This window comes from Microbacterium sp. NPDC056003 (assembly GCF_042274785.1).
GTDB lineage: Bacteria > Actinomycetota > Actinomycetes > Actinomycetales > Microbacteriaceae > Microbacterium.
The window spans coordinates 1141645-1254780 of record NZ_JBHJXQ010000001.1 but is presented as its reverse complement, the minus strand read 5'-3'; the positions used below and the strand labels follow the sequence as shown (position 1 = coordinate 1254780).

Sequence of the window (113136 nt, the reverse complement as noted above, 5' to 3'; positions counted from 1 at the left end):
GAGGGCCAGACCAAGACCAAGCTCGGCAACACCGAGGCCAAGGCATTCGTGCAGAAGGTCGTGGGCGACCAGCTCGCCGACTGGCTCGACCGCAATCCGGTGCAGGCGAAGCGCATCATCACGAAGGCGATCGACGCGGCGACCGCCCGCCTGGCTGCGCGCAAAGCCCGCGAGACCGCGCGCCGCAAGAGCGTGTTCGAGTCGGCGGCCATGCCCGACAAGCTCAAGGACTGCACGAGCAAGGACCCGTCGATCAGCGAGATCTTCCTCGTCGAGGGCGACTCGGCCGGCGGCTCGGCGGTCTCCGGCCGCGACCCGCACACGCAGGCGATCCTGGCCCTGCGCGGCAAGATCCTCAATGTCGAACGCGCGCGCCTCGACAAGGCTCTGTCGAACAAGGAAGTCCAGGCGATGATCCAGGCCTTCGGCACGGGCATCGGCGAGGACTTCGACATCGACAAGGCGCGGTATCACAAGATCGTGCTGATGGCGGATGCCGACGTCGACGGCCAGCACATCACCACGCTGCTCCTCACCCTGCTGTTCCGCTACATGCGCGGACTCATCGAGGCCGGCTTCGTCTATCTCGCGATGCCGCCGCTGTACCGGCTCAAGTGGACCAACGCGCCGCACGAGTACGTGTACTCCGACAAGGAGCGCGACGCCCTCCTCGCGGACGGTCTCGCGAACGGCAAGCGGATCCCGAAGGATTCCGGCATCCAGCGCTACAAGGGCCTCGGCGAGATGAACGCCAAGGAACTGTGGGAGACCACGATGGACCACACCACGCGCACGCTGCGGCAGGTGACCATCGACGACGCGGCGGCGGCCGACGAGGTCTTCTCCGTGCTGATGGGCGAGGACGTGGAGTCCCGCCGCACCTTCATCCAGCGCAACGCGAAAGACGTCCGCTTCCTCGACATCTAGCGCCTCGCGCGGCGGAAGCATCCATCGCGCGCACGCGGAGCGACACGAAACGCAGAGAACGAAAGACGAGAGATGGCAGAAGACGAGCGTCCGGACCTGAACGCGGACCACGAGCACGGCCGCATCGATCAGGTCGACCTGCAGCTCGAGATGCAGCGCAGCTACCTCGACTACGCGATGGCGGTCATCATCGGCCGCGCGCTGCCCGATGTGCGCGACGGCCTCAAGCCCGTGCACCGCCGGGTGATCTACGGCATGTACGACGGCGGGTTCCGTCCCGACAAGTCCTTCTCGAAGTGCGCGCGCGTGGTCGGCGAGGTGATGGGCCAGTACCACCCGCACGGTGACAGCGCGATCTACGACGCGCTCGTCCGTCTCGTGCAGCCGTGGTCGCTGCGATACCCCCTCGCGCAGGGTCAGGGCAACTTCGGCTCGCCGGGGAACATGGGCGCGGCCGCTCCTCGGTACACCGAGACGAAGATGGCTCAGCTCGCGCTCGAGATGGTGCGCGACATCGAGGAAGAGACCGTTGACTTCCACGACAACTACGACGGGCAGACCCAGGAGCCGTCCGTCCTGCCGGCGCGGTTTCCCAACCTCCTCGTCAACGGCTCGGTGGGCATCGCGGTCGGCATGGCGACGAACATTCCGCCGCACAACCTGCGCGAGGTGTCGGCCGGTGCTCTCTGGGCGCTGGAGCACCCGGATGCCTCGCGCGACGAGCTCCTCGACGCGCTCATGGAGCGCATCCCCGGGCCCGACTTCCCGACCGGTGCGCAGATCCTCGGTACCAAGGGCATTCGCGAGGCGTACCGCACGGGTCGGGGTTCGATCACCATGCGCGCGGTCGTCGCGATCGAAGAGATCCAGGGTCGCACGTGCCTCGTGATCACCGAGCTGCCGTACCAGGTCAACCCCGACAACCTGGCCGTGAAGATCGGCGATCTCGCCCGCGACGGCAAGATCACGGGCATCGCCGACATCCGTGACGAGACGTCGGACCGCACCGGCCAGCGGCTGGTCGTCGTGCTCAAGCGCGACGCCGTCGCGAAGGTCGTGCTGAACAACCTCTACAAGCACACCCAGCTGCAGGACAACTTCGGCGCCAACATGCTGGCGATCGTCGACAACGTGCCGCGCACCCTTCCCCTCGACGGCTTCATCACGCTGTGGCTCGAGCACCAGATCGACGTGATCGTGCGGCGCACGACGTTCCGTCTGCGTGAGGCCGAGAAGCGCATGCACATCCTGCGCGGCTACCTCAAGGCTCTCGACGCCCTCGATGAGGTCATCGCGCTCATCCGTCGGTCCCCGACGGTCGATGACGCCCGCGAGGGACTGAAGAAGCTCCTCGAGATCGACGACGACCAGGCCGACGCGATCCTGCAGATGCAGCTGCGTCGCCTTGCCGCCCTCGAGCGTCAGAAGATCATCGACCAGGCCGCCGAGCTCGAGACGCTCATCGCGGACTACAAGGAGATCCTGGCCAAGCCCGAGCGCCAGCGCGCCATCGTCCGCGAAGAGCTGACCGCTATCGTCGACCGGTTCGGCGACGATCGCCGCACGCAGATCATGCCCGGCTACGACGGCGACATGTCGATCGAGGATCTGATCCCCGAAGAGGAGATGGTGATCTCGGTCACCCGCGCCGGCTACATCAAGCGCACGCGCAGCGACAACTACCGCTCGCAGCACCGCGGCGGCAAGGGCGTCAAGGGGGCGCAGCTGCGCGCCGACGACGTCGTCGAGCACTTCTTCGTCACCACGACGCACCACTGGCTGCTGTTCTTCACCAACAAGGGTCGCGTCTACCGGGCGAAGGCCTACGAGGTGCCGGAGGCCGGGCGCGATGCGAAGGGCCAGCACGTCGCCAACCTGCTCGCACTGCAGCCGGATGAAGAGATCGCGCAGATCCTCGACATCCGCGACTACTCCGTGGCGACGTACCTCGTGCTCGCCACGAGGAACGGCCTGGTGAAGAAGACCCGCCTCACCGATTACGACACCAACCGCCAGGGCGGCATCATCGCGATCAAGCTGCGCGGGAACGGCGACGACGACGAGGCGACCGACGAGCCGAGCGGCGCGGAGGACGAGGTCGTCAGCGCCCTGCTCGTCGACGAGGGCGACGACATCCTGCTCATCAGCCGCCACGGCATGTCGCTGCGGTTCTCGGCGACCGACGGGGCTCTCCGTCCGATGGGTCGTTCCACGTCCGGAGTGAAGGGCATGGACTTCCGCGCCGGCGACACGCTGCTCTCGGCGTCGGTCGCGCGCGACGACCAGTTCGTGTTCGTCGTGACCGAGGGCGGCTACGCGAAGCGAACCGAAGTCGCCCAGTACCGCCTGCAGAACCGCGGCGGACTCGGCATCAAGGTGGCGCGTCTCAGCGAGGATCGCGGCGATCTCGCCGGTGGTCTCATGGTCTCCGAAGACGACGAGGTCCTTGTGGTTCTTGCCAGCGGCAAGGTGGTACGCTCTGCCGTGGCCGAGGTCCCAGCCAAGGGCCGCGACACCATGGGTGTCGTGTTCGCCCGTGCCGCCGACGAAGATCGCATCATCGCGATCGCACGAAACGGTGAGCGGGGCTTGGCCGACAACGCAGAGGCCGCCGACCAGGAGTCCGGCACACCCCCCGAGGCCTCTCCCGAGACCCCCGAAGAGAGTACTGACGCATGAGCACGGTAGCCGACAAGCTCGCCAAGAAGTCCACCCACCGGACGTCCGCCAAGCAGGTCCGCCTGCGCCTGGTGTACATCGACTTCTGGTCGGCCGTGAAGCTGTCGTTCCTCGCCGCGATCGCGATCGCGGTGGTGACGGTGGTGTCGTTCGTCCTCGTCTTCTTCGTTCTGCAGGCGACCAACGTCATCACGCGCGCCGACGAGTTCTTCGGCAACTTCACCGATGGCACCATCCTGCTCTCGAACTTCGTGAGCCTGCCGCAGGTGCTGGCCTTCTCGGCGATCGTCGCGATCCTCAACCTCATCGTGGTGACGGTGCTCGGTGCTGTGCTCGCCGGAATCTATAACCTGGCGGTCAAGGTGACGGGCGGCCTGCTGGTCGGCTTCACCTCGAACTGACACTCCTCGACCGAACGGGCCCGATCGACGATCGGGCCCGTTCGCGCGTCCGCCGCCGATTCGTGAAAACGGCGCCGGTCGGGTAAAGTCTCTGAGGTTGATGACGCGAAAGCGTCGCAGCAGACGGGGCTATAGCTCAGGCGGTTAGAGCGCTTCACTGATAATGAAGAGGTCCCAGGTTCAAGTCCTGGTAGCCCCACCAAATCCACAGCCCCGGGGCCTTAGCTCAGTTGGTAGAGCGCCTGCTTTGCAAGCAGGATGTCAGGAGTTCGAATCTCCTAGGCTCCACAATGTGAGAAGGACCGGCCCGAAGGGTCGGTCCTTCACGCGTCTATCGGGCACTGCGATTCGAGGGGGAGCCGGTCCGTCACGCGTTGTCGGAGCCGGTTAGGGTGAAGCATGGACCTGCGCGTCGCGGCCTACGCGGTCGTCATGGACGGTGATGGCCGGCTCCTCCTCGCACACTGGAACGAGGGCCGCCGCGCGGCGTGGACGATGCCCGGCGGCGGCCTCGAACCCGGCGAAGATCCCGAGCGGGCCGCGTGCCGCGAGGTTCGCGAAGAGACCGGCTACAAAGTCGCGATCGACGAACTGCTCGGCATCCATTCGCGGGTCATCCCTCCCGGACGTCGCCTCACCCCCGGTGTGACCGAGCCGCTGCACACCCTGCGCATCGTCTACCGGGCGCACGTCGTCGGCGGCAAGCTGCGCAACGAGAAGAACGGGTCGACGGATCGCGCGAGCTGGTTCCCGCTCGCCGAGGTCGACGACCTGCAGCGCGTCAAACTCGTCGACATCGCGCGCGAGATGGCGGGGATCTGAATGAGCGGATGCCGCTACCCGGCGGCCTGCGAGATGTCGGCCACGGTCGCGCCGTAGGCCGAGATGAGATCATCGGCGTCGACGAAGAGACTGTACCCGTGGGCACCCGCCCCCATCGCGACGCGCTGACCCACCATCTGCTCGTCCGCGTAGACGGGCCAGTCGTGTGTGCTCCCGATCGGGACGATCGTTCCCCGCTCGTAGCCGGTCGCCTCGAGGGCGCGCTGCGGGTCGGGCAGCTGCAGCTTGTTGACCCCCACCACGGCCCGCAGCTTCGGCCACGAGATCGCGCGATCGCCGGGCACGAGCGCGAAAAGGTACGTGTCGTCGCTGCGTTTCACCACAAGGGTCTTCACGATGCCCGCGGGGGCGATGCCGAGGAGCTCGGCCGCCTCGACGAGGCTGTTCGCGGCGGGCCGCTCGCGGATCTCGATGTCGAGCCCGCGAGCGGATGCCGCGTCTTTCACCCGGTCGAGGGGATCAGGCATCCGGTGCGCGCAGCGGGTCGTCGGCCACCCACAGCTCGTCGTCGGCACGGAGCGTCTGCCACGCGGCGTACAGCACACCGAGAGCGGCGGCGACACCGAGGATGATGGCGATGACGCCGCCGGCGCCCATGCCCTTCTTGACCGGTACCGGCGCAGGCTTCTTGAATGCCGAGAAGTCGAGGCCGCGGCCCGACGCCAGGCGGGAGCGCGTGTCGTTCGCGGCATCCCACACCGACATGGCAGACCCGACGACGGCACCCGCCGCGGGGATCACCGTGCTGTTCACGACGCGCTTGCCCTTTTCGACGTAGGGCGCGGCGTAGGTCTCGTAGCCGGCGGCGACGCGGGGCTTGACCTGCTCGCGGTTCAGGTGGCCGAGCTGCCGGCCGGCTTCTCGGGCGACCGACGCGGCCTCACCGACCAGGACCTGCTGCGACTCCCACAGGCTGGTCGCCTGTGTCTGGAGCTTGCGGAGTTCCTTCTTGCGCTTGCGGCTGAGGCTCACGATGCCCTCCTGATCGAACCGGGGATCTGGTTCGACCCATCTTGCCAGACCTGCGCAGAGGCGGGAGGGGTTGCACAGAACTCTGGAAGAATGTAGCAATGCCGATTCCCACCGCTGTCGCCACTTTCCACACCAACTACGGCGACATCGTCGTCAACCTCTTCGGTGACCACGCACCGCGCACCGTCCAGAACTTCATCGGCCTCGCCGACGGAACGGGTTCCTGGACGCACCCTGCCACCGGCAAGCCCGGCGAGGGTCCCCTCTATAAGGACGTCGTCTTCCACCGCATCATCTCGGGCTTCATGATCCAGGGCGGCGACCCGCTCGGCCAGGGCGTGGGCGGACCGGGCTACACGTTCAACGACGAGATCAGCCCCGAGCTCACCTTCACCGAGCCGTACAAGCTCGCGATGGCCAACGCCGGTCTGCGCCGCAATGCGATCACGGGCAAGGCCGAAGGCACGAACGGCTCGCAGTTCTTCATCACGGTTCCCGGCCAGGGCGGGCGCGGCCCCGAGTGGCTGCAGGGCAAGCACACCATCTTCGGCGAGGTCGCCGACGACGCATCGAAGGCCGTCGTCGACACCATCGCCGAGGTGCCGACGGCCGCGGGCGACCGCCCGATCGAGCCCGTCGTGCTGCAGTCCGTCGATATCGCCGCGGCCTGAGGCCTCGCCGCGTCGTGACCGCTGACGATCTCCGTCGCAACAGCGACAACTTCTGCTACCGGCACCCCGACCGGCAGAGCTTCGTGCTCTGCCAGCGGTGCCTGCGCACCATCTGCCCCGAGTGCCAGACTCCCGCTGCGGTGGGCGTCATCTGCCCGGAGTGCCTGCGCGACCAGCAGAAGGCCGCCTCACCCGCACAGCGGAAGGCGGAGCGTCGGTGGTCACGCTCGCGCCCGGTGGCGGTGGCCGACACACGGCCGCTCGTCACCTACTCGATCATCGGGATCACGCTCTTCGTCTACCTGCTCACGCTGATCCCGGGCATCGGCTCGACCATCCAGCAGAACCTGCTCTACTTCGCGCCGGCGCTGTACCCCGAACTCACCGGGCGCTTCGAGCCGTGGCGGCTGCTGACCGCCGCGCTCGTGCACGGCAGCTTCTTCCACGTCGGCCTCAACATGCTGGCGCTGTGGATGATCGGCCGCAGTCTCGAGCCGCTGCTCGGGCGCTGGCGGTTCGTCACGCTGTACCTGCTGAGTGCGCTCGGCGGCTCGGTGGCGGTGACTCTGCTGTCGTTCCTGACGCCGGTGGTCGGGGCATCCGGTGCCATCTTCGGGCTCTTCGGGGCGCTCTTCGTGATCGGCCGGCACATCGGCGCCAACATCGGCGGCATCGCGATCATCCTCGCGGTGAACCTGGCCATCGGGTTCATCCCGGGGTTCAACGTGTCGTGGCAGGCCCACGTCGGCGGCCTGCTCACCGGTCTGCTGGTGGCGTTCATCTTCACCCGCACGCGGTCGCGTGAGCGCCGCGGGCTCCAGATCGCGTTGCTCGTCGCAGTGTTCCTCGGGCTCGTCGCGCTGCTGCTCGTGCCGGTGTTCGCGCCGGGGCTCGTGTTGCGCTGACGAGAGTTATCCACAGGTTCATCCACACATGGGGATGAATCACATCCGTGTAATTCACACCTGTTAACAACGTTGTTAACAAGTCCGCGCAGCGAAAAGCCCCGGTCTCGCCGGGGCTTTCGAGTCGTCGCGGGTGTGCCGGCTATCGCCAGCGCGTGGTCATCAGGAAGCCGAGGAAGGCGATGCCGAATCCGATCACGAGGTTCCAGGCGTCGATGCCGGGGATCGGGTATCGCATGCCGCTCAGGTAGAAGACGAGCACCCATACCAGTCCGACCAGCATCAGGCCGATCATGATCGGCTTGAACCACACCGGGTTGGGTGCAGCTTCGCCTTCTGCGCGTTCGACGAGCGAGTCGTCCTCTTTGCCGGGTCGTGCCATGCGAGAAGTCTAACTGCCAGGCGCCCCTCAGCGTGCGCTGGCTAGAATCCAGCTGTGGAGGAAGCTGTCGCCGGCGGCCTGGGGGATGCCGGACCCCGTCGCTCACGCGCGCGTGCGCCACAGCGCACATCCGTCGTCGGCGTCCTCGGCGAGCTGCTCATCACCGCTGGAGTCATCGTGCTCCTTTATGTCGTCTGGCAGCTGTGGGTCGGTGACCTGATCTACGGGGCCGAGCGCAACGCCACCGGCCACGAGCTCTCGCAGGAATGGGCCGCGGCATATCCGGGCACCAATGAGCCCGACGACGCCGCCCCCGATGAGCCGGTGACGGCCGAGCCCATCATCCTCGATGAGCCCGGCGACGGCGAGCGTTTCGGCGTGATGCACATTCCCCGCTTCGGCGCCGACTACGCCGTGCCGATGGCCGGCGGGGTGTCGCGACCAGTGACGCTCGACCCGATCGGCATCGGTCACTACCCCGGCACGAGCATGCCGGGTGAGGCCGGGAACTTCGCGGTCGCCGCCCACCGCACGACGTGGGGCAAGCCGTTCAACCGCATCGCCGATCTCCGCGTCGGCGACGCCATCGTGGTCGAGACCGAGGATGGGTGGTACACCTACCGGTTCCGCACGCTCGAGTACGTGACGCCCGATGAGGTCGAGGTGCTGCTGCCCGTGCCGCAGAAGCTCGACGTGCCCGCCGGAACGAGCTACATCACCATGACCAGCTGCAGTCCCATGTACTCGCTCGCCGAGCGCATCGTCGCCTACGGCGTCTTCGAGTCGTTCACGCCGCGCTCCGCCGGAGAGCCCGCGTCGCTGGCGGTGATCGCCTGATGTACGCCGCTCTGTGGCGGATCCTCCCCGGCCCCTGGTGGGTGCGGGTCCTGATCCTCGTGATCCTGGCGGCGGCGGTGCTCTACGGCCTGGTGTTCTACGCGTTCCCGTGGGTCAGCCAGTTCGTCAACCCGCAGGAAGTCACCGTCGAGTGACCGCATGCCGATGAGCCCGTCGCCGATCCTCGTCGTCGACAACCACGACAGCTTCGTCCACACGCTGGTCGGGTATCTCCACGAGCTCGGCGCCGACACCGACCTGGTCGAGGCGGATGCCGTAGCCGACGCGGCTGAGCTGATCGCGCCCTACCGCGGCGTGCTCGTCTCCCCCGGGCCCGGCACGCCGGCCGACGCCGGCGCGTCGATCGCGGTCGTCCGTGCGGCCGCGGGGCGCGGCATCCCACTCCTCGGTGTCTGTCTCGGCCACCAGGCCATCGGCGAGGCCTTCGGGGCCACCGTCGACCATGCGCGCGAACTCATGCACGGCATGACGTCGCCGGTGCACCACGACGGCAGTGCGCTGTACCGGGGTCTCCCCGACCCGTTCACGGCCACCCGCTACCACTCGCTCGCCATCGTGCCCGAGACGCTGCCCGACGAGCTGCTCGTGACGAGCCGCACGCCGGGCGGCGTGATCATGGGCGTCGCGCACCGCACCGCGCCCATCGTCGGGGTTCAGTTCCACCCCGAGAGCGTGCTCACCGAGGGCGGGCACCGGCTGCTGGGCAACTGGCTGGAGACGGTCGGATTCCCGGATGCCGCCTCCCGCGGCGCCGCGCTGAGCCCGCGTCGCTGATCCGGAGGCCAGGCCCGGTGCACAGCGCCTACTCGCCCGAGCAGAACCCGAGTTCGATGGTGGAGTGGACGGGCACGTCGCCCGGCGCGAGGGACTGCGTCGACACGGTCGGCGGCGCGGCGGCGGGGCACGACGGATCTTCCTTGGTCGTCACGGTGAGCTCGACCGCCTCGAGCTCGCGCTTCGCCGCCTCGACGGTGTAGCCGGTGACGTCGTTGATCGTGACCTTGCCCGAGGCGACTTCGATGTTCACGACCGTGCCGACGGGAACGCTCGCCCCCTCTGCCTGATCAGCCGAAATCACGGTGCCGGCAGCGAGGGCGGCGTCGTTGCGCTGCGTCACGGAGCCGAGGGTGAGCCCGGCGTCCTCGAGCGCGGCGGACGCGGCATCCTGTCCGAGACCGGTGAGGGCGGGGACGGTCGCCATCTCCTGCCCGAGCGAGACGTAGACGGTGATGGCCTGCTCGGGGTTGACCGACGCTCCTGCTTCCGGGTCGGTGCCGATGACGATCCCCTCCGCCACGTCGCCGTTCTCGACGTCTTCGCGAATCGCGAGCAACTCGTTGTCGAGGAGCTCCTGATTGGCGCGGTCGTACGTCATCCCGGCCACGTCCGGTACGAGGCGGGCATTGGCCGGCACGTTCTCGGCCGGGTTGATCGAGAGCACCCAGAACAGGATCGAGATGAGCAGCACGGCCAGCACGCCGACGCCGGCCCAGATCCACGCGACCGGCGGACCGGCCTGTGTGCGCTTCATCGTCGTGTCGGTGCTGAGCTGACGGAGCGAGCGCGCGGTCTCGGCGGCCTGCTTCGGGTTCGGCCCGTACAGCTCGCTGGTGAGCGCGCCCACCTGCCGCTTGCTGGGAGACCGGCCGTCGATCGTGGCATCGAGCGCCTCGCGGAAGCTCGCGGCGTCCTGGTAGCGCTGGTACGGATCCTTGGCGAGGGCGCGCAGAGCGACGGCGTCGAGCGACCGCGGCACGGACTCGTTGACCTCCGATGGAGGCAGCGGCGCTTCGCTCACGTGCTGGTAGGCGACGGCGACCGGCGACTCGCCGCGGAACGGCTGGCGACCGGCGAGCAGCTCGTACAGCACGACACCGGCCGAGTACAGGTCGGCCCGCGCATCGACGGGCTCGCCCTTGGCCTGCTCGGGCGAGAAGTACGCGGCCGTGCCGAGGATGGCGGTCGTCTCGGCGACGGTCGACGAGCTGTCCGACACCGCGCGCGCGATGCCGAAGTCCATGACCTTCACCTGGCCGGCGTGGGTGACCATGACATTGCCGGGCTTGATGTCACGGTGGACGACACCGGCGCGGTGGGAGTACTCGAGTGCTTCCAGGATGCCGTCGACGTAGCGCACCGCATCGGTGACGGGAACCGGCCCGGCCGCGATGATGTCCTTCAGCAGTGAGCCCTTGACGAGCTCCATGATGATGTACGGCACGGGGTGGATCGAGCCGTCGGGATAGGTCACGGTGTCTTCGCCCGCGTCGTACACGCGCACGATCGTCGGGTGGGCCATGCGCGACGCGGCCTGCGCCTCGAGGCGGAACCGCGTGCGGAAGGTGTTGTCGCCGGCGAGCTCGCGGTCGAGGATCTTGATCGCGACGGCACGACCGAGCGTCAGGTCGTAACCCCGGTAGACGCTGGCCATGCCACCGCGCCCGATGAGCTCGTCGATGCGATAGCGCCCCGAAAGCACGCGTGGCTCAGCAGTCACAGTCTCTCCCTGCGTGGTCAACAGCCAGACTAGCCGAGCGAAGGGACCGCGCCGTCCGGCGTCGGCCCCTCGCGAGCGTCAGGGCGTGCCGCCGTCGCCGCCCTCGCCGCTGTTGTCGCCGCCGTCGGCGGGCGCCTGGATCGTCGCGCTCGCCTCGGGAGACGCTCCCGACGTGCGCTCTCCCGACGGACCGCCGCTGCACGTGACCGTGTAGGTGACGAGCACATTGCCCGACTGGTCGTTCGGCACGGTGACCTGCGCCGACCGATCGGCCTGGCCGAACGACGATGTGGACTGGCCGTTCGCGAACGTGCCCTTGGTCGCGGTGAGGTTGTACGCGCTCACCGATCCCTCGCCGGGCGGGCAGGTGTACTGCGGCCAGGTGACGTTGATCGTGCCACCCGGCGCGACCTCGGCCGCGTCGAACGCGGGGGCGGACGGCGCCGGCATCGGCGTCTGCGGACCGTAGGCGGTCAGGTTGATCGTCGTGCCCTGCTCGACTCGTCCGGTGGGATTGACGTCGTAGACCAGACCCTGGTCGGCCTCGGTCGGCGCGGCGTTGCCCTCGGCGCAGTTGGCGACGAGGTCGGCACCCTCGACGATGGCGCGCGCGTCGGCACACGTCTTCCCCATCAGCCCGAGCGCGCTCACGTCGACGCGCTCCGCAGTCGGTGTCGGGGTGGGGGTCGGGGTTGTCGGAGTGGCGGAGGGCGTCGTGGCGGAGGGCGTGGTCGGCCCGGGGCCGGGGTCGTCCTGGTTCGCGAAGATCGCCCAGAGCGTTCCGCCGAGCACGAGCAGCAGCAGCACGATCAGCGCGATGAGCGGCCACGTCCACGGGCTGCGCTTCTTCTTGGCGGGCTCTTCTTCGACCTCCACCGCGTCGGCGTCGCCGGCGGGGAGCAGCATGGTCGCCGCCCCGGTGGCTCCACCGGCGGTGAGGACCTGCGTCATGTCGTCGCCGACCGCGGAGCCGGTGGCGATCGCAGGGACGGCTGCGGCGGCGGCCGCGACATCCCCCCGGCGGAGCGCGGTCGCGGCACGCGCGACAGCGGCGGCCGACGCGGGCCGGTCCTCGGGCTTCTTGGCGATCATCGCCATCACGAGGTTCTGCACCGGCACCGCCACCGTGGGCGGCAGCGGCGGCGGCTGCTCGTTGATCTGCGCCATCGCGATGGCGACCTGGGACTCGCCCGTGAACGGACGTTTGCCGGCCAGGCACTCGTACGCCACGATGCCGAGCGAATAGGTGTCGGTGGCGGGGGATGCCGGGTGCCCGGAGGCCTGCTCGGGCGAGAGGTACTGCACCGTGCCCATGACCTGACCGGTCGCGGTGAGCGGCACCTGGTCGGCGATGCGTGCGATGCCGAAGTCGGTGATCTTCACGCGACCGTCGGGAGTGATCAGCAGGTTGCCCGGCTTGATGTCGCGGTGCACGAGCCCGGCCGCGTGGGCCGCCTGGAGCGCGGCCGAGGTCTGGGCGACCACATCGAGCGTCTTGTCGGTAGACAGCGACCCGTCGCGTTCGAGGATCGTCGAGAGCGCTTCGCCCGGAACCAGCTCCATCACGAGGAAGGCGCTGCCGTTCTCCTCGCCGTAGTCGAAGACACTCGCGATGCCCTCGTGGTTCACGAGGGCCGCGTGCCGGGCTTCGGCGCGGAAGCGCTCGAGGAACCCGGGATCGCCCATGTACTCGTCTTTGAGGATCTTGATGGCGACCGTCCGTCCGATGACGTGGTCGGTCGCCTCCCAGACCTCACCCATGCCGCCGATCGCGATCCGCGAATCAAGCTCGTAGCGGCCGCCGAAGGTCACGCCCTGCGTCGGTCTCATCTGCCCAGCACCGCCTCCATGACCTTCTTTGCGATAGGCGCGGCGATGGTGTTGCCGCTCCCTGCCTGACCTTGCCCGCCGCCGTCTTCGACGACGACCGCCACGGCGACCTGCGGGCTCTCCGCGGGCGCGAACCCGGTGAACCACAGCGTGTATGGATCGTCCGGGCCGTTCTCCGAGGTACCGGTCTTACCGGCCACGTCGACGCCCTCTATTCTTGCACCCGACGCCGCGCCATCACTGACATTGGCGACCATCATCGCAACCAGCTCCTCGGCGATGCCGTCGTCCAGCGCCCGGCCGTACTCCGAGCTCTCGTACGTCTGCTGCACCGACAGGTCGGGACCGATCACGCGGTCGACCATGCGCGGATTCATCACGAGTCCGCCGTTGGCGATGCCGGCCGAGACCATGGCGATCTGCAGCGGCGTCGCCGTGACCTGACCCTGACCGAAGCCGGTCAGAGCCGTCTGCGCGTCGTCGAGGGCGCGCGGGTAGCTCGACGGCGTCGACACGAGGGGCAGTTCGAACGAGAAGTTGAAGCCGTACTTCTCGGCCTCCTCGCGGATCGCGGTGTCGCCGAGTTCGACGGCGAGCTCCGCGAACGGGATGTTGCAGCTGAGGCGCAGCGCGTCGGCGAGGGTCACCGTCGCTCCCGGGCCGCACGTGCCGCCGCTCGCGTTGTGCACCACGCTGCTCGACTGCGGCAGCTGGTACGTCGCGGGATTCGGGAAGGTCGACTCGGGGGTGTAGTCCCCCGATGCCAGCGCGGCCGACGCGACGACGAGCTTGAACGTCGACCCGGGCGGGTTCAGATCGCCGCCGATCGCGCGGTTCGACAGCGGCTTGCCGGGGTCGGCCACGAGCGCGTCGTAGGTCGCGTTGACCTCGGTCGTGTTGTGCGCGGCGAGCAGGTTCGTGTCGAAGCTGGGGCTCGTCACCATCGCGAGCACGCGTCCGGTGGACGGCTCGATCGCGAGGATGCCGCCCTCGAGGTCGCCCAGCGCCTCGTATGCGGCGCGCTGCACGGCCGCGTCGAGCGAGAGCACGACGTTGGATCCGCGCGGCGGCTGGCCGGTGAAGATCCGCTCGATCCGCGACAGGAACTGCGAGCCCGCGGTGCCGCTCAGATACGAGTTCATCGCTTGCTCGATGCCGGTGGACGAGCCGAGCGCCGGGTTGATGTAGCCCGTGACGGGTGCCCACATGTCGGCGTCGGTGTACACGCGCTGCCAGCTGTAGACGTCGTCCGACGCGACCGACGACGCGATCGCGGCGCCGCTGGCGATGATCGAGCCGCGCTGCACCTCGAACGAGTCGTACAGCGCGCGCGTGTTGCGGGGATTCTGCGCGAGCTCCTCCGCGTTGACGACCTGGATCCAGCTGGTGGAGCCGAACAGCGCGAGGAACATGATCAGCATCAGGATGCTGAGACGGCGGAGTTCTTTGGTCATGTCACCCGATCACCACCCGGGGGCGGCTGCGGACGGCATCCGAGATGCGCAGCAGCAGCGCGACGATGATCCAGTTCGCCACGAGCGACGAACCGCCGGCCGCGAGGAACGGCGTCGTCAGACCGGTGAGCGGGATGACGCGGGTCACGCCGCCGACCATGATGAACACCTGCAGGGCGATCGTGAAGGACAGGCCCGTCGCGAGCAGCTTGCCGAAGTCGTCCTGCCCGGCGAGTCCGATGCGGATGCCGCGGCTCGTGAAGACCATGTAGAGGCACAGGATCGCGAAAACGCCGACGAGCCCGAGCTCCTCGCCGAGCGCCGGGAGGATGTAGTCGCTCTCGGCGACGGGCGTGAGGTACGGACGCCCCTGGCCGAGACCGGTGCCGATCAGGCCGCCCTGGGCAAGGCCGAAGATGCCCTGCACGAGCTGATAGCTGCCCCCGTTCGCGTCGATGACCTCGGGGTTGAAGGCATCCAGCCAGTTCGTGAATCGCCCGTTCACGTAGGACAGCACCTGCGACGCGAGCAGTGCGCCCGCGGCGGCCAGGGCCACACCGATGAGCACCCAGCTGGTCTTGCCGGTGGCGACGTAGAGCATCGCGACGAACATGCCGAAGATCAGCAGGCCCGTGCCGAGATCGCGCTGCATCACGATGATGCCGAGCGAGATCAGCCAGATCACGAGAAGGGGACCGAGTTCACGCGCCCGTGGCCACGTCACGCCGAGGAACCGCGTGCCGACCGACGTCAGGCTCTCGCGCGTGCGCACGAGGTAGCCCGCGAAGAAGATCGCGAGGGCGATCTTGGCGAGCTCGCCCGGCTGGAACGAGAAGAAGCCGAGCGAGACCCACACGTCGGCGTTCGCGTCGGTGCCGAGGCCCGGGATGATCGGCAGGATCAGCAGGCCGATGCCGACGAAGCCGAAGATGTACGTGTAGCGGAACAGCACGCGGTAATTGCGCAGCAGCAGCACCACGAGCACGGCGCCGATGAGGGCGATCGCTGCCCACGCGAGCTGACGGGTCGAGAACGCCTCCCAGCCGTGGCGGTCGCGTGCGATGTCGATGCGGTAGATCATCGCGAGGCCGAGGCCGGTCAGGAGGGTCGCGATCGGCACGACGAAGGGGTCGGCGTCGCGTGCGCGCAGGCGCAGCACGATGTGCAGCGCGACGACGAGCGCGGTCAGCCCGCCGCAGTAGACGAGGAAGGTCCAGTCGATTGCGTCGGTGGCGCCCAGCTGCACGAGCGCGACCGCGGATCCGTTGATCGCGAAGGCGAACACCAGCAGCGCGAGCTCGCGGTTGCGCTGCGTCTGCGGCACGCGGATGCGCCGCAGGGCTCGCACGACCGCGGTGTCGGTGGAGACCGCCTCGGTTGCGGTGGTCGGGCCGCTCATCCGCCTCCTCCCGCGGTTTCGCTGATGGACTGCACGATACGACGCGCGTCTGAGAGGGAACTCGCCGAGATGGTCTGCTCGACGGTCGCCCGCGCGAACTCCGACAGCGAGTCGAGCGGGATCTGCGTGTCTTCGTACGCCGTCGAGAGCGAGATCGGTCCGATGCCCTGCTGCACGCCCTGGAAGATCACGACGGTGTCTTCGTCGGCGCCGACGTAGTAGCGGGTCTGGGTCCACTGGTAGCCGATCCACAGTGCGCCCGCGAGGATCGCGAGCACGAGCAGCACACCGACGAACCAGCCGATCCGGCGCCGGCGCACGCGGCGGCGGTCCTCTTCGATGAGCTCCTCGAGGAACTCGGCCGCGGGCTCGAAGTGCGTCGGCTCGTTCGCGGCCTGACGGTTCGGGTGCAGCCAGCTCGTGCGCCCGGGGCGCGCCGCGGGCACCTCGACTCCGACCGGGTTCGACGCGGAGCCGACGACCGTGGGGGTGCCGGAGAAGAGCGGATGCTGTCCCCCGACGTCGACGATGACGATCGTGACGTTGTCGGGCGCGCCGCCGTCGAGCGCCTGCTTCAGCAGGTTGTCGGCGGTGCGGCCGGGGGCCAACCCCATGGCGAGGGCCTTCGACGTGTGCGAATCGTCGACGACGCCCGAGAGTCCGTCGGAGCAGAGCAGCCAGCGATCGCCCGGCTGCGTCGGCATGATGAAGGTGTCGAGCTCGGGATCAGGGTCCATGTCGCCGAGCACGCGCATGAGCACGGAGCGACGGGGGTGGTAGCGGGCTTCTTCGGGTGTGATGCGTCCCGAGTCGACGAGCCGCTGCACGAAGGTGTGGTCCGTCGTGATCTGGGTGAGCGCGCCATCGCGGAAGAGGTAGATGCGGGAGTCGCCGATGTGGGCGATGACGGCGTAGTCGTCGACCATCACGAGCGCGCTGACGGTCGTGCCCATGCCGGCCAGTTCCGGGCGGTCGTGCACGGTGTCGATCAGCTGAGTTGCGGTGTCCCCGATCGCATCGCGCAGTTCGCGCTCGGCCTCGGCCGTCGATCCGTAGGGCCGGTCGAGGGTCTGGAGGCGGGCGATCGCGAGGCTCGACGCGACGTCGCCGCCGGCGTGGCCGCCCATGCCGTCGGCCACCACGAACAGGTTCGAGCCGGCGTACCCGGAGTCCTGGTTGTTGGAGCGCACCTTGCCGGTGTGCGAGATGGCGGCGCTCGAGCCCTGGAAGACCATAGGTGGTGGTGCCCGCCGCTACTTCCGGAGCTCGAAGGTCGTCGCGCCCACCTTGATCGGCGCGCCGATGGTGACGGGCGCGGGGGCGGTGACGCGGGTGCCGTCGTGCCAGGTGCCGTTGGTCGAGTCGAGGTCCTGGATCATCCACTGGTCGCCCCACAGCACGAGGCGTGCGTGGTGGCTGGAGGTGTAGTCGTCGCGGATGACGAGGGCCGACTCGCTCGAGCGGCCGATCGTCAGCGGCTCATTGCCGAGGGGCAGTTCGATGCCGGCCTTCGGCCCGCTGGTGATGACGATGCGCGAGACCGAGCCGGCCGTGGCCGGCCCGCCCTTGGGGCCGGCGGGTGGTGCTGCGGCCTTGGCCACCGGCGCGGTGGCTCCGGCGGTCCGCCCGGCTGCGGCAGGTGCCGGGGCGCCCGCGGGGGCGGCCTCGGGCATCTTGCGCACCTTCACGCCGAACAGGTCGGCGCGCAGCGAGTAGATCACGGCGAAGACGAAGGCCCACAGCAGCACGAGGAAGCCGATGCGCAACAGGAGGAGGGTCAGTTCGCTCACGACAGCGGCCCTCCGTCGCGCAGGTCGTAGGCGCGTGTGGCGTCCTCGGCCGTCATCGTCGGCTTGGGCGGGGGTGCCGCCTGGGCGACGACATGGAAGACGATGTCGGTGCGGCCGATGGTGACGGTCGAGTCCGGCGGCAGCGCGGCCTCGCCCACCTTGCGGCCGTCGAGCAGCGTGCCGTTGGTCGACTTGAGGTCGCGGACCATCGCGCGCTCGCCGTCCCACAGGATCTCGACGTGCTTGCGGCTGGTGCCGGCGTCGGCGACGGTGATGTCGGCGTCGCTCCCGCGGCCGATCACGGTGCGGCCCTTGACGAGCGGATGCCGCTTCCCTGCGATGTCGACGACGCCGCGCCACGACACCCGGCCGCCCTGCGCGGTCGACGACTCGACCCGGAGCGTGCCCGTGGCGATCTGGTCGTCACGCTGCAGCGCGATCGAGACGGGACCCGCGAACGAGTATCCCTGCGATTTCGCGTGCTTGTGCACGAGGGTGTCGAGCTCGTGCTGCAGCGCGCCGCCGAGCGCGCCCATCTTCTCGTCGTCGGCGGGCGACAGGTGCACCGTGAAGGTGTTGGGCGCGAGGATGCGGTCGCGGCTCACGACGGCAGCCTTCTTGTCGAGCTCGCTCCGCAGTGCGGAGGCGATCTCGACAGGCTGGATGCCGCTGCGGAAGGTCTTCGCGAACGCGCTGTTCACTGCGCGCTCGAGACCTTTCTCGAAGCTGTCAAGTAGTCCCACGGGGCTCCTCGGACGGGGGGTGCCGGTTGGTACATGCTAGTTGCACAGCCTGGGATGCCCGCGACCGCCTCCCGGGAAGCCCGGTTCGGGCGGGCGCGCGGTGCGTGATATCCTCGGGAAGTTGAGTTTCGCGGTGTCCTCGGATGCCGCGGCTCGCGCGAGTGGCGGAATAGGCAGACGCGCTGGCTTCAGGTGCCAGTGCCCGAAAGGGCGTGGGGGTTCAACTCCCCCCTCGCGCACAGCGAAGATACGCGAAGAGCCGGTCGGAGGCGAAGACCTCCGACCGGCTCTTTCGTTCTCTCTGCGGGGATCCGCTCGGGTGCGTCAGTCCCCGGCGACCACACGGAGTCCCGTCGCCGCTGCGGCGTCCTCGAGGGATCCGAGGGGCGTGAGGTCCGTGAACCCGGCGTCCTCGAGCAGGTCGATGGCCTGGCCCGCGCGATTGCCGGAGCGGCAGTAGACGAGGTACTCGGCGTTCGGGTCGAGTGTGGGGATCGCCGCCTGCAGGTCGCCGCCGGTCACGTCGAGGAGGAGCGCATCCTTGAGGTGCCCGGACGCATGCTCAGCGGGAGTGCGGACATCGATGACCACGGCGTCGGGACTCAGGCTGGGCGCCGGCGCGGCGCCGGCGGCACAGGACGTGAGTGCGGCGACGGTGACGAGCGCGGACAGGGCGGTGAGGGCGACGCGTCGCAGGGGCGGCCGGCCGGGTCGAAGGCGCGTCATCGGGCGCAGGTGCAGCGGTCGGCTTCGGGAATGCCCGTGAGGGCCTCGTCGATGTGCTGGCCGCAGCCGGCCCAGGTGGGCTTGCCGCACGAGGAGCAGGTGATCTGTGCGCACATGTGAATTGCCTCCGGTCAGTTCTCGGTTTCGGCGATCTGCCGACGGATGTCGTCCATGTCCAGCTCCCGCGCCTTCTCGATCAGCAGCTCGAGCTGCGCCGCGGGCAGCGCCCCGGGCTCTTTGTAGACGAGCACGCCGTCGCGGACCACCATCAGGGTGGGGATGGACGTGATGCGGTGGGCGGCGGCGAGTTCGCGCTGCGCCTCGGTGTCGACCTTCGCGAAGGCGATGTCGGGGTGTCGGTCGGACGCGGCTTCGTAGACCGCCGCGAACGCGCGGCAGGGGCCGCACCACTCCGCCCAGAAGTCGACGAGCACGATGCCGTCGCCTCGGGTTGCGGCGCCGAATGTCTCGATCGTCAGATTCATCGTCGTCATGGGTCACCGCCCGAAGAGGCGCGCGAAGAATCCGCGGCGCTCGGATTGTGCGGCGTGAACCTCTTGGCGAGTGTGGCTGCCGTTGCACCACTCCGACGCGGGCACGCTCTTGCGCACCGTGGCGACGTGCTGACCGCAACCTGCCCACGTCGTCTTCCCGCACGTGCGACACGTCGTCGCTCGACACATGGTCTCTCCTGTCCTTATACCCCCTCCAGTATCGAAGGGCTGGCCCAATAATACCCATGGGGGTATGCTGGATGTCAATTCGAAGGAGTTCTCCATGGATGATGCAGCCGCGCTCGACGCACTCGGTCACGACCCTGAGGCGAAGCGAAAGGTCGTCAACCGGCTGAAGCGAGCCCACGGGCAGCTGGCTGCCGTGATCAACGCCGTCGAGAACGACGCGCACTGCCGCGACGTGGTGCAGCAGCTCGCCGCCGTCTCGAAGGCCCTCGACCGGGCCGGCTTCCTCGTGATCTCCACCGCCCTGCGCGAGTGCCTGACCGACCCCGACGGGGCGGAGGCCACTCAGCCCGAGGAGCTCGAGAAGCTCTTCCTGTCTCTCGCGTGATCGACCGCGTCCGTCGGGGCGCCGCGCCGCCTTCGGACCGCCGTCGCTATTCCAGCGTCGGCACGAGGGTGAAGACGATCTCCTCGACCTCGCGTCCGAGCCCGGGTGCGTAGTCGACGTTGCGCGACACCTCGGTGAAGCCGAGCCGTGTGAGCACGGTGATCGACCCGACGTTGTGGGCCGCGGCGCGCGCGAAGAGCGGACGAGCCGGCTCGCGCGACACGAGCTGACGCATCGCCGCCGTCGCGATGCCGCGGCCGCGGGCATGCGGTGCGATCCAGAAGCTGACCTCGCGGTCGCCGTCGATCGTGAAGGCGGCGGCGGTGCCGGCGAAGCCGCCGTTCTCGGTCACGACCTGCAGCAGGACGTCGGGGTTCGAGCGCTGGCGGCCGATCCACGCGTCGAACGCCGGACGATCGTCGGGGTCGGAGGCGGTGAAGGCCGCCATGGCGATCCCCTCGGGATCGCGCATCATCTCGAACACGGCATCGAGGTCGTCATCGTCGAGGTCCCGCAGCTCGATGTGGCTCACACGACCACCGTAGCGAGCGCCGCCGACTCAGGTCAGGCCGTGGAGTTCTCGCAGCAGCGACTCGGCCCTGTCGCCGTCGCGCCGGGCGAGGGCATCCCGGAACTCCTCGTATGACGAGGACCGGCCGAGAGGACACTCGATGGTCGGTCGCCATGTCGCGATGTTCCGCCGGATGGCCAGCTCGGCCTCGCGCATGAACAGCAGGATCGCGACGTTGCCGGTGGCGCGTGTGAGTGCGGCGAAGAAGACATGGCTCGTGCGCATGAGCTCGGCATAGTCGTCGGCACGGGATGCCTCGATCACGGCGTTGAGCTCGGCGACGACGCCGTCGAGCACGTCGTCGGACGCGTGGACGATCGCCATGCGGGCGGCGTTGCACATGAGATAGGCCACGAACTCGAGGGTGTCCGCCTGCGCCTTGCTGTTGGGGGTGGAGACCCGCGTATAGCGGTGGGGCGAGACCTCGACGAGTCCGACCCGCTCGAGGCGCTGCAGCGCCTCGCGCACCGGGGTGCGCGACACCCCCAGCCACTCCGCCAGATCGTGGTCGCGCAGGCGCTCGCCGGGCGCGAGGCTGCCGTCGAGGATCGCCTCGCCCAGGCGCGCGTAGACCTCGTCACCGAGAACGGTGCCGCGGGGAACGAGAGGGGCGAGGGGCACGGACATGCTGGCGACCAGTGTACGACGCCCGGATTCAGGTGCATGGACTCTCCCTGACCTCCGCGGAGGCTCGCTCACCTGTGCGGGAACGCCCCTCGAGACCTGGTGCGGACCGCCGTTTCGACCTCGCCGTTCAGCCGATATATCGGTACGATGTGGGGGTCACGCTTCTGCGTGGCCTATCCGGGGGGATCCGTCGACGCCCGGGCTTCGAGCACTGCTCAGCCCGGGCGTCCGATGGGAGTCGCGGGCTTCCGTGCGCGCACTCTGCAACATTTCTGTCACGCCCGCGAAAACCCCTAGCGCACACGCCCCCTTACACCATTACGTTGGAGGGGACTCGTCGCATCAGCGCGGGCACCATCAAGGAACGGCAAGTAATGAGCACGCAGGGCACCGTCAAGTGGTTCAACTCGGAGAAGGGCTTCGGCTTCATCGCTCCCGATGAGGGTGGCGCAGACGTCTTCGCGCACTACACCGCCATCGCGGCGAGCGGATACCGCTCCCTCGAGGAGAACCAGCGGGTCGAGTTCGAGATCGCCCAGGGCCCCAAGGGCCTGCAGGCGGAGAACATCCGCCCCATCTGATCCTCCCGGACCCTCGGGTCCGGCTTCCACGGAGCTGCGCCGCGGCACTCCCCGCCGTCTCGGACGGTGAGCGGATGCCCCGGCCCAGTCACGCGCCCGGCCATCGCCGGGCGCTTTCCTTTTCCGCTGAGTCACTCGCGGTCGCCGCGCACCAGTTCCATCCCCGCACCCGCGAACTGACGCAGCGTCGCGTCGGGGAGGAACGCGCGGGTCAGTCCCGCGCCGATGCGCGTGAGGTCGGCTTCGTCGCGGAAGAGCAGATACATGGTCTCGTAGCGCGGGTGGAACTTGCTCTTGAAGCGGTGCAGCGACTGGAAGCCGTAGACGGGCTCGAGCGAGTCCGCCAGCCAGTCCGAGAGCGAGGCGATGGCGCCGGCGTCCGGTGGATAGTCGTGCGCCAGCGGCGCACCCGACAGCGACATGATCTCGGCGCCCTCCTCGGAGAACTGGCGAGCGGACGATCCGATGAGGAACTCCATCACCGGCCCGAACCCGCCGTCGCGCCGGCGCATGAGGTCGAGCGTCCACCCGCGCACCGTACCGTCGCCGCCGTAGACGGGCAGCCACGACAGGAAGCCGTCGACATCGCCCTGCGGAGAGATGGCCAGCGCGAGCCGCACCTCGGGGTCCTCGGCCTGGTCGAGCGTGCCGAGCGTGAACCCCATCTCGGGCAGGCCCTTGTCACCCACCCACATCTCCGAGATCGCACGCAGCTGCTGGCGGATGCCCCACGGTTCGTCGGCGAGCCGCGTCAGGCGGAACGTCATCCCCTCGCGTCCCGCCCGGTTGAGCGAGGTGCGCACCGCGCTCCACTGCTTGCCGGTGAACTCGAGGCCGGGAAGGTCGACGATCGTGTCGTCGGCGACCACGATGCCGCGCCATCCGGCGGGCACGGCTGCGCGCGTCGCCTCGCCCGCACTGAAGAAGCACGGCACGAGGCCCGCGTGCTCGGCAGCGCGGATGAACTCGGCGACGGACGCGTTTCGGGATGCCTCGGCCCCGAGCGGGTCGGCCAGCACGATCGCCACTCCGGCCCGCCGCTGGTAGGCGATGATGCCGCCGGACTCGGTGCGGGCGTAGCTGTTGCCGTCCCACGTGGTCATCCACGACAGGGTGCCGCCCCCGTGCGCCCGGAGCGCGTCCTTGACCTCGTCGATGGTGGGCCCGGGCTGCACGCCGAGTGTGCTCTTGCGCCGGGCGCGGAACGCGCGCCGCACCCAGGCGAGGTACACGAGCAGCAGGAGCCACATCGCCGACTGCGCGAGCGCGACGTTGAAGTCGCCGATCTGGTCATCGAGGCGCTCCGGCCCCAGCACGGCAGCGAGCACGATGATGAGCGCACCGGTGAGCACGTTGACCACGGCGAGCACGATCGTCCAGATCCACGCCCAGCGCCGCCCGCGGCGCAGGCCGTTGGCGAGGATCGCGATGACCACCACGTCGAGGGCGATGTCGAGGAATGAGCCGCCGGCAGCCTGGGTGTGGCCGAACGGGCCGTCGGTCGGCACGAGCAGGGTGAGCACCTCCACCGCCAGGATCACCAGCACAGCCACGAACGCGATGAGCCGCTGCTCGCGGACCGTGGTGCGCTGGATGCGCAGCGATCGGTCGACGAACAGCACCAGCAGCACGGCGAACGCGTGCTCGAGGTCGGCCAGCGAGCCCCAGAAGAACAGCGTCACGAACGAGAAGCCGAGCACGACCAGCCACGCCCGGACCCGCCACGGCGAGACCAGCAGGCCGGCGGCCGCCGCGATCCCCGCGAGTGTGCCACCCGAGGGCCCGACGTCGAGCACCGTCGCCTCCATCTGCGCCCACGGCCACGGCAGGGCCGACGCGAGCCACAGGAACAGTGCGCTGGCGAAGATCGCGAAGAGCTGGCCGATGCCGAAGTAGCCGAATGCGGCGAGCGAGCCGCGGCGGTGCTCGAGGTACGCGAGGCCGGCGAAGCTGGGGATCACGAAGGCGTAGACGATCGGGTGGTTCACGAAGAACGTGCCGGTGACGGGCGTCCACCATCGTCCTTCGAGGAGTGCCGGCAGACCGTAGGCGACGGTGTCGAAGAGCGGATCGTCCGCGAACGGGCGCCACAGGCCGCCCCACACGATCCCCACCAGCAGCACGATGGCGATGAGCGACAGCGTGACGGGGATCCGTGCGAGCACGGCGAGGACAGGACGGCTCGATCGCGACTCGGCGTCGGTCATGCCCTCACGATAGCGAGGGGGTCCGGATCAGCGCCCGCCGAGCCGGGAGTACTCGGCGAGGGCCTTGGCATCCTCGGCATGGCGCAGGGCGCGGCGCGCGGCGTCGAGCGCGGCGACCGGGTCGTCGACCTGTCGGGCGCGGGCGAGCTCGTCCTGGGCGGAGAGCAGACGTGCGCGGGCGTCTGCGCCGCCGCGGGAGTGCGCGACGGATGCCTCGGCCTGCGCGATGGCGCTGCGAGCGGCGGCGAGCGTCCCCGGCAGCGCGGTGCGCGCTCCGCGGATGCGCTGCTGCGCGGTGCGTGCGTCGCCGAGGGCGAGGTCGAGTCGTCCGCGCAGGCGCGCGATGCGGTCGACGGAGCGCGACGGATGGCGCGCGGCATCCGCTTCCACCTTCGTCAGCTCCGACTCGATCGCCCGCAGCTCCGCGCCGAGCCGCTCGGCGTCGGCGGGGTCGAGGTGCTCGCGCGTCACGCCGGCCTGGCGCAGCGCAGTGCGCGCGGCGTCGATCTCTCCGGGCACGGCCTGCGCGGCCTGGAGCACGAGCCGGTGCGTCTCCTCGAGGATGCGCGCGTCCGACTCGGCCGTGCGCAGCGCGCGCTCGGCGGAGGCGAGCTCGGCGAGGACGCTCTGCGAGGGGTCGGCGGACCGCGCCTGCGCCGCGTCGAGCAGGCGCGACGCCTCGTCGGCAGCGGCGGCGGCGGCGTGGGCGGCGCGCGAGGCATCCCTCCACTCCTCTTCGGCGAAGCGGGCCGACAGCTCGCCGACCAGCGCGGCGGGGTCGCCCATCGATGCGCGCAGCTGGGCGAGGCGCTCGCGGGCGGCGGCGACCTGGCTCGCGGCGGACACGTTCGCGCGCACCCACTCGGCATGCTCGGCCCGTGCGCTCGCGATCACCGCGAGGGCGTCGGCGGACCGTCGGTCGATGCGTGCGGCGAGGCGGCGGATCTCGGCGGGAGCGGCGTCGGGCGCCGACAGGGCGCGGTACTCGTCGAAGGACTCATCGCGCACATGCTGGGCGGTCATGCGCGCCCGCCGCAGCGAGACCGGCGCCCCGCCCCCGTAGAGCGCGCCCGACAGGCCGACCTCCAGATCGAGCTCGGCGACCGCGTCGTCGAGCCGGACCAGCGTCGCGCCGGCGCGCGTGCGCTCCTGCTCGGCCGCCGCGCGAGCGCGCGGAGAACGACGGGAACGTCGGATGGCCCAGGCCAGGACGGCGACGAGGATGGCCGTCACGCCGAACACGACCAGCGCGGGCACCAGCCACGCGAGGATCGCCCCGACGCTCTCAGCCATCGGAGTCCTCGAAGAGGAGCAGCGTGCGCAGCTGTGCCACGTCGTCGACCGCGGCCTGTGCACCGTCGGCCTCGTGCGGCCAGCTGAAACCCCAGCGCACGAAGATGACCGGCACGTCGTTGGCCGCTCCCCCCTCGACGTCGTGATGCCGGTCTCCGACGAGCACGGGGCGGCTCGTGTCGGCCCCGGCCGCCGCGAGACGGCGCAGGGCCTCCGCCACGATGTCGGACTTCGCGCTGAGCGTCTTCTCGTCGGGCGTCGCGCCCGCGATCGCGGTGAGCGACGTGGAGAGGTCGAAATGGTCCATCAGGGCGACGACCTGCACCTCGGGCTTCGAACTGGCTGTCGCCTGCGGGATGCCGGCTGCCGCGACATCCCGGATCAGCACATCGATGCCGTCGAAGAGCTTGGCGCCCGTCGTGTACCCGTCGGCCTTGCCGAGCACGCGGTAGAACGCGACCGCCTCGCTGGACTCGGCGGGTGACATGCCGACGTTGACCTGGAACGACTCGTACATCGGCGGGCCGATCCAGTGCACCAGCTCGGCGCGGGTCGGCGGACGCTTGCCGAAGTGCTCGAGGGTGACCGTCAGCCGGCGCAGGATGCCGTCGGAGGCGTCGACGATCGTGCCGTCGACGTCCCACAGCACACAGGTCCAGGGAGATCGGCTCGGCATGCCTTCCACCCTATGGGGCGCGGCGCACCCCCTCGTCGTACAGGCAGGGCGCCGGGCGGGGGCGCGGGGTCAGAACAGGCGGGGGGCGCCGGACTCGATGCCCTTCATGCCCTCGTAGTCGAGGGTGACGCAGCGGATGCCGCGGTCGGCGGCGAGCACCTTCGCCTGGGGCTTGATCTCCTGCGCGGCGAAGACGCCGGTCACGGGTGCGAGGTGCGGGTCGCGGCCGAGGAGCTCGAGGTAGCGCGTGAGCTGCTCGACGCCGTCGATGTCGCCGCGGCGCTTCACCTCGACCGCGATCGTGCCGCCGGCGGGATCGCGCAGCAGCAGATCGACCGGTCCGATCGCCGTGGGGAACTCGCGGCGCACGAGCGTGAGGTTCTCGCCGAGCACGTCGACCTGCTCGGCCAGCAGGCGCTGCAGGTCGGCCTCGACGCCGTCCTTCTGCAGGCCGGGGTCGATGCCGAGCTCGTGCGACGTGTCGTGCAGCACCTCGTAGATGCGCACGAGCAGCGCGTCGCCGGTCTTGGCGTGCGTCACGCGCCAGTACTCGCGCACTCCCGCGGCGGCGGACTCGGCATCCGGCTCCTCCACCTCCAGGCGGCACGGCGGGCTCATCCAGTTCAACGGCTTGTACGAGCCGCCGTCGGAGTGCACCAGCAGGCTGCCGTCGCCCTTGTGCACGAGCAGACGCGTCGCGAGCGGGAGATGCGCGGTCAGCCGACCGGTGTAGTCGACGGAGCAGCGGGCGATGACGAGACGCACCCGAAGAGCCTAGCCCGCGCCCGGACCGCTGCGATCAGTGGTGCGGGTGACCCGCACCGACCTTGGAGCCGGCGATCGGCTTGGCGGCGCCCGACGCGAGACCCGACAGCGCGATGAGGCCGACGATGATCCACAGCGTGGGCAGGATGCCGATCTGGTTGCTGATCCAGCCGAGCGCGGGCGGGCCGCACAGGAAGGCCAGGTATCCGATGGTGGCGGCTGCCGAGACGGATGCCGCGGCCTTGGCCGGGTCGTCGGCGGCCGCCGACATGCCCAGCGGGAAGCCGAGCGACGCTCCGGCGCCCCACAAGGCGATGCCGACGAAGGCGATCGGGAGGTTCGGCGCGAGGATGAACAGGATGAGTCCGACGCCGGCGGCCACGGCGAGGACGCGGAGCGTCCACACGCGACCGATGCGGTCGACGATCGGGCCGCCGAGGACGCGGAAGACGGTCATCGACACCGAGAACACGGTGAGGGCGATCGCGCCGACCGCCTCGGTCTCGCCGTGGCCGTCGACCATCGCGATCGTCAGCCAGTCGTTGGCGCTGCCCTCTGCGAACGCCATGCCGAGCATGATCGCTCCGATGGCGTAGGTGCGCGGATCGCGCCACACGGCGAGCTGCTCTGCGAGGCGCTCGCGGCGGGTGGCGGGTGTCGCCGGATCGTCGTGCATGGTCTCGCGGATCGGCACCGCCCGCAGGGCGACCAGCCCGGCGATCAGCACGAGGATGCCGACGATCCACAGGTGCCAGGCGACGCCGACGCTCCAGACGGCCATCAGCACGCCGATGCCGGCTCCGGCGACCGTTCCCAGGCTGAAGAAGGCGTGGAAGAGCGGCATCAGCGTCTTCTCGAAGGCCTGTTCCACCGCGGCCGCCTCGACGTTCATCATGACGTCGGTCGCGCTCATGCCCACGCCCATGAGCGCGAGCCCGATCGCGGTGACGGCGTAGGACGCGAGGAACTCGACCCCGAGTCCGACCACCGCGACGCCGAGCGAGAACGTGACGATCGTCAGGAACATGCCGCGGCGGGCGCCGAGCCGCACGACGAGCACGTTCGCGAGCGACAGGCCGACGATCGCCGCAGCGCCGGAGATGAACAGCAGGATGCCGATCTCGGCGTCATCGATGCCGAGGTCCCTCTTCACAGCCGGCAGGCGCGACGCCCAGGACGCGAAGCCGAGGCCCGTCACGAAGAAGATCGTGAAGACGGCGGTGCGCCAGTTGACGAGCTGAGAGCGCGAGAGAACCTTGTCCACCCGACAACGGTAGCGGCCGATCCGACGCTTGTCGAATCGATTCGACGCCCGTCATGACGGCGGGGTACCATCGAACCGACATGAGCACGCGCCGAGCCACCATCTCCGACGTCGCACGCGAAGCGGGCGTCTCGCCGTCGACCGCTTCCGTCGTGTTCAGCGGCAAGACCAAGGTCTCCGAGGCCACGCGCCGCCGCGTGCTCGACGCCGCGTCGGCGCTCGGCTACACCGGACCCGATCCGCGGGCCGCCTCGCTGCGCCGCGGCCGCTCCGGCATCGTCGGCGTCGTGTTCGAGGAGCACCTCGGAACCGCCTTCCTCGACCCGGTCAAGACGCTCATGATGGACGGCCTCTCCGACGGCGTCGCGCCGCTCGGCGCCGGCCTCCTGCTGCTGCGCGACACCGAGCCGGACGGCGGCACGTCGCTCACGACCGCGCCGCTCGACGCCGCCGTCCTCGTCGGCTGCAGCGGGCACCTGCGTCGCTCGCTCGACGCCGTCAAGGCACGCGGCATCCCGGTCGTCGTCATCGAGGGGGATGCCGGCGACGACGTGCCCCGCATCGGCCTCGACAACCGCGAAGCCCAGCGTCAGGCCGCGAGCCACCTGCGCGCGCTGGGGCACACGCGGGTCGCAATCGTCGCGCTGCCGGCACGCGCCGGCTGGGAGGGCGGCTGGATCCTCGACGGCACCGCGATCACGGTGGACGTCACGCGAGAGCGCCTCGCCGGGGCCATGGACGTGTTCCCGGATGCCGCGGCCTACGCCGCCGCCGGAAGCTTCATCGACGAGGGACTCGCGGCCGGCCGGCTGATCTTCGCCGACCCCGCCGAGCGGCCGACCGCCGTCATCGCGCAGAGCGACCTGCTCGCGGCGGGGGTGATCCGCGCCGCCGAAGAGGCGGGACTCCGCGTTCCCGAGGACGTCAGCGTGACCGGCTTCGACGGCATCGTGGTCGACGGGCTCGCGCCGTACGAGCTGACGACGCTCGTGCAGCCTGCCGCCGACAAGGGCCGAGCGGCGGGCCGGGCCGTGACGGCGATGCTCGACGGCGAGGGTGCGGCGTCCATCAGCTTCACGTGCGAGTTCCGCGAGGGCAACACGACGGGCCCCGCACCCGCCTGACCCTGCCGGCCGCCTGACCCTGCCGGCCGACCCCGCCCGCCGTCGCGAGACATCGCGTTTACGACGAGACGGCGTGCGTGGGCGGGTGTTTCGTCGCGGATGCGCCGCCTCGCGGACGGGGCCGCGGGGCGGGCGAGGACCGGGCAGCGGGCGGGCGAGGACCGGGCAGGTCAGGATCGCTGCGGGCCGAGCGTCAGCGTGCGCTCGCCGAAGTCGGCGATCGTGTAGCGGCCGCAGTCGATCAGCTCGGCGTCGTCGAGCGAGGCGCCGCCGGGCAGGGCGAACGGCACCGACTGATCGTCGATCACGAGGAACGACACCTCGCCGACCCGGAAGTCGTCGCGGTTGACGAGCCACGCGTAGCCGCGCAGCTCATGGTCCACCTGCACGAGGTGCCGCGGGTCGTCGAGGTGCGCCTTGGCCGGCCGGATCGTCCAGAACTGACCGGCTCCGGTGCGGGACGCGGCATCCGTCCACTCCACGACGCAGTCGAGATCGGCATCGGGCGCGTTCGCGGCGGACGCGATGCGGGGGATGCCGAGGGCCGACGCGAGCAGCAGCGCAAGGGCCGTCGCCCCGGCGAGCACGGGGAGGCCGAGGGGGCGGGCCGTCCGGTGCGGCAGCAGCGCGGGCAGCACCACGAGGCCGAGCACGGGCGCGAACCCGATGGGCTGCAGGTAGCGCGCGGCATGCGTCCCGAGCACGACCGCACCCACGACGACGAGGACCGGCATCACCCACCCGCACGCCGCCACGAGGGCCGCGCCGACGTCGCCCCGCCGGACCAGCAGGACGGACGCCGACACGCACCACACCCAGAGCGCGAACCCGAGCGTCAGCCCCAGCGCGCCGACCGGGGTGCTCGCGCGCTCGCCGAGCAGGAACGCGTAGTAGCCGGCCGACTCGAGCCATCGCGACGGATCGGCGTAGCCGGCGCCGGTGTTCGCGATCATCCCGGCGAGCGGGAGTCGCAGCACCAGACCTGCGACCGATCCGCCCACGAGCGCGACGATCAGCCATACCGCGGTCCGGCGCCGCGACGTGCCCCCGCGCCACGCGACGACGGCCAGCACGGCCGCCACAGGAACGACCGCCCACGCCGCGAACAGCGGATTGGTGAGGACGGATGCCGCGCCCACGGCCGCCAGCACCCAGGCCGGTCCGCGGCGCCCGGGCCGATCGAGCGCGCGTCGCACGAGTCCGACCGCCACCACCGAGGCGATCACGGTCGCGCTGTAGTACGTCGTCGTCAGCAGAAGCGATGCGGGCTCGAGCGCATCCCGGCTCGGCGACCACTCGGTGATCGCGAGCAGCCCGAACCCCGACAGCGCGAGAAGGGCCCCCGCGATCGGCGCGCGCTCCGCGCCGGCGGCGCCGGCGGCGAGCCGCAGCGCTCCGTACAGCGCGAGCAGCGTGACGATCGCGGCGGCGGCGAGCGTGCCGGCGACGCCCAGTCCGAGCAGGGAGAGCAGCACGACGAGGGCGCTCTCCGGCAGGAAGAGCACCGTCGACATCGCCCAGTCCTGCGGCTGACCGACGGCGACGGAGCGGGCCACGAGCGTCGTGACGAGCGAGTCGCCGTCGCGGAACAGCAGCACCGCCCTCGGGCCCGCGGCGACCGCAGCGGTGACCGCGATCGCGATCGCGATCGCCGCGAGGGCGCCCAGCACCTCGCGCGGCCAACGTGGTGCGCGCGTCACGGCGGGGTCGACGGCCACGGGTCCACTCTGGCACGCCGGGTCGCGGTATCCGCTCCGCTCTTCCGTGCGTCCGGACGACCTGCACTCGCCGCTTCCGATGCCTCGCGCGAACGCGCCCGCCGTTTCGCCCCGGTAGACTTCACGAGACATCTGATCGCCCGAGCTGCGCGCGGGAGCCCCCGGCCGACGACCATGAGGAGGCCCCCATGCTCCTCATCCTCGGTGCGTTCGCGCTCCTGCCCCTCGTGCTCCCGTGGCTGGTCGGCCGCATCGGCGCCCGCGCCTTCTACGTCGCAGCCGTGCTGCCGCTCGTCGGCCTCGGTCACGCCGTCGCCGCGACGCCCGCCGTGCTGGCAGGCGACCCGCCCTTCGAGTCCTACGACTGGATCTCGCCGCTCGGCATCGAGCTCTCGATGCGGATGGACACCCTCGAGTGGCTCATGACGCTCATCGTCACCGGCGTCGGCGCGCTCGTGATGATCTACTGCCGCTGGTACTTTCGGGGCAAGAGCGAGAACCTCGGCCAGTTCTCCGCCGTGCTGCTCGCCTTCGCGGGCGCCATGTACGGACTCGTGCTGACCGACGACCTCGTCGTGCTCGTCATGTTCTGGGAGATCACGAGCATCCTGTCGTACCTGCTCATCGGCTACTACAACCAACGAGCCGCGAGTCGCCGTGCCGCCCTGCAGGCCCTGCTGGTGACGACGCTCGGCGGCCTGGTCATGCTGATCGGCGTCGTGCTGCTCGTCGTCGACGCAGGCACGTCGAGCATCTCGACGATCCTCGCCGAGTCTCCCACCGGACCGGTCGTCGATGCGGCCCTCGTGCTGCTGCTCGTCGGCGCGCTGAGCAAGTCGGCGATCTTCCCCTTCCACTTCTGGCTGCCCGGCGCCATGGCCGCGCCGACCCCGGTCAGCGCGTACCTGCACGCCGCGGCCATGGTGAAGGCCGGCATCTACCTCATCGCGCTCCTCGCGCCGGTGTTCGCCGTGGCGCCGACATGGCGCCCGATCGTGATCTCGCTCGGCGTCTTCACGATGCTGCTGGCGGGCTTCCAGGCGCTCCGCGAGACCGACCTCAAGCGCATCCTCGCGTTCGGGACGGTCAGCCAGCTCGGGCTGCTCACCGTCGTGCTCGGGTTCGGCACGCGCGACACCGCGCTCGCCGGGCTCGCGCTGCTGCTCAGCCACGCCCTGTTCAAGTCGGCGCTGTTCCTCGTCGTCGGCGTGATCGACCGCCAGCTCTCGACGCGCGACATCGCCGAGCTGAGCGGCGTCGGCCGGCAGGCGCCCGTCATGGCGACGTTCTCGTTCATCGCGGTCGCCTCGATGATCGGCATCATCCCCACGATCGGCTTCGTCGCGAAGGAGGGCGCGCTCACCGCCCTGCTCGACGAGGCCCTCGCCGGCTCACCGTGGGGCATCGTCGCCTTCGCCGGAGTCGTGCTGGGATCGGTGCTCACGGCCGCGTACGGCTTCCGCTTCCTGTGGGGCGCGTTCTGGACGAAGAAGGATGCTTCGCGCCAGGCTGTGCCCACGACCGAGTGGCCCGACCCGCCGATCGGGTTCCTCGCAGCCCCCGTCGTGCTGGCGGCCCTCACCGTCGTGGCCGGCTTCCTCGCGCCGCAGCTCGACGTCGCGTTCGCGGGCTACGCCGACCAGGCGCCCGCCGGTGCGGCGGAGCATCCGGCCCATCTCGCGCTCTGGCACGGCTTCGAACCGGCGCTGTGGTTCTCGCTCGGCACGATCGCGGCCGGCGCCGTCGTGTTCTGGCTGACGGCACGTGCGGGATGGTCGAAGCGGATGCTGCCGTTCACCGCGGCCGACGTCTACAACAGCGTCCTCCGCGGCATCGCCCGGCTCTCGGTGGTCACGACGAGCTTCACCCAGCGGGGTTCCCTGCCCGTCTACGTCGGGACGATCTTCGTGGTGTTCGTCGCGGCCGAGGGCACCGCGCTGATCGCGAGCCCGGCCTGGCGGGCGGAACTCGACCTGTTCCAGACGCCGACCCAGCTCGTCGTCGCCCCGATCATGATCGTGGCCGGGCTCGTCGCGGTGCGGGCGCGCAAGCGCTACACCGGCGTCGTGCTGGTCTCGGCGACGGGCCTGGGCATGGTGATGCTGTTCGCGACGAGCGGTGCCCCCGACCTCGCACTCACGCAGATCCTCGTCGAGACGGTGACGCTGGTCGCCTTTGCCCTTGTGCTCCGGCGGATCCCCGCGCGCCTCGGCGAGCACAACGCCTCGGTGTGGCCGGTGGCGCGTGCCGTGCTCGGCGCCGCAGTCGGCGCGACGATGGCGGCGGTCGCCCTGGTGGCGACCTCGGCGCGCAGCACGAAGCCGATCTCGGAGCGCTTCCCCGAGCTCGCGTACGAGCTCGGCCACGGCAAGAACGTCGTGAACGTCGCCCTCGTCGACCTGCGCGGCTGGGACACCATGGGCGAGCTGTCGGTGCTCATCCTCGCCGCCACGGGCGTGGCATCCCTCGTCTTCGTCACCCACCGCGCCGACACGTGGTCGCGCGTCATCGCGCCGCTCCCGGCGTCCGTCGCGCGCACCCGCCGACCGCTCGTCGAGACGGCCGAGGGCGTCAAGCCGCGCGGCTCGGGCGGCGGGCGCATGGCGTGGCTCGTGGGCGGTCAGCGCGTGCGGCCCGAGAACCGCTCGATCATGCTCGAGGTGATCGTGCGCATCCTCTTCCACACGATCATCGTCGTGTCGCTGTACCTGCTGTTCGCCGGCCACAACCTGCCGGGCGGCGGCTTCGCGGGCGGCCTGGTGGCGGGCATGGCGCTGGTCATGCGCTACGTCGCGGGCGGCCGCTACGAACTCGGCGCCGCGGCCCCCACCGACGCCGGGCGCCTGCTGGGCATCGGCATGTCGATCGCCGTCGCCTGCGCGATCGTGCCGCTGTTCTTCGGTGCCGCCCCGCTCACGAGCTTCTTCTTCGAAGCGGACCTTCCGTTGCTCGGGCACGTGGAGTTCGTCACCTCGACGCTCTTCGACATCGGCGTCTACCTCGTGGTCATCGGCCTCGTGCTCGACGTGCTGCGCAGCCTCGGCGCCGAGGTGGATCGTCAGGCGCTCGAAGCCGACGAGGGCCACCGGCCGGAGGTGACCGTCTCATGACCGTCTCCGGGGTCCTCATCATCGTCATGGCCGTGCTCTTCGCATGCGGCGTGTACGCGATGCTCGAGCGCAGCCTGACCCGCGTGCTCATCGGCTTCCTGCTGCTCGGCAACGCCGCCAATCTCCTGCTGCTGATCGTGATGGGCGAGCCCGGAATCGCCCCCTTCTTCGGCGCCGCGGCCGATCCCGAGGACATGTCCGACCCGCTCCCGCAGGCGCTGACGCTCACCGCCATCGTCATCACGTTCGCCGTGTCGGCCTTCCTCCTCGCCCTGATCTACCGCTCCTGGCAGCTCGGCCAGGCAGACACCGTCGAGGACGACGAGGCCGACCGCGCCGTGCGCGAACGCACCGCCGACGTCGACGAGACGATGGACGAGGAGATCGAGATCGAGGACGAGGACGACGACGCGACGACGGACTTCGTGGGGCTCGACACCTCGCCGATCACCGTGCTCGGTCCGCGCGACTTCGCCGGCCTGCGCGACGACGCGCCCGTCGACAGCCGTCGCCCCGAGCGCAAGGACGGTGACGACGCATGATCGGCTTCGCCCCCGCCCTGGTGCCGCTGCTCGTGACGCTGCCCCTGCTGGGTGCGGCCATCGCGCTCATCGCCGGCCGTCACCGGCACACCCAGGTGGCCGTCTCGGTGACCACCTTCTCGCTCACGACCGTCATCTCGGCCATCCTGCTCTACGTCGTCGACTCGACCGGCGCCGCGATCGCGGTCTCGGTGGGAGGGTGGCCGATCCCGTTCGGCATCGTGCTCTACGTCGACCGGCTCGCGGCCCTGCTCGTGCTCGTCTCGAGCATCGTGCTGCTCGCCGTCCTCCTGTTCTCGGTCGGCCAGGGCGCCGCCGACGGCGACGATGAGACGCCGGTCTCGATCTTCCACCCGTCGTACCTGATCCTGGCTGCGGGCATCTTCAACGCCTTCATCGCCGGCGACCTCTTCAATCTCTACGTCGGCTTCGAGATCCTGCTCGTCGCCTCGTACGTGCTGATCACCCTGGGATCGACCGAGTCGCGCATCCGCACCGGCGTGGTCTACATCGTCGTGTCGCTCGTGTCGTCGATCCTGTTCCTCGCGTCGATCGCGATGATCTACGGCGCCCTCGGCACCGTGAACATGGTGCAGATCTCGGAGCGCATGGGAGAGCTCCCGCAGGAGACCCAGCTCGTCCTGCACCTCATGCTGCTGCTCGCCTTCAGCATCAAGGCCGCCGTCTTCCCGCTGTCGTTCTGGCTGCCCGACTCGTACCCGACCGCGCCCGCCCCCGTCACGGCGGTGTTCGCCGGCTTGCTGACCAAGGTCGGCGTCTACGCGATCATCCGCACCGAGACCGAGCTCTTCCTCGACAACGACGTCAACCAGCTGCTGCTCTGGGTGGCACTCGCGACGATGATCGTGGGCGTGCTCGGCGCCGTGGCACAGGCGGAGCTCAAGCGCATCCTGTCGTTCACGCTGGTGAGCCACATCGGCTACATGATCTTCGGGCTCGCGATCGCGACGCCCGCGGCGATCGGCGCGACGATCTACTACATGGTCCACCACATCGTGGTGCAGACGACCCTGTTCCTCGCCGTCGGACTCGTGGAGCGCCGCGCCGGCAGCACCTCCATCCTGCGGGTGAAGGGCCTGATGAAGGCTGCGCCGGTCATCGCCGTGCTCTACTTCATCCCCGCGGTGAACCTCGGCGGTCTGCCGCCCTTCTCGGGGTTCATCGGCAAGTTCGCGCTCTTCGACGCCGCGGCCGAGGTGGGGACGCCCATCATGATGGTGCTCATCGTGGGCGGCATCGTCACCTCGCTCCTCACGCTCTACGCGCTCATGCGCGCATGGAACCTCTCGTTCTGGCGCGAAGAGGACGACTCGGCCGAGACCGAGGCGCGCATCTCGTACCTGGGTGCATCGCCCGGCGGAGTGGACACCGAGCGCCGCGTCATCCCGAAGATCATGACGGCGTCGACGGCGGGCATGGTGGCCGTGACCGTCGCGCTGACCATCTTCGCTGGGCCGCTCTACGACGTATGCACCCGCATCGGCGCAGCCCTGCTCGAGCCGGTCACGCTCGTGCAGCTCGAAGAGCAGCACGAGGTCAGCACCGGCGTCGACGACGGGGAGGTGGTGCTGCCGTGAGCGAACCGGTCGACACCGTCCCCCGGGGCGACAAGCGGACGCTGCTGACCCAGCTCTGGCGTCAGCTGCCGTTCTTCCTGTGGCTCATCGCGCTGTGGATGCTGCTGTGGGGGCAGTTCACCTGGGTCGCGTTCCTCACCGGGCTGATCGCCGCGATCTTCGTCACGCGGATCTTCCGCCTGCCGCCGGTCGAGCTCTCGGGTCGCGTGAACGTCGGGTACGGAGCGATCTTCGTGCTCGCGTTCCTCGCCGCCCTGGTGCGCGGATCGCTGACCGTCGCCGCACAGGTGCTCGACTTCCGGCAACAGCCCGGGACGGCCATCATCGCGGTGCCGATGATCACCGACGACGACCTCATCATGACGCACACGGGGGTCACCGCCTCGCTCATCCCCGGATCGCTCATCGTCGAGACCGACCGCGACCGCCGCATCCTGTACCTCCACGTCATCGGAGTCCGGAACGCGCGGGACGTCGAGCGGCAGCGGGCCAGCGTGCAGACGTGGGAGCGCCGCATCGTCATGGCGGTGGGTTCGCGCGCGCAGGTGGCGGCGGTGCGAGCGGATGCCGCGTCCCGCACCGGAGGTGCCTCGTGAACGTTCTGCTGCTCGCCATCTACGTCGTGTTCGGCGTCGCCGCGCTTCTCACGGTGTGGCGCATCATCATCGGACCATCGATCCTCGACCGGGCCGTGGCATCCGATGTGCTCCTGACCGAGGTGATGTGCGTGCTCGGCGCGGAGATGGCGATCAACCACCACACCCGCACGCTCCCCGTGCTGCTGATCATCGCCGCCGTCGGAGTGTTCGGGTCGATCTCGATCGCCCGGTTCGTTGCACGAAGGGACAACGCACAGCGATGACCATCGATGCCTGGCTGGACCTCTCCGCGCTGATCCTGATCCTCGCGGGGGCGATCCTGTGCCTCACAGCCGCCATCGGTCTGCTGCGGTTCCGCGACGTGCTCACGCGCCTGCACGCGGCGACCAAGCCGCAGGTGCTCGGTCTCATCCTGATCTGCCTCGCGATCGCACTGTCGCTGCGATCGTGGCCGGTCGTCGCCTTCCTCGTGCCGATCGTGCTCATCCAGCTCGCGACCGCACCGCTGTCGGCGCACATGGTCGGCCGTCAGGCCTACCGCAACGGCACCATCGACGAGCCGAGTCTCATCGTCGACGAGCTGGCCGACTCGCGTCGCACCCCGCCCGCCGCCGGCGGCTGAGCGCGTTTCCTCTCGCGGCGGGTCAGCCGGCGGGGGTGAGGGTCAGGGTGTTCGTCGTCGCCTCGGCGATCGCGTCGCGCGAGAACGCCCACGGCGTGAGCTCCGCCTCCTGCCAGGCCGCCGTCTGGTCGATGTAGTTCGGGTGGAAGGCGTGCCCGCTCGTGCCGGTCAGCTGGTTCCAACTCGAGTCGTCGAAGTCGGCCAGGTCGACGATCATGCGCATCGACGGCACCGTGACGGTGGCGAAGCCCTCGGCGTCCATGACCCAGCCCGTGGCGTTGACGACTGATGAGCCGCCGCCGACCGGGAACGGGCCGCGATTGAAGAGCCACTCGATCGGCGCGATGCCCGACGACCCGAAGGTGTCGCTGCGCAGGGGAAGCGCATGCAGCGAACCCCAGTTCCACTTCGACGGGTTCTCACCCTGCAGCTCGACGATCCGCTGGTAGGCATCGACGGCCGAGCGCTTCAGCATCTCCTGCTGGTTCGCGACGCCCAGCGACTCGTTCGTCCACCACTCCGACGCGGGATCGCGCAGCAGCCCATCGACGACGAGGAACAGGCGGGCCTGGTCCGACAGCGGGACAGGATTCTCGCGCCCCTCGACGAAGAGGTTGCGGGCGAGCTCGCTCCACAGGACGTTCGCATAGGCGGCGGCCGCGGAGGAGGCGTCGTTCTGGGCGTCCCACGTGCGCAGCAGGTCGAGCGCGGCATCCGTCCCCTCATCGCCGGTCTGCAGCTCGCTGTAGGCGCCCGACAGACGCATGCCGAGGAAGAAGCCGTTGTCGGCCTGGATGTTGCGCATGTCCTCGGCCGTCAGAGGGCCATTCGCCGAGGCGCGCTGCAGCAGGTCGGCGATGCGCGCCGCGCGCCAGCCGTAGTCCCAGTCGCGCGTGAGGAAGTGCGGGTACTCGTCGCCGACCACCGCGTTGTTGGCCGTGACGATGTAGCCCTCGTCGGGGTTGTAGGAGACGGGCAGCTCCTCGAAGGGGATGAAGCCCTGCCAGTCGTACGCCGAGTCCCAGCCGGGCTGCGGCATCGAGCCGTCACCGGCACCGCGGATCGGCAGCGAGCCCGGCGTCTGGTACCCGATGTTGCCGTCGACGTCGGCGTAGACGAGGTTCTGTGCGGGCACGGCGAAGAGCGCCGCAGCGGTGCGGAACTCGGTGAAGTCCTGAGCGCGGTTGAGGGCGAAGATGGCCGACGGGGTGGTGGACGGCGTGAGGGCCGTCCACTGCAGGCTCACCGCGTAGTCACCCGACGGAGCGTCGGACGGGGGCGTGACGGTGCCTCCGGTGCCCGTGTACGGGTCGTCGGCGACGGACGTATAGGCGTCGGTGAGGCCCGAGATGATCGGGCCGTGCACCGTCGAGCGGATCTCGAGCTCGACGTCGTCGCCACCGGCCACTTCGAGGGTCTCGGTGCGGACGTCGAGTGGCACGAGGGCCCCGTCGCGCCAGTAGCTGTCGCCCTCGACCTTCTCCAGGTACAGGTCGGTGACGTCGGTGGTGAGGTTGGTGAATCCCCAGGCGATGCGGCCGTTGTGCCCGATGATCACGCCCGGCACGCCCGAGAAGCCGAACCCGGCGACGTTGTACGCGCACTCCTCCGAGACGACCTTGCACCTGAGGCCGACCTGATGCCACACGCTCGGGAGCGAGGCGCCGAGGTGCGGGTCGTTGGCGAGGAGCGGCATGCCGCTCTCGGTGAGGTCACCCGAGACGACCCACGAGTTCGAGCCGATGCCCTCACCGACACCGCCGACCAGCGTGCTCACGGCCTCGATGACGCCGTCGACCTCCGACCACTCGATCGACGCGGTGGCCGCCTTCGCCTCGGCGTCGGGCTCGATGTCGGCGAGGGCGCCGACGGCGGGAATCGAGGAGATGGACGGCACGATCACCGGGTTGCGGTCGAAGGGATACGCGGGGTACAGCTGCTGCATCTGCTCCTGGCTGAACCCGGGCGCCATGACGGCGCGCTCCGTCTCCTCTTCGAGGTTGGAGCGGAGGTCCCAGGCCATCGCCTTGAGCCAGGCGACCGAGTCGGCCGGCGTCCACGGCTCGATCTCGTACGCGTCGTTCTGCAATCCGAGCACCGCGTACTCGAACGAGGCGTCGGCGCCCTGATGATCGGCGAGGTAGGCGTTCACGCCGTCGGCATAGGCGTCGTAGTACGCGCGGGTGGTCTCGTCCAGCGCCTCGACCTCCTGCTCGGCGATCGCCCGCCAGCCGAGCGTGCGCAGGAACCGGTCGGTCGGCAGCTGCGACTCGCCGAACAGCTCCGACAGGCGGCCGCTGGTCACGTGGCGGCGGAAGTCCATCTCCCAGAAGCGGTCCTGCGCGTGGACGTACCCCTGTGCGAAGAAGAGGTCGTCGGCCGTGGTCGCCGTGATCGTCGGAACGCCGAGCACATCGCGCTGGACGGTGACCTCGTCGCCGAGTCCGGCGACCGCGACGGCGCCGTCCAGCTGCGGGAACGAGCGCTGGATCGTGTAGACCACGAACCCGGTTGCGATCAGCGCGAGCACGACGATGCCGGCGACGATGCTGTAGACCGTGATGCCGATCGTGCGGCCCACGGAACGGCGGCGCGGCACCTCGGTCGTCTCGGCGTCGACGTGCTCAGGGGAGGACTTCAGCATTGAAGAGCTTTCGGATCGGGCGTGGCTAGGACGCGATGTCACGCACCGCGACCTCAGTGTCGCGCATTCGGGTTCGCGCGGCACCGCCCTGCATCGTATCCCGGGCCCGATCACGCGGCGAATCCTCCGGGGAGAACTTGGCGTCCCCGTCTCCCCCGGGCGCGAGGCGCGGCGCGCGGTCGTCGCGGGTCAGTCCGTGCCGGCGTCGTACATCGCCGACTCGGATGCTGCCTCGATCGCTTCGTCGAGGGCGTCGGCCGCGGCATCCTGCGACTCGGCGCGCCCGGTGATCTCGTCGGCCTCACCCGCCGTCACGCGGCCCACGAGGTCGCCGGCGGCTCCGCCGATGATGCCGGCGGCGGCGTAGTGCTCGAGGCGGCTGCGCGAGTCCGCGATGTCGAGGTTGCGCATGGTGAGCTGGCCGATGCGGTCGGTCGGGCCGAACGCGGCGTCGCCCACACGCTCCATCGAGAGCTTCTCGGGGTGGTACGACAGGCCGGGGCCGGTGGTGTCGAGGATCGTGTAGTCCTCGCCGCGGCGCAGGCGCAGCGTCACCGAGCCGGTGATCGTCGAGCCGACCCACTTCTGGATCGACTCGCGCAGCATGAGGGACTGCGGCTCGAGCCAGCGGCCCTCGTACATGAGGCGGCCGAGGCGACGGCCCTGCTCGTGGTAGGTCGCGAGCGTGTCTTCGTTCAGGATGCCGTTGACCAGGCGCTCGTACGCCGTGAACAGCAGGGCCATGCCGGGGGCCTCGTAGATGCCGCGAGACTTCGCCTCGATGATGCGGTTCTCGATCTGGTCGCTCATGCCCAGGCCGTGACGGCCGCCGATGCGGTTCGCCTCGAAGACGAGCTCGACGGGGTCGGCGTACTCCACGCCGTTGAGGGCGACCGGGCGACCGGCTTCGAAGGACACCGTGACGTCTTCGGCCTCGATCTGGACCGACGGGTCCCAGAACCGCACGCCCATGATGGGCTCGACGGTCTCGAGTGACACGTCGAGGTGCTCGAGGGTCTTCGCCTCGTGCGTGGCGCCCCAGATGTTCGCGTCCGTCGAGTACGCCTTCTCCACCGAGTCTCGGTACGGGAAGCCGTGCTCGACGAGCCACTCGCTCATCTCCTTGCGACCCCCGAGCTCGGTGACGAAGTCGGCGTCGAGCCACGGCTTGTAGATGCGCAGCGCGGGGTTGGCCAGCAGGCCGTAGCGGTAGAACCGCTCGATGTCGTTGCCCTTGTAGGTCGAGCCGTCGCCCCAGATGTCGACGCCGTCATCCTTCATGGCGCGCACGAGCAGTGTGCCCGTCACCGCGCGGCCGATCGGCGTGGTGTTGAAGTAGGTGCGCCCGCCGGAGCGGATGTGGAAAGCGCCGCAGGCGAGGGCGCCGAAGCCCTCCTCGACGAGCGCCGGCTTGCAGTCGACGAGGCGCGACACCTCGGCGCCGTATGTGAGGGCACGGTCGGGGATCGACTCGATGTCGTCTTCGTCGGGCTGGCCGAGGTCACCGGTGTAGGTGCACGGGATCGCGCCCTTGTCGCGCATCCACGCCACGGCGACGGAGGTGTCCAGACCCCCGGAGAAGGCGATGCCGACGCGCTCGCCGACGGGCAGGGACTGAAGGACCTTCGACATGGTCTCCAGTCTAGTTGCGGGCATGATCGCACATTTTCGGTGTGACGGGGCGGAATGGCGCGAGAGCCCACAAAGGGCCAAGGTTGGAGTATGAGCATTCACGTGAACGCCGACAATTTCGCGCGTGCGGAAACCGACCGCATGTTCGCGGACATCCAGCGCGATGCCGGCGGCGTGAACACCTTCCGGCACAACCGCGAGCCCGCGTCGATCGACGCGCAGACGGTCATCCGGCTGAACCGCGACACCCTCTACAGCTTCGCGATCGTCGACCTGTCCGAAGGGGCCACGCTCGTCGTCCCCGACGCCGGCGAGCGGTACCTCTCGGTGATGATCGTCGACCGCGACCACTACGTGCGCGCGGTCCTCCACGACGCCGGTGCCTACGACCTCGCCGAACGGGCGCCGGGCGCGGACTATGTGCTCGTCGCCGCCCGCACGCTGGTGGATCCCGACGACCCCGATGACCTGGCGCGCGTGGCCGAGGTTCAGGACGCCCTGCGGCTCGAGGCTGCATCGGAGGTCGCCTTCGTCGGCGACGAGTACGACCCCGCGTCGCTCGACGCCACGCGCAGCGCGCTCCTCGCGCTCGCCGCAGGACTCCGCTCGTTCGAGCGCACGTTCGGCTCGCGCGACGAGGTCGACCCGGTGCGGCACCTGATCGGAACCGCCGCCGGATGGGGCGGCCTGCCGGTGTCGGAGGCGTCGTACGTCGGCGTGGACCCTCAGCTTCCGGTCGGCTTCTACGACCTGTCGATGCACGACGTGCCGGTCGACGCGTTCTGGTCGGTCTCGGTCTACAACGCCGAGGGCTACTTCCAGCCGAACGATGAGGGGCGCTACACCGTCAACAGCGTCACGGGACACCGTGACGAGGACGGCGTCGTGACCGTGCACTTCACGCCGCCGGGGGCGGCGACCGAGCCCAACAGCATCCCGCTTCCCGAAGGCTGGAACTACCTCATCCGCCTCTACCGCCCCCAGCCGGCGTTCGCCGCCGGCGAGTGGCATGTGCCCGATCTGGTGCGCCGTCGCGACCGTGAGGCGGAGTTCGCCGCCGATCATCCGACGGATGAGGGGACGGATGCCGCGGCCGGCGACGACGTGATCGACGAGGTTCCGCGGCACGACGACGGCGTCGGTGCGGGTGAGCCGGACGCGGCCGGGTCCGACGGGGCGGCCGACGCGGAGCCCGGGGCCGAGCCGGCCGCCGCCGCTGAGCCGGCCACCGACGCCGAGGCCTACGAGGGTCCCGACGTGGAAGTGTCCGACGACGTCGCCCCGCCCGCGAACGCGGCCGACGGGGCACACCGCGCGGCCGACGGAGCACATCGCGAGGCCGACACCGGAGCGGCTCCCGTCGCGTAGCAGGGGCCGGCGCAGCATCCACTCTCTCGTTGTCAGTGGCCCTCGACTTCGGCCTGTCGCGCCTCGATCCACTCCTCTTCGACGTGGTCGCCGGTGAGGTGATCGAGTTCGCGCTCCGCGCCGACGCGCCGGCCCCACCACACGATGAGCGAGGCGAAGACGAGGAAGGCGACCGAGATGACGGCGATCCAGAACACCACCGTCGGCCATCCGCCGGCGCCGTTCGGGTTCAGGAACGGATAGGGGTACCAGTACGGGTCGCCGGTCACAGGGTTCGTCACGAGCGGTCCGCGCATCATCGTGTAGAGGACCCAGAGGATCGGGAAGGCGATGATCGCCCACACCGCGCGCCACGGCAGCGCGCGGCGGAGCGGTCCCACGAACAGATCGGCGAGCAGGAACAGCGGGCCGATGAGGTGGAGCACCTCGTTCGACCACGGGATCGGCGCGCTGCCCTGGTCGAGCACGATCTGGCGCAGCAGCAGGTTGTAGACCACGCCCGTGATGATCATGTAGGTCGTCACGCACGCCAGCGCCAGCGCCAGCGCGGGCGGCTCGGCGTTCGAATGACGGCCCCGGGTGAAGAACCACAGCGCGGCCCAGATCAGCACCGCCGCCGCGAGGCTGTTCGAGAGGATCGTGAAGAAGCTGAAGAAGTTCGCCAGGGTCGTGCCGACGTCACGACCCAGCTCGGCCGCCGTCGACAGCGACTTCGCCAGCTGCGCGACGACGGCGGCGATGATCAGGGCGGCCATCGCGAGCCGCATGACGGACCAGGTCTGCGCCCACGCCTTCGATCGCATGGCGCCACCTTAGCGGCGGGCCGGCGGCGCCGCCCCGATAGGATGGGGTGTAACCGTCCGATAACGGGGGAGTAGCCCATGCCAGGCATCGTGATCGTCGGAGTCCAGTGGGGAGACGAGGGCAAGGGCAAGGCCACCGATCTCCTGGGCGACCGCACCGACTGGGTCGTCAAGTTCAACGGCGGCAACAACGCGGGCCACACGGTCGTCATCGGCGACGAGAAGTACGCTCTGCACCTCCTCCCCAGCGGCATCCTGTCGCCCGGCGTGAACGCGGTGATCGGCAACGGCGTGGTGATCGACCTCGAGGTGCTGTTCGCCGAGCTCGAGGCCCTGCACGCGCGCGGCGTCGACACCTCTCGCCTGCGGGTGAGCGCCAACGCCCACATCATCACGCAGTACCACCGCACGCTCGACAAGGTCACCGAGCGGTTCCTCGGCAAGCGACAGATCGGCACGACCGGTCGCGGCATCGGCCCCGCGTACGCCGACAAGATCAACCGCGTCGGCATCCGCGTGCAGGATCTCTTCGACGAGAACATCCTGCGCCAGAAGGTCGACGGCGCGCTCGACCAGAAGAACCACCTGCTGGTGAAGATCTTCAACCGTCGCGCCATCACCGCCGATGAGATCGTCGAAGACCTCCTCTCGTACGCCGACCGCCTTCGCCCGATGGTCGCCGACACCGGCCTGCTCCTCAACGAGGCGCTCGACGCGGGCGACGTCGTCGTGTTCGAGGGCGGCCAGGCCACGATGCTCGACGTCGACCACGGCACGTACCCGTTCGTCACGTCCTCGTCGGCGACCGCCGGCGGCGCCGCGACCGGCTCGGGCGTCGGCCCCAACCGCCTCGACCGGATCGTCGGCATCGTCAAGGCCTACACGACCCGTGTGGGTGCCGGTCCGTTCCCGACCGAGCTCTTCGACGAGAACGGCGACTTCCTGCGCTCGCGCGGGTTCGAGTTCGGCACGACCACCGGTCGCCCGCGCCGCGTCGGCTGGTACGACGCGCCCATCACCCGCTACGCGACGCGCATCAACGGCATCACCGACCTCGTGCTCACGAAGCTCGACATCCTCACCGGGCTCGACCAGATCCCGGTCTGCGTCGCGTACGAGGTCGAGGGCGAGCAGTTCGACGAAGTGCCGGTCAACCAGTCGGACTTCCACCACGCCAAGCCGATCCTCGAGTACTTCCCCGGCTGGAAGCAGGACATCTCGACCGCGCGCACGTTCGAGGACCTCCCGCGCGAGGCACAGGAGTACGTCCTCGCCCTCGAGGCGATGAGCGGCACGCGCATCTCGGTGATCGGCGTCGGCGCTGCCCGTGACGCGGTGATCGTGCGCCACGACCTCATCGACTGACCCGGGCTGCCCGACGACCTTCCGCGCACCTGTCGCTTTGCTCGGACGCACCTGTCGCTTTGCTCGGACGCACCTGTCGCTTTGCTCGGACGCACCTGTCGCTTCGCTCGGAACAGGTGTTCTGGCGGAGGCAGGACCATGGACGGCGAGAACGTCCTGTTCTCGCCGGAACACCTGTTCTCGGACCGTAGGAGTGCTGCATGAGATTCTGGCTGGGCGGGTACACCGCCGACATGGACGGCGTCGCGAGCGGCATCGGGATGCTGCACGCCGGCGCCCCGGACGACGGATCGGCGGGCGGTCCCCTGAGCTTCGCGGGGGAGGTCGCGCGCGCCGACTCCCCCTCGTGGGTCGCCGCGCATCCCATGCGCGACGTGGTCTACGCGGCCCTCGAGGCGCGGGGCGCCGTGCAGGCATTCCGGCGCACGGGCGAGGCATCCTTCGTCCCGCTCGGCGAAGCAGTCCCCGCGGGTGAGGCGACCTGCCACGTCGCGGTGGCGCCGGACGGCGGGTCGCTGATCGCGTCGTGCTGGGGTGACGGTCGCGTCGTGCGCATGTCGCTGGATGCCGCAGGCCGGCCCTCGTCGCCGGTGATCGCTGCGGCGGCCGTCGATCCGCATGGTCCCGACGGCGATGCGGCGGGCGCCGGCTCGGCCGACCTCGACCTGGCCGCTGCCGCGCGCGCCCTGCGCGACGCGGCAGGGCCGGAGTACGCGCACCTCGTGCCCGACCACGACGCAGCCGCCGCCGACGGAGACGCGGAAGCCGCGGCATCCGCTCGCCCATCCCGTGCCCACCAGGCCACGTTCCTGCCCGGCGGGCTCATCGTGACGACCGATCTGGGGCACGACCTCGTGCGGTTCTGGCGGGCCGGCCCGGCGGGACTGCGACCCGGCCAGCAGGTCGCCCTGCCGAAGGGGAGCGGCCCCCGGCACGTCGTCGTGCACCCGAGCGGCCATCTGTACGTGGTGACGGAGTTCTCGTGCGAGGTGTTCGCGCTCGCCGCGTCGGCCGACGGCACGTGGCGGGTCGTGGGCGGCACCGCGCTCGGCGCCGGAGGCGTGCTGCCGGGCGACTCGGCGGCCGAGCTTGCGGCATCGCGTGACGGCGAGTTCCTCTACGCGGGCGTGCGCGGCAGCAACACCCTCGCGACCGTGCGCGTGCGCGGCGCCGGTGAGACGCTCAGCCCCGTCGCGCTCGTGGACGCGGGAGTGGACTGGCCGCGCCACCACGTCGTCGTGCGCGACACGCTGCTGGTCGCGGGGCAGCGCTCCGACGAGGTGGCGTCGCTCACGCTCGACCTGCGCACGGGCGTGCCGGGTCGGGTGCGCCACCGCACCCCGGCGCCGTCTCCGACCTGCCTTCTGCCGGCGTCCTGACGCTCCGCGCCTGCGCGTGGCCTAGCGCTTCGCGTCCTGCCGCGGGATGAACACCTGCTTGATGATCAGCAGGATCGACGCGGTGACCGGGATCGCGACGAGCGCTCCGAGCAGGCCGAGTAGCGTGCCGCCGACCATCGCTCCGATGACGACGAGCGCACCCGGCACCGAGATCGCCTTGTTCATGACGCGCGGCGTCAGCACGTAGGCCTCGAGCTGCATGTAGATCAGGTAGACGATCGCGAAGATCAGCGCGGGAAGCCACCCGGTGAACAGGGCGATGATCGTGGCGGTGATCCAGTAGAGCACCGAACCGATGAGCGGGATGAGGGTGATGAGGAACGCGAGCACGCCCATGAGCGCGGGGAAGGGCAGGCCGAGGAACAGGTGGAGGAAGAAGGCCACGAGCGAGTTGCAGAACGCCAGGACGACCATGCCCATCAGATAGGCGCCGATCGAGTCGGTGATCTGGTTCGTCATCGCCGTCGCCTTCGGGCGGTTCCGGGCGGGCGCGAACTGCATGAACGCCACCTTCATGGCGGGGAGCCCGGCCAGGAAGTACAGGCTCAGCACGAGCACGATGATGAGGCCGGAGATCGTCGTGCCGACGCTGAGGGCGAAGTTGAGCACGCCGCCGCCGATCGTCGCGAGGTTCGCCGGGTTCGCGAGGAACGACTTCAGCTGGGTCACCATGTCGCCGACCTGGCTGCCGAACGTGCTCGTGAGCCAGCCGTAGAAGTCCGACGCCTGGAACTGCGTCACGAGGTCGGGCAGGTCGGTGATGAACGAAGTGATCTGCTTCACCAGCGTGGGCACGACGAGCAGCAGGACTCCGGCGAAGATGACGGCGAAGACCGTGTAGACGATGATGATCGCCCACGCGCGGCCGACCTTGTGCCGCTCGAACCACCGCACGACGGGGTCGAGGCCCAGCGCGACGAAGAGCGCGAACACGACGTAGATGATGATCGTCGAGAGGTTCCAGAAGGCCAGGCCGAGAAGAATGGCGACCAGCCCGCCGAGCGTCAGCAGCAGGCCGAGGCTGAACGGGTGATTGAGGTTCGCCCAGAAGGTCTTCGACTCGGGGGCCTCGCCCGAGAGCTCCGCGACGCCGTCGGGCACCGCATCGCCCTGCGCGTGCGCCGCGTTCGTGCCCGAACCCGGGTCGGCGGCCAGCGGAGCGAGGGTCTCGGCGTCGCTCGCGCCCAGCGAGGAGGAGGCGTCGTCGGTCATGCGTCACACTCTAGGGGCGGGGGTGGGGTCGAACGACGGGCCGCTCCGCAAATCACCCCGTGCGGGCGACACACGCCGGAAGCCGGCCGAACCGCTCGGGTATCGTCGTTGCGGAGGAGGACCCATGACCGAGGACCCGACGACCACGCTGCACCGGCTGCGCAGCAGCATCGACAACATCGACGCCTCGCTCGTCTACCTTCTCGCCGAGCGCTTCAAGGCGACGAAGCAGGTCGGTCACCTGAAGGCCGAGCACGGGATGCCGGCGTCCGACCCCGCGCGCGAGGAGCAGCAGGTCGCCCGCCTCCGCCGCCTGGCCGAAGAGGCCGACCTCGACCCCGCGTTCGCCGAGAAGTGGTTCAACTTCGTCGTCGCCGAGGTCATCCGCCACCACACCGAGGCGGCCGACAGCCGCTGACCCGCGAGGCTACGGGACCGCGCGGCGGAGCGTCAGGTACGACACCCCGGCCAGCACCGCGCCGAGCAGCAGCCCCCACAGGGCCAGTCCGAGGGCGCCCTGCGTCGCGAACCAGGTGAACACCTCGGTCCAGGCATCCATCCGGCCGACGAGATACATCCACAGCACCAGCAGCGCGCCGAGCCCGACGAGCACCAGCGTGACCGCGATCGTGCCGGCCCTCTTGTAGATGGTGGCCGCCCAGAAGCCCGAGACGAAGACCAGCATCGCGGCGGTGAACCAGAACACCAGCGCGACGGCGGGCCCGCCCTCCCACACCCAGGGGAGGTAGAAGAAGTAGCCGTTGAGTCCCCAGCCGCCGGTCGCGTTCTCGATGGCGCCGCCGACGACGTACACCGAAGCGAGGACGAGGCTCGACGCCGCCGCGGTGAGCAGTGTGCCGATGTAGAACTCGCGCCGCGTCACGCTCATCGCCTGTGAGAACGGGAAGCTGAGGGTCAGGGACTGGACGCCGACGACGCAGAAGTACCAGAGCGGTGCCTGGGCGCCGCCGCCGTACTTCTCGCCGGTCACGCCTGCGCTCTCGAGCATGGCGTAGATGGCGAGGGTGAGCAGGAATGCGCCGCCCAGCACGAGCAGCGGAACCCAGATGTAGGTCTGCCGGTTGATCAGCTGCATGCGGACGACGTTGACGGTGCGGCTCATCGCAGTGCTCCTTCGTCGAGGGGGGTCTGTTCCGTGCTGCCGGCGGCGTGCTGGGTGGTGCGCACGATGAGCTGCTGCAGCGACACCGGAGCGACCTCCAGGCCCTCGGCATCGATTCGCACGCGGTCGGCGTCGGTGAGGGTGCCGAGCACCGTGACCGAAGAGACGTGGCCCAGGCTCTCGCGATGGATCACCTCACGGCCGGCGATGAATCGCTCGACCGCGGCCGAGGGGCCTACGATGTTCGCGGCGCGGTCGCGCACGGCATCCGTGTCCTCATCCATGATGATGCGGCCGCGATCGATCACGATCACGCGCTCGATGAGGTTGGAGACCTCGTCGATCAGGTGGCTGGACAGGATGATCGTGCGCGGGTGCGCGGCATAGTCGGCGAGCAGCCGATCGTAGAAGATCTGCCGGGCGACGGCGTCGAGGCCGAGGTAGGGCTCGTCGAAGAACGTGACCTCGGCGCGCGACGCGAGCCCGATGATGACGCCCACGGCCGAGAGCTGCCCACGCGACAGCTTCTTGATGCGCCGGTTCATCGGCAGCTGGAAGTCGTCGATGAGGCGGTCGGCCAGCTCCTGGCTCCAGTTCGGGAAGAACAGCCGTGCCGTCTTGAACGCGTGCGCGGGCTTGGCGTCGTCCGGGTACTTCTGGCTCTCGCGCACGAAGCACATGCGCCCGAGCACCTTCGCGTTCTCGTACGGATTCTCGCCGAACACGCGGACCTCGCCGTGCGTGGGGAAGTTCTGCGCGGTGAGGATGGACATGACCGTGGTCTTGCCGGCGCCGTTGCGCCCCAGCAGGCCATAGATCGTGTCCTTCTCGATCGTGAAGGTCACGTCGTCGACGGCGAGCGTCTCGCGGTAGCGCTTGGTGAGCCCCTTCACCTCGATCACGTGCGTCATCGTGCGTCTCCTTCGGTAGCGATAGCGGCAGCCGCCGCGCTCGCGCGGTCGCGGATCAGGTCGGTGAGGTCCTCGGCACCGAGTCCGAGCGTGCGTGCCTCGGCGAGCAGCGGCTCGACGTAGCGGTCGGCGAAGGCGGCGCGTCGCTCTGCGAGCAGGCGCTCGCGGGCGCCCGGCGCGACGAACATGCCGATCCCGCGCCGCTTGTAGATCACGCCCTTGTCGACGAGCATGGCGATTCCCTTCGCGGCAGTGGCGGGGTTGATGCGGTAGAAGCCGGCGAGCTCGTTCGTCGACGGAGCACGGCCCTCTTCGGGCAGGCTGCCGTCGACGATGGAGTCCTCCACGCTCTCGGCGATCTGGAGGAACAGCGCCCGGCCTTCTTCGATCACATAGACCCCGCTTTGTCGGTTACTTACCTGACTAAGTAACCATAGAACCGGATGCTGCGCAAGAGCGGGCAGCGCGGCCCGGCGGCCCGCACCGGGTGATATCACGCGTGCGCGGGTAGCGAGCAGGGCGGCACCTGTCGAATTTGCCCTGGTCCGAGAAGGATGACACGTTGGATCCGGCCCACTGCGGGCCACTCCCGACCAGTCCGCGGTCGCGGCAGAGCCCTGGGGGGCACGCCGCGCACGTACGGTCGGCGGCCTTTGCGCGGATCCGACATCCGCTGCCGAGTCGGCTCACCCCTCGTGCGGCGAGCCCCGTGGCCGCCACCCGGGCGTAACCGATGCAGCTCCCTGCACCGGGGCTGCCGAGGTGCAGTGTGACCCTTCCGCCTGCCATCGAGGCGAAGAACCTGTTCAAGGTCTTCGGACGAAATCCCCACAGCATCGTCGAGCGCCTGCGCGCCGGTCAGAGTCGCGCCGACGTGGCCGACTCCGGCACGGCCGCGGTCATCGACGCCGGCTTCACCGTCCAGCCGGGGGAGATCTTCGTGATCATGGGGCTCTCCGGATCGGGCAAGTCCACGATCATCCGCATGCTCAACGGTCTTCTGCCGCCGACCGCCGGAGAGGTGCTCGTCCACGGGCAGAGCATCACCGCCGCGTCCCCGCAGCGACTGCGCGGCGTGCGCCGTCAGTCGGTGTCGATGGTGTTCCAGCACTTCGCGCTGCTCCCGCACCGCACCGTGATCGACAACGCCGCGTATGCGCTCGAGATCCAGGGCGTTCCCCGCGCCGAACGTCGCGAACGGGCGCTCGAGATCCTCGCGAAGGTGGGACTCGACGACCGCGCTGAGGCGATGCCCGACGAGCTCTCGGGCGGCATGCGACAGCGCGTCGGTCTCGCCCGCGCGCTGACCGCGGGAACCGACATCCTGCTCATGGATGAGGCGTTCTCGGCGCTCGACCCGCTGATCCGCCGCGAGATGCAGGAGCAGCTCGTCGAGCTGCAGCGCGAGCTCGGCCGCACGATCGTGTTCATCACCCACGATCTGAACGAGGCGATGTACCTGGGCGACCGCATCGCGGTCATGCGCGACGGACGCATCGTCCAGACCGGTACGCCGGAGGACATCCTGACCGATCCCGCGAACGACTACGTCGCACAGTTCGTCCAGGACGTCGATCGCGCCCGTGTGCTTACGGCGGGCTCGGTCATGGCTCCGCCGGCGGCGGCGACACCGCTCAGCGCGGGTGTGCGGGGAGCCCTGCGCGTCATGCGCGACCTCCAGGTCGGGTCCGTCGCCGTCCTCGAGGGCCGTCGCTACCTCGGATCGGTGAGCGACCGCGCAGTCGTCCGCGCCGTGAAGGCCGGCAGCACCGACCTGCGCTCCCTCATCTCGAACGCGCAGCCCGTCGTGTCGCCGAACGACCCGCTCACCGAGGTGGTGGAGCGCGCCGTCGAGAGCCCGATCCCCATCGCCGTGGTCGATGACCAGCGTCGCCTCGTCGGAACGATCCCGCGCGTCACCCTGCTCGCCGCGCTGGGCAACGTCGACCCTCAGACGACCGAGATCCCGATCATCGAGGCGCCGTCATCGGTGCCGCAGGCAGAGCTCATGAGCACGCTCGTGGCGGTGGGCGAGTCCGTGGGACAGCCCACGACGGAAGGAGGTGCGTGATGGAGGGTCTGCGACTTCCGCTGGGCGACGCCGTCGAGGCGTTCGTCGACTTCCTCGGCGACTCGCTCGGGTGGCTCTTCGATGCGATCGCTCTCGCGCTCGCCGTCGTATACGACGGGCTCGACTGGGTGCTGCGCACGCCGCCGTTCTGGGTGGTGATCCTCGTCCTCGCGGCGATCGCCCTGTGGGTCAAAGGCGTCAAGCTGGCCGTCGGCACCGCCCTCGGACTCGTCCTGATCGTGGCCGTCGACCAGTGGGATGCGGCGATGGACACGCTCGCCCTCGTGCTCGTGGCTTCGGCGATCGCCATCGCGATCGGCATCCCGGTCGGCATCTGGGCGGCGCGCAACGACCACGTCTCGCGCGTCGTGCGTCCTGCGTTGGACTTCCTTCAGACGATGCCGGCGTTCGTCTATCTGATCCCTGCGATCATCTTCTTCGGCGTGGGCGCGGTGCCTGGGATGATCGCGACCATCCTGTTCGCGCTGGCGCCCGGGGTGCGCCTGACCGAGCTCGGCATCCGCGGCGTCGACCGGGAGGTGGTCGAGGCGGGTCACGCCTTCGGTGCGACACCCGGGCGCATCCTGCGCCAGATCCAGCTTCCACTCGCGCTGCCGAGCATCATGGCGGGTGTCAACCAGGTGATCATGCTCAGCCTGTCGATGGTCGTCATCGCCGGCATGGTCGGCGCCGGCGGACTGGGCGGCGAGATCGTCCGTGCGATCGGACGCATCGATGTGGGGCTCGGGTTCGAGGCGGGCATCGCCGTCGTGATCATCGCCATGATCCTCGACCGCACGACATCGGCGCTCGCGGTGCAGAGCAGGCGCACGGGGCGAGGGACGCGCGCGTCCAGGCGCGCCGCGTCCGCGTCGGCGGAGACCGCGGCCGCTGCGGCATGAGGCGAGCGGATGCCTCGAGCCGAGGCATCCGCTCATCACAGACCAGGCGGGAGCATCGCCCGCCGGAGGTGCGCGACCTTCGCGCGCCTGACCAAGACCGATCCGTGCGACAGCAGCGCGGATGGAGAGGAAGTCACGATGATGACCAAGAGAAAGCATGCACTCGCAGGGGTCGCGCTCGTCGGCGCGGCGGCCATCGCACTCACCGGCTGCGCGGGCGGCGCCGAGGAGACCGGCGACGGCCCGGCCGACCGGCCGATCGAGATCGCGGTCTTCAACGGCTGGGATGAGGGCATCGCCGCGTCGCACCTGTGGGAGAGCGTCCTCGAGGCGCAGGGATACGACGTCAACCTGACCTATGCCGACGTCGCTCCGATCTACGCTGGTCTGGCCAAGGGCGACTTCGACCTCGTGCTCGACACGTGGCTGCCCACGACGCACGCCGACTACCTCGAGCAGTACGGCGACGACCTCGTCGACCTCGGGGCATGGAACGACGAGGCCTCGCTGACGATCGCCGTCAACGAGGACGCCCCGATCGACTCGCTCGAGGAGCTCGCCGCCAACGCCGACGAGTTCGGCGGCCAGATCGTCGGGATCGAGCCGGGATCCGGCCTCATGCGCATCACCGGTGACGAGGTCGTGCCCGGCTACGGCCTCGAGGACATGACGCTCGTGGAATCGTCCACGCCCGCGATGCTCTCGGAGCTGAAGTCGGCGACGGACGGCGGGGAGAACATCGTCGTCACGCTGTGGCGGCCGCACTGGGCGTACAACGCCTTCCCGCTGAAGGACCTCGAAGACCCGCAGGGTCTGCTCGGCGACGCCGAGAGCATCCACTCGGTGTCGTCGGCGACGTTCGCCGACGAGTTCCCGGAGGTCAACGACTGGATCGCGGACTTCCAGATGCCCAGCGAGCTGCTGTACTCGCTCGAGGACGCGCTGTTCAACGGCGAGTCGAGCGGCGACTACGCGCCCGTCGTCGAGACGTGGATCGCGGACAACCAGGAATGGGTGGACGGCCTCACGTCCTGACACCCCGAGACACCGCGCGCGGGCGCGGCGGAGCCTGGCTCCGTCGCGCCCGTCCTGTCACGGATGGGACTTCGGGTGGATCACGCGGCCCGGCGGCGCGGGATCGCCGGCCGAGCGGGCTGGGATCGGCCACGGCGCCGGCTGCGGCTGCGGCTGCGGGGCCGCGTCGGCCTGGGGGCCGGATGACGGCGTTGCGGCCGCCGGAGGCGGGGTCGTCGAGGGACGCGCGGGCGCGGCATCCGTCCCCTTCTCAGCCTGGGCGGGAGAGGGGAGCTCGAGCGAGACCTTCGACTCGAGCACCTCGATCGCACCGTCGGAGAGCGAGATGAGGCCGTCGAGCTCCTGCCGCACGCGGCGGTAGGCGAGTTGCCGCTCGGCGGGTGTCGCGGCCTGGTCGATGGCGACGGTCAGCAGCTGCTTGGCGGTGTCGAGGCGCTTGCGCTCGACTTCGGTGAAGCTGGAGTCCTTGAGTCGGCGCGCATCGCGCTCGGCGACGTCGAACGCCACCTCGAAGTCGGCGACGGCGTTGCGGTACTCGGCGAGCTGCTCCTTCGTCAGCCGCGCCTTGGGCGACGCGGGCCGCAGTCCGTCGGCGATGCGCTTCGCGCGCAGGAACGCGGCGGTGAGCGGCTGGCGTCCGTCGCTCATCGCCGGGAACGCGATGATCTTCGCGACGTCGAGCTCGTACTCGAGCCAGCGGTGGGTGACCGCGTCGTGCGTCGCGAAGAGCCGCTCGAGCTGCGTGGCCTGCGTCTCGCGCGAGGCCTGCGGACCGCCGACCGTGGTCGCGGTGGGCGAGGTGACGGGCGGGAGGGATGCCGCGGCCACCGCCTGGCCGCGCGCAGCCGCCTTCAGCTCGGCCTTGGCGTGCAGCACCTCGAGCCGGCGCTTGTGCCGCCGGCGCGCGCCCCGTTCCCAGGCGCCACCGACGGCGCTCATCACGCCGAAGAGCGGGAAGATGAGCCACCAGTATTGACCCAGGAAGTCGAAGAACGGCTCCACCCTGTCATGGTAACGGGCATGCCTGACCTCGTCGCACGCTCTGGGCAGGCGCCCAGCCTGGGCGGGCAGGCCGTCGTCAGTGCGGCGCCGAGTCGGGCGGCTTCGCCGAGAACTTGCGCGGCAGCACCACGGCCGACCGCAGCCCCTCGATGACGGGGATGGCGGCGTCGATCATGTCGGCGACCGAGCCGAGCACGCCGGCCACGCCGCCCTGCGGAGCGGGGGTCGTGCCGGGCACTCCCGCCTGCCGCTCGGCCTCAGTGAGGGCAGCGTCCATGGCGGCGACGGCGTCGCGGTACCGCACATACTCTTCCGGCGCGATGCGGCGTCCGGCGGTCGGGCGCAGCCACTGGGCCTCGCGCTGTGCGTGGAGGAAGGCGACGGTGGCGGGATGCCGCGAGTCGGTCAGTTGCGGATACGCCAGCGCCTTGTCGACGTCGGTCTCGTACGAGAGCCACCGGGCGTTCACGGCGTCCTGCGCCGCGTAGAGCCGCTCGATCGGCAGCGGCTCGGCGGTCGACGATGCGCGGTACTGGCTGTACGAGGCCTTCACGCGGGCGCGGCTCGCGCGCAGCGCGTACGACGCAGACTTCTCGGCGTTCCGGGCCGTCTGCAGCGCGCGCTTCGCCTCGAGGGGCACCATCCCCGTCGTGCGCGAGCGGGCGGCGAGCACGTCGGCCTGCGCAACGCGCACCTGCGCCCGTGCGGCGACGAGCGCGCGGTAGGCCTGCGACTCCTCGTGACGGGCGGCGTCGAGCTCGAGTCGTCGCGCTCGGCGACGACCCGTCGTCAGGCCCATGTAGGAAGCGGCTCCGACGCCCGCGGCAGCCGGAGCGGCCCACCACCAGCCCTGCACGAGCAGGATGAGAGGCTCCACCCTGCCATGGTAGCCGCGGCGCCGCGCGCCGGGCCGGGGTCGCGGTGAACGATCCGCCGGATCGAGTGCGACGACGCGCGGAGCCCGCCGCCGTGTATCGAGATCAGCCGAAGAGCAGCGCGAAGACCGTGGCGCCGCCGCCGACGAGGATGAGGGCGACGATCGTCACCCACGCGATGACCTTGACCCGCTTCTGCCGCGTGTCGTTGAAACCGCTGTACTCGTCGTCGTCCGCCGCCATGGTTTCGATCTTAGGCGGTGTGCTCGGTGATGATCGGGCCGAAGGCGTCGGGCAGCGTCGAGGTCGACGCGTCGCGCAGCTCGGCGAGCGGCACCGTGAACAGGCCCTGCACCTCGAGCGCCGGTGCGTCGCCGTCTGCGGCGACGTCGGTCACGCCGATGCGCAGCACCGGGTAGCCCCGGCCCTCGCACAATCCGCGGAACTTCACGTCGTCCTCGCGCGGGACCGACACGATGACGCGACCCGTCGACTCCGAGAACAGCGCGGTCGCGGCATCCACTCCATCGCGATCCTGGATCTCGTTCAGCCACACCCGCGCACCGACGCCGAAGCGCATGACCGCCTCGGCGAGAGCCTGCGCGAGTCCGCCCGACGACAGGTCGTGCGCGCTCGAGACCAGCGACTGCTGCGACGCGGCGTGGATGAGCTCGGCGAGCTTCTTCTCCTGCGCGAGGTCGACCGCCGGCGGGCGTCCGCCGAGGTGGCCGTGGATGGTGCCTGCCCACTGCGAGCCCGAGAGCTCGGTGGCCGTCACGCCGAGGAGGTAGATGTTCTCGCCGGCGTCCTGCCAGCCCGACGGGATGCGGCGGGCGACGTCGTCGATGATGCCGAGCACGCCGACCACGGGCGTCGGGAAGATCGGCTGGTCGCCGGTCTGGTTGTAGAACGAGACGTTGCCGCCGGTGACGGGCACGCCGAGTTCGAGGCAGGCGTCGGACAGCCCGTCGACGGTCTGCGAGAACTGCCACATCACCTCGGGGTTCTCGGGCGAGCCGAAGTTGAGGCAGTCGGTGACGGCGGTGGGCACCGCGCCGGTGACGGCGACGTTGCGATAGGCCTCGGCGAGGGCGAGCTTCGCGCCCTGGTACGGGTCGAGCTGGCAGTAGCGGCCGTTGCAGTCGGTGGCGATCGCGAAGCCGAGGCCCGAGTGCTCGTCGACGCGGATCATGCCCGCGTCGTCGGGGAACGACAGCGCCGTGTTGCCCATGACGTAGTAGTCGTACTGGTTCGTGATCCACGACGTGTCGGCGAGGTTGGGGCTCGCGACGAGCTGGACGAACTGGCGGCGCAGCGTGTCGGGGTCGACGTCGCGGGTGAGGGCGGAGGCCGAGTCGTCGCGCAGCGCGTCGATCCACGTCGGGTAGGCGACGGGGCGCTCGTACACCGGGCCGTCGACCGCGACGGTCGAGGGGTCGACGTTAACGATCTCCTCGCCGTGCCAGAAGATCTGCAGTCGTCCGTCGCCGGTCACCTCGCCGAGCACGCTGGTCTCGACATCCCACTTCTCCACGACCGCGAGGAACGCGTCGAGCTTCTCGGGAGCCACGATCGCCATCATGCGCTCCTGGCTCTCGCTCATGAGGATCTCTTCGGGCGTGAGCGTGGGGTCGCGCAGCAGGACGTTCTCGAGGTCGACGCGCATGCCCGAGCCGCCGTTCGCGGCGAGCTCCGACGTCGCGCACGAGATGCCGGCGGCGCCGAGGTCCTGGATGGCCTCGACGAGCTCGTCGCGGTAGAGCTCGAGGCAGCACTCGATGAGCACCTTCTCGGCGAACGGGTCGCCGACCTGCACGGCGGGGCGCTTGGTCGGGCCGCCGTCGGCGAAGGTGTCGGAGGCGAGGATGGATGCTCCGCCGATGCCGTCGCCGCCGGTGCGGGCGCCGAACAGCACGACCTTGTTGCCGGCGCCGGTGGCGTTGGCGAGCTTGAGGTCTTCGTGGCGCAGCACGCCGACCGCGAGGGCGTTGACCAGCGGGTTGCCCTGGTAGACGGCGTCGAAGACGGTCTCGCCGCCGATGTTCGGCAGACCGAGGCAGTTGCCGTAGAACGAGATGCCGCTCACGACACCGTGCACCACGCGCGCGGTGTCGGGGTTGTCGATGGCGCCGAAGCGCAGCTGGTCCATGACGGCGACCGGACGCGCCCCCATCGAGATGATGTCGCGGACGATGCCGCCGACCCCGGTCGCGGCGCCCTGGAACGGCTCGATGTAGCTGGGGTGGTTGTGCGACTCGACCTTGAAGGTGACGGCCCAGCCCTCGCCGATGTCGACCACGCCGGCGTTCTGGCCCATGCCCACCATCAGGCGGGTCTTCATCTCGTCGGAGACCTTCTCGCCGAACTTGCGGAGGTAGATCTTCGACGACTTGTACGAGCAGTGCTCCGACCACATGACGGAGTACATCGCCAGCTCGCCCGAGGTGGGGCGGCGGCCGAGGATCTCACGGATCCTGTCGTACTCGTCGGGCTTGAGTCCGAGCGCCGCGTACGGCTGCTCCTTCTCCGGCGTGGCGGCGGCGTTTTCGACGGTGTCGGCAGCCGGGCGTGCGGCTGCGGGCGTCGGAGAGGGGGTGGTCACGCGGCTGAGCTCCAGGAATCGGGGATGCCGGACCCGACCAGTCTAGTTCGGCCGCGGCATCCGCTCGCCCTGTGCGTCGGCGGGAGCAGGAGAGGGTTGACGGATGCCGCGACCCGGCGTAACGTACAACCAAATGGTTGTAGATTCAGGACTCAGCGATGAACAGATCGACCGCGTGTTCCACGCGCTCGCCGCAGCGACGCGGCGCGACATCCTCCGGCGAGCGATCGAGGGCGAGTACTCGGTCTCGGCGCTCGCGGGCGAGTACGACATGTCGTTCGCGGCAGTGCAGAAGCACGTCGCGGTGCTCGAGGCGGCCGGTCTCATCATCAAGCGCGCCGAAGGGCGCGAGCGTCTCGTCCGGGCGGACCCGGTCATGATCGCCCGCGCCCGCGCACTCCTCGCGCGTTACGAGGAGCTCTGGCGCTCGCGCATCGACCGGCTCGATGCGCTGCTCGCCGAGCCCGCACCGGGGAACACCGGCCATCCCGGCCGTCCCGGCACCGACACCACCGATCCCACCCAAGGAGCATGAGATGCCCGTCACCGATGTCACCACCGATCCCGAAGCGCTCACCATGACGCTCACGGCCGACTTCGACGCGCCCGTGGAGCGGCTGTGGGCCGCCTTCACCGAGCCGCAGCAGCTGGAGCGCTTCTGGGGCCCTCCGGGCTGGCCGGCGCGCTTCCCGACGTTCGACTTCTCGGTCGGAGGGCGCGCGGTCTACTACATGACCAGCCCGCAGGGCGAGAAGTCGTACGGGTCGTGGGAGTTCCTCGAGATCGACGCGCCGCGCGGCTTCACTGTGCTCGACAACTTCGCCAACGAAGACGGCGCACCGCTCGAAGGCATGCCCGTCATGCGGGTCGTCTTCACCTTCGAGCCGACGGCGACCGGCTCCCGCATGGTCAACGTCTCGCACTTCGCATCGGCCGACGCGCTGCAGCAGGTCGTCGACTTCGGCGCCGTCGAAGGCTCCACCATGGCGATCAACCAGCTCGACCGTGTGCTCGAAGGGCTGCGCGCCTATGCCGCGGGCAAGGGCACGCAGACCGAGATCCTCGACGACACGCACGTGCGCATCACACGCCTCATCGAGGGACCCATGGACCTGGTGTGGCGAGCTCACCAGGAGCCGCAGCTGCTCGAGAAGTGGATGCTCGGTCCCGACGGCTGGCGGATGACCGTGTGCGAGGTCGATCCCGCCGTCGGCGGGAAGTACCGCTACCAGTGGGCGCCCACCGAAGGCACCGAGGGCGAGCCCTTCGGGTTCGACGGCGAGACGGTGCTCTCGGAGGCGCCGCGCCGCGCGGTCACCACCGAGCACATGACCGGCACCGACTACCCGTCGACGCTCAACGACCTCAACCTCGACGAAGAGGACGGCGCGACCCTCATCACACTGCTCATCGAGTATCCCGACAAGGAGACGCGCGACATCGTCCTCGGCACCGGGATGACCGAGGGCATGGAGGCCAGCTACGCCCGCCTCGAAGGAGTGCTGGCCGCGGTCTGACCTCGACCCCCTGGGCGCTCAGGCCCCGAGGCTCCCCGAGCCCTCCGGGCTCCGGGCTCGGGCCCTGGGCCCCCGAGCCCTTGGACCCTCGAGCCCTTGGCCCCTCGAGCCCCTTTGCTCACCTGTCACGATCTGCCGGGTCGAACGGCAGAACGTGACAGGTGAGCGGGGGTGTCAGGCCGCTCGGAACCGGTTCACCATCGGGCAGTCGAACGGGTCGCGCGCGGCGAGGCCGACGCGGTTCAGGTAGTCGATGACGATGCCGTACGACTGGATCAGGCTGGTCTCGGTGTACGGCACGCCGCGCGTCCGGCACTGCTCGATCACGATCTCGCGCGCCTTGGAGAGGTACGGCCGGGCCATGCTCGGGAAGAGGTGGTGCTCGACCTGGTAGTTCAGGCCGCCCATGAGCGCCGTCGCCCACCAGCCGCCGCGGATGTTGCGCGAGGTGCGCACCTGCTTCGAGAAGAAGTCCAGCTTGGCGTCGGGGGCGATGATCGGCATGCCCTTGTGGTTCGGCGCGAACGATGCGCCCATGTACACGCCGAAGACGGCGAGCTGCACGCCGAGGAAGGCGAACGCCATGCCCAGCGGCAGGAACATGAAGATCGGGGTCAGCAGCACGGCGAACCGCAGGGTGATCAGGCCCAGCTCGATCCAGCGGTCCTTGACCTCGCCGCGGCTGAGCAGATGCTTGAGACCGAGCGCGTGCAGATTCGCACCCTCGAGCGTGAGGAGGGGGAAGAACAGCCAGCCCTGCTTGCGGGTGATCAGGGCCCCCAGGCGGCCCACCTTCGCGGCGTCCTCCTCGAGGAACCTGATGGTGTCGACCTCGATGTCGGCGTCCTTGCCCACGCGGTTCGGGTTGGCGTGGTGCCGGTTGTGCTTGTTGTTCCACCACGACAGGCTGATGCCGACCACTCCGGCGGCGAGGAAGCGGCCGAGCCGGTCGTTCGCCGGACCCGACGCGAGGATCTGCCGGTGTGCGGCCTCGTGGGCCAGGAACGCCACCTGCGTGAAGAGGATGCCGAGCGCTCCGGCGATCAGCAGCTGGTACCAGGTGTCGCCCAGCAGGATGAAGCCGGTGATGGCCCCGCCGAATCCCAGCACGAGCGCGGCGCCCACGAGGGCGTAGAACCACTCGGCACGGCGCAGGAGACCGGTCTCGCGAACGACCTGCGATACCTCGGTGTAGGCACGGGCCACGGGCGGGAACGTCTCGGCCCCGGCGTACGTCTGGCGCACAGCGCCGGGACGACCTTCGGGGGCGACGGTGGTGAGGATGGCGATGATTGCACCTGCTCTGGGTCGGATGCCGACCTCGAGGTCGACGCGGAGCCACAGGCGGATGCCGATCGCTTAGGCCCACCCTACGCACGTGCATATGGCCCGACCGGAATGGGTGCGGACTCCCAGGTACCTCGGTGAGCACGCACAGAAACCACCCGCGCGCAACGCCGGGTTCGGCATCCTTCCCCCACCTACGATGGCCTCGTGGACTTCTCCCTCGAATTCACCCCCGACCTGATCGCCGTCTTCCTCACGCTCTTCGTGCTCGAGGTGGTCCTGGGTGTCGACAACGTCATCTTCATCTCGATCCTCGCGTCCAAGCTGCCGAAGGAGCAGCAGGCGAAGGCCCGCAACCTCGGCCTGACGCTCGCGATGGTCATGCGGGTGATCCTCGTGCTCTTCGCGGGCTGGATCATCACACTGAAGGAGGACGTCTTCTTCATCGGCGAGATGGGCTTCTCGTGGAAGGATCTCATCCTCATCGCGGGTGGCCTGTTCCTCGTCTACAAGGCCGTCACCGAGATCCACCACAAGCTCGAAGGCGCCGAGGAGGAGCACGGCGGTGTGGGTCGCAAGACGATCACCTTCGGCTCGGTGCTCCTGCAGATCCTGCTCCTCGACCTCGTCTTCTCGCTCGACTCGGTCATCACCGCGGTAGGCATGACCGAGAGCCTGGTCGTGATCATCACGGTCGTTGTGCTGTCGTTCGGCATCATGCTGTTCGCGGCGCGGTTCATCTTCGCCTTCGTGAACAAGCACCCCACCGTGAAGATGCTGGCGCTGTCGTTCCTCCTCCTCATCGGCGTGTTCCTCGTCGCCGAAGGCTTCGAGATCAAGATCGACAAGGCGTTCATCTACGGGCCGATGGCGTTCGCGATCTTCGTCGAGGGACTCAACCTCTGGGCAGCCTCGCGCAAGGCGAAGCGCGAGCAGCGTCGCCGCATCCCGGTGCAGCTGCGCCCGCAGTACCCCGACGTGGACGAGTCCGTCGCGGTCTCCTCGGCGCTCGGCGCCTCGGGCGGCGCGGTGGGCCTCTCGCGCAAGCCCGTTGCCGGAGACACGACCGCCGAGAACGAGCGCGCCGGCCTGGGCTGATCCGGCTCGCCGGACGGGCAGGTCAGGCGCGGTCGATCACGAGGCGGTAGCCCATGCCCTGCTCGGTGAGCAGGTGCCTCGGCCGGGCCGGATCCGCTTCGAGCTTCTTGCGCAACTGCGACAGGTACAGCCGCAGGTAGCCGGTGTCGGTGACCTGCTCGGTGCCCCAGATCTCCTTCAGCAGCGCCCGCCGCGTCACGAGCGCTCCCGGATGCCGCACCAGCACCTCGAGGATCTGCCACTCGGTCGGTGTGAGGTGCACCAGTGCACCGCCACGTGTGACGGCGCGCGCAGACAGGTCGACCCGCACATCGCCGAACGACACGACGGGCTGGTCGTCGGATGCCGGAGCACGGCGCGACAGGGCGCGCAGGCGTGCGAGCAGCTCGTCGATCTGGAACGGCTTCGTCACGAAGTCGTCGGCCCCGGCATCCAGCGCGTCCACCTTGTCGGCCGAGCCGGTGCGCCCCGACACCACGATGATCGGGGCGGTGGTCCAGCCCCGCAGCGCCTCGATGACCTGCATGCCGTCGAGGCGCGGCATCCCGAGGTCGACCATCACGATGTCGGGGCGCTCCTTCGCGGCGAGGGCGATGGCTGCGGCGCCGTCGGGGGCGGCGATCACGTCGTAGCCGTGGGCCGACAGCGTGATCCGCAGCGCGCGGACGAGCTGCGGGTCGTCGTCGGCGACGAGCACCTTCACGACGCGCTCCCCGCGACCGGCAGGGCGACCACCATCGTCAGCCCTCCTCCGGGCGTGTCCTCGGGCGTGAGCGTACCGCCCATGCCGTCGGTGAAGCCCTTCGACAGCGCCAGCCCGAGTCCGAGACCCGCGGTGTTGTCGGTGTCTCCGAGGCGCTGGAACGGCGCGAACATCTCGTTCCGCCGCTCCGGTGCGACGCCGGCGCCATGGTCGGCGATGCGCACCTCGGCCATCGACCCGCTCACCCTCGTGCTGATCTCGACGCGCGTGCCGTCGGGCGCGTGACGCTGGGCGTTCGCCAGGACGTTGACGAGCACGCGCTGCAGCAGCACCGGGTCGGCCGCGATCGCCGGAAGCTCGGCGTCGAGGGCGAGGTCGACGGCGTCGGGTCCGAGGTCGAGCTCTTCGAGCGCGGAGAGGATCGCCTCCGCCGCGTCGACCGGTCGCAGCGAGACGGCGAGCACGCCGGCCTGGACGCGGCCGACGTCGAGGAGGTCGGTCACGAGCGTCGACAGGGTCGCGAGGCTCTCGTCCGCGGTGGTGAGGAGTTCCGACCGGTCGGCGTCGGAGAGGGCCGGCCCCGCGGCACGCAGGCCGCCGACGGCGGCGATGGCGGCGGCAAGGGGTCGCCGCACGTCGTGGCTCACCGCCGACAGCAGCGCGCTGCGCACCTGGTCGGCGACCGCGAGCGACTCCGCCGCGCGCGCCGCCTGGGTGAGCTCGGCACGTTCCAGGGCGGCACCGAGCTGGGCGACCACGACGTCGAGCAGGCGGCGCTCCGAGGCATCCGGAGCGCGACCGTGGAGCTCGAGCACCGCTCGGGGCTCGCCGTTGCGCCTGCCGACGGGCACGGACTCGAAGCGGCCGTCGCGCACCGGCTCGCCGTCGGTGGCGAGCAGTGTGCCGTCGCCGTCGACGAGCCGTACCCCGGCAAGCCCGAACGCCTCGCGCGTGCGGCCGACAAGGGCGGGCACCGCGCTCTCGCCGCGCAGCACGTTGCCCGCCACAGTCGCCAGCAGCTCGGCCTCGGCCGTCGCGCGCTGCGCGATGCGAGCGCGTCGGGCCGCCTGGTCGACGATGTAGCTCACGAGCAGCGCGATGAGGACGTAGAGGAAGAGCGCCCACAGGTGAAGCGGGTCGGATACGGCGACGGTGAACAGCGGCGCGACGAAGAGGAAATCGAGCGTGAGCCCTGACAGCACGGCGGCGAACAGCGCCGGCCAGATGCCGCCGACGAGCGCGACGATCACGACGAGCAGCTGGAAGGCCAGCACGTCCGACGTGATCGACTCGGGTGTGCGCGCGCTGGAGAGCAGCCAGGTGAGCAGAGGGCCGAACACGAGCGCGACGGCGAAGCCCAGCACGACCCGCTCCCGGCTGAGGGCACCGCCGGTCACGCGCGGAAGCGCCGATCGCCCGCCCGCTCGGGCATGGGCCACCACGTGCACATCCATGTCTCCGGCGTCACGCACGACCGTCGACCCGACTCCCGGTCTCGACAGCGCGGTGGCGATTCGACCGCGGCGGCTGACGCCGACAACGAGCTGGCCGGCGCGCTGGGCGCGCGCGAACTCGACGACCGCGCGGGCGATGTCGCCTCCGATGACCTGGTGGTAGGTGCCGCCGAGCGACTCCACCAGGGCCCGCTGCGCCGCGAGCTCCGTGGGCTCGACCGGGCGGCCGGCGCCCTCGGTCGCGACGTGGAGGGCATGCAGCTCAGCGTCTCCGGCGCGCTCGGCGATGCGCGCGGCGCGACGGATCAGCGTCTCTCCCTCAGGCCCGCCGCTCAGCGCGACCACGACGCGCTCCCGCGCGCCGGTGCGGTCATCGATTTCGCCCACGTCTCGATCCAACACCCGTGCGCGCCCGCATCCCTCCTGTCCTCACGGTTTCCATGCGGACACGGCGGGTCGATGGTGCTAGGCGCGCGCCAGGTCGTCCTCGAGCGCGACCCACGCGAGCATCGCGCACTTGACGCGCGCGACATACTTCGAGACGCCCGACAGTGCGGCGGCGTCGAGGTAGACGTCCTCGTCGAGCTCGATGGTGCCGCGCGAGCGGAGCGCCTCGCGGAAGCCGTCGATGAGAGCGGATGCCTCGGCCCGCGGCATCCCTTCCGCCAACTCCGCCAGCATCGACGCCGACGCCTGCGAGATGGAGCAGCCGGCGCCCTCCCACGTGACGTCGCGGATGCTCTCGCCGTCGTCGCTGAGCCGCACGCGCACGGTGAGGTCGTCGCCGCACAGCGGGTTGTGCTGGTGGGATGTCGCGCTGCGACCCTCCTCGTCGGCGAGGCCGAACCCGACCTTGCGCCTGGAGTGGTCGAGGATGAGCTCCTGGTAGAGCGACTCGAGCCCGCTCATGCGCCCGCTCCGAAGAACCCGCGCACGCCGGCGACGGCTTCGAGCAGCTGGTCGACCTCATCGGCGGTGTTGTAGAGCGCGGCAGAGGCGCGCACGGAGGCGGTCAGGCCGAAGCGGCGGTGCAGAGGCTGCGCGCAGTGGTGCCCGACGCGCACCGCGATGCCGCGGTCGTCGAGGAACTGGCTCACGTCGTGCGCGTGCACGCCGTCGACGTCAAACGCCCAGAGGCCGACCCGCTCGACGCCCTCGGCGTCGCCCAGCAGGCGGATGCCCGGGATCCGGCGCAGGCCCTCGCCCATGCGGGCCTCGAGCGCGCGCTCGTGCGCGTGCACGGCGGGCATGCCGACGGCGTCGAGGTAGCGCACGGCGGCGGCGAGCCCGATCGCCTGCGACGCAGGCTGGGTGCCGGCCTCGAACCGCTGCGGCGGCGGCAGATACTCGGCCTCGTCGAGCGTGACGGTGGTGATCATCGACCCGCCGGTGAGGAACGGCGGCAGGTCGTCGAGCACGTCGGCGCGGCCGTAGAGACCGCCGATCGCGTAGGGGCCGAGCATCTTGTGGCCCGAGAAGACGGCGAGGTCGACCCCGAGCGCCGGCAGGTCGAGCGGCAGATGCGGGGCGGACTGGCAGGCGTCGAGCACGGTCAGCGCGCCGACCGCCTGCGCCAGGGCGACGAGTTCGGCGACCGGGTTGACGATGCCCAGCACGTTCGAGACATGGGGGAAGGCGACGACGCGCGATCGGTTCGAGATGACGGATGCCGCGGCATCCAGATCGATCGTCCCGTCCTCTCGCACCGGGATGTGCCGCAGCACGGCGCCCGTGCGCGCGGCGAGCTCCTGCCACGGGATGAGGTTCGCGTGGTGCTCGCTCTCGGTGACGACGAGGTCGTCGCCTGGACGCAGGGCGAAGCGAGCGCTGCCGGGGGCACCACGCCCCGCGGTCGCGTTCCCGAGGGAGTACGCGACGAGGTTGAGGCCCGCCGTCGCCCCGTTGGTCCAGACCAGCTGTTCGGGAGGCGCTCCGACGAAGCCGGCGACAGTCGCCCGGGCGTCCTCGAACAGCTCGGTCGCCTCGGCGGCGAGCGTGTGGGCGCCGCGGTGGACGCCCGCGTTCGTCCGGGTCAGGAACTCGACCTCGGCGTCGATGACCGCCTGCGGCTTCTGGCTCGTCGCCGCCGAGTCGAGGTAGACGAGGGGTGCGCCGCCGACCCGTTCCGAAAGGAGCGGGAAGTCGGCGCGGATGGCCGCGAGGTCGAGCACGGCAGAAGATGACACCCATCCAGGCTACGCGGGTCGGCGCCGCGGCGGGTGGGGTCGAGGGTCACCCCGGCGGGATCTGCACGCCGGCGGACTCGGGATGCTCGACGCCCTGCGCGGGCGGCCCCGCCGGACGGGTCGCGCGGCGTCCGTGCGTGCGCACCGCGGGGTACGGCGCAGGGCGGCCGGCCCGCTCGTCGCCGGGAAGCGGCCGCGACCGGCGCCCGTAGATGAGCTCGGACGAGTCGAGCAGCCACGGCACGAGCGTGATCGAGACGCCGTGCACGAGCATGAGCGCCTGGGCGATGCGCCGCGACCGCCGATTGTGCAGCAGCGACTCCCACCAGTGGCCCACGATGTACTGCGGCAGGTAGACGGTGACCACCGACGAACCGAACTTCTCGCGGTACTGCTTGATGAAGCGGGCGACGGGGGTGGCGTACGAGCGGTACGGCGACTCGATGATCACGAGTTCCACGGGAACGCGATGCTCGACCCACTGGCGCTGGAGCTCGGCGGCATCCTCCTCGCTGACGGCGACGTGCACCGCGATGGTCCTGTCGTGATCGGCGGCGAGGGCGTAGTCGACGGCCTTGAGCACGGGCTTCTGCAACCGGTTCACGAGGATGATCGCGAGGTCGCCGTCGGCGCCGAACCGGGTCGTGTCGTCCGCACGGATCTCCTGCTCGACGTCGCGGTAGTAGCGGTTCACCCCGATCATCAGCACCGAGAGCACCGGGATCGCGATGAAGACGAGCCATGCGCCGTGCGTGAACTTCGTGATCGTCACGATCAGCAGGACCGAGATCGTCATCGCCGCTCCGAGGGCGTTGATCGCGAGTCCGCTGTAGGCCGAACGGCGTTCACGGCGAGCGGATGCCGCGGCCGCGGCATCCGTCGACGATCCGGTCAGCTCGCGCAGCGCCCGCCTCCAGTGGCGCACCATGCCGATCTGGCCGATCGAGAACGAGACGAACACGCCGATGATGTAGAGCTGGATCAGCGTCGTGAGATTCGCACGGTAGATGATCAGCACCGCTATCGCGGCGATGCCCAGGAGGATCATGCCGTTCGAGTACACGAGGCGGTCGCCGCGGGTGTTGAGCGCCTTCGGCGCGAAGCCGTCGCGGGCGAGCACGGCGCCGAGCAGCGGGAAGCCGTTGAACGCGGTGTTGGCCGCCAGCAGCAGCACGCACGCCGTCGCGGCCTGGATCACGTAGAAGGGGATCGATCCCATCCCGAAGGTGGCGGCCGCGACCTGCGCCATGAGGCTGGGCTGCGGCTGCGTCGCGCAGTCGAAGCCGATCAGATGACAGGGATTCTCGGCGTAGTGCACTCCCGAGACCAGGGCGAGAGCGGTGAGCCCGGAGAACAGCAGGATCGCGATGCCGCCCATGAAGGTCAGCGTCATCTGGGCGTTGCGGATCTTCGGCTTGCGGAACGCGGGCACGCCGTTGGAGACGGCCTCGACGCCCGTGAGTGCGGAGCATCCGCTCGAGAACGCGCGCAGGACGAGGAGGATCACCGCTGCCTGCGTCAGCTGCTCGGCCTGGACGCCGTACTCAGCGCTCGATGCGACCGGCGGATCACCCATCAGGGTGCGGGTGAGGCCGACGACGATCATGACCGCCACCGACCCGACGAACACGTACGTGGGGATCGCGAACGCGAAGGACGCCTCCCGCACGCCGCGCAGGTTCACGATGATGATCAGGATGACGAAGCCCACCGCGAGCTCGATGCGTCCCGGGTCGAGTTCGGGGATCGCCGAGATGATGTTGTCCACGCCGGAGGCCACGGACACCGCGACGGTGAGCACGTAGTCGACCAGGAGTGCGGCAGCGACCACCACCCCCGGCACCTCGCCGAGGTTCTTCCGGGCGACCTCGTAGTCGCCGCCTCCCGACGGGTACGCCTTGATGAGCTGCCGGTAGCTCGCGACGACCACGACGAGGAGCACCACGACCGCGGCGGCGACCCACGGCGAGAACGCGAGGAACGCGGTGCCGCCGATGAGCAGGATCATCAGCAGCTCCTGCGGGGCGTATGCCACCGAGCTCAGCGCGTCCGAGGCGAAGATCGGCAGGGCGCGCCGCTTGGGCAGCAGCTGCTCGTCCAGGGTCTCGGAGGTGAGCGGGTCGCCCAGGATCAGGCGCTTGGCGAGCGGCGGTCCGTCGCCCGGCTCTCGGGGTTCGCTTGTCACGGCAGGCGACACTACGCTCGCAGCACCGGGGCGAGCGGCATCCTCACGGAATCCATGCGCACCGCGGGCGGTGGGGCGGTCGCAGGCGCTCTGGGATGATCGGAGGCGTGGACGATCGGGTGATGCTCGGTGCCTTCGCGATCGCTCTCGGCGTGGTCGCGGGAGTGGTGCTCTTCGTGCCGTTCGTCGCGATCAGCTACCGCCGCCGCGGGGGACTGGGCCTCGGCCGCTTCGCGCTGTGGGCTTCGGCGCTCGTGTACCTCATGGCGATCTGGACGTATACGCTCCTGCCGCTCCCCGACCCCGACGTGCTGACCTGTGCGGGCGTGAACCTCGAGCTCTTCGCCTTCGTCGGCGAGCTCCGCGATGCCGGACTGCGGCCGGGAACCCTCCTGTCGGATCCGAACGCTCTTCAGCTGCTTCTCAACGTGCTGCTGTTCATCCCGCTGGGCTTCTTCCTGCGCGTGCTGGGCGGCCGGGGCATCGTGGTCGCGGCGCTCACCGGCCTCGGGCTCTCGGCCGTCATCGAGTTCACGCAGCTGACCGGCGTGTGGGGCCTGTACCCGTGCGCGTACCGGGTGTTCGACGTCGACGACCTGCTGACCAACACGCTCGGCGCGGTGGTGGGCTCTGTCCTCTCCCTCGCCGTGCCGCGCGCGTACCGAGGGATGGCCCGTGCTGCCGACGCCGACCGGCCGCGGCCCGTCACGCGCTCCCGCCGGCTGCTCGCGATGGCGTGCGACCTCGTGGGGTCATGGCTCGTCGCGCTCACGACCGGGGTGCTCTTCCAGCTCGCCCTCTACGCGCTGGGCGCGCGCGACGAGGTGCGCACCGGCGGCGCGGCGGCGGTCGTGTCGTCCGTCGTCACGATCATCGTCTGGCTCACCGTCGTGCTGACGACGGGACGCACGGTGGGCGATCTGGCGGTGCGGCTGCGGTTCCAGGGCGGCCCGCTGCCGGTCTGGCTCGCCCGCGTGCTCCGCTTCGCCGGCGGGATCGGCGGGTTCCTCGTCCTCTTCGCGCTGCCCGGAGCCTGGGACTTCGTGGGCTGGCTCTTCGCCCTCGGCTCGCTGATCCTCGTGTTCACCACGCCGGACGGACGCGGGCTGCCCGGTCTCGCGTCGGGGCAGTACGTCGCCGACGCACGGGAGCCGCTCGACCCCGACGAGCCGAGGCGCCCGCGTTCCGCCCGCTGGCGATGACGGAGAGCGGATGCCCGCGCCGCGGCATCCGCTGATCACTCAGCCGAGCGCGTCTCCAGGAACTCGCGCGCCGCGACGACCAGGCTCGCGACGCCGTTGTCGAGCGTCGGCTGCAGCACCGGTGCGAAGAACGGAGAGTGATTGGTGGGGATGTCGCGCTCGACCGAGTCCGCGGCGACGGCGGCGGCATACACGTCGGGGTCGACCCCGCCCCAGAACCAGAAGACCAGGGGCGCGCCGGACTCACGGGCGAACCACGACACGTCCTCGCTGCCGGTGAACATGCCGGGGTCGATCACGGTGCCCTCGCCGAACGCGGCGTCGAACGCGGTCCGCAGGCGCGCGGTGGCGTCGACGTCGTTGATCGTCGGCGGGAGCGAGTGGTCGATCGTGATCACGGGCGGCTCTTCGGCCCCGGAGGCCTGCGCCTCGGCGCGCACGACCCGCTCGACCTTCTCGAGCACACGCGTGCGGGCGTCGTCGTCGGGGTAGCGCAGGCTGAGTTCGAGCTTCGCCTCGGCCGGGATGATGTTGTTCTTGAGCCCGGCGTGGATGGATCCGACCGTGACGACGGCGACGTCGCGCGGGTCGACCTCGCGCGAGACGATCGTCTGCAGTCGCATGACCGTGGCGGCGGCCATGACGACGGGGTCGATGGTCGAGTGCGGTCGGGAGCCGTGCCCACCGCGGCCGAGCAGCTTCACGACGAGCCCATCGGAGGCGGCCATCTGGGTGCCGCTGCGCACGCCGATCGTGCCGGCGGGGAGCGGGGTGACGTGCTGGCCGAGCACGATGTCGGGCTTCGGGAAGCGGTCGAGCACGCCGTCGGCGATCATCGCCTGCGACCCGGCGCCGTACTCCTCGGCGGGCTGGAAGACGGCGACGATCGTGCCGCTCCACTCGTCCTTCGTCGCCACGAGCCGCTCGAGCGCACCCAGCATGGCCGAGACGTGCATGTCGTGGCCGCACGCGTGCATGACCGGCACGTCGGTGCCCGACGGATCGGTGCCGCGCGCGGTGCTCGCGTACTCGAGGCCGGTCTGCTCGGGAACGGGCAGGGCGTCCATATCGGCGCGCAGCCACACGACCGGGCCGTCGCCGTTGCGGATGACGCCGGCGACACCGGTCTTGCCGATGCCCTCCTCGAACTCGATGCCGAGATCGGCGAGATGCCGCGTGATGACCCCTGCCGTGCGCGTCTCCTGGAACGACAGTTCGGGATGCCGGTGCAGGTCGGTGTACAGGGCCTCGAGGTCGATCGTCATGCGGTCGAGCCTATCCGGCGGTCCTCGACCGGACCTCCCGGGTGCCAGGGTGCCAGGGTGCCTGGGTGCCTGGGTGCCTGGGTGCCTGGGTGCCTGGGGGCCAGGGTGCCTGGGTGCCTGGGTGCCTGGGTGCCTGGGTGCCTCACCTGTCACGATGTGCCGCTTCGGACGGCCTTTCGTGACAGGTGAGCGAGTGGATCGGTGGCCCACGATCGCTCGCCTGTCACGATGTGCCGCTTCGGGTGGCGTTTCGTGACAGGTGAGCGAGGGGTCGGGTGAGCGAGGGGCGGGTGAGCGAGGGGGCCGGTTGAGCGAGGGGGCCGGATGAGCGAGGGTTCGGGTGAGCGAGGGGTCGGGTGAGCGAGGGGTCGGGTGAGCGACGGGGCCGGATGAGCGCGGGGACGGGTGAGCGGGGGGTGGATCAGCCGGGCAGGCGGGCGGTCGAGCCCCGCACGATCAGCTCGTACGGCAGCTCGCCCGGCTGGTGGACGGGCGGCGTCGTGTACTTCGCCTCCAGCTCGGCGAGGATCGCGTCGGCCGCGCGCTCGCCCTGGCCCTTCGGGAACTGGTCGACGGTGGTGAGGCGGAAGAACTCCCCGAGCTCGTGGCCGTCGATGCCGACGACGGAGAGGTCCTCGGGCACGCGGTAGCCGAGCTCGCGCGCGGCGAGCAGGGCTCCGATCGCCATCTCGTCCGAGGCGGCGAAGATCGCCGTCGGACGCCCGCCCGGCTTGCCCAGCAGCTGCTTTGCGGCGCGGAATCCGCCCTCGATCGTGAAGTCGGCCGGCTCGAAGAGCGACGGCTTGACCTCGATGCCGGCGTCCGCCAGGGCCTGCTCGAAGCCCTGTCGACGGTGCGTCGGGATGTGGAAGTCGATGTCGAACTCGGGACTCGCGCCGATGTGGGCGATCTCGCGGTGCCCGAGAGCGAGCAGGTGCTCCGTCGCCAGCCGGGCGACCGCCACGTCGTCGACCGTCAGGGTCGTCAGCCGCGGGTTGGGGCCGCCGATCGCGATGACGGGCAGGTCGAGGGCGAGCAGCTGCTGCGACTCCTCGTCACCGATCTCGATCGAGATCGCGATGACGCCGTCGACGCGCTGGCGACGAAGGAACGTGTCGAAGACGTCCCGCCGCTCGGCGCGATCCGCGGTCAGGCTGTAGAGCGTGATGTCGTAGCCCCGGCGCATGAGCGCCGACGCGATGCCGCTCAGCACCGTCGAGAAGAACCAGCGGTCGAGGAACGGGACCAGCACGCCGATGTTGCGCGTCCGGCCGGAGGCGAGGCTCGACGCCGACGCAGAGACGACGTATCCGAGGCTCTTGGCAGCCGCCTCCACGCGGGCTTTGGTCGAATCCGAGACGTGGCCGCGGCCGCTCAGCGCGCGCGAGACGGTCGCCGTCGAGACGCCGGCCTGCCGGGCCACCTCGTCGATGCTGACCACGTCGTCACCTCTCCCCGCGGATCGGGACGGCGTCCCCCGCGCTCATCGTCCGGCGCGGTGCCGGACGCACTCAGTCGTCGGCGAGCCACACCGTCGTATCGGCCGGAAGCTCGTTCCCCAGGACCGGTCCGCTCGATGCGATCACGATACCGGTCGGCATCGGCACCGGCGTGGCGCCGGTGTTGCCGACGACGGTCACGCTTCCGTTGCGGAAGGCCACGACGTCGGTTCCCAGGCCTTCGACCCACTCGAGCGTGCCCGCACCGAGGCCGCGTGCGCGGCGAGCGGCGATGAGCGAACGGTAGAGCGAAAGCGTCGAATCGGCGTCGTCGACCTGGACGTCGCGGGCGAGCGTCGCCCACTCCGCAGGCTGCGGCAGCCAGGAGTCGCCCGTCGGGCTGAACCCGTAGGCCGGGGCATCCGACGTCCACGGAATCGGCACGCGGCAGCCGTCCCGACCGTAGCGCTCGCCGTCGGTGCGGAACCATGTCGGGTCCTGACGGGCGTCGCCGGGGATGTCGATGACCTCGGGCAGGCCGAGCTCCTCGCCCTGGTAGAGGTATGCCGAGCCGGGCAGGCCGAGCATCAGGGTGGTCGCGGCGCGAGCACGGCGGAGGCCGACCTCGGGAACCGGCTTGCCGGGGGAGTCCGGGCCGATGCCGTGGCCCTGCGGGTTCTCGGCGGTCAGCGCGAGACGCGAGGCGTGGCGCACGACGTCGTGGTTCGAGAGCACCCAGGTGCTGGGGGCGCCGACCGCGGCGTAGGCCGCGATGGACTCGGCGATCACCGAGCGGAGGGCCGGTGCGGCCCACGCGGTCTCGAGGTAGGCGAAGTTGAACGCCTGGTGCATCTCGTCGGGGCGCACCCACAGCGCGGTCTGCTCGGGAGTGGGCAGCCACGCCTCGGCGCACAGCGCGCGGTCGCCGTCGTACTCGGCGAGAAGCGTGTGCCAGTCGCGGTACACCTCGTGCACGCCGTCCTGACCCCAGTACGGCACGTTCGCCTCTTCGCCGCCCATCGAGCCGGCCTCGGGGTCGGGCGTGTAGTCGGGCAGACCGTCGGCCTTGACCAGGCCGTGGGCGACGTCGACGCGGAAGCCGTCGACGCCGCGGTCGAGCCAGAACCGCAGGATGCGGCGGAACTCCTCGCGCACCTCTTCATTCGACCAGTCGAAGTCGGGCTGCGACGAGTCGAAGAGGTGCAGGTACCACTGACCGGGAGTGCCGTCGGCCTCGACGACGCGGGTCCACGCCGGGCCGCCGAAGACGGACTCCCAGTTGTTCGGGGGCAGCTCGCCCTCGACGCCCTTGCCGTCGCGGAACATGTAGCGCGCACGCTCGGGACTGCCGGGGGCGGCGGCCAGAGCCTGCTGGAACCACTCGTGCTGGTCGGAGGAGTGGTTGGGGACGAGATCGACGATCAGACGGATGCCGCGCGCATGCGCCCCCTCGAGCATGTCGTCGAAGTCGCCCAGCGTGCCGAACAGCGGGTCGACGTCGCAGTAGTCGGAGACGTCGTATCCGGCGTCCTTCTGCGGGGAGCGCTGGAAAGGGCTCAGCCAGATGGCGTCGACACCGAGATCGCGCAGATCGTCGAGACGCGAGGTGATGCCGGGGAGGTCGCCGATGCCGTCGCCCGAGCTGTCGGAGAATGAGCGCGGGTAGATCTGGTAGATGACGGCGGTGCGCCACCACTCGCTGCCGGTGGTGTCGATCGGCGCGTCGGCGCGCTCGGCGGTCTGCGAAGAAGTCATCCCGACAGGATACTGCAAGCGCTTACATTCCCCGTGCGGACTGGCCGCATTCATAGCAGCGCACCAGGTGAGCGGTATCTCGAGCGGTATCGTGAGGCGGTGAACGAAGCCCTGTCCCGTGCCGAGTCGCTCATCCGCACGATCCCCGACTACCCCGAAGCGGGGGTGCTCTTCCGCGACATCACGCCGCTCCTGGCGGACGCCTCGGCGCTCCGCACCGTGATCCACGCGCTCGTCGAGCCGTTCGCGGGTGAGTTCGACGTCGTCGCCGGAGTCGAGGCGCGCGGCTTCCTGCTCGCGGGCGCGGTGGCGATGGACGCGGGCGCGGGCCTGGTGCCGATCCGCAAGGCGGGCAAGCTGCCCCGGCCCGCGGCATCCGTCGACTACGCCCTCGAGTACGGGACGGCGACGATCGAGGCGCACGACGACATCCGCGATGGCATGCGCGTGCTGCTCGTCGACGACGTGCTCGCCACCGGCGGCACCCTGGTCGCGGCGCACGCGCTGGTCGAGCGTCTTGGCGGCACCGTGGTGGGCACGTCCGTGCTGATGGAGCTCGAGGCCCTCGGCGGCCGCGCCCTCGTCGGCGACGTGCACGCCGTCTTCACCGCCTGACCCGGGGCCCGCCGGCGCGCTCGACCGAAGCCCCGGTCGAACCGCCGGGAGATCTCGCTCCCACGCCGCCGTGCGGGGGCGGCAGGATGCCGACAGCCCCACCGTTCGTCCCGACCGTTCGACCGCGCGCGGCGCTACTCTGTGGCCAGCTCGCCGAAGGAGTCGTCATGGTCGGTCACCGTCGCGTATCCGTGCTCATCCTCGCCGTCGCGGGACTGGCCACGCTGAACGGGTGCGCGCCCGCTCCGTCCAGCGCGGAGGGCGGGTTCGGGCTCCCGCGGCTGCCGGCCGCCGAGGCCGAGGGCATCGCGACGGACGCGGAACGGCTCGAGGGCGCCCTGCAGGTGGGGCCGAATGGATGCTTCCTCTTCGCCGTACCCGGTGACTCCGCCGCCGCCGCGCACGGCACGTGGATCGTGTGGCCCGAGACCGCCGAGCAGGACGGTGCTGCGGTGGTGCTCGCGGACGGCACACGACTCGGCGACGGCGACCCGCTCACGGGCGCGGGTGAGGTGGTCGGACTCGAGGAGCTCCCTGACGGGATGAGCGACAGCTCGTACTTCGGATCGTTCGGGCGCTTCTGCGGCGCGGACGAACGTCGTGTGCTCGTGCTGACGAGCGTGACAACCGGCTGACTCGCCTCCGGAAGGCGCTCGAGTCATCCCTTCGCGGCTCGCCTGCGGGAGCGCTACCCGCCGAGCACGACGTTGCGCGGCTCCTCGCCGGCCAGCATCCGATCGATCTGCGAACGCACGAGCCGGGCGATGCGCGGGCCCATCGCCGAGGACGCACCGCCGACGTGCGGCGTGATCAGCACGCCGGGAAGCGACCAGAGCGGATGCCCCGGCGGCAGCGGCTCGGGATCCACGACGTCGATCGCCGCGCGCACCCGGCCCCGGCGCACATGGTCGACGAGCGCGTCGGTGTCGACGAGCGACCCGCGCCCCACGTTCACGACGAGCGCACCGTCGGGCAGAGCGGCGAGGAAGGCATCGTCCACCATGCCTCGCGTCGCGTCGCCGCCGGGCAGGGTGAGGATAACGATCTCGGCCGCGCCGAGGAGGCTCGGCAGGTCGTCGACGCCGTGCACCGGCATCCCGTCCTCTTCACGTGCTCTGCTGGCGACCAACGTCAGCCGCACCTCGAACGGTGCCAGCCGCGCGGCGACCGCCTTGCCGACGCCGCCGTAGCCCAGCAGCAGCACGCGCCGGTCGGCGAGGCTCTGCGTGAAGGCGGGCTGCCAGCGTCCGGCGGCGGTGTCGACGGCGAACCGGTCGAGGTGGCGCTGTGCTGCGATCGCGAGTCCCACCGCGAGCTCGGCCGTCGACGTCTCGTGCACCGTGGCCGCATTGGCGAACGTCAGACCGCGCGGGAGCACCTCGTCGACGCCTTCGTAGCCGATCGACTGGCTCTGCACGAGACGCGTGGGCACGCCTTCGAGGCGCGCGAGCACCTTCGCCATCTCCATGTACGGCGGCACGACGATGTCGAAGCGCGCGCGCGGCGCGGGCCCGTCCATGGGCCATACGACCAGGTCGACATCGGCGGGCAGCGCGCCCAGGTCGGCGGCCAGCTTCTCGGTCGGAACGCTCACGGTAAGAGTCACGCCTCCACGGTATCGGCGTGCTGGGGCGACGGCGCGGGCGTGCGGCGCTACGCTCGCGTCGAGCGGCGGCGATGCGGCCGGCCGCGGTACGGAGGAGGCGACGATGGTTCCCGAGATCAACTACTGGGCTGTGCTGGTGGCGACGCTGTCGACCATGCTCGTCGGTTCGATCTGGTACGCGCCGAAGGTCTTCGGCACGCGCTGGGCGAAGCTGGCGAACGTCGACATGAACCGCGACCAGACGGCGCTGCAGGCGTGGATGCCGATCATCGTGACGGTCTTCGTGAGCTTCGTGTCGGCGTGGGTGCTTGCCGGCGCGACCGCCATCTCGTGGCACTTCTACGGCAGCGGGTTCCTGCTGGCGGCGCTCGGCACCGCGGTGATCCTGTGGGCGGGCTTCACTGCGGCGCGCTTCATCACGCACGACCAGTTCGAGGGGCGGCCGACGTCGCTGACCGTCATGAACATCGCCCACGAGCTCGTCACGTTCGTGGTCATGGCCATCATCATCGGCGTGTGGCCGCCGGCCGGCACCGTCTGAGCGCCCGGCGGGCGCGAGCACAACGCCGCGCCCGCCCCCGCCCTGTGCCTGCGAGACGTCGCGCCTGCGGTGAGACGACGTGCGGGGGACGTCGTTTCGTCGCGCCTGCGATGTCTCGCGGAGAGGCGAGGCGAGGAGCGGATGCCGTGGCCTCGGGCGCCGGGAAACGCCGGCGCGAGCACAGCACCGCGCCGCCCGCGCCCTGTGCCTGCGAGACGTCGCGCCTGCGGTGAGACGACGTGCGGGGGACGTCGTTTCGTCGCGCCTGCGATGTCTCGCGGGGAATGGAGGATGCGGCGCGTCAGGCGGCTGCGCCGACCACGGCGGCGAGCGCCGAGGTGAAGAACGGCAGGCCGTCGACGCCCGAGCGCATGGCGGCGGAGGTGTCGGGGCCGAAACCGGCCTCGACGGCGTGCTCGGGGTGGGGCATGAGGCCCACCACATTGCCGCGCTCGTTGGTGAGGCCGGCGATGTCGCGCAGGGAGCCGTTGGGGTTGACGCCGACGTAGCGGAACGCGACGAGCCCCTCGCCCTCGAGGCGGTCGAGCTCGGACTCCGAGGCGATGTAGCCGCCGTCGGCGTTCTTGAGCGGGATGACGATCTCCTGGCCGGTGGCGAAGTCGCTCGTCCAGGCGGTGTCGTTGTTCTCGACCCGGAGCTTCTGGTCGCGGCGGATGAACTGCTGGTGCGCGTTGCGGATCAGGCCGCCGGGCAGCAGGTGCGCCTCGACGAGCATCTGGAAGCCGTTGCAGATGCCGAGCACGGGCATGCCCTTGGCCGCGGCATCCTTGACCTCCGACATGATCGGCGCGAGCGCCGCGATCGCTCCGGCGCGCAGGTAGTCGCCGTAGCTGAATCCGCCGGGGAGCACGAGCGCGTCGACGCCCTCGAGGTCGTGCGAGCCGTGCCACAGGGCGACCGCCTCGCCGCCGGCGAGTTCGATCGCGCGCCGGGCGTCGCGGTCGTCGAGCGAGCCGGGGAAAGTGATGACACCGATGCGGGCGGTCACTCGACCACCTCGACGCCCACCACATCCTCGATCACGGAGTTGGAGAGGATCTCGTCGGCGACCTGACGCGCGGTGGCGAGCACGTCGTCGGTGACCTCGCCCTCGACGGTGAGCTCGAACCGCTTGCCGATGCGCACCGAGGTGAACGCGTCTTGGCCCAGACGCGCGAGTGCGCCGGAGACGGCCTTCCCCTGCGGGTCGAGCAGCTCGGCCTTGGGCATGACGTCGACGACGATGGTGGGCATACGAGAGCTCCAGGAGTCGCGGGAAGGGGTCCTGCCCAGTCTACGGGCCGAGGCATCCGCTCGTCTCCCGGGGTCGTGGATGTGTCGTGATGCAACCGTGACACGTTCGTGGGAGCGCTCCCTTGACATCCGTGGGAGCGATCCCATACGGTGATCCTCAGTCCGGTGGGAACGCTCCCATGGCACCGCGGTCCGGAACCCGTCCCGAGCCGCTCACACCCTGCAACACATTTCGACCCTGACAACACAAAGGAGTGACAGTGAACTCACGCGCCTTCCGTCGAAGCGCCGTGGCAGTTGCCGCCTTCTCGGCCTCGGCCATCGTCCTCGCCGGCTGCGCCGGCGGCGGCGGCAGCCAGCCGTCCGCGGATTCCGACGAGCCCATCACGCTCACGATCGCCACGTTCAACGATTTCGGCTACACCGACGAGCTCCTCCAGGAGTACATGGACGAGAACCCGAACGTGACGATCGTCCACAACCGTGCCGCCGAGTCTGGCGACGCGCGCGCGAACTACTTCCAGAAGCTGGGCAAGGAAGGCCTCGCCGACATCGAGGCCGTCGAGATCGACTGGTTCGCTGAGGCGATGCAGTACTCCGACCTGCTCGCCGAGGCTCCCGACAGCGTCAAGGGCCGCTGGCTCGACTGGAAGGAAGCCGCCGCCACCGACGGCGACGGACGTCTCGTCGGCTTCGGCACCGACATCGGCCCGCAGGGCATCTGCTACCGCGCCGACCTGTTCGAGGCCGCCGGCCTGCCCAGCGACCGCGAGGGCGTCGCCGAGCTGTTCAACGGCGACTGGGAGAACTTCCTCGACGTCGCCGACCAGTACAAGGAAGCCACCGGCAAGCCGATGATCGACTCGGCGAACTCGGTGCTCCAGGGCATCGTCAACCAGATCGAGTACACGTACACCGAGCCCGACGGCACGGTCATCGCCACCGACAACCCCGAGATCCAGGCCGCCTACGAGCTCGTCACCGAGCGCGCGGTCCCGAACTCGGCGTACGCCGGCCAGTGGTCCGACGACTGGTTCGCCTCGATGGCCAACGGCGAGTTCGCGACGATGCTCTGCCCGGGCTGGATGCTCGGCGTCATCTCGGGCAACGCTCCCGACGTCACCGGCTGGGACATCGCCGATGTCTTCCCGAACGGCGGCGGCAACTGGGGCGGCTCGTACCTGACCGTTCCTGCCAACGGCGCCAACGTCGACGCAGCGCTCGCGCTCGCCGACTGGCTCACCGCCCCCGAGCAGCAGGTCAAGGCGTTCACCAACGCGGGCACCTTCCCCAGCCAGCTCGAGGCGTACGAGGACCCGACCCTCACCGACGCGACGAACGAGTACTTCAACGACGCTCCGACCGGTCAGATCCTCAGCGCCCGCGCCGAGGCCGTCACGGTCGCTCCCTTCAAGGACGCGAGCTACTTCAAGTACCACGACGCGCTCCAGAACGCGGTCACGCGCGTCTTCGACGGTGTCGAGGACGAGCAGACCTCGTGGGACACCTGGGTCGCCGAGGTCGAGGCCTTCTGATAGGCGTCGTCTAGCCACCACGGCCGCTCGCCCGGCCGTGGCCTGAACGAGGGAGGAGTGTGCGCGGGTCTCACCCGGCCCGCGTGCACTCCTCCTGCACCGCCCCGCCTCTTCCCCGAACAACGAATCGGAGCCTCCGGTGACCTCGACCGCAACCCGCCCCACGGCATCCGGGCCGGCCGACCGGCCGACTCCCGTACGCCAGCCGCGCGTGATCTCCTTCTCCCACCGCCTCAGCCGCTGGGACCTCAAGCTCTCGCCGTACCTCTACATCTCGCCGTTCTTCATCGTCTTCGCGATCGTCGGCCTGTTCCCGATCGCCTACACCGCGGTGATCTCGTTCCAGAACTGGGACCTGGTGCGCAACTCCGGCGAGTTCGTCGGGTTCGACCAGTACATCTGGATCCTGCAGAACCCGCAGTTCTGGACGGCGCTGCGCAACACCTTCAGCATCTTCCTGCTGTCGACGGTGCCGCAGCTCATCCTCGCGATCTTCATCGCCGCGATGCTCGACCGCAACATCCGCGCCAAGACGTTCTGGCGCATGGGCGTGCTGCTGCCCTACGTGATGGCGCCGGTCGCCGTCGCCCTCATCTTCAGCAACATGTTCGGCGACAACCACGGCCTGGTGAACAACATCCTCACCGACCTCGGGCTGCAGCCGATCCCGTGGCACAAGGACCCGTTCTGGAGTCACATCGCCATCGCCACGATGGTCAACTTCCGGTGGACCGGCTACAACGCGCTGATCCTCCTCGCCGCGATGCAGGCCATCCCGCGCGACTATTACGAAGCGGCGACGGTCGACGGCGCCGGCGCGTTCCGCCAGTTCATCTCGATCACGGTGCCCTCGCTGCGTCCGACGCTGATCTTCGTGATCATCACGTCGACGATCGGCGGTCTGCAGATCTTCGATGAGCCGCGCATGTACGACAACACCGGTGAAGGCGGGGCGGCGCAGCAGTGGCTGACGATCACCCTGTTCCTCTACAACATCGGCTGGCGGGAGTGGAACTTCGGGCGGGCGGCGGCGCTCGCGTGGATCCTGTTCCTCATCATCCTCGTGATCGGCCTCATCAACCTCGTCGTCACCCGAAGGCTCGTCCGAGACGAGGGCGGCCGCGGCGTCGTGTCACCGCGCAAGAAGGGATTCCGCCGATGAGCATCAGCACTCCTCCGCCGCTCGCGACCATCGAAGAGGGCATCCCGCGCGAAGCCGCGCGTCGTCGCAACAACCGCACGACCAAGATCCGCGGCTATCGGCCGGGGTTCTGGGTCTACGCCGGCCTCGGCATCGTGATCCTGTCGGCGGTGTTCCCCTACTACTGGTCGTTCCTGATCGGCTCGGGCGACTCGTCGACGATCAACGACCCGAACATGTCGTGGATCCCCGGCGGCAACTTCGTCGCCAACGCGATGTCGGTGATGAACGACCCGGCCGTGAACTTCTGGCCGGCGCTGTGGAACTCGATCTACAGCTCGACCCTCATCGCCGCCGCCGTCGTCATCACCTCGACGCTCGCGGGCTGGGCGTTCGCGAAGCTGCGCTTCCGCGGCAGCAAGGCCCTTCTCGTCTTCGTCGTCGCGACGATGGCCGTGCCCATGCAGCTGGGCGTCGTGCCGCTCTACATCCTGTTCGCCGACCTCGGCTGGACCGGCCAGATCGGCGCGATCATCATCCCCGCGCTCACCAGCGCGTTCGGCGTGTTCTGGATGACGCAGTACCTGCAGCAGTCCGTGCCCGACGAGCTGATCGAGGCGGCGCGCGTCGACGGAGCATCCATGATCCGCACCTTCTGGGTGATCGGCGTCACGGCGGCGCGACCGGCTGCGGCGATGCTGTTCCTGTTCACCTTCGTGGGCGCCTGGAACAACTTCTTCTGGCCGTTCATCGTGCTCGACCGGCAGAACCCGACGCTGCCCGTGGCGCTGTCGCTGCTCCAGTCGAACTACTTCGTCGACTATTCGGTCGTCCTCGCCGGGGTGCTGCTGTCGACCATCCCGCTGCTGATCCTCTTCGCCTTCGCGGGCAAGCAGCTCGTCAGCGGCATCATGGCCGGCGCCGTCAAGGGCTGACCGGCAGCATCCCGCCGCTCTTCGAACCACTTCAGAAAGGACGCCGTCCGCATGACCGCGACCACTGCGCGAGCCTTCCCGTCGAACTTCCTCTTCGGCGCGGCCACCGCCGCCTTCCAGATCGAGGGGGCCGCCCTCGAGGACGGCCGCCGCGCCTCCATCTGGGACGCCTTCTGCCGCGTGCCGGGAGCCGTCATCAACGCCGACAACGGCGACGTCGCGTGCGACCACTACCACCGCTACGCCGACGACGTCGCGCTGATGAAGTCGATGGGCCTGCAGACGTACCGCTTCTCGACGTCGTGGTCGCGCGTGCGGCCCGACGGCGGCGCGCTCAACCCGCAGGGCGTCGACTTCTACAAGCGGCTGGTCGATGAGCTGCTGGATGCCGACATCCTGCCCTGGCTGACCCTGTACCACTGGGACCTGCCCCAGGCCCTGCAGGAGAAGGGCGGCTGGGCCGACCGCGACACCGCCGACAGGTTCACCGAGTACGCACTCGACATGCACGACGCGCTCGGCGACCGCGTGAACGTCTGGACGACGCTCAACGAGCCGTGGTGCTCGTCGTTCCTGAGCTACACGGCCGGTCTCCACGCGCCGGGTCACTACAGCGTCGAGGAGGGCGTGCTGGCCGCGCACCACCTGCTGCTCGGCCACGGTCAGACCGTGCGCGAGCTGCGGGCGCGCGATGCGTCGCTCAACCTCGGCCTCACGCTGAACCTGACGGTCGCCGACCCGGTCGACGAGAACGACCCCGCCGACCTCGACGCCGCGCGCCGAATCGACGGCCAGTTCAACCGCTGGTTCCTCGACCCGGTGTTCCGCGGTGCGTACCCGGCCGATGTGGTGGAAGACATCAGGAGGGTGGATGCCGCGGCCATCGCCGCATGGGAGTCCGCGGTGCGCCCGGGCGACCTCGAGGCCATCTCGACGCCCATCGACACGCTCGGCGTGAACTACTACCACGGCGAGTTCGTCGGCGGACACGCGCCCGCGGTGGCGCCGATCGGCGGCGACGCGCCGACCGACCGGCCCGGCGCTTCGCCCTTCCCGTCGCACGAGGGCATCTTCTGGCACGAGCGCGGCCTGCCGCGCACGCCGATGCACTGGGAGGTGCAGCCCGAGGGCCTCACGCGCCTGCTCGGCCGGGTGTGGGACGAGTACGCCCAGCCGGCCGGCACGGTGCTCTTCGTCACCGAGAACGGCGCCGCCTACGACGACGAGCGCGTCGTCGAGGACGGCGAGGTGCGGGTGCACGACGCCGATCGCGCCGACTTCGTCCGCGCGCATCTGGGTGCGATCCTCGACGCGGTGGAAGCCGGGGTCGATGTACGGGGATACTTCTACTGGTCGCTCCTCGACAACTTCGAGTGGGCGTGGGGGTACGAGAAGCGGTTCGGCATCGTCCGGGTCGACTACGACACCCAGCTGCGCACGGTGAAGGACAGCGGTCGCGAGTACAGCCGCATCATCGCCGCGCGTCAGCTGGAGCGAGAGACGGCGACCGTCGGGTCGTAGCATCCCGAAAGGAAAGGCAGACGGCATGACGACGGACGCGATGCGCGGATCGGTGACGATCGAGGAGGTCGCCGCGGCTGCGGGTGTCTCCCGATCGACGGTCTCGCGGGTCGTGAACGGCTCGACCGCCGTGAGCCCCGAGGCGCTCGAGGCGGTCAAGCGCGCGATCTCGGACCTCAACTACGTGCCCAACCGCGCCGCCCGCTCGCTCGCGAGCCGGCAGACGCACGCGATCGCGCTCGTCGTACCCGAAGACACCACGCGCTTCTTCGGCGACCCCTTCTTCGCGGCGATCGTGTCGGGCATCAACGCGCGGCTGAGCCGGTCGGACTACGTCCTCAACCTGTTCATCGCTAACGACGACCCGGGCGACAAGACCACGAGCTACGTCCGCAGCGGCGCGGTCGACGGCGCGATCATCGTGTCGCACCACACGAGCGACAGCTTCATCGACCGCATCGCCTCGGCCGTGCCGGTCGTCTACGGCGGTCGGCCCGTGCGCGAGCGCGAGCGCGACTACTACGTCGACGTCGACAACGTCCGCGGCGGACACGACGCGACGACCTACCTGATCGAGCGCGGGCACCGGAACATCGCCACGATCACCGGACCTCTGACGATGCCCGCGGGTGTCGACCGCCTGCAGGGCTACCGCGACGCGCTGCGGGCATGGGATCTGCCCGAGGGCGAGGTCGTCGACGGCAACTTCACCGCCGACGGGGGTGCCGACGCGATGCGGACGATCCTCGCCGCCGGCGAGCGTCCCGACGCGATCTTCATCGCAAGCGACCTCATGGCCCGCGGCGCCCTCACGGTGCTGGCCTCGGCCGGACTGCGCGTGCCGGAGGACATCGCGATCATGGGCTTCGACGACTCGCCGGTCGCCACGTCGGTGACGCCGCAGCTGACGACCATGCGCCAGCCGTCGTTCGCACAGGGCGAGCGCATGGCGACGGTGCTGCTCGACCTGCTCGCCGGCCGCCACCCGCGGCACGTGACGATCCTCGAGACGGAGCTCGTCGTCCGCGACTCCGTCTGAGCCCGAGGATCCCCGCGCACGCGCACGCGCTCGCGCGCCCTCGACCCGCGGCGGTGGGAACCGCGTCAGCCGCGGCCAGGTGCTGTCGCGACGAGAAGGTTCGCCCAGGGGTCGTCGAACGACAGGTCGCGGCCGTCGTCGCGCACCTGGAATCCGTGGTGCCGCAGCCGCTCGGACAGCTCGCCCACCGCGTCGGCGTCGGGCAGCGCGAGGTCCACGCGTCCGAGGCCGAGCGCGGGCATGCGGGGGCCGGCTCCGCGCGAGTTCCACACGTTCATCGCCATGTGATGGTGGTAGCCGCCGGCGCTCACGAACAGCGCCTGGTCGCCCAGCGTCGCGGTCGCGTCGAACCCGAGCGCGTCGATGTAGAAGGAGCGGGCGGTCGCGACATCCCCCACCGAGAGATGCACGTGACCGACGGATGCCGCATCCCCGGCCGTCGCGCCGAGTGCGGCCTCCTCGGTGAGGTGCTGGCCGAGGAAGCCGTTCGGGTCGAGATAGAGGGTCGCCATCTCGACCTGCCCGTGCGTCCACGACCATTCCGTGCGCGCACGATCCCAGTACAGCTCGATGCCGTTGCCCTCGGGGTCGGTGAAGTAGAACGCCTGGCTGACGAGGTGGTCGGCCGATCCCGTGAACGTTCCGGGCGCATGGCGCGCGACCGAGTACAGCGCAGCAGCCAGGGCGGTCTGCGTCTCGAAGAGGATCGCCGTGTGGAAGAGCCCCGCCGACCCGGGTGTCGCCTGCCGCAGCGACGGCTCGTGCCGGAGGATCACGATCGGGCGCCCGGCGCGGCCCAGCGTGACGGTGTCGCCCTCGGCGGCGAGGACCTGCAGCGTCACGACGTCGCGGTAGTACGCCGTCATCGCGTCGAGGTCGCCGACGAGCAGCGTCACGGCGCCCATCGACGTGTCGGCGGCGAGCCGGTCGCCGTGGTCTGCGGGAAGGTCAGTCATGTGTACCTACAACTATCTTCCGACGCCGGCTATTCCCGGAGCGACCGCCTCAGCGCTCCGGAGCGTTCTCGGGGTCGCCACCCAGCGGGCCGACCGCCGGGATCGGGCCGCCGTCGTCGGCCCCGGTCCGGCGCCAGCGCGCGATCGCGTTGCCGAGGTGGTAGATCAGCAGGGCGGCGGCGGCGCCGATCACGATCGCGCCGAGCTGGAACTCGCCCCACTGCATCGTGAAGCCCGCGATCGCGATGACGAGGGAGACGGCGCCGGTGTACTGATTGACCGGCCGCGAGAAGTCCACGCGGTTGTCGACCCAGATCTTGATGCCGATGATGCCGATGAGTCCGTAGAGCGCCGTCGTCACGCCGCCGAGCACGCCCGCCGGCACCGAGGCGATGACGGCGCCGATCTTCGGCGACAGCGCGAGCAGCACGGCGACGATGCCCGCGACCCAGTAGGCGGCCGTCGAGTACACGCGGGTCGCGGCCATGACGCCGATGTTCTCGCCGTACGTCGTGGTTCCCGAGCCGCCGAAGAAGCCGGCGAGCGTGGTCGCGGCCCCGTCGGCGATGAGTGCACGGCCGGTGTGCTGGTTGACCGAGGCATCCGTCATCGTCGCCACCCCGCGCACGTGCCCCACGTTCTCGGCGATCAGCACGAGCACCACGGGCAGGAACATCGCGATGACGCTCCACGTGCCCGGCGCGGCGAAGTCGGCGAGGTGGAACTCGGGCAGCCCGAACCAGGCCGCCTCGTCGGCGGCGGAGAAGTCGACCTCGCCGAAGAGCAGGGCGACGACGTAGCCCACGATCACGCCGAGGAAGATCGAGATGCGGCCGAGGAAGCCGCGGAACAGCACGCTGAACAGGATCACCGCGACGAGGGTGATGGATGCCGTCACCGGCTGCTGCTCGAAGTTGTCCCACGCGACCGGGGCGAGGTTGAACCCGATCAGTGCGACGATCGCGCCGGCGACCACCGGCGGCATGAGCTTGTCGATCCAGCCCATGCCCGCGAACTGCACGACGAAGCCCACCGCCGCGAGGAGGACGCCGACGGCGACGATGCCCGCGAGGGCGGAGCCCATGCCCTGCGACGCGGTCGCCGCAGTCACCGGCGCGATGAACGCGAACGACGAGCCCAGGTAGCTGGGGAGCTTGTTGCGGGTGACGACGAGGAAGAGAAGGGTGCCGATGCCCGAGAAGAAGAGGGTCGTCGAGACGGGGAAGCCCGTGATCACCGGAACGAGGAACGTGGCGCCGAACATCGCCACGACGTGCTGCGCGCCGATCGCCACGGTCGCCGGCCAATTCAGCCGCTCGCCGGGCTTGACCACCTGGCCGGGTTCGACGGTCCGGCCGTTGCCGTGAAGGGTCCACAGAGGCATGCGCGCTCCTTGCGCTCGAGGATGATGCGTCCCTCACCCTAGCGACGGTGCGGGCCGGCGGAGTTCCGGGGTCAGGCGGCGGTGAGGCGCTCGAGCAGTTCGCGGTAGCGGGCCGTGGTGCGCTCGATCACGTCGGCGGGGAGGGCCGGCGGCTCGCCCTCGCGCGGCGGCGGCCAGTTCGCGGCCAGCCAGTCGCGGACGATCTGCTTGTCGAAGCTCGCCATGCGCTCCTCGGGGGTCGTGCCCGACGCCCAGGCCGCGGCATCCCAGTACCGAGACGAATCGCTCGTGAGCACCTCGTCGGCGAGGGTCATCACGCCGTCGTCGTCGATGCCGAACTCGAACTTCGTGTCGGCGAGGATCACACCGTGCTGCTCGGCGGTGCGCGCAGCCCGCGTGTAGATCTCGAGCGACAGGTCGCGCAGCTCGGCGGCGCGCTCTGCGCCCACCAGCTCGACCGTGCGCTCGTACGTGATGTTCTCGTCGTGCTCGCCCATCGGGGCCTTCCACGCCGGGGTGTAGATCGGCTCGGGGAGCCGATCGCCGTTCCGCAGCCCCGCCGGCAGGACGATGCCGCACACCGTGCCGTTCTCGCGGTACTCGGCCCAGCCCGAGCCGGTGAGGTAGCCGCGCACGACGCATTCGATCGGCTGCATGTCGAGGCTCTTCACGACCATGGCGCGGCCGGTGACGGCATCCGGGATCAACGACTGCAGATCATCGGCGGTGTTCGCCTCGCCGTCCGCGCCGAGGGTCAGCACGTGCGACGACGCGAGATGGTTCGGGATGCCGCGGCCGCCGTCCGCGCCCGCCAGCTGGTCGAACCACCACAGGCTGAGCGTGGTCAGCAGCACGCCCTTGTCGGGGATGCCGGGCGACAGCACGTGGTCGAACGCGCTCACGCGGTCGCTCGCGACGACGAGCATGCGCTCGGCCGTGGCGGCGTCGGACGCGTCGGCGGGGACGTACAGGTCGCGGACCTTGCCGGAGTACACATGCCGCCAGCCGGGCAGTTCGAGGGGGCTCGTCACCTGCCCATTATCCCGGGCCGCGCCCGCCGCCGAGCGCCGCCTACGGGCGGGGCGTCGCGCGCGGAGTTCCGCGGACCGACCCGGGTGGGCGCCGAGGAGGCGTAGAGTCCCCCCGGACTCTACGACACGGAGCGATATGAAGGATGCGATGACCGAACAGACGACTCGGGCCGCGGCATCCGCTCGCCCGTCCCAGGCTCCCCGCAGTCCGTGGCCCGCGCTGTGGGCACTGGTCATCGGGTTCTTCATGATCCTCATCGACACGACGATCGTGTCGGTGGCGAACCCCGCCATCAAGGCGGCGCTCGACCCCGAGACGAACAACCTCGACAACGTGGTGTGGGTGACGTCGGCGTACCTCCTGGCGTACGCGGTGCCGCTGCTCATCACGGGTCGCCTGGGCGACCGGTTCGGACCGAAGAACATCTACCTCATCGGGCTCGCGGTGTTCACCCTCGCCTCGCTCGCGTGCGGTCTGTCGCCGACCCTCGGCGCGCTGATCGCGTTCCGCGCCGTGCAGGGCCTCGGCGCGGCGATGATGACGCCGCAGACGATGGCGGTCATCACCCGCACCTTCCCGCCGAATCAGCGCGGGGCGGCGATGGGCCTGTGGGGCGCCACCTCGGGCGTCGCGATGCTCGTCGGCCCGCTCGCCGGCGGTCTGCTCGTCGACGGCCTCGGCTGGGAGTGGATCTTCTTCATCAACATCCCGGTCGGGATCGTGGGCTTCGTCCTCGCCTGGATCCTCGTGCCGAAGCTCGAGACGCACCCGCACAAGTTCGACCTCGTTGGCGTCGTGCTGAGTGCGGTCGCCCTGTTCCTCATCGTGTTCGGCCTGCAGGAGGGCGAGACCTACGACTGGGGCGTGATCTGGGGCCCGATCACGGTGTGGGGGCTGATCCTCGCCGGCGCCGTCGTGCTCGCGCTGTTCATCTGGCAGCAGGCGAAGACGAAGAGCGAGGCGCTCGTGCCGCTGGAGCTGTTCCGCGACCGCAACTTCTCGGTGGCGAACCTCGGCATCGCGACCGTCGGCTTCACCGTGACGAGCATGTCGCTGCCGCTGATGTTCTTCATCCAGCTCGGTCGCGGGCTCACTCCGACCGAGGCGGCACTGCTGCTCGTGCCGATGGCCGTCGCGGCCGGCGTGCTCTCCCCGATCGCCGGTCGCTGGCTCGACCGCACCGACCCGCGCGTCCTGCTCGTCCCCGGACTGCTGCTCGTCACGGGGTCGCTCGTCCTCTACTCGTTCCTGATGAACCTCGACACCCCGATCTGGATGTTCCTCATCCCGTCGTTCATCATGGGCGTCGGCAATGCCGGCATGTGGGGTCCGCTCGCGACGACCGCGACGCGCAACCTCGCGCCGCGCCAGGCCGGCGCCGGAGCGGGCATCTACAACACCATGCGCACGATCGGCTCGGTGCTCGGCTCGGCATCGATCGCCGTGTTCATGCAGGCTCGCCTCGAGGCGAACCTCCCGGGTGCCTCCGAAGCGCCGGCGGGTTTCGGCGACGGCGCGCTCCCTCCGCAGATCGCCGAGCCGTTCTCGACAGCGATGGCGCAGGCGATCCTGCTGCCGGCGGCTGTGCTGCTGATCGGCGTGGTCGCGGTGCTGTTCCTTCGTCGCCCGTCGCCGACGCCGACCGCCGAGTGGCAGGCCGCCGAGGAGGCCGTGTAGGACGCGCATGGGTGCGTTCCAGCCGCGCCGAACTGCGCTGCGGGCGGCGGAAGGCCGCGAGACGGCGCGGTCGAGCCGTCAGTCCTCGACGACGCGGGCCGCGATGTCCGTGCGATGCTGCCCGCCCTCGAGCTCGATGGCGGCGACCGACCGGTAGACGCGGTCGCGCGCCTCGGTGAACGTCGTTCCCAGTCCGACCACGTTCAGCACGCGCCCGCCGGTCGCGACGAGTCCGCCCTCGGTCTCGGCCGTGGCCGCGTGAGCGAGATGCACGCCCTCGACGGCGGCCGCGGCATCCAATCCGCTCAACGGCCGGCCGGTCACGGGTGACTGCGGATATCCCTCGCTCGCCAGGACCACGGTCACGGCGACCGCGTCGGCGAAGGCGGGCCGGGGGCGGCTCTCGAGATTGCCGGATGCTGCGGCCAGCAGCAGCTCGGACAGCGGGTCGACGAGCCGGGGCAGCACGACCTGCGTCTCGGGGTCGCCGAAGCGCGCGTTGAACTCGATGACCTTGACACCGGCATCGGTGAGGATGAGCCCGGCGTAGAGGAGGCCGATGAACGGCGTGCCCTCGGCGTCGAGCCGGCGGATGACCGGCTCGGCCACCTCGCGCGTGACGAGATCGACGAACTCGTCCTCGCCGCCGAAGCGCTCCGACAGCCACGGCAGCGGCGAGTACGCGCCCATGCCTCCGGTGTTGGGGCCGGCGTCGGAGTCGAGCAGGCGCTTGTAGTCCTGCGCGGGGCTGAGCGGAAGCACGTGGTCGCCGTCGCTCAGGAAGAACAGCGACACCTCGGGCCCGGAGAGGAACTCCTCAACGAGCACCGGGCCGGAAGGAAGGTAAGCGTCGGCGTGTGCGATCGCCGCGGCGCGGTCTTCGGTGACGATGACGCCCTTGCCCGCAGCCAGGCCGTCGGCCTTCACCACATAGGGGGATCCGAGGTCGTCGAGCGCTGCCTCGAGTTCGACGCGGTTCGCGGCCCGCAGCGCGCGGCCGGTGGGGACGCCCGCGGCATCCATGATGCGCTTGGCGAACGCCTTGGAGCCCTCGAGCTGAGCCGCGGCTCTGCCGGGGCCGAACACCGGGATGCCGCGCTCGCGCAGGGCGTCGGCGACGCCGGCGACCAGCGGAGCCTCAGGCCCGATCACCACGAGGTCGACGGCGTTCCCGTTCGCGAAGACCGTGACGGCGGCGGGGTCGTCGGCGTCGAGCGCCACGACCTCGGCGTCCTGCGCGATGCCGGCGTTGCCCGGAGCCGCGAAGATCTCGTGCTCCGTGTCTTCCGAGCGCAGGGCGAGGATGATGGCGTGCTCGCGCGCGCCCGAGCCGAGTACGAGGATCTTCACCCGACCAGCCTACCGAGCGCTTCGCACCGCGTTCCGGCTGGCCGGAGTCAGGCGACACGCCGCCGGCACCGACCCGGGGAGCGGCGCCAACGGCGTGTTTCCTGACGGTGGCACGGATGCGGGCGGCGACGCGGGAACCGGACGCGGCGGCGTGGCCGCCCCTACCCGCCTCCGCGCGGCGTAGCGTTGACTCATGCCGCGAAGGATCACGACCGACGAGGGACGCACCGCCCTCGAAGCCGTGCATGCGGCGGGTGAGGCATCCCTCCCCTCCCGCACCGACCTCGCGACCGCCGTCCGCTACCTGCTGCAGCTGCTGGCGGAGAAGGCCCCGGGCAACTCGGTTGAGGTTCGCGTACCGCCGTTCGGTGCGGTGCAGGTCGTCGACGGCCCGCGCCACACCCGCGGGACGCCGCCGAACGTCGTCGAGACCGATCCCGCGACGTGGATCGCCCTCGCAACCGGACAAGAGCTGTGGACGGATGCCGCCGCCCAGGGCCGCATCCTCGCATCCGGCACGCGCGCCGACATCTCCGACCTGCTCCCGTTGCGCCCCTGACCGCGGCCCCCGCCGCTCGACGGCCGGGTCGGTGCCGCCGCTCGGCAGGAGTGGGACAATGGAGGCATGCCGGATCACGTCGAGGACCACATCGAGACCGTGCGCGTCCGCCGCGCACCGAAGATCTCGGTCTTCCTGCTCGCCGGCGCCGCGCTCGGCGTCGTGGTCGCGATGATCCTCACGTTCGCGTTCGACGGCTCCGCCGAGAAGAGCCCGAACACCGGGCTCGTCTACTCGCAGGGCCAGGTCTTCGGGTTCCTGCTCCTCGTCTGCATCCCCGTCGGGCTCGCGCTCGCCGGCTTCGTCGCCCTGTGGTTCGACCGTCGTTCGAGCAAGCGCACGCGCGAGGTCACGGTCGATCACGAGTCGGTGCAGGTCGACGAGGACCGCCCCGCCTCCTGACGGCCGCGCGCCTCAACCCGCACCGCCCCGCCTCGTGACGCCGGTGCGCCTCAGCTCGCGCCCACCTCAGGCCAGCTCGGCGATGATCGGGTGGATCGCCGCGTCGAACGCCGCGACGTCGCCGCGCAGGCCGTCGGTGACGGCGATCGTGAGCGAGCCGATCCACCACACGCCGCGCTGAGTCAGCGGCAGCACCTGCACGTTGAGCTCGAACGAGTGGGCGCGCCGGCCGACCTGACGCTCGTGCTCGGCGATCGCGCTCGCATACGCCCGGTACGCCGTTCCGGTGCCGGGGCTGGCGTCGCGTCGATAGCGGGCATGAGCGGACTGCGTGAACGCCAGGGCCTCCGCCGCATGCGGCGTGACGGCGGCGCGCAGCTCGTCGCAGCCCTCCGACGGCAGGGCGAGGAGCGTGTCGAACCCATCGACCAGGTCGAGCGGAACGGGAGACGGGTGCGCCTGCGGCTCGACCGTCATCGCCCAGTACTCGCGCCACTGACGTTCGAGCAGGGCCTGGGCCTCTTCGGACCGCTCGTTGACGCGGGGAGGGATGCCGCGCAGCTGCGGCAGCTCGTCCGGGGAGCGGATGCCCAGCACCTGTCGCAGATAGAGCGCGAGAAGGACGGGCTGACCGGCGTCTTCGCGGATCAGCCACTCCGGAGCACCGGTGCCGCCCATGCCGCCATTCTAGAACCGGCCACTGCCATCGAGCCCGCTGATCCACAGGTATGCAACCCCGTCGAGTGTCCACGGATGCCGCCTGCTCGACCCGGGCTACGGCGTTTCCGTGGACACTCGACGGAGGGGCAGCGGCCGCCGTCACGCGGCATCCGCCCTCGCCGTCGCGCCGGTAGGCTGGAGGCGTGGCCTCCTCTTCGCCCGATGCCCCCTCTTCCACGCCCGTGAACCCCTACGCGGCGGCCGGAGTCGACACCGCCGCCGGCGACCTCGCCGTCGAGCTGATGAAGTCGGCCGTCCGCCGTACGCACGGACCCGAGGTGCTCGGCGGGGTCGGCGGCTTCGCCGGACTCTTCGACGCTTCGGCCTTCAAGACGTACGACAAGCCGCTGCTCGCGACGAGCACCGACGGCGTCGGGACCAAGGTCGCGATCGCGCAGGCGATCGACAAGCACGACACGATCGGGCTCGACCTGGTCGGCATGGTCGTCGACGACATCGTCGTGGTGGGCGCGAAGCCGCTCTTCATGACCGACTACATCGCGTGCGGCAAGGTCTTCCCCGAGCGCATCGCCGACATCGTCCGCGGCATCGCCGCCGGCTGCCACGAGACCGGGACCGCCCTCGTCGGCGGAGAGACCGCCGAGCACCCCGGCCTGCTCGGCATCAACGACTACGACGTCGCGGGCGCCGCGACCGGCGTCGTCGAGGCGGGTGGCGTGCTCGGGGCCGAACGCGTGCGCGACGGCGACGTCGTGCTCGCGCTCGCCAGCTCGGGCCTGCACTCCAACGGCTACTCGCTCGTGCGTCACATCGTCGCGGGCGCCGGCATCCAGTACGGCGACCGCGCCGCCGACCTCGGCTCGCATGTCACCTGGGGCGAGGCGCTGCTGGAGCCCACGCGCCTCTACACCCAGCCCCTCCTGCGCCTCATCGCCCAGACCGGCGACGCCGTCCACGCGCTCAGCCACGTGACCGGCGGCGGCATCGCGGCGAATCTGGCGCGTGTGCTCCCGCAGGGCACGTGGGTCGAGGTCGACCGGTCGACCTGGTCGCCGCCGCCCGTCTTCCGTGTGCTGGCCGACCTCGGCGATCTCGATCTGGAGTCCACCGAGGGCACCTGGAACCTCGGCATCGGGTTCCTGGCCGTCGTGTCGGCCGAGAAGGCGGAGGCAGCGGCATCCGCTCTCACCGCCGAAGGCATCGCGACCTGGCAGGTAGGCGTCGTGCGCGACGGCAGCCGGCCGGGCGGCGAGTTCGAGCAGGGCGCCAAGGGCGTCGACGGCGGCGCGGTGCGCCTCGTCGGCGCATTCGGCGAGAACAACGGAGCGAAGTAACACCCCATGTGCGGAATCGTCGGGATGGTGGGCCGCGGCTCGGTCAACCAGGAGATCTACGACTCACTCCTCCTGCTGCAGCATCGAGGTCAGGACTCCACGGGCATCGCCACCGCGGAGACCAACGGCGTCTTCCACGTGCACAAGGAGAAGGGCCAGGTGCGCGAGGCGTTCCGCACGCGCGACATGCGCGCGCTCCTCGGCAACCTCGGCCTCGGTCACGTGCGCTACGCGACCAAGGGCACGGCGTCGAGCGAGGAGGAGGCCCAGCCGTTCTACGTGAACGCGCCGTACGGCATCGTCCTCGTGCACAACGGCAATCTCACCAACACCCGCGAGCTCACCGACGAGCTCTTCCACAAGGATCGCCGGCACCTCAACACGTCGTCCGACACCGAGCTGCTCGTGAATGTGCTCGCCAACGAGCTGCAGAGCTCGATCTCGGGCGTCGAGCTCGAGCCCGAGCAGATCTTCCAGGCAGTGACCCGCGTGCACGAGCGCGTGGAGGGGTCGTATGCCGCCATCGCGCTCATCGCCGGCCACGGCCTGCTCGCGTTCCGCGACCCGTACGGCATCCGTCCCCTCATCCTCGGCACGCGCAAGAACGACGACGGCAGCTATGAATGGGTCGTCACGAGCGAGTCGCTCGTGCTGGAGAACGGCGAGTTCGAGGTCGTGCGCGACGTCGACCCCGGCGAGGCGGTGTTCGTCGACCTCGACGGCCACCTGCACACCCACCAGTGCGCGGTCGACCCGAGGCTGGTCCCGTGCTCGTTCGAGTACGTGTACCTCGCACGGCCCGACTCGGTCATGAACGGCATCTCGGTCTACGAGGCCCGGCTGCGCATGGGTGATCGCCTGGCCGACACGATCGCCAAGTACACGCCCCCGGGGGCGATCGACGTCGTCATGCCGATCCCCGACTCTTCGCGCCCCGCAGCGATGCAGGTCGCGCGCAAGCTGGGCATCGAGTACCGCGAGGGCTTCTACAAGAACCGCTACGTCGGCCGGACGTTCATCATGCCGGGACAGGCGGCCCGCAAGAAGAGCGTGCGCCAGAAGCTCAACGCGATGTCGAGCGAGTTCAAGGGCAAGAACGTGCTGCTGATCGATGACTCGATCGTGCGGGGAACGACATCGAAGCAGATCATCCAGATGGCGCGGGATGCCGGAGCCAAGAGCGTCACGTTCGCGTCCGCGGCCCCGCCCGTGCGCTACCCGCACGTCTACGGCATCAACATGCCGTCGCGCCACGAGCTGGTCGCGCACGGCCGTACGATCCCCGAGATCGCCGAGGAGCTCGGCGCCGACTACATGGTCTACCAGGAGGTCGAGGACCTGAAGGCGGCGATCCTCGAGGGGTCCGACGTCGACGACCTCGACATGAGCTGCTTCGACGGGCGCTACGTCACCGGAACGGTGACCGAGGAGTACCTGGCGTGGGTCGAAGGCTCCCAGGAGTCCTGACACACGCGCGGCCGGGGCATCCGGCGGCACGTAGGCTTGACCGGTGAGTTCCCCCGCCCGTCCGCTCTGGTACGGGCGCGCACTCGCCCTCGTCGGCATCGTGCTCTTCGCGTTCTCGCTGCGTTCGGCCGTCGCCTCGCTCTCACCGCTGTTCGACCACATCTCCGCCGAGTTCGACGTACCGGCCGCGGTGATCGGGCTCATCGGGACCGCGCCCCCCGTCTGCTACGCGGTGTTCGGCCTGCTGACACCCGCGCTCGAGCGCAGGTTCGGCCTCGAGCGCCTCGCGGTGGCTGCGATGGTGGTGGTCGCACTCGGGCTGATCGCACGCGCCCTCGCGCCGAACTCCGGCCTGCTGCTGGCGGGGACCGCGCTCATCTTCGCGGCGGTCGGCAGCGGCAACATCCTCTTGCCGCCGCTCGTCAAGCGCTACTTCCCCGATCGCATCGGCCTCATGACGACGGTGTTCTCCACCACCATGGCGGTGTCGACCTTCGTCCCCCCGCTCTTCGCCGTTCCGGTGGCGGATGCTGCGGGCTGGCGCGTCTCGCTGGGGCTCTGGGCCGTCCTCGCCGTCGTCGCGTTGGTCCCCTGGGTCGGCCTCGCGCTGCGACAGCATGCCGCTGCGAGCGATGACGACATCGATCAGCCACCGCCGGGCGTCCTGGGACGCATGTGGCGCGTCCCGCTCGCCTGGGCGCTGACGGTCGGCTTCGCCGTATCGAGCACCCTGGCATACACCTCGTTCGTCTGGCTGCCCACGATCCTCGTGGATGTCGCCGGCGTCACTCCCGCGATCGCGGGAGTGCTCCTCGCGCTCTTCGCGTTCATGGGCTTGCCGGCGTCGCTCGTCGTGCCGTTGCTGGTGACGCGCTGGAACGTGACCCGCGCGCTGTTCGGCGTCGCGGTGAGCACCGGACTCGCCGGCATCGCGGGCCTGCTCTTCGCTCCGTCGACGGCGCCGTGGCTGTGGGTCGGGCTGCTCGGGCTCGCGCCCCTGCTGTTCCCGATGATCCTGGTGCTGCTCGGGCTGCGGACGCGCACCCATGAGGGAGCCGTCGCCCTCAGCGGGTTCGTGCAGAGCGTCGGGTACGCGATCGCGGCACTGTTCCCGTTCGGGATCGGCCTGATCCACGATGTCACCGGCTCGTGGACGGTGCCGCTCCTCATCCTCGCCGCGGTGGTCGCGGCCGCGATCCCCGCGGGAGTCGTCGCGGCGCGCAGGCACACCGTCGAAGATGACTGGGAGCGCCGTCACGGCGCGTGGTGAGGCATCCGCTCAGGGGCGCCGGAGGAGTGCGTAGGGGCTACGCCTTCTCGTCTTCGTACTCGTCGGAGTACTGGTCTGCCCACTTGTCGACGTACTGGTCGTCGGACGGGTGTCCGAGCTCGCGCTCGAGCGCCCCGTAGTTGACGCTGTGCACGTCGTACTTGAGTTCGCGGGCGATCTTGGTGTGCTTCGCCTTCTGACGGCCACGCCCCATGCGAGACCCCCTCATTTGTGAGTCGCGGGCAATCTGTCGGCCCGCCGCAACGACGCCGGCTCGAGGCCGGTAAGAGTAGCATTCAGGATAACACGGAGCCTCCGCACCCCGGCCGGCTCCGGCGCTGTTGTGGCATCGGCACGCGAGGAAGCGAGGACGCATGACGGACGAGGCATCGGACCGGGCGGAAACCACCCCGTCGAACGAGGCGGTGATGGGCGCGGTCATCGTGGGGGTCGTCCCCGACCAGTCCACCCGCGTGCTGGGCGAGGGAGCGCGCTACGCGAAGCTGCTCGGCGCCCCGCTCCTCGTCGTGCATGTCGACGTCACGCGGTTCGTCACGTACGAAGACCCCGACGGGTATGTCCACTCCGCGCCGATCGACCTCAACATCGCCGCGGGCGAGGGCGAGCTCGCCAAGGTCACAGAGACGGTGACCGCATTCCTCTCCGGACATGACATCGACTGGACCATCCAGCAGCTCGTCGGCGACCCCGCCATGGCGATCAAGCACCTGGCCGAGAAGATCGACGCGAAGCTCATCGTCGTCGGGACGCGCAAGCGCGGGCTCGGCGAGTCGATCCGCGAGTTCTTCACCGGCTCGGTGGCCGCCCGGCTCGCGCACCGGCAGCACCGCAGCATCCTGGTCGTGCCGCTCGGCGAGCCGGTGGCCGACGACGAGGACATCTGGCCGGGGCAGTGAGCCCCTCCGACCGCGGCCCCGCTGCGCTCGACGAACGAGCGCAGCGAGACGGTTCCGGCGTCAGCCCTTGAGCGTGCGGGTGACGTCGCGCGCGATGCGGTCGAGGTCGTCCGCGAGTTCGTCCACGAACGTCGCGGCCAGGACACCGCCGCGGGCCACGTGCGACCGGAGGTCGCTGCGCAGCCGTGCACGGAACTCGCTGATCGCGGCATCCGCTCGATGCAGCTGTTCCCGCGTGAGCACGCGCGGGTCGTCGCTCTCGGCCGGCTGCGGCGCGCTCTGACGCTCGTCCGCGCTCGCGGCGGCGAGGTCGGCTCGCAGGCTCTTCATCGCCTCGCGCACACTGCCGCGCACCTCGTCGGCGATCAGGCGCACCGAGTCGGCGAGGCCGGCCTCGATGCCCTCGAGGTCGCCGGCGCGGGACTGCACCTCGGCGTGCCCGGCCTCGGTGATCGAGTACACGGTCTTGCGGCCGTCGATCGACTTGGTGACGAGTCCCTCCTCCTCGAGCTTGGCGAGGCGAGGATAGATCGTGCCCGCGCTGGGCGTGTACGTGCCGCCGGTGCGGTCGGACAGCGCCTGCATGATGTCGTAGCCGTGCCGGGGACCCTCGTCGAGGAGGTTCAGCAGGTACAGGCGCAGGTCGCCGTGGGAGAAGACGGGGCTCATCACCACTCCTCCTCAGTCGACTCGTCCGCGGACTCGACCGCGGGGCCCGTCGGCGCGGCCGGCGCAGCCGGCGCGGAGGACCGGCGGAGAACCGTGACGTCTCCCGAGACGGAGTTGGCTCGCACATCGGCGAAGTTGCCGCTGAGCTCGCCGACGGATCCCGAGAAGTTCGTCGTGGGACCTGTGCCCTTGCCCGAGCGGACGACGCCGTCGATCTGCACGCGACCGCTGACGCTGCGCACCACGAAGTTGGCCGGGTACCCCTCATCGAGGCGGACGGTCGACGCGCCGCTGACCGTGTTGAGGTTCACGGCGTGGAGCTCGCCCGTCGAGTCGATCAGCATCGACCCCGAGACGGTGTCGACCGTCGCCTTGCGCAGCGAGCCGGTGGCCGCCACGTCGCCCGAGACGCTGTTGGCGTTGAGCGAGCCGACCAGCTCGCGCACCTGCACGTCGCCGGAGACGGCGTTGACGGTGAGGTCGCCGGTGAGCCCGTCGACGATGATGTCGCCGGAGACGGTGTTGAGGCGCGCATCGGTGTGCAGTCCCGACACGAGGGCGCTCGCGCTCACCACACCGAGCGTCAGCGCCACCGAGCGGGGGACCGCGACGCTGATCTCGGCCTTGGGGCCGCCGTCGCCGAAGTTGCGGAAGACCTCGAGGAAGTTGTCCCACCGCAGCTGCGGGTGGTCGATCTCGACCTGGTCTCCGACGACCTCGATGCGGAGGTCCTTGATGGTGACGCCGTGCACCTCGATGCGGGCGCCCGGCTCGTCGTGGGCGATGACGTCGATCTGGCCTCCGACCAGGCCGACCTTGAGGCGGCTGACCGTCTCGAGGTCGATGACGCGGGTCTCGCCCGGGTGGATGATCCACTTTTCCAGGGTCATGGTGTTCTCCAGGGGTATCAGGGATGGTCGCGATATATCGCGTGTGGCGAGACTAACACGATATATCGCGAGATTGTCAAGAGACGTTCTCGACCCGCGCTTGACCTTGACGCAACGTCAACCTTTAGCGTGGTGGACATGAACGAGGACGAGTGGTCGATCCAGCAGATCGCGAAGCTCGCCGGCACGACGAGTCGCACCCTGCGGCACTACGGCGACATCGGGCTGCTTCCCGCGTCCCGCGTCGGAGCCAACGGCTACCGGTACTACGACCAGGCCGCGCTCGTGCGCCTGCAGCGCATCCTGCTGCTGCGCGACCTCGGCCTCGGACTTCCGCAGATCGCGGATGTCCTCGGGCGCGACTCGTCCGAGGCGCATGCCCTCGAGAGCCACCTGGCGTGGCTCAGGCAGGAACAGGATCGGCTGACGCGACAGGTCGCAGCGGTCGAGACGACCATCACCGCATTGAAAGGAGGTGAACGACTGATGGCAGAGAACATGTTCGACGGCTTCGACCACACCCGGTACAAGGATGAGGTCGAGGAGCGCTGGGGTGAGAAGGCCTACGCCGACAGCGACCGCTGGTGGCGCGGCATGGGCGCCGACGACAAGAAGGCGTGGCAGCAGCGCGTGTCAGACCTCGGTCGCGACTGGATCGCGGCCGCCGAGAGCGGCATCACGCCCGACAGTGACGAGGCGCAGGCCGTTGCACGTCGGCACGTGGAGTGGCTGACCGGCATCCCCGGCACGCCCGCCGCGGTGCCCGGCGGCGACGTCAAGGCCTATGTGATCGGGCTGGGCGAGATGTACGTGGCCGATCCGCGATTCGGCGCGAACTATGCGACGAGCGCGGGTGGCACCGCCGGCGCGGAGTTCGTGCGGGACGCCCTGCGCGTCTACGCCGACGCGAACCTCTAGAGCAGAAACACGGATGCCGCAGCCCGATGGGCTGCGGCATCCGTGGTTTCCGGAGAGATGGATCCGGAGTGTCAGACGCGTCGGCTCCCGCTGATTACTCGGAACAGGAACGCGATGAGGGCGATCACACCGACGATCAGGGCGACCCACAGCAGCCAGCTCAGGGCGCTGTTCAGGCCTCCGACGATCGCCAGCACGACAGCGACGACGATGATGATGATCAGGGCGAGGTTCATGGAGGTTCTCCTTCTCCTTCGTCGGTGCGCGGGGTCTGCGCATCGGATGCCTTTCGGGCAGTGACACCACAGTGGCACCCGGGATTCCGCGCCGACAAGGGCTTGACGACCCCTTGTCCACGGTGATAGCCGGGCGTGCGGGGTGACGCCGTGTGAGCCGTAGGGCGGCGGGGGCGCGCTGTCAAGCCCACCGCACTGCGCCCTCTCAGGTTCTACCGTGGCGTCACCACCCACACCATCGAGGAGGAGCCATGCCTCGCGGACGCGGTTCTGCCAGCCTCAAGGATCCGGAGCTCTACGAGGAGCTCCGCGATGACGGGGCCTCCAAGGAGAAAGCCGCGCGCATCTCGAACGCCGCCGCGCGCGCCGGGCGCAAGAAGGTCGGCGAACGCGGCGGGGAGTCGGGTTCGTACGACGACTGGACGGTCGACGAGCTGCGCAAACGGGCCAAGGAACTCGGGATCACGGGATACTCGGGAAAGAAGAAGGCCCAGCTCATCGACATGCTGCGCAACCACTGACACGCGCTCGGGGGCGCAGCCGCCGCGAACAGAAGGAAAAGTGACGGATGCCGAAGCTGATGCGCGTGCGCCCCTTCCAGGACCCCGGATACACCCGGCGGCGCGCGGGTTCGGGCTTTCGCTACGTCGATGCCAAGGGGGCGGCCTGTCCTGATGGGCACCTCGAGCGCATCCGCGCGCTGGTCATCCCGCCGGCGTGGGAGGACGTCTGGATCTGCGTCCGCCCTGACGGTCACATCCAGGCCGTCGGCACCGATGACGCCGGCCGACGTCAATACATCTACCACCCGGAGTGGACGGCCGGTCGCGACAAGCGGAAGTACGCCCGCGCCCTGCAGCTCGCTCAGACCCTGCCCCGCGCTCGCGCGCGGGTGACGACATCGCTGCGTCGCAGCGCGCTCGACCGCGAACGCGTCCTGGCGGTGGCGTTCCGCCTGCTCGACCAGGCCGCCCCGCGCATCGGCTCCGAGCGGTATCTCAACGCGCACGGCAGCCGCGGGCTGACCACCTTGCAGCGGCGGGATGCCTCGGTCGAGGCATCCGTCGTCACTCTCTCGTTCCCCGGCAAGAGCGGCAAGCGACAGTACCTCGAGGTCGACGACGGCGACCTCGCCGCAGCCGTCGAGATCCTTGCCGCAGGCCGACCCCGGTCGGCGCTTCTCTCGTGGGAGCGCGGACGGCGGCGCGTGGCGCTCACGCCGAGCGAGGTGAACGACTACGTGCGCTCCCTGACCGGCGGGCGGTTCACGGCCAAGGACTTCCGTACGCTGCGCGGCACGATCATGGCCGCCGAGGCTCTGGCCCGCATCGGCACCGTCGACACCGCGACCGACCGCAAGCGCGCCGAGAACCTCGCGGTGCGCGCCACGGCCGAGGCCCTCGGCAACACGCCCTCCGTCGCGCGAGGCTCGTACATCGACCCCCGCGTCTTCGTCCGGTACCGCGACGGCCAGCTGCTCGACCTGTCGGTCTCGCCGGAGTCGGCGATCCTGGCGCTCATCCGGGGTCGGCGCTGAGCCGCGTGCCGCGGCTCCGTCCGAGCGGCTGATGGCCGCTAGCGTGTGGGGATGACCTCGCGCCGGCAGCCCGTCGACCTGCGCACGCTCGGCTACGTGGTGGTCGGCGGTGCGCTGGGGGTGTTCGCGCGGGCGGTCCTGCTCGCCCCGGTCGACGACGCCGTGGTCCTCCCGTGGCTGACGCTCGCGGTCAACGCGATCGGGTCATTGCTGCTCGGCGTGGTCGTCGGCGTGCTCGCCGACCGGCATCCGCACGCCCGGGCCTTCTTGGGCACCGGCGTGCTCGGCGGATTCACCACCTACAGCGCGCTCGCCGTGCAGACGGCCGGATGGCTGGCCACGCCGTGGCCGGCGCTCGCGCTGGCTGCGGCATCCGTCCTCCTCGGCGCGCTCGCCGCGCTCGCCGGACTCCTCGCGGGCCGCGGGCTGGCCGGACGCCCGGTCGCCGTCCCCGAGCCGGGGGAGGCCGAGTGAGCCGCTGGCTGGAGCTGCTGGTCGTCGCCGTCGCCGGAGGGGCGGGGGCGGGCCTGCGCTACGTGCTCGACCGCATCATCGGCACGCGCGGGCGAGGCGAGTTCCCGCTCGGGATCCTCGTGGTCAACATCACGGGCTCGCTCGCCCTCGGGCTGCTGACCGGGCTCGGTACGGTCGTCGTTCCGCAGCTGGCCATGGTGCTCGGCACCGGACTGCTGGGCGGGTACACGACCTTCAGCGCCGTCTCCGTCGACTCCGTGCTGCTGGCCGAACGAGGGCGGTGGCGGGATGCCGCGGCCGACCTGTTCGGCACGCTCGTCCTGTGCGTCGCGGCGGCCGCCGCGGGCGTCGGCGCGGGGCTGTGGATCGCCGCCGCCGCGGGCGGAGGGTGAGGGCGGAATCTCAGGCCGCGAGCCCGGACGCGGATGAGATACTTGACTCGATACATTCCCTATCCGTCACGCTCCGGCGCGCATCGCCGCGTCCCCATTCCCGCGAAGGCATCCGTGTCGAACCTCGCCGTCCTCAGTCTCAAGAACCGTGCCCTGATCGCACTGATCACGATCGTCGCCGCGATCTTCGGCAGCCTCGCGCTCGTGAACCTCAAGCAGGAGCTCATCCCCTCGATCGAGTTCCCGGGGCTGATCGTCGTCTCGTCCTACCCAGGCGCCTCGCCCGAGGTCGTCGCGACGGATGTCTCGAGCCCGATCGAGACCGCCATCCAGGGCGTCCCGGGCCTCGAGGCCAGCACGGCGACGAGCACGACGAACGCGTCGGTGATCCAGGCGTCGTTCTCGTATGGCACGAATCTCGCGACCGCCGAGCAGAAGATGACGCAGGCGATCAACCGCATCAAGGCCCAGCTGCCCGAGGGCGTCGAGCCCAATGTGCTCAGCGCGAGCATCGATGACTTCCCGGTGATCTCGCTCGCGGTGAGCGGCTTCGACGATGCCGAGTCGATCCAGGCCCAGCTCGAGGCGTCGATCGTGCCCGAGCTCGAAGACGTCGCCGGGGTCAACGCCGCCCAGGTCGTCGGCGGCGTGGGGGAGCGCGTCACCATCACGCCCGACGCGGCCGCGCTCGCCCGGTCCGGCTTCAGCCAGCAGGCGATCCGCGACGCCCTCGAGCAGAACGGCGTGCTCTTCCCGGGCGGCGAGATCACCGAGGACGGCGAGACGCTCACCGTGCAGACCGGGTCGAAGATCACCACGGTCGACGAGATCGCGGCGCTGCCGCTCGTGCCGGCGAATGCGGAGCAGATCGCCGCAGGCGTCAGGACCATCGGCGGGGTCGCCGCCGTCGTGCAGGAGCAGGAGCCGATCACGAGCATCTCGCGCGTGGACGGCGAGCCGGCGCTGACGATCGCCGTCACCAAGCTGCCCGCCGCCAACACCGTCGACGTCTCGCGCGGCGTGCTCGCCGTGCTGCCCGAGCTCGAGGAGACCCTCGGCGGAGCCGAGTTCACCGTCGTCTTCGATCAGGCCCCCTACATCCAGGAGTCCATCGACACGCTCGCGAAGGAGGGCCTGCTCGGCCTCGTCTTCGCCGTGCTGGTGATCTTCGTCTTCCTGCTCTCGGTGCGCTCGACGCTGGTCGCGGCGATCTCGATCCCGACGAGCGTGCTCATCACCTTCATCGGCATCCAGGCGTTCGGGTACTCGCTGAACATCCTGACGCTCGGCGCCCTCACGATCGCGATCGGACGCGTCGTCGACGACTCGATCGTCGTCATCGAGAACATCAAGCGACACTACGTCGGCGATGCCGACAAGGGCGACGCGATCCGCCGTGCGGTGCGCGAGGTCGCGGCGGCCATCACCGCGTCGACCATCACGACGGTCGCCGTGTTCCTCCCGATCGCCTTCGTCGGCGACGTCACCGGCGAGCTGTTCCGGCCGTTCGCCCTGACCGTGACGATCGCGATGACGGCCTCGCTGCTGGTCGCCCTCACGATCGTGCCCGTGCTGGCGTACTGGTTCCTCAAGCCCGGCAAGCCGATCCTCGACGAGCAGGGCGCCGCGATCGATCCCGAGGACCCCGCCGCGCCGCCCAGCCGACTGCAGAAGTCCTACCTGCCGATCCTGCGCTGGACGCTCAAGCACTCGTGGGTCACTCTGCTCCTCGCCGTGCTCGTGCTCGTGGGCACGGCAGCGGCCGCGCCGTTCATGAAGACGAACTTCCTCGGCGATTCCGGCCAGAACACGTTCACGATGACGCAGGACATCGGCCCCGCTCCGAGCCTCGAAGCCGAGAGCGCCGCCGCCGCCGACGTCGAAGAGGTGCTCCTCGGCATCGACGGCATCGAGACCGTGCAGGTGTCGATCGGCTCGAGCGGCTCGGCGCTGCGCGACGCGTTCGCGGGCGGCGGCACCGGCATCACGTACTCGATCACGACCGACCCGGCCGTCGACCAGGTCGCCCTGCGCCAGGAGGTGCAGGAGGCCGTCGCCGACCTCGAGGACGCCGGCCAGATCACCGTCTCGACCGCGCAGGGCGGCTTCGGCTCGAATGACATCGAGATCGATGTCACGGCGCCGGACTCCGACACGCTCACCGAGGCGGCGGACGCCGTCGTCGCAGCGGTCGAGGGCGAGGACGGCATCGGGCAGGTCTCGAGCAACCTCGCCGCGTCGCTGCCGTACATCGCCGTGACGGTCGATCGCGACGCCGCCGCGGAGCTCGGCCTGTCGGAGGTCGCTGTCGGCGCGCTCGTGTCGAACACGATGCAGCCGCAGCGGATCGGCACCGTCGAGATCGACGACACGGCACTCACGGTCTATCTCGCGGCCTCGGCCACTCCCGCGTCGCTCGACGAGCTGCGGCAGCTCGCGGTGCCCAGCGCGCGTGGCCCGATCCCACTCGAGCAGGTCGCCACCGTCGAGGAGAGCGTCGGCCCCACGTCGATCACGACCCAGCGCGGCCAGCGCACCGCGACCGTCACCGTGACGCCGTCCACGGACGACCTCGCGACGGCGTCGGCTACCGTCACGCTCGCGCTCGAGGACGCCGACCTGCCCGCGTCGGCTGACGCGTCGCTCGGCGGCGTGGTGACGCAGCAGCAGGACGCCTTCTCGCAGCTCGGCCTCGCGCTGCTCGCCGCAATCCTGATCGTCTACATCGTGATGGTCGCGACGTTCAAGTCGCTCCGCCAGCCGCTGCTGCTGCTGATCTCGGTGCCGTTCGCCGCCACCGGCGCGATCCTGCTCCAGATCATCACGGGCGTGCCGCTCGGCGTCGCCTCGCTCATCGGCGTGCTGATGCTCATCGGCATCGTCGTGACGAATGCCATCGTGCTCGTCGACCTCGTGAACCAGTACCGCGAGAAGGGCCTCTCGGCCCACGACGCGACCGTCGCCGGCGGATCGCGCCGTCTGCGGCCGATCCTCATGACGGCCCTCGCGACGATCTTCGCGCTGACCCCCATGGCCATGGGCATCACGGGTCAGGGCGGGTTCATCTCGCAGCCGCTCGCGATCGTCGTGATCGGCGGACTGGTGTCGTCGACCGTGCTCACGCTGCTCGTGCTGCCCACGCTCTACAACCTCGTCGAAGGCGCCAGGGAGCGCCGCCTCGCGCGCCGCCGCGGTGATGGGGACGCCGTCGCGTCGACCGGGTCGTCGACGGGCGGAGCGGATGCTGCGAGCCCCGCGCTCGTCGGAGCAGCCGCAAGTGCTGCGGTGATGACCCGCCGCGAGCGGCGTGCGCTGGCCGCCGGCGCCGCGGCCCCGGTGGTCGTGGCGGAGGAGCCCGTCGCCGGCGCGGAACCGGAGGCCGAGGAGGCGACGTCTGCGGACGCCGAGTCCGTGGTCGAGGCCGAGGCTGTGGTGGAGACGGAGCCTGCGGTCGAGACGGAACCTGTGGTTGACATGGATTCCGTGGTCGAGGCCGAGCCGGTGGTCGAGACGGAGCCCGTGGTCGAGACCGACCCCGTGGTCGAAGCGGAGCCCAGGGTGGAGACCGAGCCTGTCGAGGAGCACCCCGCCGAAGAGCACCCCGCCGACGGGCAGCCCGCCGACGGGCACTCCGAGGTAGACCCCGACCAGCACCGCGAGGAGTGACCCTGCGCGCCACTCCGCGCGGGTGGCGCCGGGTCAGTCGCGCTGACCGGCGACGCCGAGGAAGCGGATGAAGACGGCGATCCACCCGAAGATCAGCGCGAAGACGATGATCTCGAACGCGGTGAGGGAGAAATAGCCCACCGCGGGCACGAACAGGATCACCGACAGCAGCGTCGCCCCGAGGAAGGCCCACGACGAGACGAAGTAGGTGCGCGGCATCCCTCTCAGCAGGATCGGGCCGCTGATGAGCAGCACCAGGAACATCGCCGCCATGCCCGAGGCCGACAGGTTGTGGAGGACGAGGTTCACGTCGACGGGGAAGATGCCGACACACGCGAGCATCACGCCCATCACGACGAACAGCGCAGGAACGACCTTCGCCCCGCGGCGGTGGGTGAGAACGCCCGCTTCGGCGAGCGCGCTCATGTCGTTGGCGATATAGACCGCGAACGTCGTCACGAGCAGGCCCCCCGCGATGAGCGTGCCGTTGAAGACCCAGCTCGACAGGTTGTCGAAGGTTCCGAGCTGGCTGAAGTGCACCATCCACCACTGCGGATCCGGTGTGGTCACCATGGCGGTGAGCGTCCCGATCACGATGAACGCCATGAGCAGCGACGACATGCGCTGCGTCGTCATGCGCGACACCGATAAGTACACGACGTATGCCGTCAGCCCGAGAGTGACCGTCATCAGCACGACGGCCCAGAACACGATGACCGGAAGCCCGATGAACCCGAGGGCGAGCACACGGTACAGCGCGTACGTCGCGAGGAATGCGAGCACGGTGTGCACGATCACGACCGAGATCGTGTTCACCGTGAACTTCCACGAGGGAAGGGTCCGTCGCCACTCCTGACCCGGCTGATTGCGCGTGCGCCAGTATCCGGCGGCCGAGACGACCGCGGCGACGACCGCTGAGCCGCCGGCCGCCCAGAGCGCGAACGGGTCGTCGCCCGCCAGGCTGAGCGAAGGGACGACGAGCGCGACGACGAGGCCGTAGAGCGCGCCGAGGACGCCGGCACCGAGTGCGAGGTAGACCGCCTCGGACTCCGTGCGCCGAGTGGGGACCGGACCGGGGCCGTCGACTGCGGCCGCCGTGCGTGGCGAGGTCATGGCGTCAGTGTAGGACGGCGGGATGCCGCGTCCTCGCGACGCGCGCGGGGGATGTCGCGCGTCGGTGCCGGGCGCTGAGCGTCAGCCGGCGCGGTGCAGCCAGGGGCGCAGCAGGCGCGTGACCCGGGGCAGCACGACGTAGGTCATGATCGGCGTCAGCAGCAGGGTCGCGAAGAGGACGCGTACGACAAGAGGCCAGTCGCCGAAGCCGGGGACGAAGCCGAGCAGCCATGAGGCGAGAAGGTTCGTGGGGAAGAAGCCGAGCCAGATCGCGACGGCCTGCTTCCAGCGAGGCGGTGCTGCGGGGATCGGCTGCTGGATCGGGCCGGTCGAGGCAGCGGCATCCGATCGCTCTCCTGATACAGGGCGCTCGACGTGAGTCGCGAAGGAAGCGTCGAACCAGCCCTCGATGCCGGTGCGGCGCTCGACGCGGACCTCACTCGCGAATGCGCGGCCCGAGTCGAGCCACCATTCACGCTGGGGTGACTGCTCCCACGCTTCGAGGGTCGGGATGTCGCGGAACCGGTAGAGCATGTACCAGAGGTCGCTCCCCTCGCCGGCCCTGACCCAGCCCGAACCGAGGAAGCCGGTGAAACCGGTCGCGAGATCCGTACCGGCCTGCATCCAGCTTGTCGCTTCGACAGTGCGGGACGGGTCGATCCGCCGTTCGATCGCGACGGTGATGGGGTGGGCCACGGGTTCTGCCATGTCGTCCATTCCACACGATCGGCGGGCGCCATCGCGGCCTCCTCGGTGAACGTGGACTCCTCGGCCGGGTGCGCGCATGCGGCGAGCACGCGCGGCAGCACGATCAGCCACGCGCCGACGGAAGCGAAGCCGAAGAACTCGAAGCAGGCGAGGGTGATGACACCGGACGTGAGCAGAACCATCCCCGAGGCGAGCAGGGCGACGCAGCCGCTCGACGCCACGCGGAACACGCGGGTGAAGCCGGGGATGCCGAGGCTCCACGCCACGATGGCGAGGAGCGAGAGGCCGAGCCCGGCCGCGGCGAGGTCGTGCAGCTCGGTGCTGACTGTGAGGGGGATGAGGCCGACGACCGTGAGGTGCAGGCCGGCCGAGACTACCGACGTGCGGAAGGCCCGGGATACCAGGCGGTGGGTGGTCCGGGGGAGGACGGTGACGACGACGACGCCGTAGGTGGCGAGCAGGAATCCGGCGATGATCGCGGTGGAGTTGAAGACGTGGGCGGAGAAGTCATCGAACGTGCCGAGCTGCGAGAAGTGCAGCTGCCACCACAGCGGATCGCGGGTGGTGAGCACGGCGACGAGCACGCCGACGACGAGCGCGCTGATGGCGCCACGGCTGAAGTGGTGCGCACCATGAGGCGGGTGCTCCCGTGCGGAGAGCACCCCTGTGGTCTGTGTGGCGCTTGAGCGCTCAGGCGGTGCGAGGAGGGTCAACGTACTCACGTTCTCTATGTGCGCCGATACTCCGAACACGCCGACCCCCCAAGCCGTACGCCTCGGAGATCGCCGCGCTAACGCGGACTTGATCCCCAGATCGCGAATGAACCGCTGGGCATATGATAACGCCCTGTACATGAGAACCTGCAAGGTGTGTGGTTTTCCCACCGGCGAGTTCCCAGACGCTTCGGGTAATCTCGACACGTCGGCTCTGGACACCGCGCGGTGCGCGCGGATGGGTTTGTGAGTCCAAGGGGCCGATGGTGGAGACGACTCCGTCTCGACGACCATCCATCGAATGGCCCCCGGCCGACGACAGTCCGGGTTACTCCCCGCCGCCAGCGCGGCGTCGCACGCGTGCGATCTTCAGGAGCGCTGTTCTCACAGAACAACCCAGAAGGACACCACCATGCCCAAGAGCAAGAAGCCGGCCGGCGGCCGCCCCGCCAAGAACTTCGAGCCGCGCTACGCGGCCAAGTCGAGCTACCAGGACCGCAAGCGCCGGCCGGGAGATGCGTCCGCCGGCAAGCCCGGCAGCAAGAGCCCGAGCCACCGCGGCTACCGGCCCGAGGAGTCGACGGATGCTGCGCCCAAGCGCCGCTGGTCTGCTCAGGAGCGCGCGGGCCGCGACCAGGCACGCGGCATCCGCACCCACTCGGGCGCCGGTCGTGACGACCGCGCCCGCCGCGACGACCGTCCGGCCCGTGCGTACGATGACCGGCCGAAGCGTTCGTACGACGACCGTCCGAAGCGTTCGTTCGAGGATCGTCCGGCCCGTTCGTACGACGACCGTCCGCGTCGCGATGACCGCAGCGGACGCCCGGCGCACCTTGACCGCGTCGACCGCGATGACCGCCGGTCGTTCGGCGACGCCCGCCCGTCGTACCGCCGCGATGACCGCCCGGCTCGCTCGTTCGACGACCGTCCGCGCCGCGATGCCCGTCCGGCTCGCTCGTTCGACGACCGTCCGCGTCGCGATGCCCGTCCAGCTCGGTCGGATTGGAACGCGCCCGCCCGCACGGCTGCGCACGAAGCACACGTCGACGTCGTGCACGAGCGCCTGCAGGCCGAGGCCGTGCAGGCCGGCGAGGTCGCCGATGTGACGTTCGCAGACCTGGGTCTCGGCGACAACATCGTCCGTACGCTCGCCGACCTCGGTGCGGCGACGCCGTTCCCGATCCAGGCCGCCACGATCACCCCGATCCTCGAGGGCAAGGACGTGCTCGCTCGCGGCCGCACCGGCTCGGGCAAGACGATCGCCTTCGGGGCTCCGCTCGTCGAGAGCGTCCTGCGCTCGCAGGCGGGTCAGCGTCGTGAGTTCGGCCGCGCGCCGAAGGCCCTCATCCTCGCCCCCACACGCGAGCTCGCCCTGCAGATCGACCGCACGATCCAGCCGATCGCGCGCAGCGTCGGCCTCTTCACCACGCAGATCTACGGCGGTGTGCCGCAGGGTCGCCAGGTCGGTGCGCTCAGGAAGGGCGTCGACATCATCATCGGCACCCCGGGCCGCATCGAGGACCTCGTGAACCAGGGCAAGCTCGACCTGTCGCAGATCCGCATCGCGGTGCTCGACGAGGCCGACCACATGTGCGAGCTGGGCTTCCTCGAGCCGGTGCAGCGCATCCTGCGCCACACGGCGGAGGGCAGCCAGAAGCTGCTGTTCTCGGCGACCCTCGACCGCGAGGTCGCCGCGCTGGTCGACGAGTTCCTCGTCGAGCCTGCCGTCTACGAAGTGGCCGGCGAGGATCAGGACTCCGGCACCATCGACCACCGCGTGCTCGTCATCGAGCACCGCGACAAGGGCGAGATCCTCGAGTCGCTCGTCGAGCGTGACGGCAAGACCCTCGTCTTCGCCCGGACGCGCGCGTACGCCGAGATGCTCGCCGAGCAGCTCGACGACGCGGGCATCCGCGCGCTCGCGCTGCACGGCGACCTGAACCAGGCCAAGCGCACGCGCAACCTCGAGCGCCTGACGTCGGGCCGGGTGCAGGTGCTCGTCGCGACGGACGTCGCGGCACGCGGCATCCATGTCGACGACATCGACCTCGTGGTGCAGGCCGACGCTCCCGACGAGTACAAGACGTACCTGCACCGCTCGGGCCGCACGGGCCGTGCCGGGCGCTCGGGCACCGTCGTCACGCTGATCACCCGTCAGCGCCGACGTCGCATGACGGAGCTGCTCGACCGCGCGGAGATCGACGCTCCCTTCGATGAGGTGCGTCCCGGCGACGATCTGCTCGAAGAGCTCAGCGGTCGCCAGCTGTCGAACGTCGACGCGTAAGCAGCAGCGCCGACAAGGCCCGATCCCGCACGGGGTCGGGCCTTTCGCACGCTCCGGGCGCGCGTCAGGCGCCGGCGGGCACGCGTCCGATCCGCGCGACCACGTCGGGGTCACCGCCGAGCGCCCGCAGGCGCGTGCGCAGTGCGGTCGCGGCACGCTCGTACGGCTCGGGGCTGCCGTGCAGCAGTGAGCGCGTGTTGGCCGCCTCGAGGAACGAGACCGCCTCGAACGTCAGCTGCCGCGCGTCGTCGAGTCCGGGCAGCTCGCCGGCATCCATCGCGCGCTGGATCGAGAGTGCGAGGTAGTCCTCCCACTCCATCGACGCTGCGACGACGGCATCTCGGATCGGCCCCGGCTTGGCGTCGTACTCGACCGAGGTGGCCGCGAAGAAGCAGCCGCCGCGGAACACGCGATCGTCGGAGTAGGCCAGCCACGCCCGGATGAGCGCGCAAACCCGCGTCAGTCCGTGCCCGGACTCGGCACGTGCCGGGGTCACGACCCGGTCGATGAAGACCTCTCGCGCGGCGGCGACCGTGGCGAGCTGCAGCTGCTCCTTCGAGCCGAAGAGCGTCGCGACCCCGCTCTTGCTGTGGCCCGCGGCATCGGCCAGTCGTCCGATGGTGAGGCCCTCGAGCCCCTCTACCGATGCGGTGTCGATCGCGTGCGCGAGGATCACGCGCCGCGATTCGTCGCCTCGCACGCGGCGGCCGTCACGTTGCTCTTGCGCCATGTCGACAGGTTACCGTACGATCGTTCGTATTCATACGTACGACCGTTCGTACATCTCCCTCGGATCGGAGCAATCGTGGATCTCGCACTCTCGACGGCCGGCGCCTTGGTGCGCACGGGCGGCCGTCTCTCGCCCGAGCTCGGCGCGGCGGTCGCACTGCCCTTCTTCGCTCGCATCGCGCGCACCCGCCCGGTCAACGCGGGTGCGCAGGACACGATGTGGGCCGCCCGTCGCTCGACCGTCCGCATCCCGGGACTCACACGGCGCGGAGTGGACGTGGTGGTCTACGAGTGGGGCGCCGGCGACGACGTCATGGTGCTGGCCCACGGCTGGGATGGGCGGGCGAGCCAGTTCGCCGTTCTGGTGCGCGACCTTGTCGCCGAGGGGTACCGCGTTGTGGCGTTCGACGCTCCGGCGCACGGCGACACGATCGCGCGCGGAAGCTACCTGATCGACTGGCTCGACATCCTCGAGGCGATCCGGCGTCGCTTCGGCCGGTTGCACACCGTCGTCGGCCACTCGTTCGGCGGTCTGGCGACGCTCGTGGCCGCAGCCGATGGGCTGCTTGTCGACCGGGTGGTGACCGTGGCGGCTCCGGCGGACGCCGACCTGTTGCTGCAGCAGTTCCAGGCGATGCTGCGCTTCGACGACCGCACCGCCGCCGCGTTGCGCGCGCACTTCGCCGAGCACTACTTCCCGGGGCATCGCGATCCGTTCGCACGGCTGTCGCCGGCGCGCCGGCCCCTGCCTCGCGGCGTGCGACTGCTCGCCGTCCACGACGAGGGCGACCGCGTCGTGCCGTTCGGCGAGCTCACGCGTATCACTGACGCCAACCCCGCAGCCGAGGTCGTCGAGACGCGCGGTCTCGGCCACAACCGCGTCCTGGAATCGGACGTGTTCCTCGACGCCGTGCTGGAGTTCGTCGCCGTGCCCGTGACCGTGCCGGAGCCTGCTCAGGCGGAGGCCGCGGCTCAGTTCTCCCGCCCCTAGAAAAGTCGCGGCTCGGCGACGGCCGCCGCAGACGCTCGCCCGCGCGAGGTCGTGACGATCCCCGACGCCCGGGCGTCCGCCCGAGCGGCGAGTCCCGAGACGGGGGTGCCCCGCGGGTGGTC

108 protein-coding genes, 3 tRNA genes and 2 pseudogenes (2 of these 113 cut by a window edge) are annotated in these 113136 nt (G+C 70.1%); 56 read left to right on the top strand and 57 right to left on the bottom strand.

The genetic code is table 11. The annotated features are described in order from the left end of the window. The 6 genes from gyrB to ACFC1W_RS05755 form a co-directional block, all read left to right on the top strand. On the top strand, positions 1–927 hold the final stretch of the coding sequence (gene gyrB, locus ACFC1W_RS05780) for a DNA topoisomerase (ATP-hydrolyzing) subunit B (protein WP_375989713.1). 1107 nt of this gene lie to the left of the window's left edge; only the last 927 of its 2034 coding nucleotides appear in the window; the start codon falls outside the window, past its left edge; the stop codon is at positions 925–927. Positions 928–999: 72 nt separating this feature from the next. Beyond that, entirely contained in the window at positions 1000–3606 is a 2607-nt protein-coding gene (gene gyrA, locus ACFC1W_RS05775; protein ID WP_375989710.1) for a DNA gyrase subunit A, read from the top strand. Continuing rightward, complete coding sequence (locus ACFC1W_RS05770; RefSeq protein ID WP_191764977.1) at positions 3603–4007, top strand: DUF3566 domain-containing protein; 405 nt, start codon at positions 3603–3605, stop codon at positions 4005–4007. Before gyrA ends, ACFC1W_RS05770 begins: the two co-directional genes overlap by 4 nt. Before the next feature lie 125 nt (positions 4008–4132). Further along, positions 4133–4209, top strand: a tRNA-Ile gene (locus ACFC1W_RS05765). A gap of 13 nt (positions 4210–4222) precedes the next feature. Beyond that, a tRNA-Ala gene (locus ACFC1W_RS05760) sits at positions 4223–4295 on the top strand. A gap of 111 nt (positions 4296–4406) precedes the next feature. Then, positions 4407–4829 carry an NUDIX hydrolase gene (locus ACFC1W_RS05755; RefSeq protein WP_375989707.1) on the top strand — a complete coding sequence of 141 codons (423 nt, stop codon included), beginning with the start codon at positions 4407–4409 and terminating at the stop codon, positions 4827–4829. A gap of 14 nt (positions 4830–4843) precedes the next feature. Here the strand turns inward: ACFC1W_RS05755 and ACFC1W_RS05750 are convergent, their stop codons facing one another. Continuing rightward, positions 4844–5317, bottom strand: a complete 474-nt coding sequence (locus ACFC1W_RS05750; protein WP_375989704.1) for an aminoacyl-tRNA deacylase — start codon at positions 5315–5317, stop codon at positions 4844–4846. Continuing rightward, positions 5310–5822 (bottom strand): DNA helicase, encoded by a 513-nt coding sequence (locus ACFC1W_RS05745; RefSeq protein ID WP_375989702.1) that lies wholly within the window; start codon positions 5820–5822, stop codon positions 5310–5312. The genes ACFC1W_RS05750 and ACFC1W_RS05745 overlap by 8 nt, the downstream gene beginning before the upstream one ends. 98 nt (positions 5823–5920) lie before the next feature. Between ACFC1W_RS05745 and ACFC1W_RS05740 the strand changes: the two genes are divergently transcribed. Together ACFC1W_RS05740 and ACFC1W_RS05735 are read left to right on the top strand one after the other, a co-directional pair. Next, the gene (locus ACFC1W_RS05740; protein WP_191764987.1) at positions 5921–6493 is read left to right on the top strand and encodes a peptidylprolyl isomerase; all 573 of its coding nucleotides are present in this window, start codon (positions 5921–5923) and stop codon (positions 6491–6493) included. A 14-nt stretch (positions 6494–6507) separates the two neighbouring features. After that, a complete protein-coding gene (locus ACFC1W_RS05735; RefSeq protein ID WP_375989698.1) occupies positions 6508–7398 on the top strand; it encodes a rhomboid family intramembrane serine protease in 891 nt (296 codons plus the stop codon). A 142-nt stretch (positions 7399–7540) separates the two neighbouring features. Here the strand turns inward: ACFC1W_RS05735 and ACFC1W_RS05730 are convergent, their stop codons facing one another. Continuing rightward, positions 7541–7780, bottom strand: a complete 240-nt coding sequence (locus tag ACFC1W_RS05730) for a cell division protein CrgA (protein ID WP_191764991.1) — start codon at positions 7778–7780, stop codon at positions 7541–7543. A gap of 54 nt (positions 7781–7834) precedes the next feature. Here ACFC1W_RS05730 and ACFC1W_RS05725 point away from each other — a divergent pair, with 54 nt between their 5' ends. From ACFC1W_RS05725 to ACFC1W_RS05715, 3 genes are read left to right on the top strand one after another with little or no spacing between them, the layout of a single operon-like run. Next, positions 7835–8617, top strand: a complete 783-nt coding sequence (locus ACFC1W_RS05725; protein ID WP_375989695.1) for a class E sortase — start codon at positions 7835–7837, stop codon at positions 8615–8617. Then, complete coding sequence (locus tag ACFC1W_RS05720) at positions 8617–8772, top strand: hypothetical protein (RefSeq protein ID WP_191764993.1); 156 nt, start codon at positions 8617–8619, stop codon at positions 8770–8772. The genes ACFC1W_RS05725 and ACFC1W_RS05720 overlap by 1 nt, the downstream gene beginning before the upstream one ends. Positions 8773–8776: 4 nt before the next feature. Further along, complete coding sequence (locus tag ACFC1W_RS05715) at positions 8777–9412, top strand: anthranilate synthase component II (RefSeq protein ID WP_375989693.1); 636 nt, start codon at positions 8777–8779, stop codon at positions 9410–9412. 28 nt (positions 9413–9440) lie between these two features. Here ACFC1W_RS05715 and pknB read toward each other — a convergent pair whose 3' ends face one another. The 7 genes from pknB to ACFC1W_RS05680 form a co-directional block, all read right to left on the bottom strand. Further along, positions 9441–11135, bottom strand: a complete 1695-nt coding sequence (gene pknB / locus ACFC1W_RS05710) for a Stk1 family PASTA domain-containing Ser/Thr kinase (protein WP_375989690.1) — start codon at positions 11133–11135, stop codon at positions 9441–9443. Positions 11136–11213: 78 nt separating this feature from the next. Next, the gene (locus tag ACFC1W_RS05705; RefSeq protein WP_375989687.1) at positions 11214–12965 is read right to left on the bottom strand and encodes a serine/threonine protein kinase; all 1752 of its coding nucleotides are present in this window, start codon (positions 12963–12965) and stop codon (positions 11214–11216) included. Further along, positions 12962–14419, bottom strand: a complete 1458-nt coding sequence (locus tag ACFC1W_RS05700) for a peptidoglycan D,D-transpeptidase FtsI family protein (RefSeq protein ID WP_375989684.1) — start codon at positions 14417–14419, stop codon at positions 12962–12964. The genes ACFC1W_RS05705 and ACFC1W_RS05700 overlap by 4 nt, the downstream gene beginning before the upstream one ends. Before the next feature lies 1 nt (position 14420). Next, complete coding sequence (locus ACFC1W_RS05695) at positions 14421–15818, bottom strand: FtsW/RodA/SpoVE family cell cycle protein (protein ID WP_241111555.1); 1398 nt, start codon at positions 15816–15818, stop codon at positions 14421–14423. Next, positions 15815–17053, bottom strand: coding sequence for a PP2C family protein-serine/threonine phosphatase (locus ACFC1W_RS05690; protein WP_375989680.1), 1239 nt, complete (start codon positions 17051–17053; stop codon positions 15815–15817). Before ACFC1W_RS05690 ends, ACFC1W_RS05695 begins: the two co-directional genes overlap by 4 nt. Before the next feature lie 18 nt (positions 17054–17071). Beyond that, positions 17072–17608, bottom strand: coding sequence for an FHA domain-containing protein (locus ACFC1W_RS05685; protein WP_375989677.1), 537 nt, complete (start codon positions 17606–17608; stop codon positions 17072–17074). Further along, positions 17605–18351: an FhaA domain-containing protein gene (locus tag ACFC1W_RS05680; protein ID WP_375989674.1), complete on the bottom strand. Its 747-nt coding sequence runs from the start codon at positions 18349–18351 to the stop codon at positions 17605–17607. Before ACFC1W_RS05680 ends, ACFC1W_RS05685 begins: the two co-directional genes overlap by 4 nt. Before the next feature lie 155 nt (positions 18352–18506). On the opposite strand from ACFC1W_RS05680, the gene ACFC1W_RS05675 reads away from it, so the two are divergent. Next, positions 18507–18590: transfer RNA gene (locus tag ACFC1W_RS05675), tRNA-Leu, on the top strand. A gap of 85 nt (positions 18591–18675) precedes the next feature. On the opposite strand, the gene ACFC1W_RS05670 is transcribed toward ACFC1W_RS05675, so the two are convergent. The 3 genes from ACFC1W_RS05670 to ACFC1W_RS05660 all read right to left on the bottom strand — a co-directional run bounded on the left by ACFC1W_RS05670 (position 18676) and on the right by ACFC1W_RS05660 (position 19760). Beyond that, a complete protein-coding gene (locus tag ACFC1W_RS05670) occupies positions 18676–19077 on the bottom strand; it encodes a rhodanese-like domain-containing protein (RefSeq protein ID WP_375989671.1) in 402 nt (133 codons plus the stop codon). 131 nt (positions 19078–19208) lie between these two features. Next, on the bottom strand, positions 19209–19571 hold the full coding sequence (locus ACFC1W_RS05665) for a thioredoxin family protein (protein ID WP_375989669.1): 363 nt from the start codon (positions 19569–19571) through the stop codon (positions 19209–19211). A 3-nt stretch (positions 19572–19574) separates the two neighbouring features. Continuing rightward, a complete protein-coding gene (locus ACFC1W_RS05660) occupies positions 19575–19760 on the bottom strand; it encodes a hypothetical protein (protein ID WP_375989666.1) in 186 nt (61 codons plus the stop codon). Between the two features lie 94 nt (positions 19761–19854). Between ACFC1W_RS05660 and ACFC1W_RS05655 the strand changes: the two genes are divergently transcribed. Further along, positions 19855–20145, top strand: coding sequence for a metal-sensitive transcriptional regulator (locus ACFC1W_RS05655; RefSeq protein WP_241111622.1), 291 nt, complete (start codon positions 19855–19857; stop codon positions 20143–20145). Between the two features lie 46 nt (positions 20146–20191). On the opposite strand, the gene ACFC1W_RS05650 is transcribed toward ACFC1W_RS05655, so the two are convergent. After that, positions 20192–20677 carry a GNAT family N-acetyltransferase gene (locus ACFC1W_RS05650; RefSeq protein ID WP_375989663.1) on the bottom strand — a complete coding sequence of 162 codons (486 nt, stop codon included), beginning with the start codon at positions 20675–20677 and terminating at the stop codon, positions 20192–20194. Between the two features lie 27 nt (positions 20678–20704). Continuing rightward, positions 20705–21343, bottom strand: coding sequence for a GntR family transcriptional regulator (locus ACFC1W_RS05645; RefSeq protein WP_375989659.1), 639 nt, complete (start codon positions 21341–21343; stop codon positions 20705–20707). A gap of 374 nt (positions 21344–21717) precedes the next feature. Here ACFC1W_RS05645 and ACFC1W_RS05640 point away from each other — a divergent pair, with 374 nt between their 5' ends. Then, positions 21718–21924, top strand: a complete 207-nt coding sequence (locus ACFC1W_RS05640) for a cold-shock protein (protein ID WP_191765018.1) — start codon at positions 21718–21720, stop codon at positions 21922–21924. Positions 21925–22055: 131 nt separating this feature from the next. On the opposite strand, the gene ACFC1W_RS05635 is transcribed toward ACFC1W_RS05640, so the two are convergent. The 5 genes from ACFC1W_RS05635 to ACFC1W_RS05615 all read right to left on the bottom strand — a co-directional run bounded on the left by ACFC1W_RS05635 (position 22056) and on the right by ACFC1W_RS05615 (position 28129). Further along, complete coding sequence (locus ACFC1W_RS05635) at positions 22056–24131, bottom strand: bifunctional lysylphosphatidylglycerol flippase/synthetase MprF (RefSeq protein ID WP_375989656.1); 2076 nt, start codon at positions 24129–24131, stop codon at positions 22056–22058. Positions 24132–24158: 27 nt separating this feature from the next. Then, entirely contained in the window at positions 24159–25424 is a 1266-nt protein-coding gene (locus tag ACFC1W_RS05630; RefSeq protein WP_375989653.1) for a hypothetical protein, read from the bottom strand. Continuing rightward, positions 25417–26100 carry an HAD hydrolase-like protein gene (locus ACFC1W_RS05625; protein ID WP_375989650.1) on the bottom strand — a complete coding sequence of 228 codons (684 nt, stop codon included), beginning with the start codon at positions 26098–26100 and terminating at the stop codon, positions 25417–25419. Before ACFC1W_RS05625 ends, ACFC1W_RS05630 begins: the two co-directional genes overlap by 8 nt. Positions 26101–26169: 69 nt before the next feature. Beyond that, on the bottom strand, positions 26170–26865 hold the full coding sequence (gene nucS, locus ACFC1W_RS05620; protein ID WP_375989647.1) for an endonuclease NucS: 696 nt from the start codon (positions 26863–26865) through the stop codon (positions 26170–26172). 34 nt (positions 26866–26899) lie between these two features. Next, a complete protein-coding gene (locus tag ACFC1W_RS05615) occupies positions 26900–28129 on the bottom strand; it encodes an MFS transporter (protein WP_375989644.1) in 1230 nt (409 codons plus the stop codon). Positions 28130–28209: 80 nt separating this feature from the next. Between ACFC1W_RS05615 and ACFC1W_RS05610 the strand changes: the two genes are divergently transcribed. Continuing rightward, a complete protein-coding gene (locus tag ACFC1W_RS05610; RefSeq protein ID WP_375989641.1) occupies positions 28210–29253 on the top strand; it encodes a LacI family DNA-binding transcriptional regulator in 1044 nt (347 codons plus the stop codon). Between the two features lie 170 nt (positions 29254–29423). Here ACFC1W_RS05610 and ACFC1W_RS05605 read toward each other — a convergent pair whose 3' ends face one another. Further along, entirely contained in the window at positions 29424–30971 is a 1548-nt protein-coding gene (locus tag ACFC1W_RS05605; RefSeq protein WP_375989638.1) for a hypothetical protein, read from the bottom strand. A gap of 188 nt (positions 30972–31159) precedes the next feature. Between ACFC1W_RS05605 and ACFC1W_RS05600 the strand changes: the two genes are divergently transcribed. Genes ACFC1W_RS05600 through mnhG form a run of 6 tightly spaced genes read left to right on the top strand, consistent with a single transcriptional unit; the run spans position 31160 to position 37442 of the window. Beyond that, on the top strand, positions 31160–34081 hold the full coding sequence (locus tag ACFC1W_RS05600; protein ID WP_375989635.1) for a Na+/H+ antiporter subunit A: 2922 nt from the start codon (positions 31160–31162) through the stop codon (positions 34079–34081). Next, a complete protein-coding gene (locus tag ACFC1W_RS05595; RefSeq protein ID WP_375989632.1) occupies positions 34078–34623 on the top strand; it encodes a Na(+)/H(+) antiporter subunit C in 546 nt (181 codons plus the stop codon). Before ACFC1W_RS05600 ends, ACFC1W_RS05595 begins: the two co-directional genes overlap by 4 nt. After that, complete coding sequence (locus tag ACFC1W_RS05590) at positions 34620–36221, top strand: Na+/H+ antiporter subunit D (RefSeq protein ID WP_375989629.1); 1602 nt, start codon at positions 34620–34622, stop codon at positions 36219–36221. The genes ACFC1W_RS05595 and ACFC1W_RS05590 overlap by 4 nt, the downstream gene beginning before the upstream one ends. Beyond that, entirely contained in the window at positions 36218–36817 is a 600-nt protein-coding gene (locus ACFC1W_RS05585) for a Na+/H+ antiporter subunit E (protein ID WP_375989626.1), read from the top strand. The genes ACFC1W_RS05590 and ACFC1W_RS05585 overlap by 4 nt, the downstream gene beginning before the upstream one ends. Further along, positions 36814–37083 carry a monovalent cation/H+ antiporter complex subunit F gene (locus ACFC1W_RS05580; RefSeq protein WP_191765037.1) on the top strand — a complete coding sequence of 90 codons (270 nt, stop codon included), beginning with the start codon at positions 36814–36816 and terminating at the stop codon, positions 37081–37083. The genes ACFC1W_RS05585 and ACFC1W_RS05580 overlap by 4 nt, the downstream gene beginning before the upstream one ends. Next, a complete protein-coding gene (mnhG, locus tag ACFC1W_RS05575; RefSeq protein WP_375989622.1) occupies positions 37080–37442 on the top strand; it encodes a monovalent cation/H(+) antiporter subunit G in 363 nt (120 codons plus the stop codon). Before ACFC1W_RS05580 ends, mnhG begins: the two co-directional genes overlap by 4 nt. Positions 37443–37464: 22 nt before the next feature. Here the strand turns inward: mnhG and ACFC1W_RS05570 are convergent, their stop codons facing one another. After that, positions 37465–40086, bottom strand: a complete 2622-nt coding sequence (locus ACFC1W_RS05570; protein WP_375989619.1) for a penicillin acylase family protein — start codon at positions 40084–40086, stop codon at positions 37465–37467. A 189-nt stretch (positions 40087–40275) separates the two neighbouring features. Then, positions 40276–41718, bottom strand: coding sequence for an argininosuccinate synthase (gene argG, locus ACFC1W_RS05565; protein WP_375989616.1), 1443 nt, complete (start codon positions 41716–41718; stop codon positions 40276–40278). A 90-nt stretch (positions 41719–41808) separates the two neighbouring features. On the opposite strand from argG, the gene ACFC1W_RS05560 reads away from it, so the two are divergent. Next, positions 41809–43086 carry a DUF1254 domain-containing protein gene (locus tag ACFC1W_RS05560; RefSeq protein WP_375989613.1) on the top strand — a complete coding sequence of 426 codons (1278 nt, stop codon included), beginning with the start codon at positions 41809–41811 and terminating at the stop codon, positions 43084–43086. 32 nt (positions 43087–43118) lie between these two features. Here ACFC1W_RS05560 and ACFC1W_RS05555 read toward each other — a convergent pair whose 3' ends face one another. Beyond that, complete coding sequence (locus ACFC1W_RS05555; RefSeq protein ID WP_375989610.1) at positions 43119–43889, bottom strand: Pr6Pr family membrane protein; 771 nt, start codon at positions 43887–43889, stop codon at positions 43119–43121. Positions 43890–43967: 78 nt separating this feature from the next. On the opposite strand from ACFC1W_RS05555, the gene ACFC1W_RS05550 reads away from it, so the two are divergent. Together ACFC1W_RS05550 and ACFC1W_RS05545 are read left to right on the top strand one after the other, a co-directional pair. Further along, positions 43968–45254, top strand: coding sequence for an adenylosuccinate synthase (locus tag ACFC1W_RS05550; protein ID WP_375989607.1), 1287 nt, complete (start codon positions 43968–43970; stop codon positions 45252–45254). Positions 45255–45454: 200 nt separating this feature from the next. Further along, complete coding sequence (locus ACFC1W_RS05545; protein WP_375989604.1) at positions 45455–46633, top strand: lactonase family protein; 1179 nt, start codon at positions 45455–45457, stop codon at positions 46631–46633. Between the two features lie 21 nt (positions 46634–46654). Here the strand turns inward: ACFC1W_RS05545 and ACFC1W_RS05540 are convergent, their stop codons facing one another. Continuing rightward, positions 46655–47866, bottom strand: coding sequence for an AI-2E family transporter (locus ACFC1W_RS05540; RefSeq protein WP_375989601.1), 1212 nt, complete (start codon positions 47864–47866; stop codon positions 46655–46657). Positions 47867–47990: 124 nt separating this feature from the next. Here ACFC1W_RS05540 and ACFC1W_RS05535 point away from each other — a divergent pair, with 124 nt between their 5' ends. Then, the gene (locus ACFC1W_RS05535) at positions 47991–48284 is read left to right on the top strand and encodes a chorismate mutase (protein WP_191765053.1); all 294 of its coding nucleotides are present in this window, start codon (positions 47991–47993) and stop codon (positions 48282–48284) included. Positions 48285–48293: 9 nt separating this feature from the next. Here ACFC1W_RS05535 and ACFC1W_RS05530 read toward each other — a convergent pair whose 3' ends face one another. Genes ACFC1W_RS05530 through ACFC1W_RS05520 form a run of 3 tightly spaced genes read right to left on the bottom strand, consistent with a single transcriptional unit; the run spans position 48294 to position 50292 of the window. Beyond that, positions 48294–48989, bottom strand: coding sequence for a hypothetical protein (locus ACFC1W_RS05530; protein ID WP_375989597.1), 696 nt, complete (start codon positions 48987–48989; stop codon positions 48294–48296). After that, positions 48986–49900: an ABC transporter ATP-binding protein gene (locus ACFC1W_RS05525; RefSeq protein ID WP_375989594.1), complete on the bottom strand. Its 915-nt coding sequence runs from the start codon at positions 49898–49900 to the stop codon at positions 48986–48988. The genes ACFC1W_RS05530 and ACFC1W_RS05525 overlap by 4 nt, the downstream gene beginning before the upstream one ends. Continuing rightward, positions 49897–50292, bottom strand: a complete 396-nt coding sequence (locus ACFC1W_RS05520) for a GntR family transcriptional regulator (protein ID WP_375989591.1) — start codon at positions 50290–50292, stop codon at positions 49897–49899. Before ACFC1W_RS05520 ends, ACFC1W_RS05525 begins: the two co-directional genes overlap by 4 nt. A gap of 341 nt (positions 50293–50633) precedes the next feature. Here ACFC1W_RS05520 and ACFC1W_RS05515 point away from each other — a divergent pair, with 341 nt between their 5' ends. From ACFC1W_RS05515 to ACFC1W_RS05505, 3 genes and pseudogenes are all read left to right on the top strand, one after another. Then, on the top strand, positions 50634–51971 hold the full coding sequence (locus ACFC1W_RS05515) for a glycine betaine/L-proline ABC transporter ATP-binding protein (RefSeq protein WP_375989588.1): 1338 nt from the start codon (positions 50634–50636) through the stop codon (positions 51969–51971). Positions 51972–52348: 377 nt separating this feature from the next. After that, a pseudogene (locus ACFC1W_RS05510) lies at positions 52349–52873 on the top strand (ABC transporter permease); the annotation flags it as partial. Positions 52874–53011: 138 nt separating this feature from the next. Then, positions 53012–53908 carry a glycine betaine ABC transporter substrate-binding protein gene (locus ACFC1W_RS05505; RefSeq protein ID WP_375989585.1) on the top strand — a complete coding sequence of 299 codons (897 nt, stop codon included), beginning with the start codon at positions 53012–53014 and terminating at the stop codon, positions 53906–53908. A gap of 57 nt (positions 53909–53965) precedes the next feature. On the opposite strand, the gene ACFC1W_RS05500 is transcribed toward ACFC1W_RS05505, so the two are convergent. From ACFC1W_RS05500 to purL, 4 genes are all read right to left on the bottom strand, one after another. Further along, positions 53966–54910 (bottom strand): hypothetical protein, encoded by a 945-nt coding sequence (locus ACFC1W_RS05500; RefSeq protein ID WP_375989582.1) that lies wholly within the window; start codon positions 54908–54910, stop codon positions 53966–53968. A gap of 76 nt (positions 54911–54986) precedes the next feature. Continuing rightward, positions 54987–55787, bottom strand: coding sequence for a hypothetical protein (locus ACFC1W_RS05495; RefSeq protein WP_375989579.1), 801 nt, complete (start codon positions 55785–55787; stop codon positions 54987–54989). 103 nt (positions 55788–55890) lie between these two features. Next, positions 55891–56028 carry a hypothetical protein gene (locus ACFC1W_RS05490; protein ID WP_241111653.1) on the bottom strand — a complete coding sequence of 46 codons (138 nt, stop codon included), beginning with the start codon at positions 56026–56028 and terminating at the stop codon, positions 55891–55893. A gap of 10 nt (positions 56029–56038) precedes the next feature. Further along, positions 56039–58387: a phosphoribosylformylglycinamidine synthase subunit PurL gene (purL, locus tag ACFC1W_RS05485; protein ID WP_375989575.1), complete on the bottom strand. Its 2349-nt coding sequence runs from the start codon at positions 58385–58387 to the stop codon at positions 56039–56041. A 133-nt stretch (positions 58388–58520) separates the two neighbouring features. Between purL and ACFC1W_RS05480 the strand changes: the two genes are divergently transcribed. Continuing rightward, positions 58521–58922 (top strand): ArsR/SmtB family transcription factor, encoded by a 402-nt coding sequence (locus tag ACFC1W_RS05480; RefSeq protein WP_375989572.1) that lies wholly within the window; start codon positions 58521–58523, stop codon positions 58920–58922. A gap of 1 nt (position 58923) precedes the next feature. Continuing rightward, positions 58924–59904, top strand: a complete 981-nt coding sequence (locus ACFC1W_RS05475) for an SRPBCC domain-containing protein (RefSeq protein ID WP_375989569.1) — start codon at positions 58924–58926, stop codon at positions 59902–59904. 174 nt (positions 59905–60078) lie between these two features. Here ACFC1W_RS05475 and ACFC1W_RS05470 read toward each other — a convergent pair whose 3' ends face one another. Then, a complete protein-coding gene (locus ACFC1W_RS05470) occupies positions 60079–61197 on the bottom strand; it encodes a fatty acid desaturase family protein (protein ID WP_375991422.1) in 1119 nt (372 codons plus the stop codon). A gap of 201 nt (positions 61198–61398) precedes the next feature. On the opposite strand from ACFC1W_RS05470, the gene ACFC1W_RS05465 reads away from it, so the two are divergent. Further along, positions 61399–62289: a TerC family protein gene (locus tag ACFC1W_RS05465; protein WP_375989566.1), complete on the top strand. Its 891-nt coding sequence runs from the start codon at positions 61399–61401 to the stop codon at positions 62287–62289. A 22-nt stretch (positions 62290–62311) separates the two neighbouring features. Here the strand turns inward: ACFC1W_RS05465 and ACFC1W_RS05460 are convergent, their stop codons facing one another. The 5 genes and pseudogenes from ACFC1W_RS05460 to ACFC1W_RS05440 all read right to left on the bottom strand — a co-directional run bounded on the left by ACFC1W_RS05460 (position 62312) and on the right by ACFC1W_RS05440 (position 68817). Beyond that, entirely contained in the window at positions 62312–62992 is a 681-nt protein-coding gene (locus ACFC1W_RS05460) for a response regulator (protein ID WP_375989563.1), read from the bottom strand. Further along, a pseudogene (locus ACFC1W_RS05455) lies at positions 62989–64806 on the bottom strand (ATP-binding protein); the annotation flags it as partial. The gene ACFC1W_RS05460 and the pseudogene ACFC1W_RS05455, both read right to left, overlap by 4 nt. A 105-nt stretch (positions 64807–64911) precedes the next feature. Beyond that, positions 64912–65355, bottom strand: a complete 444-nt coding sequence (gene sufU, locus ACFC1W_RS05450) for a Fe-S cluster assembly sulfur transfer protein SufU (RefSeq protein ID WP_375989560.1) — start codon at positions 65353–65355, stop codon at positions 64912–64914. Continuing rightward, on the bottom strand, positions 65352–66632 hold the full coding sequence (locus ACFC1W_RS05445; RefSeq protein ID WP_375989557.1) for a SufS family cysteine desulfurase: 1281 nt from the start codon (positions 66630–66632) through the stop codon (positions 65352–65354). The genes sufU and ACFC1W_RS05445 overlap by 4 nt, the downstream gene beginning before the upstream one ends. 46 nt (positions 66633–66678) lie before the next feature. Continuing rightward, complete coding sequence (locus ACFC1W_RS05440; RefSeq protein ID WP_375989554.1) at positions 66679–68817, bottom strand: APC family permease; 2139 nt, start codon at positions 68815–68817, stop codon at positions 66679–66681. A 107-nt stretch (positions 68818–68924) separates the two neighbouring features. Here ACFC1W_RS05440 and ACFC1W_RS05435 point away from each other — a divergent pair, with 107 nt between their 5' ends. Continuing rightward, the gene (locus ACFC1W_RS05435; protein WP_375989551.1) at positions 68925–70019 is read left to right on the top strand and encodes a VanZ family protein; all 1095 of its coding nucleotides are present in this window, start codon (positions 68925–68927) and stop codon (positions 70017–70019) included. A gap of 35 nt (positions 70020–70054) precedes the next feature. On the opposite strand, the gene ACFC1W_RS05430 is transcribed toward ACFC1W_RS05435, so the two are convergent. From ACFC1W_RS05430 to ACFC1W_RS05420, 3 genes are all read right to left on the bottom strand, one after another. Further along, positions 70055–71284, bottom strand: coding sequence for an amidohydrolase (locus ACFC1W_RS05430; RefSeq protein WP_375989549.1), 1230 nt, complete (start codon positions 71282–71284; stop codon positions 70055–70057). Positions 71285–71705: 421 nt separating this feature from the next. Continuing rightward, positions 71706–72725 (bottom strand): LacI family DNA-binding transcriptional regulator, encoded by a 1020-nt coding sequence (locus ACFC1W_RS05425; protein ID WP_375989546.1) that lies wholly within the window; start codon positions 72723–72725, stop codon positions 71706–71708. Between the two features lie 70 nt (positions 72726–72795). Continuing rightward, positions 72796–74478 carry a glycoside hydrolase family 13 protein gene (locus ACFC1W_RS05420; RefSeq protein WP_375989543.1) on the bottom strand — a complete coding sequence of 561 codons (1683 nt, stop codon included), beginning with the start codon at positions 74476–74478 and terminating at the stop codon, positions 72796–72798. A 99-nt stretch (positions 74479–74577) separates the two neighbouring features. Between ACFC1W_RS05420 and ACFC1W_RS05415 the strand changes: the two genes are divergently transcribed. Both ACFC1W_RS05415 and ACFC1W_RS05410 read left to right on the top strand, forming a co-directional pair. Next, on the top strand, positions 74578–75093 hold the full coding sequence (locus tag ACFC1W_RS05415) for an adenine phosphoribosyltransferase (protein WP_375989540.1): 516 nt from the start codon (positions 74578–74580) through the stop codon (positions 75091–75093). Between the two features lie 167 nt (positions 75094–75260). Next, positions 75261–75728, top strand: coding sequence for a hypothetical protein (locus ACFC1W_RS05410; protein ID WP_375989537.1), 468 nt, complete (start codon positions 75261–75263; stop codon positions 75726–75728). A gap of 53 nt (positions 75729–75781) precedes the next feature. Here ACFC1W_RS05410 and ACFC1W_RS05405 read toward each other — a convergent pair whose 3' ends face one another. Next, positions 75782–76699 (bottom strand): 2-hydroxyacid dehydrogenase, encoded by a 918-nt coding sequence (locus tag ACFC1W_RS05405; protein ID WP_375989534.1) that lies wholly within the window; start codon positions 76697–76699, stop codon positions 75782–75784. Between the two features lie 103 nt (positions 76700–76802). Between ACFC1W_RS05405 and ACFC1W_RS05400 the strand changes: the two genes are divergently transcribed. Next, the gene (locus tag ACFC1W_RS05400) at positions 76803–77240 is read left to right on the top strand and encodes a DUF1761 domain-containing protein (RefSeq protein WP_241111670.1); all 438 of its coding nucleotides are present in this window, start codon (positions 76803–76805) and stop codon (positions 77238–77240) included. 301 nt (positions 77241–77541) lie between these two features. On the opposite strand, the gene purQ is transcribed toward ACFC1W_RS05400, so the two are convergent. Then, positions 77542–78249: a phosphoribosylformylglycinamidine synthase subunit PurQ gene (gene purQ / locus ACFC1W_RS05395; protein WP_375989531.1), complete on the bottom strand. Its 708-nt coding sequence runs from the start codon at positions 78247–78249 to the stop codon at positions 77542–77544. Next, on the bottom strand, positions 78246–78494 hold the full coding sequence (purS, locus tag ACFC1W_RS05390; RefSeq protein ID WP_375989528.1) for a phosphoribosylformylglycinamidine synthase subunit PurS: 249 nt from the start codon (positions 78492–78494) through the stop codon (positions 78246–78248). The genes purQ and purS overlap by 4 nt, the downstream gene beginning before the upstream one ends. Before the next feature lie 260 nt (positions 78495–78754). Between purS and ACFC1W_RS05385 the strand changes: the two genes are divergently transcribed. The 5 genes from ACFC1W_RS05385 (at position 78755) to ACFC1W_RS05365 (ending at position 84665) form a co-directional block, all read left to right on the top strand. Further along, positions 78755–80029, top strand: coding sequence for an ABC transporter substrate-binding protein (locus ACFC1W_RS05385; protein WP_241111673.1), 1275 nt, complete (start codon positions 78755–78757; stop codon positions 80027–80029). A gap of 139 nt (positions 80030–80168) precedes the next feature. Continuing rightward, positions 80169–81191, top strand: a complete 1023-nt coding sequence (locus ACFC1W_RS05380) for a carbohydrate ABC transporter permease (protein WP_375989525.1) — start codon at positions 80169–80171, stop codon at positions 81189–81191. Then, positions 81188–82105 (top strand): carbohydrate ABC transporter permease, encoded by a 918-nt coding sequence (locus tag ACFC1W_RS05375; protein WP_375989522.1) that lies wholly within the window; start codon positions 81188–81190, stop codon positions 82103–82105. Before ACFC1W_RS05380 ends, ACFC1W_RS05375 begins: the two co-directional genes overlap by 4 nt. 51 nt (positions 82106–82156) lie before the next feature. Then, positions 82157–83626, top strand: coding sequence for a glycoside hydrolase family 1 protein (locus tag ACFC1W_RS05370; RefSeq protein ID WP_375989519.1), 1470 nt, complete (start codon positions 82157–82159; stop codon positions 83624–83626). Between the two features lie 25 nt (positions 83627–83651). Continuing rightward, the gene (locus ACFC1W_RS05365) at positions 83652–84665 is read left to right on the top strand and encodes a LacI family DNA-binding transcriptional regulator (protein WP_375989517.1); all 1014 of its coding nucleotides are present in this window, start codon (positions 83652–83654) and stop codon (positions 84663–84665) included. 65 nt (positions 84666–84730) lie between these two features. Here the strand turns inward: ACFC1W_RS05365 and ACFC1W_RS05360 are convergent, their stop codons facing one another. From ACFC1W_RS05360 to ACFC1W_RS05350, 3 genes are all read right to left on the bottom strand, one after another. Next, entirely contained in the window at positions 84731–85621 is an 891-nt protein-coding gene (locus ACFC1W_RS05360; RefSeq protein WP_375989515.1) for a VOC family protein, read from the bottom strand. A gap of 49 nt (positions 85622–85670) precedes the next feature. Beyond that, positions 85671–87005 (bottom strand): uracil-xanthine permease family protein, encoded by a 1335-nt coding sequence (locus ACFC1W_RS05355; protein ID WP_375989513.1) that lies wholly within the window; start codon positions 87003–87005, stop codon positions 85671–85673. A gap of 71 nt (positions 87006–87076) precedes the next feature. Further along, positions 87077–88036: a phosphoribosylaminoimidazolesuccinocarboxamide synthase gene (locus tag ACFC1W_RS05350; protein WP_375989511.1), complete on the bottom strand. Its 960-nt coding sequence runs from the start codon at positions 88034–88036 to the stop codon at positions 87077–87079. Between the two features lie 148 nt (positions 88037–88184). Between ACFC1W_RS05350 and ACFC1W_RS05345 the strand changes: the two genes are divergently transcribed. After that, complete coding sequence (locus ACFC1W_RS05345) at positions 88185–89714, top strand: DHA2 family efflux MFS transporter permease subunit (RefSeq protein WP_375989509.1); 1530 nt, start codon at positions 88185–88187, stop codon at positions 89712–89714. Positions 89715–89792: 78 nt separating this feature from the next. On the opposite strand, the gene purD is transcribed toward ACFC1W_RS05345, so the two are convergent. Beyond that, entirely contained in the window at positions 89793–91064 is a 1272-nt protein-coding gene (purD, locus tag ACFC1W_RS05340; protein ID WP_375989507.1) for a phosphoribosylamine--glycine ligase, read from the bottom strand. Positions 91065–91257: 193 nt separating this feature from the next. Between purD and ACFC1W_RS05335 the strand changes: the two genes are divergently transcribed. Together ACFC1W_RS05335 and ACFC1W_RS05330 are read left to right on the top strand one after the other, a co-directional pair. After that, complete coding sequence (locus ACFC1W_RS05335) at positions 91258–91623, top strand: sterol carrier family protein (protein WP_375989504.1); 366 nt, start codon at positions 91258–91260, stop codon at positions 91621–91623. A gap of 66 nt (positions 91624–91689) precedes the next feature. Then, the gene (locus ACFC1W_RS05330; protein WP_191765134.1) at positions 91690–92025 is read left to right on the top strand and encodes a potassium transporter Trk; all 336 of its coding nucleotides are present in this window, start codon (positions 91690–91692) and stop codon (positions 92023–92025) included. Between the two features lie 66 nt (positions 92026–92091). Here the strand turns inward: ACFC1W_RS05330 and ACFC1W_RS05325 are convergent, their stop codons facing one another. Then, complete coding sequence (locus tag ACFC1W_RS05325) at positions 92092–92703, bottom strand: zinc-binding alcohol dehydrogenase (RefSeq protein ID WP_375989502.1); 612 nt, start codon at positions 92701–92703, stop codon at positions 92092–92094. Positions 92704–92888: 185 nt separating this feature from the next. Here ACFC1W_RS05325 and purM point away from each other — a divergent pair, with 185 nt between their 5' ends. The 3 genes from purM to ACFC1W_RS05310 are packed head-to-tail and all read left to right on the top strand — an operon-like array spanning position 92889 to position 96777. Next, the gene (gene purM / locus ACFC1W_RS05320; RefSeq protein WP_375989499.1) at positions 92889–94040 is read left to right on the top strand and encodes a phosphoribosylformylglycinamidine cyclo-ligase; all 1152 of its coding nucleotides are present in this window, start codon (positions 92889–92891) and stop codon (positions 94038–94040) included. Between the two features lie 6 nt (positions 94041–94046). Then, on the top strand, positions 94047–95507 hold the full coding sequence (purF, locus tag ACFC1W_RS05315) for an amidophosphoribosyltransferase (protein ID WP_375989496.1): 1461 nt from the start codon (positions 94047–94049) through the stop codon (positions 95505–95507). 43 nt (positions 95508–95550) lie between these two features. After that, the gene (locus ACFC1W_RS05310) at positions 95551–96777 is read left to right on the top strand and encodes a CynX/NimT family MFS transporter (protein WP_375989493.1); all 1227 of its coding nucleotides are present in this window, start codon (positions 95551–95553) and stop codon (positions 96775–96777) included. Between the two features lie 37 nt (positions 96778–96814). Here ACFC1W_RS05310 and ACFC1W_RS05305 read toward each other — a convergent pair whose 3' ends face one another. Then, complete coding sequence (locus tag ACFC1W_RS05305) at positions 96815–96991, bottom strand: DUF3073 family protein (RefSeq protein ID WP_191765143.1); 177 nt, start codon at positions 96989–96991, stop codon at positions 96815–96817. A 160-nt stretch (positions 96992–97151) separates the two neighbouring features. On the opposite strand from ACFC1W_RS05305, the gene ACFC1W_RS05300 reads away from it, so the two are divergent. Then, a complete protein-coding gene (locus ACFC1W_RS05300; protein WP_375989490.1) occupies positions 97152–97694 on the top strand; it encodes a universal stress protein in 543 nt (180 codons plus the stop codon). A 60-nt stretch (positions 97695–97754) separates the two neighbouring features. On the opposite strand, the gene ACFC1W_RS05295 is transcribed toward ACFC1W_RS05300, so the two are convergent. Then, complete coding sequence (locus tag ACFC1W_RS05295; RefSeq protein WP_375989487.1) at positions 97755–98363, bottom strand: PadR family transcriptional regulator; 609 nt, start codon at positions 98361–98363, stop codon at positions 97755–97757. Further along, entirely contained in the window at positions 98363–99253 is an 891-nt protein-coding gene (locus tag ACFC1W_RS05290) for a DUF4097 family beta strand repeat-containing protein (protein ID WP_375989485.1), read from the bottom strand. Before ACFC1W_RS05290 ends, ACFC1W_RS05295 begins: the two co-directional genes overlap by 1 nt. A gap of 138 nt (positions 99254–99391) precedes the next feature. Between ACFC1W_RS05290 and ACFC1W_RS05285 the strand changes: the two genes are divergently transcribed. Then, positions 99392–100171 (top strand): MerR family transcriptional regulator, encoded by a 780-nt coding sequence (locus tag ACFC1W_RS05285; protein ID WP_375989482.1) that lies wholly within the window; start codon positions 99392–99394, stop codon positions 100169–100171. 71 nt (positions 100172–100242) lie between these two features. Here ACFC1W_RS05285 and ACFC1W_RS05280 read toward each other — a convergent pair whose 3' ends face one another. Continuing rightward, positions 100243–100407 (bottom strand): hypothetical protein, encoded by a 165-nt coding sequence (locus tag ACFC1W_RS05280; RefSeq protein ID WP_375989480.1) that lies wholly within the window; start codon positions 100405–100407, stop codon positions 100243–100245. A 251-nt stretch (positions 100408–100658) separates the two neighbouring features. On the opposite strand from ACFC1W_RS05280, the gene ACFC1W_RS05275 reads away from it, so the two are divergent. The 5 genes from ACFC1W_RS05275 to ACFC1W_RS05255 all read left to right on the top strand — a co-directional run bounded on the left by ACFC1W_RS05275 (position 100659) and on the right by ACFC1W_RS05255 (position 106476). Next, entirely contained in the window at positions 100659–100928 is a 270-nt protein-coding gene (locus ACFC1W_RS05275; RefSeq protein WP_375989477.1) for a Rho termination factor N-terminal domain-containing protein, read from the top strand. Between the two features lie 47 nt (positions 100929–100975). Further along, positions 100976–101944: a DNA topoisomerase IB gene (locus ACFC1W_RS05270; protein WP_375989475.1), complete on the top strand. Its 969-nt coding sequence runs from the start codon at positions 100976–100978 to the stop codon at positions 101942–101944. A 51-nt stretch (positions 101945–101995) separates the two neighbouring features. Further along, entirely contained in the window at positions 101996–102418 is a 423-nt protein-coding gene (locus ACFC1W_RS05265) for a fluoride efflux transporter FluC (protein WP_375989473.1), read from the top strand. Continuing rightward, positions 102415–102810 (top strand): fluoride efflux transporter FluC, encoded by a 396-nt coding sequence (locus tag ACFC1W_RS05260; RefSeq protein ID WP_375989470.1) that lies wholly within the window; start codon positions 102415–102417, stop codon positions 102808–102810. Before ACFC1W_RS05265 ends, ACFC1W_RS05260 begins: the two co-directional genes overlap by 4 nt. A gap of 114 nt (positions 102811–102924) precedes the next feature. Then, positions 102925–106476 carry an efflux RND transporter permease subunit gene (locus ACFC1W_RS05255; RefSeq protein ID WP_375991420.1) on the top strand — a complete coding sequence of 1184 codons (3552 nt, stop codon included), beginning with the start codon at positions 102925–102927 and terminating at the stop codon, positions 106474–106476. A gap of 33 nt (positions 106477–106509) precedes the next feature. Here ACFC1W_RS05255 and ACFC1W_RS05250 read toward each other — a convergent pair whose 3' ends face one another. Further along, positions 106510–107589 (bottom strand): DUF998 domain-containing protein, encoded by a 1080-nt coding sequence (locus ACFC1W_RS05250; protein ID WP_375989467.1) that lies wholly within the window; start codon positions 107587–107589, stop codon positions 106510–106512. An 81-nt stretch (positions 107590–107670) separates the two neighbouring features. Next, complete coding sequence (locus ACFC1W_RS05245; RefSeq protein WP_375989464.1) at positions 107671–108306, bottom strand: antibiotic biosynthesis monooxygenase; 636 nt, start codon at positions 108304–108306, stop codon at positions 107671–107673. A 299-nt stretch (positions 108307–108605) separates the two neighbouring features. Between ACFC1W_RS05245 and ACFC1W_RS05240 the strand changes: the two genes are divergently transcribed. Further along, the gene (locus ACFC1W_RS05240; RefSeq protein ID WP_375989462.1) at positions 108606–108983 is read left to right on the top strand and encodes a hypothetical protein; all 378 of its coding nucleotides are present in this window, start codon (positions 108606–108608) and stop codon (positions 108981–108983) included. Positions 108984–109422: 439 nt separating this feature from the next. After that, positions 109423–111294 (top strand): DEAD/DEAH box helicase, encoded by a 1872-nt coding sequence (locus ACFC1W_RS05235; RefSeq protein WP_375989460.1) that lies wholly within the window; start codon positions 109423–109425, stop codon positions 111292–111294. A 64-nt stretch (positions 111295–111358) separates the two neighbouring features. Here ACFC1W_RS05235 and ACFC1W_RS05230 read toward each other — a convergent pair whose 3' ends face one another. Further along, positions 111359–112024 carry a TetR/AcrR family transcriptional regulator gene (locus ACFC1W_RS05230; RefSeq protein ID WP_375989457.1) on the bottom strand — a complete coding sequence of 222 codons (666 nt, stop codon included), beginning with the start codon at positions 112022–112024 and terminating at the stop codon, positions 111359–111361. A 75-nt stretch (positions 112025–112099) separates the two neighbouring features. Between ACFC1W_RS05230 and ACFC1W_RS05225 the strand changes: the two genes are divergently transcribed. Next, positions 112100–113014: an alpha/beta fold hydrolase gene (locus ACFC1W_RS05225; protein ID WP_375989454.1), complete on the top strand. Its 915-nt coding sequence runs from the start codon at positions 112100–112102 to the stop codon at positions 113012–113014. Here ACFC1W_RS05225 and ACFC1W_RS05220 read toward each other — a convergent pair. Continuing rightward, positions 113011–113136, bottom strand: partial view of an intein-containing Rv2578c family radical SAM protein gene (locus ACFC1W_RS05220; RefSeq protein WP_375989451.1) — the end only. It continues 2004 nt past the right edge of the window; the window shows 126 of its 2130 coding nt (coding positions 2005–2130); its start codon lies off the right edge, out of view — the gene reads right to left on this strand; its stop codon occupies positions 113011–113013. The genes ACFC1W_RS05225 and ACFC1W_RS05220 overlap by 4 nt on opposite strands.

Bases quoted from the DNA above. Each gene is read 5' to 3' on its own strand.
- ACFC1W_RS05665 (WP_375989669.1), bottom strand. From the start codon at position 19,571: ATGACGACGATGAATCTGACGATCGAGACATTCGGCGCCGCAACCCGA.
- ACFC1W_RS05550 (WP_375989607.1), top strand. From the start codon at position 43,968: ATGCCAGGCATCGTGATCGTCGGAGTCCAGTGGGGAGACGAGGGCAAG.
- ACFC1W_RS05635 (WP_375989656.1), bottom strand. From the start codon at position 24,131: ATGACCGACGCCGAGTCGCGATCGAGCCGTCCTGTCCTCGCCGTGCTC.
- ACFC1W_RS05365 (WP_375989517.1), top strand. From the start codon at position 83,652: ATGACGACGGACGCGATGCGCGGATCGGTGACGATCGAGGAGGTCGCC.
- ACFC1W_RS05625 (WP_375989650.1), bottom strand. From the start codon at position 26,100: ATGCCGAGCCGATCTCCCTGGACCTGTGTGCTGTGGGACGTCGACGGC.
- ACFC1W_RS05230 (WP_375989457.1), bottom strand. From the start codon at position 112,024: ATGGCGCAAGAGCAACGTGACGGCCGCCGCGTGCGAGGCGACGAATCG.
- mnhG (WP_375989622.1), top strand. From the start codon at position 37,080: ATGACCATCGATGCCTGGCTGGACCTCTCCGCGCTGATCCTGATCCTC.
- ACFC1W_RS05410 (WP_375989537.1), top strand. From the start codon at position 75,261: ATGGTCGGTCACCGTCGCGTATCCGTGCTCATCCTCGCCGTCGCGGGA.
- ACFC1W_RS05750 (WP_375989704.1), bottom strand. From the start codon at position 5,317: ATGCCTGATCCCCTCGACCGGGTGAAAGACGCGGCATCCGCTCGCGGG.
- ACFC1W_RS05250 (WP_375989467.1), bottom strand. From the start codon at position 107,589: ATGACCTCGCCACGCACGGCGGCCGCAGTCGACGGCCCCGGTCCGGTC.
- ACFC1W_RS05695 (WP_241111555.1), bottom strand. From the start codon at position 15,818: ATGAGCGGCCCGACCACCGCAACCGAGGCGGTCTCCACCGACACCGCG.
- ACFC1W_RS05355 (WP_375989513.1), bottom strand. From the start codon at position 87,005: ATGCCTCTGTGGACCCTTCACGGCAACGGCCGGACCGTCGAACCCGGC.
- sufU (WP_375989560.1), bottom strand. From the start codon at position 65,355: ATGAGCGGGCTCGAGTCGCTCTACCAGGAGCTCATCCTCGACCACTCC.
- ACFC1W_RS05285 (WP_375989482.1), top strand. From the start codon at position 99,392: ATGAACGAGGACGAGTGGTCGATCCAGCAGATCGCGAAGCTCGCCGGC.
- ACFC1W_RS05275 (WP_375989477.1), top strand. From the start codon at position 100,659: ATGCCTCGCGGACGCGGTTCTGCCAGCCTCAAGGATCCGGAGCTCTAC.
- ACFC1W_RS05300 (WP_375989490.1), top strand. From the start codon at position 97,152: ATGACGGACGAGGCATCGGACCGGGCGGAAACCACCCCGTCGAACGAG.
- ACFC1W_RS05295 (WP_375989487.1), bottom strand. From the start codon at position 98,363: ATGAGCCCCGTCTTCTCCCACGGCGACCTGCGCCTGTACCTGCTGAAC.
- ACFC1W_RS05740 (WP_191764987.1), top strand. From the start codon at position 5,921: ATGCCGATTCCCACCGCTGTCGCCACTTTCCACACCAACTACGGCGAC.
- ACFC1W_RS05505 (WP_375989585.1), top strand. From the start codon at position 53,012: ATGATGACCAAGAGAAAGCATGCACTCGCAGGGGTCGCGCTCGTCGGC.
- ACFC1W_RS05370 (WP_375989519.1), top strand. From the start codon at position 82,157: ATGACCGCGACCACTGCGCGAGCCTTCCCGTCGAACTTCCTCTTCGGC.
- ACFC1W_RS05265 (WP_375989473.1), top strand. From the start codon at position 101,996: ATGACCTCGCGCCGGCAGCCCGTCGACCTGCGCACGCTCGGCTACGTG.
- ACFC1W_RS05660 (WP_375989666.1), bottom strand. From the start codon at position 19,760: ATGTGTCGAGCGACGACGTGTCGCACGTGCGGGAAGACGACGTGGGCA.
- ACFC1W_RS05270 (WP_375989475.1), top strand. From the start codon at position 100,976: ATGCCGAAGCTGATGCGCGTGCGCCCCTTCCAGGACCCCGGATACACC.
- ACFC1W_RS05705 (WP_375989687.1), bottom strand. From the start codon at position 12,965: ATGAGACCGACGCAGGGCGTGACCTTCGGCGGCCGCTACGAGCTTGAT.
- ACFC1W_RS05515 (WP_375989588.1), top strand. From the start codon at position 50,634: ATGCAGCTCCCTGCACCGGGGCTGCCGAGGTGCAGTGTGACCCTTCCG.
- ACFC1W_RS05335 (WP_375989504.1), top strand. From the start codon at position 91,258: ATGCCGCGAAGGATCACGACCGACGAGGGACGCACCGCCCTCGAAGCC.
- ACFC1W_RS05480 (WP_375989572.1), top strand. From the start codon at position 58,521: ATGGTTGTAGATTCAGGACTCAGCGATGAACAGATCGACCGCGTGTTC.
- ACFC1W_RS05490 (WP_241111653.1), bottom strand. From the start codon at position 56,028: ATGGCGGCGGACGACGACGAGTACAGCGGTTTCAACGACACGCGGCAG.
- ACFC1W_RS05525 (WP_375989594.1), bottom strand. From the start codon at position 49,900: ATGACGCACGTGATCGAGGTGAAGGGGCTCACCAAGCGCTACCGCGAG.
- ACFC1W_RS05375 (WP_375989522.1), top strand. From the start codon at position 81,188: ATGAGCATCAGCACTCCTCCGCCGCTCGCGACCATCGAAGAGGGCATC.
- ACFC1W_RS05570 (WP_375989619.1), bottom strand. From the start codon at position 40,086: ATGCTGAAGTCCTCCCCTGAGCACGTCGACGCCGAGACGACCGAGGTG.
- ACFC1W_RS05630 (WP_375989653.1), bottom strand. From the start codon at position 25,424: ATGGCTGAGAGCGTCGGGGCGATCCTCGCGTGGCTGGTGCCCGCGCTG.
- ACFC1W_RS05475 (WP_375989569.1), top strand. From the start codon at position 58,924: ATGCCCGTCACCGATGTCACCACCGATCCCGAAGCGCTCACCATGACG.
- ACFC1W_RS05560 (WP_375989613.1), top strand. From the start codon at position 41,809: ATGAGCATTCACGTGAACGCCGACAATTTCGCGCGTGCGGAAACCGAC.
- ACFC1W_RS05770 (WP_191764977.1), top strand. From the start codon at position 3,603: ATGAGCACGGTAGCCGACAAGCTCGCCAAGAAGTCCACCCACCGGACG.
- ACFC1W_RS05600 (WP_375989635.1), top strand. From the start codon at position 31,160: ATGCTCCTCATCCTCGGTGCGTTCGCGCTCCTGCCCCTCGTGCTCCCG.
- ACFC1W_RS05640 (WP_191765018.1), top strand. From the start codon at position 21,718: ATGAGCACGCAGGGCACCGTCAAGTGGTTCAACTCGGAGAAGGGCTTC.
- ACFC1W_RS05305 (WP_191765143.1), bottom strand. From the start codon at position 96,991: ATGGGGCGTGGCCGTCAGAAGGCGAAGCACACCAAGATCGCCCGCGAA.
- ACFC1W_RS05540 (WP_375989601.1), bottom strand. From the start codon at position 47,866: ATGACCGACGACGCCTCCTCCTCGCTGGGCGCGAGCGACGCCGAGACC.
- ACFC1W_RS05730 (WP_191764991.1), bottom strand. From the start codon at position 7,780: ATGGCACGACCCGGCAAAGAGGACGACTCGCTCGTCGAACGCGCAGAA.
- purF (WP_375989496.1), top strand. From the start codon at position 94,047: ATGTGCGGAATCGTCGGGATGGTGGGCCGCGGCTCGGTCAACCAGGAG.
- ACFC1W_RS05610 (WP_375989641.1), top strand. From the start codon at position 28,210: ATGAGCACGCGCCGAGCCACCATCTCCGACGTCGCACGCGAAGCGGGC.
- ACFC1W_RS05290 (WP_375989485.1), bottom strand. From the start codon at position 99,253: ATGACCCTGGAAAAGTGGATCATCCACCCGGGCGAGACCCGCGTCATC.
- gyrA (WP_375989710.1), top strand. From the start codon at position 1,000: ATGGCAGAAGACGAGCGTCCGGACCTGAACGCGGACCACGAGCACGGC.
- ACFC1W_RS05535 (WP_191765053.1), top strand. From the start codon at position 47,991: ATGACCGAGGACCCGACGACCACGCTGCACCGGCTGCGCAGCAGCATC.
- ACFC1W_RS05330 (WP_191765134.1), top strand. From the start codon at position 91,690: ATGCCGGATCACGTCGAGGACCACATCGAGACCGTGCGCGTCCGCCGC.
- ACFC1W_RS05670 (WP_375989671.1), bottom strand. From the start codon at position 19,077: ATGACGCGCCTTCGACCCGGCCGGCCGCCCCTGCGACGCGTCGCCCTC.
- ACFC1W_RS05345 (WP_375989509.1), top strand. From the start codon at position 88,185: ATGACCGAACAGACGACTCGGGCCGCGGCATCCGCTCGCCCGTCCCAG.
- ACFC1W_RS05430 (WP_375989549.1), bottom strand. From the start codon at position 71,284: ATGACGATCGACCTCGAGGCCCTGTACACCGACCTGCACCGGCATCCC.
- ACFC1W_RS05690 (WP_375989680.1), bottom strand. From the start codon at position 17,053: ATGGTCTTCCAGGGCTCGAGCGCCGCCATCTCGCACACCGGCAAGGTG.
- ACFC1W_RS05555 (WP_375989610.1), bottom strand. From the start codon at position 43,889: ATGCGATCGAAGGCGTGGGCGCAGACCTGGTCCGTCATGCGGCTCGCG.
- ACFC1W_RS05595 (WP_375989632.1), top strand. From the start codon at position 34,078: ATGACCGTCTCCGGGGTCCTCATCATCGTCATGGCCGTGCTCTTCGCA.
- ACFC1W_RS05235 (WP_375989460.1), top strand. From the start codon at position 109,423: ATGCCCAAGAGCAAGAAGCCGGCCGGCGGCCGCCCCGCCAAGAACTTC.
- ACFC1W_RS05720 (WP_191764993.1), top strand. From the start codon at position 8,617: ATGTACGCCGCTCTGTGGCGGATCCTCCCCGGCCCCTGGTGGGTGCGG.
- ACFC1W_RS05645 (WP_375989659.1), bottom strand. From the start codon at position 21,343: ATGTCCGTGCCCCTCGCCCCTCTCGTTCCCCGCGGCACCGTTCTCGGT.
- purS (WP_375989528.1), bottom strand. From the start codon at position 78,494: ATGCCCACCATCGTCGTCGACGTCATGCCCAAGGCCGAGCTGCTCGAC.
- ACFC1W_RS05420 (WP_375989543.1), bottom strand. From the start codon at position 74,478: ATGACTTCTTCGCAGACCGCCGAGCGCGCCGACGCGCCGATCGACACC.
- ACFC1W_RS05590 (WP_375989629.1), top strand. From the start codon at position 34,620: ATGATCGGCTTCGCCCCCGCCCTGGTGCCGCTGCTCGTGACGCTGCCC.
- argG (WP_375989616.1), bottom strand. From the start codon at position 41,718: ATGTCGAAGGTCCTTCAGTCCCTGCCCGTCGGCGAGCGCGTCGGCATC.
- ACFC1W_RS05530 (WP_375989597.1), bottom strand. From the start codon at position 48,989: ATGAGCCGCACCGTCAACGTCGTCCGCATGCAGCTGATCAACCGGCAG.
- ACFC1W_RS05755 (WP_375989707.1), top strand. From the start codon at position 4,407: ATGGACCTGCGCGTCGCGGCCTACGCGGTCGTCATGGACGGTGATGGC.
- ACFC1W_RS05545 (WP_375989604.1), top strand. From the start codon at position 45,455: ATGAGATTCTGGCTGGGCGGGTACACCGCCGACATGGACGGCGTCGCG.
- ACFC1W_RS05325 (WP_375989502.1), bottom strand. From the start codon at position 92,703: ATGGGCGGCACCGGTGCTCCGGAGTGGCTGATCCGCGAAGACGCCGGT.
- ACFC1W_RS05700 (WP_375989684.1), bottom strand. From the start codon at position 14,419: ATGACCAAAGAACTCCGCCGTCTCAGCATCCTGATGCTGATCATGTTC.
- ACFC1W_RS05360 (WP_375989515.1), bottom strand. From the start codon at position 85,621: ATGACTGACCTTCCCGCAGACCACGGCGACCGGCTCGCCGCCGACACG.
- ACFC1W_RS05715 (WP_375989693.1), top strand. From the start codon at position 8,777: ATGCCGATGAGCCCGTCGCCGATCCTCGTCGTCGACAACCACGACAGC.
- ACFC1W_RS05655 (WP_241111622.1), top strand. From the start codon at position 19,855: ATGGATGATGCAGCCGCGCTCGACGCACTCGGTCACGACCCTGAGGCG.
- ACFC1W_RS05245 (WP_375989464.1), bottom strand. From the start codon at position 108,306: ATGGACGACATGGCAGAACCCGTGGCCCACCCCATCACCGTCGCGATC.
- ACFC1W_RS05280 (WP_375989480.1), bottom strand. From the start codon at position 100,407: ATGAACCTCGCCCTGATCATCATCATCGTCGTCGCTGTCGTGCTGGCG.
- ACFC1W_RS05400 (WP_241111670.1), top strand. From the start codon at position 76,803: ATGGTTCCCGAGATCAACTACTGGGCTGTGCTGGTGGCGACGCTGTCG.